This is a genomic window from Parasedimentitalea nitratireducens, assembly GCF_057444295.1.
In genome coordinates this window covers 1-115343 of sequence record NZ_JBYAXC010000002.1, presented here as the reverse complement: position 1 = coordinate 115343, position 115343 = coordinate 1, and the positions used below count along the sequence as shown (strand labels likewise).

The 115343-nt window shown below is 53.2% G+C and carries 104 protein-coding genes and 2 pseudogenes (1 of these 106 running past the window's edge); 50 read left to right on the top strand and 56 right to left on the bottom strand.

Features of this window, described 5'->3' with window-relative positions; all coding sequences use genetic code 11:
* The 9 genes from AC2T28_RS06305 to AC2T28_RS06265 all read right to left on the bottom strand — a co-directional run.
* Positions 1 to 121: the start of a DUF2087 domain-containing protein gene (locus AC2T28_RS06305; protein ID WP_486748129.1), read on the bottom strand. The gene continues 428 nt to the left of window position 1, outside the view; 121 of the gene's 549 nt are visible here — the first part of the coding sequence; it begins with the start codon at positions 119 to 121; its stop codon lies beyond the left edge, outside the window.
* A gap of 170 nt (positions 122 to 291) precedes the next feature.
* Positions 292 to 762 (bottom strand): cytochrome c-type biogenesis protein, encoded by a 471-nt coding sequence (locus AC2T28_RS06300; protein WP_486748128.1) that lies wholly within the window; start codon positions 760 to 762, stop codon positions 292 to 294.
* On the bottom strand, positions 762 to 2726 hold the full coding sequence (locus AC2T28_RS06295; RefSeq protein ID WP_486748127.1) for a heme lyase CcmF/NrfE family subunit: 1965 nt from the start codon (positions 2724 to 2726) through the stop codon (positions 762 to 764). Before AC2T28_RS06295 ends, AC2T28_RS06300 begins: the two co-directional genes overlap by 1 nt.
* Before the next feature lie 57 nt (positions 2727 to 2783).
* A complete protein-coding gene (locus tag AC2T28_RS06290) occupies positions 2784 to 3365 on the bottom strand; it encodes a holin family protein (RefSeq protein ID WP_486748126.1) in 582 nt (193 codons plus the stop codon).
* Positions 3356 to 3967 (bottom strand): holin-associated N-acetylmuramidase, encoded by a 612-nt coding sequence (locus AC2T28_RS06285; RefSeq protein ID WP_486748125.1) that lies wholly within the window; start codon positions 3965 to 3967, stop codon positions 3356 to 3358. Before AC2T28_RS06285 ends, AC2T28_RS06290 begins: the two co-directional genes overlap by 10 nt.
* Positions 3968 to 4108: 141 nt before the next feature.
* Positions 4109 to 4552 (bottom strand): cytochrome c maturation protein CcmE, encoded by a 444-nt coding sequence (ccmE, locus tag AC2T28_RS06280; protein ID WP_486748124.1) that lies wholly within the window; start codon positions 4550 to 4552, stop codon positions 4109 to 4111.
* A 7-nt stretch (positions 4553 to 4559) separates the two neighbouring features.
* A complete protein-coding gene (gene argC, locus AC2T28_RS06275; RefSeq protein WP_486748123.1) occupies positions 4560 to 5588 on the bottom strand; it encodes an N-acetyl-gamma-glutamyl-phosphate reductase in 1029 nt (342 codons plus the stop codon).
* An 89-nt stretch (positions 5589 to 5677) separates the two neighbouring features.
* A complete protein-coding gene (gene murI / locus AC2T28_RS06270) occupies positions 5678 to 6487 on the bottom strand; it encodes a glutamate racemase (RefSeq protein WP_486748122.1) in 810 nt (269 codons plus the stop codon).
* A 221-nt stretch (positions 6488 to 6708) separates the two neighbouring features.
* Positions 6709 to 10128, bottom strand: coding sequence for an indolepyruvate ferredoxin oxidoreductase family protein (locus AC2T28_RS06265; protein WP_486748121.1), 3420 nt, complete (start codon positions 10126 to 10128; stop codon positions 6709 to 6711).
* Positions 10129 to 10296: 168 nt separating this feature from the next.
* On the opposite strand from AC2T28_RS06265, the gene AC2T28_RS06260 reads away from it, so the two are divergent.
* From AC2T28_RS06260 to grxD, 6 genes are all read left to right on the top strand, one after another.
* A complete protein-coding gene (locus AC2T28_RS06260; RefSeq protein WP_486748120.1) occupies positions 10297 to 11202 on the top strand; it encodes a LysR family transcriptional regulator in 906 nt (301 codons plus the stop codon).
* Positions 11203 to 11592: 390 nt separating this feature from the next.
* Positions 11593 to 13791: a mechanosensitive ion channel family protein gene (locus AC2T28_RS06255; RefSeq protein WP_486748119.1), complete on the top strand. Its 2199-nt coding sequence runs from the start codon at positions 11593 to 11595 to the stop codon at positions 13789 to 13791.
* A gap of 28 nt (positions 13792 to 13819) precedes the next feature.
* Positions 13820 to 14992 carry a BamA/TamA family outer membrane protein gene (locus AC2T28_RS06250; RefSeq protein WP_486748118.1) on the top strand — a complete coding sequence of 391 codons (1173 nt, stop codon included), beginning with the start codon at positions 13820 to 13822 and terminating at the stop codon, positions 14990 to 14992.
* Between the two features lie 302 nt (positions 14993 to 15294).
* Positions 15295 to 17454 (top strand): phosphoribosylformylglycinamidine synthase subunit PurL, encoded by a 2160-nt coding sequence (purL, locus tag AC2T28_RS06245; protein WP_486748117.1) that lies wholly within the window; start codon positions 15295 to 15297, stop codon positions 17452 to 17454.
* 118 nt (positions 17455 to 17572) lie between these two features.
* Positions 17573 to 17809 carry a BolA/IbaG family iron-sulfur metabolism protein gene (locus AC2T28_RS06240; RefSeq protein WP_486748116.1) on the top strand — a complete coding sequence of 79 codons (237 nt, stop codon included), beginning with the start codon at positions 17573 to 17575 and terminating at the stop codon, positions 17807 to 17809.
* Positions 17810 to 17978: 169 nt separating this feature from the next.
* Positions 17979 to 18341, top strand: coding sequence for a Grx4 family monothiol glutaredoxin (grxD, locus tag AC2T28_RS06235; RefSeq protein ID WP_486748115.1), 363 nt, complete (start codon positions 17979 to 17981; stop codon positions 18339 to 18341).
* Between the two features lie 73 nt (positions 18342 to 18414).
* Here the strand turns inward: grxD and AC2T28_RS06230 are convergent, their stop codons facing one another.
* Together AC2T28_RS06230 and AC2T28_RS06225 are read right to left on the bottom strand one after the other, a co-directional pair.
* Positions 18415 to 18831: a cell division protein ZapA gene (locus tag AC2T28_RS06230; RefSeq protein ID WP_486748114.1), complete on the bottom strand. Its 417-nt coding sequence runs from the start codon at positions 18829 to 18831 to the stop codon at positions 18415 to 18417.
* On the bottom strand, positions 18831 to 19688 hold the full coding sequence (locus AC2T28_RS06225) for a coiled-coil domain-containing protein (RefSeq protein ID WP_486748113.1): 858 nt from the start codon (positions 19686 to 19688) through the stop codon (positions 18831 to 18833). The genes AC2T28_RS06230 and AC2T28_RS06225 overlap by 1 nt, the downstream gene beginning before the upstream one ends.
* Before the next feature lie 248 nt (positions 19689 to 19936).
* Here AC2T28_RS06225 and tkt point away from each other — a divergent pair, with 248 nt between their 5' ends.
* Positions 19937 to 21958 (top strand): transketolase, encoded by a 2022-nt coding sequence (gene tkt / locus AC2T28_RS06220; protein WP_486748112.1) that lies wholly within the window; start codon positions 19937 to 19939, stop codon positions 21956 to 21958.
* Positions 21959 to 22179: 221 nt separating this feature from the next.
* The gene (locus tag AC2T28_RS06215) at positions 22180 to 22752 is read left to right on the top strand and encodes a GNAT family N-acetyltransferase (RefSeq protein WP_486748111.1); all 573 of its coding nucleotides are present in this window, start codon (positions 22180 to 22182) and stop codon (positions 22750 to 22752) included.
* A 145-nt stretch (positions 22753 to 22897) separates the two neighbouring features.
* Here AC2T28_RS06215 and AC2T28_RS06210 read toward each other — a convergent pair whose 3' ends face one another.
* Complete coding sequence (locus tag AC2T28_RS06210; RefSeq protein ID WP_486748110.1) at positions 22898 to 23869, bottom strand: DUF808 domain-containing protein; 972 nt, start codon at positions 23867 to 23869, stop codon at positions 22898 to 22900.
* 242 nt (positions 23870 to 24111) lie between these two features.
* Here AC2T28_RS06210 and gap point away from each other — a divergent pair, with 242 nt between their 5' ends.
* Positions 24112 to 25119: a type I glyceraldehyde-3-phosphate dehydrogenase gene (gap, locus tag AC2T28_RS06205; protein WP_486748109.1), complete on the top strand. Its 1008-nt coding sequence runs from the start codon at positions 24112 to 24114 to the stop codon at positions 25117 to 25119.
* A gap of 80 nt (positions 25120 to 25199) precedes the next feature.
* Complete coding sequence (locus AC2T28_RS06200; protein WP_486748108.1) at positions 25200 to 25343, top strand: hypothetical protein; 144 nt, start codon at positions 25200 to 25202, stop codon at positions 25341 to 25343.
* Positions 25344 to 25380: 37 nt separating this feature from the next.
* Here AC2T28_RS06200 and coaD read toward each other — a convergent pair whose 3' ends face one another.
* From coaD to AC2T28_RS06185, 3 genes are all read right to left on the bottom strand, one after another.
* Complete coding sequence (gene coaD, locus AC2T28_RS06195) at positions 25381 to 25875, bottom strand: pantetheine-phosphate adenylyltransferase (RefSeq protein WP_486748107.1); 495 nt, start codon at positions 25873 to 25875, stop codon at positions 25381 to 25383.
* Between the two features lie 94 nt (positions 25876 to 25969).
* Positions 25970 to 26404, bottom strand: coding sequence for a CBS domain-containing protein (locus AC2T28_RS06190; protein WP_486748106.1), 435 nt, complete (start codon positions 26402 to 26404; stop codon positions 25970 to 25972).
* Positions 26405 to 26464: 60 nt separating this feature from the next.
* Positions 26465 to 27361, bottom strand: a complete 897-nt coding sequence (locus tag AC2T28_RS06185; RefSeq protein WP_486748942.1) for a LysR family transcriptional regulator — start codon at positions 27359 to 27361, stop codon at positions 26465 to 26467.
* Between the two features lie 133 nt (positions 27362 to 27494).
* Here AC2T28_RS06185 and AC2T28_RS06180 point away from each other — a divergent pair, with 133 nt between their 5' ends.
* The 5 genes from AC2T28_RS06180 (at position 27495) to AC2T28_RS06160 (ending at position 32389) form a co-directional block, all read left to right on the top strand.
* Positions 27495 to 28994, top strand: a complete 1500-nt coding sequence (locus tag AC2T28_RS06180; RefSeq protein ID WP_486748105.1) for a CoA-acylating methylmalonate-semialdehyde dehydrogenase — start codon at positions 27495 to 27497, stop codon at positions 28992 to 28994.
* Between the two features lie 212 nt (positions 28995 to 29206).
* Positions 29207 to 29806, top strand: a complete 600-nt coding sequence (locus tag AC2T28_RS06175; protein ID WP_486748104.1) for a L,D-transpeptidase — start codon at positions 29207 to 29209, stop codon at positions 29804 to 29806.
* A gap of 254 nt (positions 29807 to 30060) precedes the next feature.
* On the top strand, positions 30061 to 30930 hold the full coding sequence (gene ppk2 / locus AC2T28_RS06170; RefSeq protein ID WP_486748103.1) for a polyphosphate kinase 2: 870 nt from the start codon (positions 30061 to 30063) through the stop codon (positions 30928 to 30930).
* Positions 30923 to 31537 (top strand): TetR/AcrR family transcriptional regulator, encoded by a 615-nt coding sequence (locus AC2T28_RS06165; RefSeq protein ID WP_486748102.1) that lies wholly within the window; start codon positions 30923 to 30925, stop codon positions 31535 to 31537. The genes ppk2 and AC2T28_RS06165 overlap by 8 nt, the downstream gene beginning before the upstream one ends.
* Positions 31538 to 31648: 111 nt before the next feature.
* Positions 31649 to 32389, top strand: a complete 741-nt coding sequence (locus tag AC2T28_RS06160; RefSeq protein WP_486748101.1) for an FkbM family methyltransferase — start codon at positions 31649 to 31651, stop codon at positions 32387 to 32389.
* Between the two features lie 105 nt (positions 32390 to 32494).
* Here AC2T28_RS06160 and rpsI read toward each other — a convergent pair whose 3' ends face one another.
* Positions 32495 to 32980, bottom strand: a complete 486-nt coding sequence (gene rpsI, locus AC2T28_RS06155; RefSeq protein ID WP_486748100.1) for a 30S ribosomal protein S9 — start codon at positions 32978 to 32980, stop codon at positions 32495 to 32497.
* Positions 32981 to 32985: 5 nt separating this feature from the next.
* On the bottom strand, positions 32986 to 33444 hold the full coding sequence (rplM, locus tag AC2T28_RS06150; RefSeq protein ID WP_486748099.1) for a 50S ribosomal protein L13: 459 nt from the start codon (positions 33442 to 33444) through the stop codon (positions 32986 to 32988).
* A 381-nt stretch (positions 33445 to 33825) separates the two neighbouring features.
* On the opposite strand from rplM, the gene AC2T28_RS06145 reads away from it, so the two are divergent.
* On the top strand, positions 33826 to 34278 hold the full coding sequence (locus AC2T28_RS06145; protein WP_486748098.1) for a hypothetical protein: 453 nt from the start codon (positions 33826 to 33828) through the stop codon (positions 34276 to 34278).
* A 47-nt stretch (positions 34279 to 34325) separates the two neighbouring features.
* Here the strand turns inward: AC2T28_RS06145 and AC2T28_RS06140 are convergent, their stop codons facing one another.
* Complete coding sequence (locus tag AC2T28_RS06140) at positions 34326 to 35729, bottom strand: aminotransferase-like domain-containing protein (protein WP_486748097.1); 1404 nt, start codon at positions 35727 to 35729, stop codon at positions 34326 to 34328.
* A gap of 127 nt (positions 35730 to 35856) precedes the next feature.
* Here AC2T28_RS06140 and AC2T28_RS06135 point away from each other — a divergent pair, with 127 nt between their 5' ends.
* Entirely contained in the window at positions 35857 to 36057 is a 201-nt protein-coding gene (locus AC2T28_RS06135) for a DUF1127 domain-containing protein (protein ID WP_486748096.1), read from the top strand.
* 130 nt (positions 36058 to 36187) lie between these two features.
* On the opposite strand, the gene AC2T28_RS06130 is transcribed toward AC2T28_RS06135, so the two are convergent.
* Positions 36188 to 36610 (bottom strand): PaaI family thioesterase, encoded by a 423-nt coding sequence (locus AC2T28_RS06130; protein WP_486748095.1) that lies wholly within the window; start codon positions 36608 to 36610, stop codon positions 36188 to 36190.
* 57 nt (positions 36611 to 36667) lie between these two features.
* On the opposite strand from AC2T28_RS06130, the gene AC2T28_RS06125 reads away from it, so the two are divergent.
* From AC2T28_RS06125 to gluQRS, 3 genes are all read left to right on the top strand, one after another.
* Positions 36668 to 37456, top strand: coding sequence for an enoyl-CoA hydratase (locus AC2T28_RS06125; RefSeq protein WP_486748094.1), 789 nt, complete (start codon positions 36668 to 36670; stop codon positions 37454 to 37456).
* A gap of 323 nt (positions 37457 to 37779) precedes the next feature.
* Positions 37780 to 39123, top strand: a complete 1344-nt coding sequence (gene trmFO, locus AC2T28_RS06120; protein ID WP_486748093.1) for a methylenetetrahydrofolate--tRNA-(uracil(54)-C(5))-methyltransferase (FADH(2)-oxidizing) TrmFO — start codon at positions 37780 to 37782, stop codon at positions 39121 to 39123.
* Between the two features lie 24 nt (positions 39124 to 39147).
* On the top strand, positions 39148 to 40086 hold the full coding sequence (gene gluQRS / locus AC2T28_RS06115) for a tRNA glutamyl-Q(34) synthetase GluQRS (RefSeq protein ID WP_486748092.1): 939 nt from the start codon (positions 39148 to 39150) through the stop codon (positions 40084 to 40086).
* A 32-nt stretch (positions 40087 to 40118) separates the two neighbouring features.
* On the opposite strand, the gene hisI is transcribed toward gluQRS, so the two are convergent.
* Entirely contained in the window at positions 40119 to 40496 is a 378-nt protein-coding gene (hisI, locus tag AC2T28_RS06110; protein WP_486748091.1) for a phosphoribosyl-AMP cyclohydrolase, read from the bottom strand.
* 60 nt (positions 40497 to 40556) lie between these two features.
* Here hisI and AC2T28_RS06105 point away from each other — a divergent pair, with 60 nt between their 5' ends.
* Entirely contained in the window at positions 40557 to 41009 is a 453-nt protein-coding gene (locus tag AC2T28_RS06105) for an iron-sulfur cluster assembly scaffold protein (RefSeq protein ID WP_486748090.1), read from the top strand.
* 237 nt (positions 41010 to 41246) lie between these two features.
* Here the strand turns inward: AC2T28_RS06105 and AC2T28_RS06100 are convergent, their stop codons facing one another.
* The 5 genes from AC2T28_RS06100 to sciP form a co-directional block, all read right to left on the bottom strand.
* On the bottom strand, positions 41247 to 41369 hold the full coding sequence (locus AC2T28_RS06100; RefSeq protein ID WP_486748089.1) for a hypothetical protein: 123 nt from the start codon (positions 41367 to 41369) through the stop codon (positions 41247 to 41249).
* A gap of 146 nt (positions 41370 to 41515) precedes the next feature.
* Entirely contained in the window at positions 41516 to 43606 is a 2091-nt protein-coding gene (gene recG, locus AC2T28_RS06095) for an ATP-dependent DNA helicase RecG (RefSeq protein ID WP_486748088.1), read from the bottom strand.
* Between the two features lie 2 nt (positions 43607 to 43608).
* The gene (gene ligA / locus AC2T28_RS06090) at positions 43609 to 45855 is read right to left on the bottom strand and encodes an NAD-dependent DNA ligase LigA (RefSeq protein ID WP_486748087.1); all 2247 of its coding nucleotides are present in this window, start codon (positions 45853 to 45855) and stop codon (positions 43609 to 43611) included.
* Positions 45856 to 46013: 158 nt separating this feature from the next.
* Positions 46014 to 46733: a response regulator transcription factor CtrA gene (gene ctrA / locus AC2T28_RS06085; protein ID WP_486748086.1), complete on the bottom strand. Its 720-nt coding sequence runs from the start codon at positions 46731 to 46733 to the stop codon at positions 46014 to 46016.
* Positions 46734 to 46834: 101 nt separating this feature from the next.
* Positions 46835 to 47113: a CtrA inhibitor SciP gene (sciP, locus tag AC2T28_RS06080; RefSeq protein ID WP_486748085.1), complete on the bottom strand. Its 279-nt coding sequence runs from the start codon at positions 47111 to 47113 to the stop codon at positions 46835 to 46837.
* Positions 47114 to 47245: 132 nt separating this feature from the next.
* Between sciP and mnmA the strand changes: the two genes are divergently transcribed.
* A complete protein-coding gene (gene mnmA, locus AC2T28_RS06075; protein WP_486748084.1) occupies positions 47246 to 48391 on the top strand; it encodes a tRNA 2-thiouridine(34) synthase MnmA in 1146 nt (381 codons plus the stop codon).
* A 36-nt stretch (positions 48392 to 48427) separates the two neighbouring features.
* On the opposite strand, the gene lpxB is transcribed toward mnmA, so the two are convergent.
* The 12 genes from lpxB to frr all read right to left on the bottom strand — a co-directional run bounded on the left by lpxB (position 48428) and on the right by frr (position 59762).
* On the bottom strand, positions 48428 to 49588 hold the full coding sequence (gene lpxB, locus AC2T28_RS06070) for a lipid-A-disaccharide synthase (RefSeq protein ID WP_486748083.1): 1161 nt from the start codon (positions 49586 to 49588) through the stop codon (positions 48428 to 48430).
* Positions 49585 to 50373 (bottom strand): LpxI family protein, encoded by a 789-nt coding sequence (locus AC2T28_RS06065; protein WP_486748082.1) that lies wholly within the window; start codon positions 50371 to 50373, stop codon positions 49585 to 49587. The genes lpxB and AC2T28_RS06065 overlap by 4 nt, the downstream gene beginning before the upstream one ends.
* Positions 50374 to 50376: 3 nt before the next feature.
* Entirely contained in the window at positions 50377 to 51162 is a 786-nt protein-coding gene (gene lpxA / locus AC2T28_RS06060; RefSeq protein ID WP_486748081.1) for an acyl-ACP--UDP-N-acetylglucosamine O-acyltransferase, read from the bottom strand.
* Between the two features lie 5 nt (positions 51163 to 51167).
* Complete coding sequence (fabZ, locus tag AC2T28_RS06055) at positions 51168 to 51632, bottom strand: 3-hydroxyacyl-ACP dehydratase FabZ (RefSeq protein ID WP_486748080.1); 465 nt, start codon at positions 51630 to 51632, stop codon at positions 51168 to 51170.
* Between the two features lie 78 nt (positions 51633 to 51710).
* Positions 51711 to 52325: an OmpH/Skp family outer membrane protein gene (locus AC2T28_RS06050; protein WP_486748079.1), complete on the bottom strand. Its 615-nt coding sequence runs from the start codon at positions 52323 to 52325 to the stop codon at positions 51711 to 51713.
* Between the two features lie 4 nt (positions 52326 to 52329).
* Positions 52330 to 54726, bottom strand: a complete 2397-nt coding sequence (gene bamA, locus AC2T28_RS06045) for an outer membrane protein assembly factor BamA (protein ID WP_486748078.1) — start codon at positions 54724 to 54726, stop codon at positions 52330 to 52332.
* A gap of 125 nt (positions 54727 to 54851) precedes the next feature.
* Positions 54852 to 54977: a hypothetical protein gene (locus tag AC2T28_RS06040; protein ID WP_486748077.1), complete on the bottom strand. Its 126-nt coding sequence runs from the start codon at positions 54975 to 54977 to the stop codon at positions 54852 to 54854.
* 140 nt (positions 54978 to 55117) lie between these two features.
* Positions 55118 to 56467 (bottom strand): RIP metalloprotease RseP, encoded by a 1350-nt coding sequence (gene rseP, locus AC2T28_RS06035; RefSeq protein WP_486748076.1) that lies wholly within the window; start codon positions 56465 to 56467, stop codon positions 55118 to 55120.
* Positions 56468 to 56471: 4 nt separating this feature from the next.
* The gene (gene dxr, locus AC2T28_RS06030) at positions 56472 to 57644 is read right to left on the bottom strand and encodes a 1-deoxy-D-xylulose-5-phosphate reductoisomerase (protein WP_486748075.1); all 1173 of its coding nucleotides are present in this window, start codon (positions 57642 to 57644) and stop codon (positions 56472 to 56474) included.
* A complete protein-coding gene (locus AC2T28_RS06025; RefSeq protein ID WP_486748074.1) occupies positions 57644 to 58435 on the bottom strand; it encodes a phosphatidate cytidylyltransferase in 792 nt (263 codons plus the stop codon). The genes dxr and AC2T28_RS06025 overlap by 1 nt, the downstream gene beginning before the upstream one ends.
* On the bottom strand, positions 58432 to 59190 hold the full coding sequence (gene uppS, locus AC2T28_RS06020) for an undecaprenyl pyrophosphate synthase (RefSeq protein ID WP_486748073.1): 759 nt from the start codon (positions 59188 to 59190) through the stop codon (positions 58432 to 58434). The genes AC2T28_RS06025 and uppS overlap by 4 nt, the downstream gene beginning before the upstream one ends.
* 8 nt (positions 59191 to 59198) lie before the next feature.
* Positions 59199 to 59762: a ribosome recycling factor gene (gene frr, locus AC2T28_RS06015; RefSeq protein WP_486748072.1), complete on the bottom strand. Its 564-nt coding sequence runs from the start codon at positions 59760 to 59762 to the stop codon at positions 59199 to 59201.
* 352 nt (positions 59763 to 60114) lie between these two features.
* On the opposite strand from frr, the gene AC2T28_RS06010 reads away from it, so the two are divergent.
* Positions 60115 to 60336, top strand: a complete 222-nt coding sequence (locus AC2T28_RS06010; RefSeq protein WP_486748071.1) for a hypothetical protein — start codon at positions 60115 to 60117, stop codon at positions 60334 to 60336.
* Positions 60337 to 60409: 73 nt separating this feature from the next.
* On the opposite strand, the gene pyrH is transcribed toward AC2T28_RS06010, so the two are convergent.
* A complete protein-coding gene (gene pyrH, locus AC2T28_RS06005; RefSeq protein WP_486748070.1) occupies positions 60410 to 61159 on the bottom strand; it encodes a UMP kinase in 750 nt (249 codons plus the stop codon).
* Positions 61160 to 61288: 129 nt separating this feature from the next.
* Here pyrH and miaA point away from each other — a divergent pair, with 129 nt between their 5' ends.
* From miaA to AC2T28_RS05975, 6 genes are all read left to right on the top strand, one after another.
* The gene (gene miaA / locus AC2T28_RS06000) at positions 61289 to 62152 is read left to right on the top strand and encodes a tRNA (adenosine(37)-N6)-dimethylallyltransferase MiaA (protein WP_486748069.1); all 864 of its coding nucleotides are present in this window, start codon (positions 61289 to 61291) and stop codon (positions 62150 to 62152) included.
* Positions 62153 to 62235: 83 nt separating this feature from the next.
* Positions 62236 to 63042: an AraC family transcriptional regulator gene (locus tag AC2T28_RS05995; RefSeq protein ID WP_486748068.1), complete on the top strand. Its 807-nt coding sequence runs from the start codon at positions 62236 to 62238 to the stop codon at positions 63040 to 63042.
* A gap of 278 nt (positions 63043 to 63320) precedes the next feature.
* Entirely contained in the window at positions 63321 to 64982 is a 1662-nt protein-coding gene (locus tag AC2T28_RS05990; RefSeq protein WP_486748067.1) for an ABC transporter substrate-binding protein, read from the top strand.
* Positions 64983 to 65092: 110 nt separating this feature from the next.
* A complete protein-coding gene (locus AC2T28_RS05985) occupies positions 65093 to 66139 on the top strand; it encodes an ABC transporter permease (RefSeq protein WP_486748066.1) in 1047 nt (348 codons plus the stop codon).
* A 13-nt stretch (positions 66140 to 66152) separates the two neighbouring features.
* Positions 66153 to 67367 (top strand): ABC transporter permease, encoded by a 1215-nt coding sequence (locus AC2T28_RS05980; protein ID WP_486748065.1) that lies wholly within the window; start codon positions 66153 to 66155, stop codon positions 67365 to 67367.
* Positions 67368 to 67461: 94 nt separating this feature from the next.
* Positions 67462 to 69549, top strand: coding sequence for a dipeptide ABC transporter ATP-binding protein (locus AC2T28_RS05975; RefSeq protein WP_486748064.1), 2088 nt, complete (start codon positions 67462 to 67464; stop codon positions 69547 to 69549).
* Positions 69550 to 69551: 2 nt separating this feature from the next.
* Here the strand turns inward: AC2T28_RS05975 and AC2T28_RS05970 are convergent, their stop codons facing one another.
* From AC2T28_RS05970 to AC2T28_RS05960, 3 genes are all read right to left on the bottom strand, one after another.
* Positions 69552 to 70688 carry a cytochrome-c peroxidase gene (locus AC2T28_RS05970; protein ID WP_486748063.1) on the bottom strand — a complete coding sequence of 379 codons (1137 nt, stop codon included), beginning with the start codon at positions 70686 to 70688 and terminating at the stop codon, positions 69552 to 69554.
* Between the two features lie 120 nt (positions 70689 to 70808).
* Positions 70809 to 71183, bottom strand: a complete 375-nt coding sequence (locus AC2T28_RS05965; protein WP_486748062.1) for a hypothetical protein — start codon at positions 71181 to 71183, stop codon at positions 70809 to 70811.
* Positions 71184 to 71309: 126 nt separating this feature from the next.
* Complete coding sequence (locus tag AC2T28_RS05960; RefSeq protein WP_486748061.1) at positions 71310 to 71894, bottom strand: lytic transglycosylase domain-containing protein; 585 nt, start codon at positions 71892 to 71894, stop codon at positions 71310 to 71312.
* Positions 71895 to 72136: 242 nt separating this feature from the next.
* Between AC2T28_RS05960 and AC2T28_RS05955 the strand changes: the two genes are divergently transcribed.
* Both AC2T28_RS05955 and AC2T28_RS05950 read left to right on the top strand, forming a co-directional pair.
* Positions 72137 to 72658 (top strand): single-stranded DNA-binding protein, encoded by a 522-nt coding sequence (locus tag AC2T28_RS05955; protein ID WP_486748060.1) that lies wholly within the window; start codon positions 72137 to 72139, stop codon positions 72656 to 72658.
* A gap of 185 nt (positions 72659 to 72843) precedes the next feature.
* Positions 72844 to 74985, top strand: a complete 2142-nt coding sequence (locus AC2T28_RS05950; protein ID WP_486748059.1) for a methyl-accepting chemotaxis protein — start codon at positions 72844 to 72846, stop codon at positions 74983 to 74985.
* Here AC2T28_RS05950 and aroB read toward each other — a convergent pair.
* Together aroB and AC2T28_RS05940 are read right to left on the bottom strand one after the other, a co-directional pair.
* Positions 74982 to 76106, bottom strand: a complete 1125-nt coding sequence (aroB, locus tag AC2T28_RS05945; RefSeq protein ID WP_486748058.1) for a 3-dehydroquinate synthase — start codon at positions 76104 to 76106, stop codon at positions 74982 to 74984. The genes AC2T28_RS05950 and aroB overlap by 4 nt on opposite strands.
* Positions 76106 to 76696 carry a shikimate kinase gene (locus AC2T28_RS05940; protein ID WP_486748057.1) on the bottom strand — a complete coding sequence of 197 codons (591 nt, stop codon included), beginning with the start codon at positions 76694 to 76696 and terminating at the stop codon, positions 76106 to 76108. The genes aroB and AC2T28_RS05940 overlap by 1 nt, the downstream gene beginning before the upstream one ends.
* 6 nt (positions 76697 to 76702) lie before the next feature.
* On the opposite strand from AC2T28_RS05940, the gene AC2T28_RS05935 reads away from it, so the two are divergent.
* The 6 genes from AC2T28_RS05935 to AC2T28_RS05910 all read left to right on the top strand — a co-directional run bounded on the left by AC2T28_RS05935 (position 76703) and on the right by AC2T28_RS05910 (position 83985).
* Entirely contained in the window at positions 76703 to 76927 is a 225-nt protein-coding gene (locus tag AC2T28_RS05935) for a hypothetical protein (protein WP_486748972.1), read from the top strand.
* Positions 76917 to 78446, top strand: a complete 1530-nt coding sequence (locus AC2T28_RS05930; protein WP_486748056.1) for a hypothetical protein — start codon at positions 76917 to 76919, stop codon at positions 78444 to 78446. The genes AC2T28_RS05935 and AC2T28_RS05930 overlap by 11 nt, the downstream gene beginning before the upstream one ends.
* Position 78447: 1 nt before the next feature.
* Positions 78448 to 79398 carry a site-specific tyrosine recombinase XerD gene (locus tag AC2T28_RS05925; RefSeq protein WP_486748055.1) on the top strand — a complete coding sequence of 317 codons (951 nt, stop codon included), beginning with the start codon at positions 78448 to 78450 and terminating at the stop codon, positions 79396 to 79398.
* Positions 79399 to 79460: 62 nt separating this feature from the next.
* The gene (locus AC2T28_RS05920) at positions 79461 to 80771 is read left to right on the top strand and encodes an HlyC/CorC family transporter (protein ID WP_486748054.1); all 1311 of its coding nucleotides are present in this window, start codon (positions 79461 to 79463) and stop codon (positions 80769 to 80771) included.
* Positions 80772 to 80888: 117 nt separating this feature from the next.
* Positions 80889 to 83306, top strand: a complete 2418-nt coding sequence (locus AC2T28_RS05915) for a GcvT family protein (protein WP_486748053.1) — start codon at positions 80889 to 80891, stop codon at positions 83304 to 83306.
* A 94-nt stretch (positions 83307 to 83400) separates the two neighbouring features.
* A complete protein-coding gene (locus tag AC2T28_RS05910) occupies positions 83401 to 83985 on the top strand; it encodes a nucleotidyltransferase family protein (RefSeq protein WP_486748052.1) in 585 nt (194 codons plus the stop codon).
* Between the two features lie 73 nt (positions 83986 to 84058).
* On the opposite strand, the gene AC2T28_RS05905 is transcribed toward AC2T28_RS05910, so the two are convergent.
* From AC2T28_RS05905 to bhcA, 5 genes are all read right to left on the bottom strand, one after another.
* Positions 84059 to 87832 carry a Hint domain-containing protein gene (locus tag AC2T28_RS05905; RefSeq protein ID WP_486748051.1) on the bottom strand — a complete coding sequence of 1258 codons (3774 nt, stop codon included), beginning with the start codon at positions 87830 to 87832 and terminating at the stop codon, positions 84059 to 84061.
* A 911-nt stretch (positions 87833 to 88743) separates the two neighbouring features.
* Positions 88744 to 89709: an iminosuccinate reductase BhcD gene (bhcD, locus tag AC2T28_RS05900; protein WP_486748050.1), complete on the bottom strand. Its 966-nt coding sequence runs from the start codon at positions 89707 to 89709 to the stop codon at positions 88744 to 88746.
* Positions 89710 to 89785: 76 nt separating this feature from the next.
* The gene (gene bhcC, locus AC2T28_RS05895; protein ID WP_486748049.1) at positions 89786 to 90949 is read right to left on the bottom strand and encodes a 3-hydroxy-D-aspartate aldolase BhcC; all 1164 of its coding nucleotides are present in this window, start codon (positions 90947 to 90949) and stop codon (positions 89786 to 89788) included.
* Positions 90950 to 90965: 16 nt separating this feature from the next.
* Positions 90966 to 91919, bottom strand: a complete 954-nt coding sequence (gene bhcB / locus AC2T28_RS05890; RefSeq protein WP_486748048.1) for a beta-hydroxyaspartate dehydratase BhcB — start codon at positions 91917 to 91919, stop codon at positions 90966 to 90968.
* 18 nt (positions 91920 to 91937) lie between these two features.
* A complete protein-coding gene (bhcA, locus tag AC2T28_RS05885) occupies positions 91938 to 93128 on the bottom strand; it encodes an L-aspartate--glyoxylate aminotransferase BhcA (protein WP_486748047.1) in 1191 nt (396 codons plus the stop codon).
* Positions 93129 to 93324: 196 nt separating this feature from the next.
* Here bhcA and bhcR point away from each other — a divergent pair, with 196 nt between their 5' ends.
* Both bhcR and AC2T28_RS05875 read left to right on the top strand, forming a co-directional pair.
* Positions 93325 to 94149: an HTH-type transcriptional regulator BhcR gene (gene bhcR / locus AC2T28_RS05880; protein ID WP_486748046.1), complete on the top strand. Its 825-nt coding sequence runs from the start codon at positions 93325 to 93327 to the stop codon at positions 94147 to 94149.
* A gap of 110 nt (positions 94150 to 94259) precedes the next feature.
* The gene (locus AC2T28_RS05875) at positions 94260 to 94628 is read left to right on the top strand and encodes a hypothetical protein (RefSeq protein ID WP_486748045.1); all 369 of its coding nucleotides are present in this window, start codon (positions 94260 to 94262) and stop codon (positions 94626 to 94628) included.
* Positions 94629 to 94637: 9 nt separating this feature from the next.
* On the opposite strand, the gene AC2T28_RS05870 is transcribed toward AC2T28_RS05875, so the two are convergent.
* A complete protein-coding gene (locus AC2T28_RS05870; protein WP_486748044.1) occupies positions 94638 to 95537 on the bottom strand; it encodes a LysR substrate-binding domain-containing protein in 900 nt (299 codons plus the stop codon).
* A 249-nt stretch (positions 95538 to 95786) separates the two neighbouring features.
* Between AC2T28_RS05870 and amaB the strand changes: the two genes are divergently transcribed.
* Together amaB and AC2T28_RS05860 are read left to right on the top strand one after the other, a co-directional pair.
* Positions 95787 to 97313: an L-piperidine-6-carboxylate dehydrogenase gene (gene amaB / locus AC2T28_RS05865; protein WP_486748043.1), complete on the top strand. Its 1527-nt coding sequence runs from the start codon at positions 95787 to 95789 to the stop codon at positions 97311 to 97313.
* Positions 97303 to 98586 carry an NAD(P)/FAD-dependent oxidoreductase gene (locus AC2T28_RS05860; RefSeq protein WP_486748042.1) on the top strand — a complete coding sequence of 428 codons (1284 nt, stop codon included), beginning with the start codon at positions 97303 to 97305 and terminating at the stop codon, positions 98584 to 98586. Before amaB ends, AC2T28_RS05860 begins: the two co-directional genes overlap by 11 nt.
* A gap of 112 nt (positions 98587 to 98698) precedes the next feature.
* On the opposite strand, the gene AC2T28_RS05855 is transcribed toward AC2T28_RS05860, so the two are convergent.
* On the bottom strand, positions 98699 to 98920 hold the full coding sequence (locus tag AC2T28_RS05855) for a hypothetical protein (protein WP_486748041.1): 222 nt from the start codon (positions 98918 to 98920) through the stop codon (positions 98699 to 98701).
* 377 nt (positions 98921 to 99297) lie between these two features.
* Here AC2T28_RS05855 and AC2T28_RS05850 point away from each other — a divergent pair, with 377 nt between their 5' ends.
* The 5 genes from AC2T28_RS05850 (at position 99298) to AC2T28_RS05830 (ending at position 104377) form a co-directional block, all read left to right on the top strand.
* On the top strand, positions 99298 to 100218 hold the full coding sequence (locus tag AC2T28_RS05850) for a substrate-binding domain-containing protein (RefSeq protein WP_486748040.1): 921 nt from the start codon (positions 99298 to 99300) through the stop codon (positions 100216 to 100218).
* A 65-nt stretch (positions 100219 to 100283) separates the two neighbouring features.
* Positions 100284 to 101837: a sugar ABC transporter ATP-binding protein gene (locus tag AC2T28_RS05845; RefSeq protein WP_486748039.1), complete on the top strand. Its 1554-nt coding sequence runs from the start codon at positions 100284 to 100286 to the stop codon at positions 101835 to 101837.
* Positions 101834 to 102832 carry an ABC transporter permease gene (locus tag AC2T28_RS05840; RefSeq protein WP_486748038.1) on the top strand — a complete coding sequence of 333 codons (999 nt, stop codon included), beginning with the start codon at positions 101834 to 101836 and terminating at the stop codon, positions 102830 to 102832. Before AC2T28_RS05845 ends, AC2T28_RS05840 begins: the two co-directional genes overlap by 4 nt.
* Positions 102829 to 103239: a D-ribose pyranase gene (gene rbsD, locus AC2T28_RS05835; protein WP_486748037.1), complete on the top strand. Its 411-nt coding sequence runs from the start codon at positions 102829 to 102831 to the stop codon at positions 103237 to 103239. The genes AC2T28_RS05840 and rbsD overlap by 4 nt, the downstream gene beginning before the upstream one ends.
* Before the next feature lie 142 nt (positions 103240 to 103381).
* The gene (locus AC2T28_RS05830; protein ID WP_486748036.1) at positions 103382 to 104377 is read left to right on the top strand and encodes a LacI family DNA-binding transcriptional regulator; all 996 of its coding nucleotides are present in this window, start codon (positions 103382 to 103384) and stop codon (positions 104375 to 104377) included.
* Positions 104378 to 104487: 110 nt separating this feature from the next.
* On the opposite strand, the gene gndA is transcribed toward AC2T28_RS05830, so the two are convergent.
* From gndA to AC2T28_RS05805, 5 genes are all read right to left on the bottom strand, one after another.
* Complete coding sequence (gndA, locus tag AC2T28_RS05825) at positions 104488 to 105909, bottom strand: NADP-dependent phosphogluconate dehydrogenase (RefSeq protein ID WP_486748035.1); 1422 nt, start codon at positions 105907 to 105909, stop codon at positions 104488 to 104490.
* Between the two features lie 122 nt (positions 105910 to 106031).
* On the bottom strand, positions 106032 to 107360 hold the full coding sequence (locus tag AC2T28_RS05820) for a TRAP transporter large permease (RefSeq protein WP_486748034.1): 1329 nt from the start codon (positions 107358 to 107360) through the stop codon (positions 106032 to 106034).
* Complete coding sequence (locus tag AC2T28_RS05815) at positions 107357 to 107899, bottom strand: TRAP transporter small permease subunit (protein ID WP_486748033.1); 543 nt, start codon at positions 107897 to 107899, stop codon at positions 107357 to 107359. The genes AC2T28_RS05820 and AC2T28_RS05815 overlap by 4 nt, the downstream gene beginning before the upstream one ends.
* A gap of 70 nt (positions 107900 to 107969) precedes the next feature.
* Positions 107970 to 108989 (bottom strand): TRAP transporter substrate-binding protein, encoded by a 1020-nt coding sequence (locus tag AC2T28_RS05810; protein ID WP_486748032.1) that lies wholly within the window; start codon positions 108987 to 108989, stop codon positions 107970 to 107972.
* A 34-nt stretch (positions 108990 to 109023) separates the two neighbouring features.
* Positions 109024 to 109560 (bottom strand): gluconokinase, encoded by a 537-nt coding sequence (locus AC2T28_RS05805; RefSeq protein ID WP_486748031.1) that lies wholly within the window; start codon positions 109558 to 109560, stop codon positions 109024 to 109026.
* Between the two features lie 102 nt (positions 109561 to 109662).
* On the opposite strand from AC2T28_RS05805, the gene AC2T28_RS05800 reads away from it, so the two are divergent.
* Both AC2T28_RS05800 and AC2T28_RS05795 read left to right on the top strand, forming a co-directional pair.
* Positions 109663 to 110697 (top strand): LacI family DNA-binding transcriptional regulator, encoded by a 1035-nt coding sequence (locus tag AC2T28_RS05800; RefSeq protein WP_486748030.1) that lies wholly within the window; start codon positions 109663 to 109665, stop codon positions 110695 to 110697.
* Between the two features lie 291 nt (positions 110698 to 110988).
* Entirely contained in the window at positions 110989 to 111288 is a 300-nt protein-coding gene (locus AC2T28_RS05795; protein WP_486748029.1) for a hypothetical protein, read from the top strand.
* A gap of 529 nt (positions 111289 to 111817) precedes the next feature.
* Here AC2T28_RS05795 and AC2T28_RS05790 read toward each other — a convergent pair.
* Positions 111818 to 112252: a hypothetical protein gene (locus tag AC2T28_RS05790; RefSeq protein ID WP_486748028.1), complete on the bottom strand. Its 435-nt coding sequence runs from the start codon at positions 112250 to 112252 to the stop codon at positions 111818 to 111820.
* Between the two features lie 14 nt (positions 112253 to 112266).
* On the opposite strand from AC2T28_RS05790, the pseudogene AC2T28_RS05785 reads away from it, so the two are divergent.
* Positions 112267 to 112374 (top strand): annotated as a pseudogene (locus tag AC2T28_RS05785) (GntR family transcriptional regulator); the annotation flags it as partial.
* Between the two features lie 506 nt (positions 112375 to 112880).
* Positions 112881 to 114669: pseudogene (locus AC2T28_RS05780) on the top strand (SLC13 family permease).
* Positions 114670 to 115343: the final 674 nt, after the last annotated feature.

Genomic DNA, 115343 nt, shown 5'->3' with positions numbered 1-115343 from the left:
AGGCCTGCGCCACAAGGTTCAGCATTTCCAGATGGCTGGGGGGATTGGGCAGCGTGGCGCGAAGGGTTTTGGTAAAGTGTGAAACGTCAGCAATTGACAGCTGAATTACATCCCGGGTCATATCAGTCTCCCATGGATACCGCAGCCCCAGTGGGGATGTGGATGCCCGCCCTTGTCCAGTGGTATCCTGAGTGAAGGATCCGGAGTGTTGAAAAGCAGGTTTAGCGCATGGCGGAGCCTGGGTGAACTGCTGACCAAGCGCACCCTAGCAACCCAGGGTGCGCTTGGCAATTAGTCATCCAACAGCTCCTGAAGCCGCTTTTGTTCGGCTTCACTCAGGCCGGTGTCATTACGTCTGGGCGCATTCGACCGCCCGCGCAAATAGGCCCAAGCCATGATCAGGGCCAGTAACAACATGCCCGGGCCAGCAGCCCAAAGCATCCAATTGGCCCCGGTTACGGTTGGGCGCAGCAGCACATATTCACCAAAGCGATCAACGATGAAATCCATCGCTTCGGTATCGCTGTCACCTGCCACCAGCCGCTCGCGCAGCAAGATGCGCAGGTCACGCGCCAGCTCGGCGTTGCTTTCATCAATGCTCTCGTTGCGACAGACCAGACAGCGTAGATCCTTGGACAGCTCGCGGGCGCGGGTTTCCAGAGCCGGATCATCCAAAACCTCATCCGGTTCGACAGCCCAGGCCGTTGTTACCAAGGACACCGCGACCAACGTCGCGGCGACCCATTTTTTCAATACACCCATCATTCTGCGGCAACCCCCTTCATGCCGGTTTTACGGGCACCTGCGGCAACGCGGTAACGACGATCTGTCAGCGACAGCAAACCACCAAAGGCCATCAACAGACAGCCGCCCCAGATCCAATTGGCCAGAGGTTTGATATAGGTGCGGACAATCCAGCCCCCATCGTTTTGCTGATCGCCAATTACCACATACAGATCCCGGAGGAATCTGAAATCGATCGCCGCCTCGGTGGTTGGCATTTTCGCCACCGGATACTCGCGTTTCTCCGGAGACATCATGGCAACCAGTTTGCCAGCCTTGGTGACACGTATCTGGGCTGTTGTGGCGTAATAGTTCGGCCCGCGATTGCGAGAGACGCCCTCAAGCGTCAGAGTATAGGCTCCGACCTCGAAAGGTTTGTCCATATAGGCAACGCGAATGTCCTCTTCCTCCCAGGCTGTCAGACCTGCAATGGCAAAGAAGGTGATGCCAAGACCCGCATGGGCCAGCGCTTTGCCCCAGTCGGCACGCGGCAGGCGCATTAGCCGCGCAACGCGTCCCGAACGGCCAGTACGCGACCACAGGTCCACAATGGCTCCAAACACCATCCACGAGCCCAGGAACAGTCCAATTGGCCCCAACGCTGATCTACCGGTTTGCATGGCCCAGGCTGCAGCGCCCAGCACAACTGCCAGACCAAAAACATAGCGCAGCGACCAAGCCGTGCGGCCCAGCTTGCCGCGTTTCCACGGCAGCATTGATCCAATCGGCAGGAACAGACCCAGCAACACCATGAACGGGGTGTAGGCCGAGTTGAAGAAAGGAGGACCAACACTCAGTTTGCGATCAAAGAACATCTCGGCGATGATCGGCCACATGGTGCCAAAGAACACCACAAAGCAGCTGACGGCCAGCAATACGTTATTCACAACCAGCGCGCTTTCGCGGCTAACCATGCCAAACACGCCCTTTGCCTCCATCGCCTGTGCACGGGCGGCAAACAGGGTCAAAGCGCCGCCAGTGAACAGCGCAAGGATATACAGAATGAACATCCCGCGCACCGGATCATTGGCAAAGGCATGAACCGAGGTTAGCAGGCCGGACCGCACGATAAACGTCCCGATCAGTGAGAAACTAAACGCCAGGATCGCCAACAGAATGGTCCAGCTTTTCAAGGCTTCGCGTTTTTCTACCACAATAGCGCTATGCAGCAAGGCTGTGGCCAAGATCCAGGGCATAAAGGATGCGTTTTCAACCGGATCCCAGAACCAGAAACCACCCCAACCGAGTTCATAGTAAGCCCACCAGCTTCCCAGAGCGATGCCGATGGTCAGAAAGATCCACGCGGCAAGCGTCCATGGCCGCACCCACCGTCCCCAGGCTGCATCAATGCGCCCTTCGATCAGGGCTGCAATGGCAAAGGAGAAGGTCATGGAGAGCCCGACATAGCCGAGATACAGGAACGGCGGGTGAAAGGCCAAACCGGGGTCTTGCAGCAGCGGGTTCAGATCCTGCCCGTCAAACGGTGGTACCGCCAAACGGACAAACGGGTTTGAGGTGAACAAGATGAAGGCAAAGAACGCCACCCCAATCGAAGCCTGCACCGCCAAAACACGGGCCCTGAGCGAAGCGGGCAAACCGCCGCCAAACACCGAAGCCAGCGCGCCAAACAGGGTCACAATAAGCACCCAGAGCAGCATCGAGCCCTCGTGGTTACCCCATGTGCCGCTGATTTTATACAGCATTGGCTTGGCAGAGTGGCTGTTTTGCACAACCAGTTTCAGCGAAAAGTCCGAGGTGACAAAAGCCCAAGTCAGGGCTCCGAAAGAGAAAGCTGTGAACAGAAACTGCGCTTGCGCTGCAGGTTCTGCAACCGCCATCCATCCTGGCCATCGTTTATGGGCCCCAATCAGGGGCACCACCATCTGAACGATAGCAATCATAAAGGCGAGGATAAGGGCGAAGTGACCGAGTTCTGTAATCATATCGACTGTATAGGCCCATCGGTGCGGCGGGCCAATGGCATTTGCCGCGCCACTCGGTCACAGCTTGGTGCGTTGTGCCTGCCAATGTTGCAAGGCCTGGTTTGCCTCGGGCCTGACCACATCAATCTCGTCATTTGCGTCTCCTCTAGTGCCCGCGGCACCGACCGTTTCTGCCCGCAGATCATTCAGGGCAGCAATGTTGCTTGTAACCTGAGGCACAAGCGCCAGACTTTGAGCTAGATCACGTTGCAGACCTTGCGTTTTGGCCTGCTGGCGCGCGCCAAAATAGAACGAGACAATCACCCCCAGAAGCCACCACAACGGCTCGGGCACCAAGGCAATGCCTTGCATCCGGCTGGCAAACCAGACGGGATCCACCATAGCCGATGCCATTAGGCCCAATGTGGCCAGGGCCAGTGCAGGTCGAGGTAGGCGATTCACGCCATCCATGAGCCGATCAAACCAACCGCGCCCCGAAGGCCTGAACTCTGCCTGCAACTGCGCCAATGCCGCCATCTGACTGCTATGCGCCCGATTTGCTCCGGCTTCGGCGTTCTCTCGGAAGACTTCGGCTGTTTCGCGTAACACATTGCGATTGCCACCAAAAATCAGGCTCAACATGTCAGAAATCACCCCCATGATGCCACCCGCGCCTGGAAGGCTTGGTCTGTCAGGTGATATTTCGCTGAGATGAATTCCTCGGCCCGCTTGATCCAGCCGCCTTTGCCCCCTGCCCGCGTGCGCGCATATTTGCGGCTGGCTGCCCGCCTGTCAGCCAGTCGGAAGTAGTAGTTCCGGCGCGCCACGCCGTAGGCATCCCGCAACGCGGTGGCATCCACCTGCGCGGCTTGCTGAGCCGCTGCGGCTGTAATGGGCCCAATCGCCCCGTCTATCGCCAGATCATAGCCCATGTCACAAAGCAGCCGCTGCAGAATTTTGACCGCGTTGCCGCCTGCGTTGACGTACATATCAAACACGCTGGGCTGCAGTTCCACTGGTAGTGTGCCAATCTGCGGTGCAACAAAATAGTGATCGATGAAAATCTCAACCGCTTGCTCGTGGCTCAGCGCCCGAACATCGGCAACATTCACACGTCCATCGCGGGTGACATCCAAGCCAAGGCGCTGCATCGTGCCCAAGGTCACGCCATATTTGGTGGCTCCACCCGGGTCATCCGGGTCATTCACATAACCGCCTTCGCGGGCCACAATAGCTTCGGCAATCTGCTGGACACTCTGCATCACACACTCCTATCGCTCCCGCGCAATAGGTTGCCGTTTAATACTTAACCCCACAAAAGCAGAGCGCGCGCCCTGTTAACCAGACCGCGCGCTTCAACTTGTTTATAATACCGCTGACAAAGGTCACCCAGTCAGATGGCTTTAGCTTTCAGGCTCGACATAGACACCCTGCTCTTTCAGAGCGTCCACTACTTCTTTGGGCATGTAAGTTTCATCATGTTTGGCAAGAATTTCAGAAGCTTCGAAGACACCGTTGACATATTTCCCGGTGCCGACCATGCCCTGATTTTCCTCGAACAAATCTGGCAGCACACCAGAAAATGTCACCGGAATCGAGGCCCCGCCGTCCGTTACTGAGAAGTGGATCACCTCACCCTGACCGCGTTGCAAGCTGCCTTCCTCAACCAAGCCACCAATGCGGAAGGTCTCATCCGGTTTGGGCGGTTCTTCCATCACCTGGCTGGGGGAACGAAAGAAATTGATGCCGTCTTGCAGGCCATAGCCAATCAGGCCGGTGGCAACGATCAGTGCAACGATGGAGACCAGTATTATCTGGACACGACGCCGCTTTTTCAGTGTCTTCATTTCATCCTCATGGGAAAAGTGGAGCCATCATCAGCCCCGTGGTTTCCTCTTCACCTAACATCAGGTTGGCGTTCTGCAAGGCCTGACCGCTGCTACCTTTTGTCAGGTTATCCAGCGCCGCAATGACAATTGTGCGGCCTTCGATCCGGTCTGCTGTCACCCCGATATGGCAGAAGTTCGAGCCGCGCACGTGGTGGGTGCTGGGGGCCTCGCCCATCGGCAGAAGCTCGATGAACGGCTCATTGGCATAGGCAGTGGCAAAAGTATCGTAGATACGCTGTGTATCGCCTTTGACATAAGCCGTAGCCAGGATACCCCGGTTGGCTGGGATCAGATGCGGGGTGAACTGTATATTGACCGGACGCCCGGCAATGGCTGAAAACTCCTGATCAAACTCACCCAGGTGGCGATGGGTGCCGCCAATGGCATAGGCGTTAGCGCCTTCGCTCAGCTCGGCGTGCAGCAAGTTCTCTTTTAGGGACCGACCTGCACCGGATACGGCGCATTTCAGATCCAGAATGATATCGTCCAGATCAATTGCCCCGTCAGCAATCAGCGGGCGCAGGGCAAACTGGCCTGTCGCGGCATTACAGCCGGTTCCGGCCACCAGCCGTGCCGCTGCGATGTCATCGCGGTAAAATTCAGTCAGGCCGTAAACTGCCTCTTTCTGCTGTTCCAGCGCCGTGTGCGGATTGCCGTACCACTTTTCGTAGTCAGCCGGATCACGCAGCCGGAAGTCAGCTGACAGGTCGACGATTTTCAGGGTATCTGGCAGCGCCGAGATCACCTCTTGGCTGGTCTTATGCGGCAGGGCACAGAAACACAAGTCCACCTGCGAGAAATCAATTTCACCTATTTTACAAAGAGTTGGCAGATTTAGGTGACGCAAATGCGGGAACACCTGTGCCATGTTCAGGCCAGCCTTACGCTCGGCAGACAGGGCCACGATTTCAATATTGGGGTGCTGATAGATCAGCCGGACGAGTTCAGCACCAGTATAACCACTGGCGCCCAGAATAGCGATTTTATGGGTCATGTCAGACCTCTTTCTTGGATGTCATCGGACACTGCCGTGGCTGGCAATACCCCTAATAAAACGAAATGAGGGTTACGCCTTGATTTGGATCAGGCGGCGGTAAAGGTGATTTCTCGTCGCAAGAACTGCGTTGCGCGATCACTGACCAAAGCCGGATCTCCGCTGGTCAGGAACCCACCGGTGCCATTGCCCATCATATCGGGGTGACGTTCCAGATAATGGGCCAGACTTTCAGCAACCAGCTCACCTTGGCTGAAAACCTTCACATCTGAGCCCAATGCTTTTTGAAAGCACTTTTCCATCAGTGGATAGTGGGTGCAGCCCAAAATTGCCGCCTGCGGTTCGGGCATTTTGCGTTTCAAAGCATCTACATGACTGCGCACCAGGGCTTCGGCCAGGATCTCATCGCCGTCCTCGATGGCATCCACCACGCCGCCACAGCTTTGGGCTTCGACATCCACGCCAATCGCCCGAAACGCTAGCTCTCGCTGAAACGCCCGGCTGGCCACAGTTGCAGGCGTAGCAAACAGCGCCACGTGTTTCACCTCGACCTCGCGCGGGGGGGAATTATCGCCCCATTCGCGCTCGGTCAGGGCTTCGATCAAGGGTACAAATACACCAAGGACCCGTTTGCCGGGCGGCAGGCCACCTTCTTGCATCCGCCGCAGTGCCGCAGCGCTGGCGGTATTACAGGCCAAAATGACCAGATCGCAACCATGTGCCCACATGGTTTCAACTGCGCGGCGGGTGAGTTGAAACACGTCTTCGGCGTCACGCACTCCATAAGGCGCATGGGCGCTATCGCCGTAGTATAAAAAATCTACGTCGGGCAAACGCTGTTGTGCTGCGTTTAGAACGGTCAGGCCGCCAAGCCCGGAATCAAAGATGCCAACTGCCATAACACTCTCTCAGGTGTGTTTTTTTATAAACTCTGGATCAATATAGGCCCAGAGGGGTGTTGGTGACAGCCCATATGATGATTTGCAGAGAAAATCCATCGCTGCTTTGCCGGGAGCCAGATGAACAACATGACTGTGGCTTCCAAAAACGGCCCGCAACCCACGCTTGTTTTCGACAACTTGGGTATGGCTGGCACATAAAGCGCCAGCCAGAGGGATTGTTATTCAGCCGCTTTGCCCAGCGCGGACCCACCCTGCGACAGTGACACCAGAACCTCGTCGCGGCGCTTGGCGGCTTTCAGTTCTGCCTCGTTTTTGACCGGGCCAAAGCCGCGGATCTGAAGCGGCAGTTCGGCCAAAGCAACCAGGGCATCCATGATGTCTGGGCTGGCTTGTGGCAGCCACTTTTTCATGTCTGCCTCGTATTGCTTGATCAAGGCACGTTCCATTTTGCGGTCGGCGGTGTAGCCAAAGACATCCAATGGCGTACCGCGCAAGGACTTAAACTTAGCGAGCAGACGCAGCATACGAATGAACCCTGGTCCAAATTTGCGTTTCTTTGGGCGACCATTGGCATCTTTACCACCCAAGATTGGTGGTGCCAGATTGAAGGAGAGTTTAAAATCGCCCTCGAATTCAGCGTCGGCCTTGGCCTGACTGTCCAACAGCAGGCGTGCGACTTCGTATTCGTCCTTGTAGGCAAGCAGCTTGTGATAGCCTTTGGCCACAGCCTCTTTCAGACGTTCGTCGCTGATGCCGTCCAGCAGCTTGCCATAACGCTTGGCCAGTCGCGTGCCCTGATAGGCCACCAGCTGTTCCTTGCGATAGGCAATTTTGTCGTCGAGCGATTTTGGAAGGTCCACTACCTTGGGCTGGCAAAGCTTTGCAGCCTCGGCCGAGTGCAACACCGCCCAGCGCCCGATTTCGAAAGCCCGCAGGTTCCGCTCGACAGCGGCACCGTTCATGGTGATTGCCTGTGTTAGAGCGTCGAGACTGAGTGGGATCAAACCGCGCTGCCAGGCGCCGCCAAAGACCATCATGTTGGAGAAAATAGAATCCCCAAGCGTTGCCTTGGCTAGATCCGTGGCATCGAACAGGTCAAGCTGATCCCGAAGTCTTGCCTCGAGCGCCAATTGAAGGCGGTCGGTGGGAATGGAGAAATTGGTGTCACGGGTAAAGTCACCGGTGATGATTTCATGGCTATTGACCACAGCACCGGTGCGTCCTGTAGCGGTCAGACCCAGTGTCTTGGCACCAGCACTTACCACCAGATCTCCACCGATCAAGGCATGCGCCTCACCCGTGGCCACGCGAATGGCGCTGATGTCTTCGGGATTGTTGGCCAGACGGCAGTGGATATGAACCGCGCCGCCCTTTTGCGCCAGACCGGCCATCTCCATCATACCTGCACCTTTGCCATCAATCTGAGCGGCCTGCGCCAACACAGCGCCAAGGGTGACAACGCCGGTCCCACCTACCCCGGTGATGACCACATTATGGGTGCCTTTGATCTCAGGTAGAACCGGGTCTGGCAGGTTCGGTAGGTCCAGCTCAGCAGTAGCGTTCTTGCGTGGCTTACCGCCTTCTACATTCAGGAAAGACGGGCAGAACCCATTCAGGCAGGAAAAGTCTTTGTTGCACGAGGACTGGTCAATCGCGCGTTTGCGGCCCAGTTCGGTTTCGGCCGGGACAATGGACACACAGTTGGATTGCACCCCACAGTCGCCACAGCCTTCACAAACATCCGTATTGATGAACACCCGTTGATCCGGATCGGGGAACAGGCCTCGCTTGCGACGGCGACGTTTTTCGGCGGCACAGGTCTGGATGTAAAGGATGGCAGATACGCCCTCGACCTTTTCAAACTCGCGCTGAACATTCATCAACTCACCCCGTTTATGCATCCGCATGCCCGAGGGGAACTGCTTGGCGTCTACGTCTTCTTTCTCGTCATACACGACGGCCAGGTTCTTGACCCCCATGGCCACAAGCTCACGCGCAATGCGTGGCGCGTCCAGGCCACCCTCGTTCCCCTGCCCGCCGGTCATCGCAACCGCGTCGTTATAGAGGATCTTGTAGGTGATATTGGTGCCTTCGGCCAAAGCGGCACGGATCGCCTGCACACCGGAGTGGTTATAGGTGCCGTCTCCAAGGTTCTGGAACACATGAGCGCGGTTTGAAAACGGGGCCTCGCCGATCCAGTTGGCGCCCTCGCCCCCCATATGGGTGAAGCCGGTAGTTTCGCGATCCATCCACTGCACCATAAAGTGACAGCCGATACCCGCATAGGCACGGGACCCATCGGGCAGCTTGGTCGATGAATTGTGTGGGCAGCCTGAACAGAAGTACGGCAGGCGTGAGGTGATCTCTTCGGCGTTATCGGCGCGGCGCGCTTCGGCAAGGCTTTCAAGGCCTGCCTTGATAGCGTCTGTCTCGCGGCCTTCTTCGATCAGGATATCACCGAGTTTTTCGGCGATCATGATCGGATCAAGCGCAAACTTGGTTGGGAACAGCTCTTCGCGATGCAGGGTGCCTGCGCCCCCCTTGTACCAGCCATAGACACGGCGGCCGCGACGGTCGTCAAAGATAGCCTCTTTGATCTGGATCTCGATCAGTTTGCGCTTTTCCTCAACCACAACAATCAAGTCGAGCCCTTCGGCCCAGTTGTGGAAGCCCTTCATGTCCATCGGGAACACTTGGCCAACTTTGTAGGTTGTGATGCCAAGGCGCTCGGCCATGGCTTCGTCGATGTTGAGTAGTGACATGGCATGGGTCAGGTCCAGCCAGTTCTTACCGGCGGCAACAAAACCGATCTTGGCCCCTGGTTTACCCCAGACGCGTTTGTCCATCTTGTTGGCGTGGCTAAACGCCTCGGCAGCAAAGCGTTTGTAGTCGATAATCCGGTCTTCCTGGCGGAACCGGTCATCATCCAGTCGAATATTCAGCCCGTCGGCGGGCATATCAAAATCAGGTGTGACCAGTTGCATCCGGTTTGGATCAGCATCCACAACCGAGGTGACCTCGATTGTGTCTTTCATCGTCTTCAGGCCGACCCAAAGGCCTGAGAACCGACTGAGCGCATAGCCATACAGGCCATAGTCCAGAATTTCCTGCACGCCAGCTGGGCTGACGATTGGCAGATAGCAATCCAGCAGCGACCATTCGGACTGGTGCAGCACTGTGGAGCTTTCACCAGTGTGATCATCGCCCATGGCCAACAACACACCGCCGTGTTTGGAGCTGCCGGCCATGTTGGCGTGGCGAATGACATCGCCTGAGCGGTCAACGCCCGGACCTTTGCCGTACCACAGACCAAATACCCCATCGTACTTGCCTTCGCCGCGCACCTCGGCTTGCTGGCTGCCCCAGAGCGCGGTTGCGGCCAGATCTTCGTTCAACCCTAGTTGAAACTTCACATCGGCTTCGGTCAGCTGCTTTTCAGCCCGCTGCATCATCATATCAACGGCACCAAGTGGCGAGCCTCGGTAGCCAGTGACCAAACCTGCTGTATTGAGCCCAGCAGCCCTATCACGAGCCTTTTGCATCAGCATCAGGCGAACCAATGCCTGGGTGCCGTTTAGCATGACCGGAGATTTCTCTAGGTCGTATTTGTCATTGAGCGAAATCTTTTGCGTGCTCATCTGGGCCTCCCAACCGTGATTAGCTTGCACTGTTGTCAAACACGTTAGGTCATAAATGCTGACCTGTATAGCCATCTTTTTACGAAACAGGTCACAGAACTACAGTTGAAATTGAAACAAGTGATACAAATCATATAGGTTACAGCCAACAGATCAAAAGAGATGGCCATGGATTGGGACAAGCTTAGAATATTTCACGCGGTTGCTGATGCGGGTAGTCTTACCCATGCAGGCGACAAATTGAACCTGTCGCAGTCTGCCGTTAGTCGACAGATTCGCGCTCTTGAAGAAAGCCTGAGCGCGACGCTGTTTCACCGCCACGCCCGCGGTTTAATTCTGACTGAACAAGGTGAACTGCTGTTTGACGCCACTGCAGCAATGTCAAAACGGCTTGAAACGGCTTCGGCCCGGATCCGCGACAGCGACGAAGAAGTGTTTGGCGAGCTGCGCGTCACCACCACATTTGGTTTTGGCACCCTGTGGCTGGCGCCGCGCTTGACCAAGCTGTACGAACAGTATCCTGACCTGAAAATAGACCTGATGCTGGAAGAGCGGGTGCTTGATCTACCAATGCGTGAAGCTGATGTAGCGATTCGCATGAAAGAGCCAAGTCAGGCAGATTTGATCCGCAAACGGTTGATGACCGTCAAAATGCGGCTTTATGCATCTCGCGCGTATCTGGATCGGCACGGAACTCCGGAACAGCTATCAGACATTTCCCAGCACAGGCTGATCTGCCAAAACCCAAGATCAGCACAAGTTGGTTCTGCCGCGATATTGGTGCAGAAACTTATGACCCATAATCCTTTGTCGTTGCTTACAGTAAACAACTACTATGGAGTTTTGCAGGGCGTGTCGCACGATCTTGGAATCGGTGTATTACCGGACTACGTCACCGAAGATTCTCCGGAGCTAATCCAGATTCTGCACAGCGACCAAGCGGGTGAAGTCCCTGTATACTTGGCTTATCCAGAAGAATTACGTCATTCCCGGCGCATTTCAGCCTTTCGGGATTTTGTCCAAAACGAGATCATCGCACATCGCAAACATCTGAAAGAACTTGGCAAAATATGAGCCATGCAAAAATTGCATAGCGGCAATGATCAGGGTGTGACAATTCTATCCTTGATCGGGCGATTAAGGGATCCTAAATCACTCTCGAAGGCGTTGGCGATTGCCCGTCTTCATACCTCCCTGTTGGACTTCGGCCGAGCTTAGTGCTCGGCCTTTTTTTTTGCTTTTCCTATCACGCCATTTCCCGCAAACTAGGAGCAACACTTAGTTTTTTAGATTCTGGTTCTGCCCAACATGGTTCAATGGGAAATAAGTTGCTCCCTGTTCGGCACACTCCGAGGGAACAATATGAATACGCTTTTCAGGCCACTTGCTTATTTGTTTAGCATTATAGGAATTGCCACACTGGTCGCGCTGTCTTTTTCAGCACCCGCGACTGCGCAGTCTCCCATGCTTCCATCCACCGCTGAGAGCGAAGATACAATTGCCCTCCCCGATCCCCTGACACCTGAAGCCATTCACGAAATGGTTGCGCGGATGTCGGATGATCAGGTTCGGGGCCTGTTGCTTGATCGACTGGACGCAGTGGCTTTGGCTCAGACCAGCTCAGAGGCAAGCAAGGGTCTGCTCACAATCATCCAGGAAACCTGGGTGGCCTTTTACAGCCCGACCCTCGACGCAGTTCAAAAGCTACCAGTCCTGTTTTCAAAACACGGCGAAGCCCTTTCTAATTTCCAATCTTCATTTGGAAGTCAGGGGTTGCTGAAACTCTTTGCCTTCATGGCCGTTGCTATTGGCGCTGGTCTTGGCGCCGAGATGATCGTCAGTATGTTGACCCGGCGCTGGCAAGGGGCCGAGACAGAAGCCGAAGACGCCACCCTGTGGAGTGCCCTTAGCTTTCTTGCACGGCGGTTTGGTCGCGATATTCTGGGGCTGGTTGCCTTTTACTTTACGCTTCGCACCGTCGGACTGGCCCTGCTCAATCCGGCACAATTGGCCTTTGCCGGACCGTTTGTCACTTACTTGATATGGTTCCCGCGCCTTGGCGCCGCCATTTCCCGATTTGTGCTGGCACCGCATCGGTCAGATCTGAGATTGGTCAATGTGGACGACCAGTGGGCAGGCTATCTGCATCGCAACTTGATCGGCCTAGTACTACTGGGCGGGTTTACATTGTTCCTTGTTGGGTTTGACGCCCGCAATGGAGTCACTATTTTTGAAACCCGAGTATCCTTTTGGCTGAACACCTCGGTCCACATCTATGTGGCATATGTATTCTGGACCGCCCGTCAGGGACTGTCTGATATGATGCTTGGCACTGATCCCGACCGAAGCCGGTTTGATGAATGGGTGGCCTGGGCTTATCCCTTCTTCGCCGTTGGTGTAGCCCTCTTTACCTGGATCATCGTTCAAGTACTGGCCGGGCATCAGTATTTCAAATTGCTGCTAACGGCCCCTCACTACACGACCATGTTCTGGCTACTATTAGCCCCAGCAATTGACACAGCTATTCGCGGATTGGTGCGCCACTTGCTGCCACCAATGATTGGTGAAGGTCCTGTGGCCGAAGCCGCATATAAGGCAACCAAACGCAGCTACATCAAAATTGGCCGCGTAGTTGCTGGACTATTTGTCGTGCTGCGTGTCGCCGATGCCTGGCAGTTTGATCTTCGCAACCTAGCAGCAGCCGGCGTTGGAGAGCGGTTTGCAGCGAACTTTGTTGAGTTCACTATGACAGTTGCCACCGGTTATGTGATTTACGAGATGGTCTCACTTTACGTTAACCGCAAGCTTGCAAAAGAACAGACATCCGTTGTCGCAGTCGAAGGCGATCTGGGTGGTGGTGAAGGCGGCGGCGCTGGTGGGTCTCGTTTGACCACAGTCCTGCCACTGGCGTTGGTCAGTGCCCAGACTGGGATCATCGTCATCTTTGGGTTGCTGGCCGTTGGGAGCCTTGGCATCGACATCACGCCCTTGTTAGCTGGTGCTGGTATTCTTGGCCTGGCTATTGGTTTTGGGGCGCAGAAGCTGGTGACCGACGTGGTATCTGGCGTGTTCTTCCTGATCGACGATGCGTTCCGTGTTGGTGAATATGTTGAGGTCGGCGGCACCATGGGTACGGTCGAGAAAATCTCGATCCGGTCGATGCAACTGCGCCACCACCGCGGGCTGGTGCATACCATTCCCTATGGCGAAATCCCCAAGCTGACCAATTTCAGCCGCGACTGGGTGATCATGAAGCTGATGTTCACAGTGCCGTTTGATACCGACCCCAACAAGGTCAAGAAGATCTTCAAACGGATTGGTGCCGAGATGATGCAGGAACCACTGTTCAAGGATGACTTCCTAGAGCCGTTCAAAAGCCAAGGTGTGTTCCAGTTTGACGATGTAGGTATCGTGATGCGCGGTAAATTCATGGCCAAACCCGGCACACAGTTCACCATTCGCAAGGAAATCTACAACCGGGTCCGCAAAGAGTTTGAAGCCAATGGCATTGAATTTGCCCGTCGCGAAGTCCGGGTTGCTCTGCCAGGCTTGGATGAGACCGAGCACCTGAGCGAAGCAGAAAAGACCGCAATTTCAGCAGCCGCTGCGGAAGCAGTCCAACAACAGCAAGATGCCAAAGAAGAGGCCGCTGCTAAGAAATGAGAGGGACCAACTGAAGCGGGAGCCTGAGATGACAGGCAAATTCTTATCTTTGGGCTGCGGGATGAAAGTAGCCTTTCCGTTGCCCGGGTTAGAACGCGGCCACCTTGCTGTGGCCGCTCTGTCCTTGGCTTGTGGTTTACTTCCGCAAACTGGACAGGCTGTTGGAGCAGACGAGGTTCATCGTCAGATGGAGCATGTCGAACAAACACGTGACGACACCAACATCGGGTTTCGCAACGGATCAGTTGTGGTGGCCCCAATCCCGTTTTCCAACCCGATGATTGGCAGTGGCCTGGCACTTGGTGCAGGCTATCTGTTCAAAACGGATGAAAATTCCAAAACCTCGGTCATCGGCCTTGGTGCCATGCGGTCCGATAATGGCAGCAGTGCCGTCGGCTTGATGACAAACTTGGCCTTCAACAACAATCGCTGGCTAATGAACCTGTTCGCTGGCAAGGCGGATGCTCGATATGATCTTTATACGCCCCTGGGTCCGTTTCCCATCCAACAAGACGGCGAGATCGCACGTCTAAACCTGGCCTACGGCGTCACTGAAAATCTCTCCTTTGGCGGGGTGTTTAGGTACCTGAACACCACAATTACACCAGAGTTTACGAGCCCTCCGCCGGAATTCACGCCGGATCTTGGGCTAGAGATTATCACGGCAGGGCTGACTGCGGATTGGGATATGCGCAACAACAGCGACTACCCCACCGAAGGTTTCCGGCTCACCGCCGAGGCCACGCGCGGGTTCTTTATTGAGTCAGCCCGCAGCAGTTACGACAAGGCTTTTGTCACCTACGACCACTATCATGCGCTCGGCGCCGACAGCAGCCTGGCCCTGCGTGGCGTGATCTGTTCAGCCAGCGATGAAACACCGTTTTTTGACCAATGCTCGATTGGTGCAACCGACAATATGCGTGGCTTCAACTCCACTCAGTTTCTTGACCTGCGCTCAACATCGTTTCAGGCCGAGTATCGCCACAGATTTAACAAACGCTGGGGCGGCGTTGTTTTTGGCGGGATTGGATGGACAGGTGCAGAATTCAGTCAACTAGGTAACAACGGCAGCCATAGTGCTGTGGGATTTGGCGGTCGCTATCGGGTTTCAAAGAAGTTCCCAGTCGATTTTTCGGTAGACCTCAGCCACAACAACCTCGGCGACGACCAAATCTACATCTACGTCGGCCAGCGGTTTTAGCCCGAGACGAGAGCGAGTGGCCTAGTCTCGATGATCTCCCGCACCTACGCGGTCCATCGGCTTTGCCGATGCCCCTTGCTGGTTTGGGCGTAGCGCCGCGCTAAGCGCGGCGCTACGCCCAACGAGAGGCAGGTCTCTTTGAGACCAACGACGGGCGGGAGACTTTGGCTGTTAGCGCAAAATCTTCTTTGCCAGCCACTTTCCTCAAGGTGCAGAGCTGAACTTTGGCGCTTTACGCTTCCCCCGGCAGCTACATTGCCCTAAAAGGCCCGCAAATCCAGCCATCCGGGGACCTATGATCGATGCAAGAACCAGCCATCACATCCGAACTCATTGAAAGCCACGGACTGAGCCCCGATGAGTACGAGCGCATCCTGGAAATCATGGGCCGCGAGCCCACCTATACCGAGCTTGGCATTTTCTCGGCCATGTGGAACGAGCACTGTTCATACAAGTCGTCCAAGAAATGGCTGCGCAAACTGCCTACCGAAGGCCCTCAGGTCATCTGCGGACCAGGCGAAAACGCCGGTATCGTGGATATCGGTGACGGCCAATGTGTGGTATTCAAAATGGAAAGCCACAATCACCCCAGCTACATCGAACCCTATCAGGGGGCTGCAACTGGCGTTGGCGGCATTCTGCGTGATGTGTTCACCATGGGCGCGCGCCCCATCGCATCGATGAACTCACTTTCGTTCGGCGAACCTGCCCACCACAAGACCACCCAACTGGTCAACGGCGTGGTCGAAGGCGTTGGCGGGTATGGCAACTGTTTTGGCGTGCCCTGCGTTGGCGGCGAAGTCCGCTTTCACCCGGCTTACAACGGCAACTGTCTGGTTAATGCTTTTGCAGCTGGCCTGGCAGACAGCGACAAGATTTTCTACTCGGCAGCCTCTGGCATTGGCATGCCCGTTGTCTACCTTGGCGCCAAAACCGGTCGTGATGGTGTTGGCGGGGCGACAATGGCCTCGGCTGAATTTGACGACACTATTGAGGAAAAGCGCCCTACCGTTCAGGTTGGTGATCCGTTCACCGAAAAACGTCTGATGGAAGCCACGCTGGAACTGATGCAGACCGGCGCGGTGATCTCGATCCAGGATATGGGCGCGGCCGGTCTGACCTGTTCGGCCGTTGAAATGGGCGACAAAGGTAAGCTTGGCGTCAAGCTGAACCTTGAAGACGTTCCACAGCGCGAAGAGAACATGACAGCCTATGAAATGATGCTGTCAGAATCTCAGGAACGCATGCTGATGGTTCTTAACCCCGAGTTGGAAGCCGAAGCCCGCGCGGTGTTTGTGAAATGGGATCTGGATTTTGCCATCGTAGGGGAAACCATCGCCGAAGACCGCTTCTTGATCCTTCACAATGGCGAGGTCAAAGCGGACCTGCCACTGGCGACGCTGGCTGGTTCTGCGCCTGAGTATGACCGCCCTTGGGTGCCTACTCCAGCAGCAGAGGCGCTGACCGATGCGCCAGAGGTTGATCCGATTGACGGCCTCAAGGCGCTGATTTCCTCGCCAAACTATGCTGGCAAACAGTGGGTCTATGAACAGTACGACACCACCGTCATGGGTGACACCAACCGCCGCCCAGGTGCTGGCTCTGGCCTGATCCGCGTACACGGCACAGAAAAAATGCTGGCCTTCACATCAGACGTGACCCCGCGTTATGTCAAAGCCAACCCAACCGAAGGCGGCAAACAGGCGGTGGCCGAAGCCTATCGCAACCTGACAGCCGTGGGTGCCAAGCCATTGGCAACAACCGACAACCTGAACTTTGGCAACCCTGAAAAGCCCGAAATCATGGGCCAGTTTGTGGGTGCATTGGAAGGTATCGGTGAGGCTGTGGCTGCGCTGGACATGCCAATCGTGTCGGGCAATGTGTCACTGTACAATGAAACTGATGGTCAGGGCATTCTGCCCACACCAACTATCGGTGCCGTTGGGCTGGTTGCCGCCGGTGAAGAGCCGATCATTGGCGAAGCCCGTGACGGACACATTGCCCTGCTGATCGGTGAGACCATGGGCCATCTGGGTCAGTCGGCCTTGTTGGTGGAAAAGTTCAACCGTGAAGATGGTGATGCGCCAAAGGTGGATCTGGCAGCTGAAAAGCTCAATGGCGACTTTATTCGCGCCAATCGCGAGCTGATCAAAGCCTGTACCGACCTGAGCGATGGCGGTCTTGCCTTGGCTGCGTTTGAAATGGCCGAAGAAGGTGACGTAGGCGTTCAAATCGACACGGATGTAACAGCTGATCTGTTTGGTGAAGATCAAGCCCGTTATCTTGTTGCCTGTAACTTTGATCAGGCCGAGGCACTGCTGATGGCCGCTGGTGAAGCTGGCGTTGCAATCTCGACTGTTGGCCGCTTTACCGGTGAAACCGTCAAGTTTGGCTCAGATGAGGCTCCGCTTGCGGATCTGGCAGCGATCTACCGCTCCAGCTTTGCCTCCTCAATCGCCTGATAGCACTGACTATACTTAAACTTGGAACCGACCCTCACATTGTGACGGTCGGTTCTTCCTCTTGCAGCCCTGCGCTCGCGCATCTACATCATAGGTAACGAGACAGGAGACGACCCCAATGGCCATTCAAGCCTCAGACATCGAAGCGATGATCCGCGAAAGCTTCCCCGATGCCAAGATCACTGTGATGGGTGATGATGGCGTGCATTTCTCAGCCGAGGTGATCGACGAGAGTTTTCGGGGTAAAAACCGGGTGCAACAGCAGCGCGCCGTGATGGCCGCACTCAAGGGTAAGATGGATGGCTCTAACGGCGAAATCCACGCACTGGGGCTGACGACTAAAGCACCGGAATGATCGACGAGGGAGCAGGCTGGGTCATTGTGAAGCTGTTGAGCTTCATTATTGATCTTGCCTATTTCCTTGGGATCACCATATGTGAGCTGAAAAACCTTCTGAAATATGGTCCAAGATACTGGCGTGTGGAAAGACAATGGCGCCACAGGGCTTGGAAACGGAGTTAAATATGACTGACGCAAAGACCCGCATCGACGAAACCGTCAAAGCCAACGACGTTGTGCTGTTTATGAAGGGCACCAAAGAGATGCCCCAGTGCGGTTTCTCAAGCCGCGTGGCCGGTGTGCTGAACTACATCGGCATCGACTACACCGACGTCAATGTGCTGGCTGACGAAGACATCCGTCAGGGTATCAAAGACTATTCCGACTGGCCCACAATTCCTCAGCTATATATCAAAGGTGAGTTTGTTGGCGGCTGCGACATCATTGTTGAGATGACCCTATCGGGTGAGCTGGACGGTATGTTTGATGAAAACAGCATTGCCTATGACAAGGCGGCTTCCGATAAGATCCGCGAAGCCAACGGCTAAGCCGTCAAAGATTAGCAAATTAAAAAGCCTCCGGAATGTTCCGGGGGCTTTTTTCGTTGGCAAATTGGTTGGCTTATTCAGCCACTTTTTCCTCGACCTGTGCCGCCATGGCTTCGGCACGTGCCGCCAGTTCGGCCAAGGTGTCGGTCACTTGCGGTGGCACCACAGGCACTTCGATCCGCTCCGGCTCTGGTGCAGGCGCAGCACGCAACTCGGCCAATTCAGCCTCCCGTGTTGCTAACTCGGCTTCGCGCTCAGCCAATGTCTGCTCGACAACCTTGATCCGATCCTCAACTGCAGCCGTCTTGTCGGCCAGCAGAAGCCCTGCCATTAGCAACATGCGCGCCTCGGGCATTCTTCCGATCTGATCTGACAGTACCTGTGCTTCATCGTCCAACATTTTGGCAGCTGATTGCAAATAGCTTTGCTCACCGTCCTGGCAGGAGACTTCAAAACCACGTCCGCCGATATGAATAGTCAATTCGGGCATCAGACTTCCTCTCCTTCAGGCAAATTCTTCGCGTTGGCCAACAAGGGCTCAAGCTTGGCCAGTACAGCATTAATCTGGGCCTGATCACTGGCCTGAGCCGCGCGCAGACCTTCAATTTCGGCTTCCATGGCAGAATTGATCAATGCTGGATCGCCAACCCCAGCGGCATTTGCGTCTCGTAACGCTGTGTTGGCACTGCGCAGGCTTTCGTTAGCGTGGCGAAGTTGCTGCAACTCGGTATCCAGGCGCACAAGCATTTCGTTCTGGCGGGCCAGCTCTTCGGTGCTGCTATCATCAACCGTAGCTTCAGCCTGGGGAGACGCTGCCGCCCTAGCCTCTTCCAACTCGGCTTTGAGCCCGTTGATCTCTGCTGTCAATTCGGCGGTGTCTGACGCTTCGCTCGCAGAAGCGGTCGCTTCGTCCAGTCTAGCTTGCAGCGCTTCCAGCTCTGCCTTCAGTTCGGCAACTTCTGCGTCTGTTGCGGCGGCTTGTTCTTCGTTCTTCAATGCCACGGTGTTATTCGCAGCTTCAAGTTCGGTTGTCAGACGTGCCACTTCAGCCTTCAAAGCGTCCTTCTCGTCTTGATTTCCAACCTCGTTGCGCAGCAATTCAACTTCGGACTTTAGCGCATCAATCTCTTCGGAATTGTCGACTGGCGCAGGAACCGCATCAAGCTGCGTCTTAAGTGTCTTAACACGTTCTTCAAGCTGAGCATTTGCAGTTCTTTCATCATCCAATGCCTGCTGCAAATCGTCCTGCGCGGCGGCATCTTGAGCAGCCGAGAGAGCCCCCAGTCCGGTACCGATCCGATCCATCGCAGCCGTAATACGGCTTTGCAGTTCCTCGATTTGGCTCATGCCCGCTCCTCACCATCCACATTTTTTTTCACACCCGTGACCGCAACTATTACAAGCGAATCGCGTGTCTGTCTTGGCTTAATGCCAGTTTACCCAATGAAAGCGTAAATTACCCCCTGTTTGCTTTCAACCACTTGCAGGCCCAAGTTGACCTATTCAGGCGGTGTTACGCGCAGCAATACTTGATCTTTGTCATATCACTGCTATTGAACCCAAAACCCGCGTGAAAATTCAAAGGAATGACCCAAGTGGACCTGACTGCCCTGCGCACCGCCAATCCTGAACACTGGGACAAGGCCGCCGCCATTCGTGCCCTGACCCTAGACGCCGTTACCGCTGCCAATTCAGGCCACTCCGGCATGCCCATGGGCATGGCCGACGTGGCCACCGTGCTGTTCGAAAAGCACCTCAAATTTGATGCATCTGCCCCGCAGTGGCCAGATCGTGACCGGTTTATCCTGTCGGCCGGTCACGGCTCGATGCTGATCTACTCGCTGTTGCACCTATGTGGCGACGCCCAGGTTACCCTGGATCAGATCAAGAACTTCCGCCAAATGGGCGCTCTGACAGCTGGTCACCCAGAAAACTTCCTGTTGGACGCTGTTGAAACCACCACAGGCCCACTGGGTCAGGGTATTGCCAATGCTGTGGGTTTTGCCATGGCCGAGGAAATGCAGCGCGCCCAGTACGGTCGCAAGATCGTGGATCACCACACCTATGTGATTGCCGGCGACGGCTGCCTGATGGAAGGCATCAGCCAAGAGGCCATCGGCCTGGCTGGTCGCCATTCGCTGGGCAAGCTGGTTGTGTTCTGGGACAACAACAACATCACCATTGATGGTACAGTTGAGCTGTCTGACCGCACCGACCAGGTGAAACGCTTCCGCGCATCGGGCTGGCAGGTTATCGAAATCGACGGTCACGACCCACAGGCCATCGACGAGGCGATCACCGCTGCGAAGAAGTCCAAAAAGCCTTCGATGATTGCCTGCAAAACCCACATTGCACTGGGTCACGCCGCACAGGACACATCCAAGGGCCACGGTGCACTGACCAACCCTGAACAGCTGCAAGCCGCCAAAGAGGCTTATGGCTGGAAGGGAGGCCCGTTCGAAGTGCCTGCCGCGATCAAATCCCAGTGGGAAGCGATTGGCAGCCGTGGTGCTGCGGATCGTGAAGCCTGGGAAGGTCGTTTTGCCGAGGTTTCCAAGCAGAAACAGGACCGGTTCAACCGCGCCTATGCGCTGGACGCCCCGAAAAAGCTGTCGGCCGCTGTAAAAGCGCTGAAAAAGCAGGTCAGCGAAGACCAGCCCAAGGTTGCGACACGTAAAGCATCGGAAATGGCGCTAAATGTGATCAACCCGATCATGCCGGAAACCGTTGGTGGCTCGGCGGACCTGACTGGGTCGAACCTGACCCTGACCAGCGATCTGGGTGTGTTTGACACCGACAACCGCAAGGGTCGTTTTGTGTACTGGGGTATCCGCGAGCACGGTATGGCCGCAGCGCTGAACGGTATGGCCCTGCACGGTGGTATCCGCCCCTACTCGGGCACTTTCTTCTGCTTTACCGACTATGCGCGCCCATCCATGCGTCTGGCGGCCCTGTCGAAAATCCCAACTGTGTTCGTGATGACCCACGACTCGATTGGTGTGGGTGAAGATGGTCCAACTCACCAGCCGGTTGAACACCTGGCAATCTGTCGCGCGACCCCGAACACCTATGTGTTCCGTCCTGCGGATGCGGTTGAAACTGCCGAAGCCTGGGAAATCGCACTGACCGCCAAGGAAACACCTTCGGTACTGTCGCTGACCCGTCAGGGCCTGCCGACTGTCCGGACCGAGCACAAGCTGAGCAACCTGACCTCCAAAGGGGCCTATGTTCTGGCTGATGCCGAGGCCAAGCGTCAGGTTATCCTGATCGCCACCGGTTCCGAAGTTTCCATAGCTATGGACGCCAAGGCCAAGCTGGAAGCAGAAGGCATTGGTACTCGCGTTGTGTCCATGCCCTGTATGGAGCTGTTTGCAGAGCAAGACGAAGCCTATCGCCGCAAGGTTCTGCCTGCTGGTCCGGTTCGTGTTGGCATCGAAGCAGCCGTGCGTGACGGTGGCTGGGATAAGTGGCTGATGGGCGAGCGTGGCCAGGACAAGAAAGCTGCGTTTGTTGGCATGGACAGTTTTGGTGCCTCAGCCCCGGCTGGAGAGCTGTACGAGAAGTTTGGCATCACAGCGGATGCGACTGTGGCCAAGGTCAAAGATCTGCTGGGCTGAAACAGTTCAGACAATTGAAACAAGATTGGGCGCCTTTGGGCGCCCTTTTCAGATTTTGAATAGCTATTGTGCTGACAACTGGGAGGTAATCGACGAGATTGCAAAGGCCCGCTTTCTTGAAGCGTCGTTGCGGCCCATTTCGAGAAGGTCTAGCAGAGTTGCTTAGGACTTCACTGTCTGTCATCATTTGTTCAAAGTTCTAAACAGTGACTAAGTTACCCATGAGCAAAACTGAAATACGCCCTGCAGAAAGGTCTGACGCCGCCTTCCTTGCGCCTTTGGTCGACAGAGCGACCGAGGGCTTGGCTTTGCATCTGTGGGGTACGCTTGCGGAACCTGGTCAAAGCGCAGAGATGTTTGGGCTCGAACGTATCCAAAGCGAAGATGCTGGAATATCTTACACCAATGCCTGGATCGCTGAGATTGATGGCCGCTCATTAGGCTGCTTGATTGCCTTTCAAAAGCCGGAAAAACCACAAGATTTAGCAAGTGATATTTCTCCACTTATCGAGCCACTAATGGTTCTTGAGCGCGAAGCGTATGGTACTGGCTATGTGTTTGTTTTGTCGACCGTTGCAGAGGCCAGAGGTCAAGGAATTGGCTCCTCGCTACTGACCTTTGCAGAGAAATGTCAGGGATCGCGCGGAATGAGTTTGATCGTGGCAGACAACAACACTGGCGCGCGGAAATTGTACGAGCGCCATGGTTACAAGGTTTCTGCAAAGCGACCGATTGTCAAAAATGGGTGGGAAAGTGACGGCGAGAACTGGCTACTCATGATTAAGGCGCTCTAGAGTACCAAAATGTCCTCGTTCGATTGCGAACTCTCAACAGCCAGTCTTCGGTTTCGTTCGGGTTCAATCGAGACGAAGCCTGCCAATCAAGTGCTAAACAGCAGTTCGAAACTCTAAGCTCAAGACAAGCAACTATCTAAAATTTTCAATGCCCCACTTTGCCCGGTCCAAACATCCCAACAACCGGCGCAATCACCTTGGTTGCAACTGGAATCAAAACAAACCCCAGCGCCAGTCCAAACACACCGTCCATTGTTGCTTTGGCAAACCACTCAGTGATGCCCAGCCAAGCCTCGGGCACCATGTGTCCCACCGCAGCGGCGTAATCATGTATATGATGGCCCAGCCAGCCATAGCCCATCTGCTCAGCCCCGTGGATAACGATGGAACCGCCAACCCACAGCATTGCGGCGGTGCCAACAATCATCAGAAGCTTCATGAAACCTGGCATCATCCGCACCAGTCCACGACCCAAACCGCGCGTTACGCCAAATTTGCCGTTTTGGGTCATATACAGGCCCACGTCGTCGGCTTTTACAATCAGCGCAACCGAACCATAGACGGCCACGGTGATACCAACGGCCACCATGGCCAGCGTTGCGGCCTCCATCCAGATGTTACTGTCGGGGATTGCGGCCAGCGCGATGGTCATGATCTCAGCAGACAGAATGAAATCGGTTTTGATGGCCCCTGCGGCCTTCTTCTCTTCGAGATGCGCCGGATCACCCGGTTCGTCTTCCTTGAAGACATGGGTTTCATCATGTGGCACCAGCAGATGATAGATCTTCTCGGCCCCCTCAAAACACAGATAGGCCCCACCCAGCATCAGCAGAGGTGGAATCATCCAGGGCGCAAAGTTGGCCAGCAGCAGCCCGATGGGTAGCAGGAATAGCAGCTTATTCTTGAGCGAGCCTTTGGTGATTTTCCAGATAACGGGTAATTCACGACTGGCAGCAAACCCATGCAGATACTTTGGCGTCACGGCGGCATCGTCGATCAAGGCCCCTGCGGCTTTTGACCCGGCCTTGAGTGCTTGCGCCGCGACATCATCAATCGATGCCGCCGCCACCTTGGCAATACCCGCCACATCATCCAGCAATGCCAGCAATCCGCTCATGGAAATACCCTCGTCCGTCAAATTCGCTCTGATCGCCACCCTAGCGGACCTGCATCTGTGTGCAACCGCGCACGCCGTTATCGACACCGGGATTTTCCGTTATCGACACCGGCCCCTTTCCGTTATCGATACCATCAAGTTTTTGCGCTAACAGCCCAACTTTATGACCTTTTTAACCCTTTAGACCCCGCCCCCACCGGTCTATATGACAGCACAAGAATTGCTCGCTTGGAGACACGCTCATGACTATCAAAGTTGGGATCAACGGTTTCGGCCGTATCGGCCGCTGCACCCTTTCACACATTGCTGCCTCGGGCCGTGACGACATCGAAGTTGTCAAGGTGAACGCCACCGGACCACTGGAAACCGCTGCGCACTTGCTGAAATACGATTCGGTTCATGGCCGTTTCCCTGGTGAGGTCACATTGGGCGATGGCACCATGAACCTGGGCCGCGGCGACATGCAGATGTTCTCGACCTATGATATGAACGAGCTGGACTGGGACGGCTGTGACGTTGTTCTGGAATGTACCGGCAAGTTCAACGACGGCACCAAAGCCAAGGCGCATCTTGAGCGTGGCGCCAAAAAGGTACTGCTGTCGGCCCCCGGCAAGAACATCGATCGCACAATTGTGTTTGGTGTCAACGACGGCGAGTTGAAAGCCTCGGACACTATGATCTCGAACGGGTCCTGCACCACCAACTGCCTAGCCCCACTGGCCAAGGCACTGGACGATGGTATCGGCATCGAGCATGGCCAGATGACCACCATTCACGCCTATACCGGTGACCAGCCGACCCTGGACCGTCGCCACAGTGACCTGTACCGCGCCCGTGCTGCCGCAATGTCGATCATCCCGACATCGACCGGCGCTGCCAAGGCTCTGGGTGAGGTTCTGCCAAAACTCAAAGGTCGCCTGGACGGATCTGCCATGCGGGTTCCAACACCAAACGTGTCTGCCGTTGATTTGACTTTCATCGCATCGCGCGATGTGACCGTTGACCAAGTCAACGCTGTGATGCGTGAAGCGTCACAAAGCGACGACATGGGTCGTGTAATTGGGTATGAGCCTGCTCCACTGGTTTCGACCGATTTCAACCAGTCCCCAGAAAGCTCGATCTTTGCACCTGAGCAAACCCGCGTTGTTGGTAGCCGCCTGGTTCGCGTACTGGCCTGGTATGACAACGAATGGGGCTTCTCAGTTCGCATGGCTGATGTCGCCGTTGCCATGGGCCGTTTGAGCGCCTGATCTGCTAAGTACAACGCAGACTTGAGATTTCGCGCCCGGTCAGGCATATCTGGCCGGGCGTATTTTTGTGATGAGGCCACATGACCAATAAAATTTCACTGGTGCTTGGCTTTGTTATCATCGCCGCCATTGTTGCGGATTTGGTGTTATATGGCCCAGGCCACCTTGTGTTTCTGGGCAAGAAGCTGTTCGAACTGATGGACTGGATTGCGTTCTGGCGCTGAGTTCGTCAGCCCGCCAGAACAGCGCAGTTTCGCAGATCTATCGACCTAGCCTATCATACAGGGCCTCTCGGACCTGTGGGGTCACAAACTTGGAAATGTCACCACCCAGTCGGGCGATTTCCTTGACCAGCTTGCTGGCGATTGCCTGGTGTCGGGCCTCGGCCATCAAGAATACGGTCTCAATCGAGCTATCCAGTGCCCGGTTCATGCCAACCATCTGATATTCATATTCAAAATCAGCAACCGCACGCAGGCCACGGACGATAATCTGTGCACCAACATCGCGGGCACAATCGATCAACAGGTTTTCAAAGGGGTGCGCGACAATCTCGGTTCCGGTTTGTGCGCTTAGCTCTGCACATTCCGCTTCGATCATGGCCACCCGTTCTTCGAGGGTAAACAACGGCCCCTTGTCACGATTGATCGCAACTCCGATGACAAGCTTGTCAACCAAGGCGGTTGCACGGCGAATAATGTCAACGTGTCCGATTGTAATCGGATCAAAAGTGCCTGGGTACAGAGCAACGCGCATGGCGGCCTCCTGCTGGGTCTAAGTTGCTGCGCACGCAAACACATTTGCAGTGCGCAGCGCAAGAGGGGGAAAATACTGATGTGACGATGGGGACTTAATGCCCCATGATCATATCCTGCAACGCGTCTTTCTCCATCGCCACTTGTGATAGCTGCGCCTTGACCACGTCGCCTAGACTGACCAAGCCTATCAGCTTGTCGTCTTCAACCACTGGCATATGGCGAAAACGCCCATCAGTCATCTTCTGCAGGATCTGCCCCACATTGTCATGACTGGTGCAAGTCACCAGTTTACGGGTCATATATTCGCTAACCGGTTTGTCCAAACATCCGCCACCTGATTTGGCTAACTCGCGTACAATATCGCGTTCCGACAAAATACCATCAGCATGCTCACCGTCTGCTGACACAACCACGGTGCCGATCCGGCGGTCCGACAACAGCTTGGTGGCCTCTGAAATACTGGCCTCGGGTGATATGGTAACCACCCCAGTGCTGTCTTTGGACTTCAGAATCAATTGAACTAGCATCTGCGCTCCTTCTGAAATTTTATTTCGTATTTCCAAGGGTTGCCGCAATATCCCAACAAGTCAAGTCAGGCCTTCCAACCGTGCCACCTCATCGTTGATGCCCTTGCTGAGAGCATTTGCAAATCGGTTTAAACGTTCGCTCCGCAGGTCACCTTGATGTCGCACAAGATAGAAACTACGGGTCAGGCTGATTTGGTCTGACAGAACCTTTCTGAGTGAGCGGTGAAACGGCAGGGTGAAGTCATGGGCAACGCATAGCCCGGTCCCCTGCGAAACCAGTTTAAGCTGAACAGAAACAGAATTAGAGGCCAAGGCAATTCGCTCAATTCCCAGATCATTCAAATAATCCAATTCACGATCGAAAATCATGTCTGAAATGTAGCCTATCATGCGGTGATTCTTAAGATCATCTATGCTGTTAATCTCTGGGGACTCACGCAAAAAATGCCGAGACGCAGCCAGGTGCAAGCGGTAGTCGCAGATTTTCTCGACTTTTAGTTGCGGGCCGGTTGGTGCGCTAACCGTAATGGCCATATCGGCTTCGCGACGGGAGAGATTGATAACGCGCGGCAGGGCAACAATTTGAATATCAAGGTCAGGGTTATCGACGCTGATCCGGGCACAGACCTGAGGGAGCAGGTAGTTAGCACTGCCATCTGGCGCTCCCACTCGGATCTGGCCTGACAGCGTTTCACTGGGCCCCGTCAAGGCCTCTTTGGCGGCACGCATTGCCTGCTCAGCAGACTCGGCATGAACCAATAGACGATCTCCCGCCGCGCTTAGTGCATAGCCCTGAGGGGACTTTACAAAGAGTGGTGTATCAAGCGCGCCTTCGAACCGCGCAATCCTGCGGCCTACTGTCGCCGGATCCATCTTGAGTATCCGCCCTGCACCTGACAGGCTCGCTTCGCGTGCCACGGCCAGAAAAACCTTCATATCGTCCCACTGCGGTTCCATACTCTTCATGCTGCTGTCTCGGCTCCACTTCTGTAGACGTCTTGCGTTCTTGCAAAACCTGTTTGAAATCTTTCCTCTTTTCCGACGATTTTTGCAAGCCTATGATGCCAACAACTGAAAATAGGAGGATCCCATGCAAGAACTGACCCATTACATCAATGGCGAACACGTCAAAGGCACATCCGGTCGCTTTGCGGATGTATTTAATCCTGCAACGGGCGAAGTACAGGCCAAGGTGCCTTTGGCCACCAAAGGCGAGTTGGAAACAGCCGTAGCGGTTGCCAAAGCTGCACAGCCTGCATGGGAAGCCGTCAATCCTCAGCGTCGCGCCCGCGTGATGATGAAATATGTATCGTTGCTGAACCGCGACATGGACAAGCTGGCCGAGGCCCTGAGCCGCGAGCATGGTAAAACCATCCCGGATGCAAAAGGCGACGTACAGCGCGGCTTGGAAGTGGTTGAGTACTGCATTGGTGCACCACAGATGCTGAAAGGTGACTTCACCGACAGCGCAGGCCCCGGCATTGACATGTACTCCATGCGCCAGGCGTTGGGTGTCTCTGCGGGTATCACCCCGTTCAACTTCCCAGCGATGATCCCAATGTGGATGTTTGCCCCAGCCATCGTCTGTGGCAACGCGTTCATCCTGAAACCATCCGAGCGCGCACCTTCGGTTCCGCTGATGCTGGCTGAATTGCTGGAGGAAGCAGGCCTGCCAAAAGGCATCATTCAGGTGGTCAACGGCGACAAAGAAGCGGTTGATGCGATCCTGTACAACGACGTTGTTCAGTCGGTGGGCTTTGTTGGCTCGACCCCGATTGCCGAGTACATCTATGGCACAGGTTGTTCCCAGGGTAAGCGCGTTCAGTGCTTTGGTGGCGCTAAGAACCACATGATTATCATGCCCGACGCTGACCTGGATCAGGCAGCCGACGCACTGATCGGTGCTGGCTACGGTGCGGCTGGCGAACGCTGCATGGCGATCTCGGTTGCGGTTCCTGTTGGTCAGGAAACAGCTGACAAGCTGATCGAAAAGCTGGTTCCTCGCATCGAGAGCCTGAAAGTTGGCCCTTACACATCCGGCAACGACGTCGATTACGGCCCGGTTGTGACCAGCGCCGCCAAGGACAACATCCTGAGCCTGGTTCAGACCGGTGTTGATCAAGGCGCTGATCTGGTTGTGGATGGTCGCGACTTCTCGCTGCAGGGTTACGAGGACGGCTTCTTTGTTGGCCCGCACCTGTTCGACAACGTCACACCCGACATGGATATCTACAAAAAAGAGATCTTTGGTCCGGTTCTGACAACAGTCCGCACAGAAACCTATGAGGAAGCGATCCAGCTGGCGATCAGCCACGAGTACGGCAACGGAACCGCGATCTATACCCGCGATGGCGACACCGCCCGTGACTTTGCCAACCGGATCAACATCGGCATGGTCGGCATTAACGTACCAATTCCTGTTCCTTTGGCCTATCATACCTTTGGTGGCTGGAAGAAATCTGCCTTTGGTGACCTGAACCAGCACGGCCCGGATGCGTTCAAGTTCTACACACGCACCAAAACTGTGACTGCACGTTGGCCTTCGGGCATCAAAGAAGGCGGCGAGTTCTCGATCCCTGTGATGGAATAAGCCCCGCACTAAAGAAAGTTCTGAATGGCCGCCGATAAATCTGCGGCCATTCTTTTTTTTTGCACACATCAGCCCCCAAAACCTTCCCATACTGGAACCACACAACTGCGTTATTCACACGGATGTGTGCGACAGCTCACTGTCAAAGCAGCTTCAATTTCTTATGTTCACCGGAACGCCTGAACCGTCATACCAGCCCTACCGGAGACAGAATGTCCAAGCAAAATCTCACCCGCCGCAACGCCCTGCTTGGCGCAGCATCCCTTATGGCAGCGCCCACGTTTTTGCGCGCACAGTCAACGGATGCGTTTCCGCTAGAGGAACGCCCAGCAAGTGATGAACCACCCGTTCAACGCAATATTTCGGCCTTTCATAAACAACGTTGGCAGGATCATTTTGATACACTTGGTGTGGGCTGCCTGTTGGCTGACATCAACAGCCGTGCCCTGCACTACTGGGGTGAGAACGAAGAGACCTATCGCCTGTTCCCTTCATCAGTGCCGTTAACCGAAGAGCTAACCAAACGTGGTTATACATCTGTTGTGCGCAAGGCCAAAAATCCCAGCTGGACACCCACTGCCTCTATGCGCGAACGCGACCCCACACTGCCACAACGCTTGGAGGGCGGCCCTGGAAACCCACTGGGCACCCGTGCCATGTATCTGACCTGGCCTGCTTATCTAGTGCACGGCACCCATGACACCCGTAAGATCGGGCGGCAAAGCTCATCCGGATGCATTGGTCTTTACAATCAGCATGTCGAGGAGCTGTACGAATTGGTGAAGGTAGGTACGCAGGTTTTGTTGCTGTAAGGCCCGGGCTTTAGACTGGTGCACCAAAGCAACAAATTTCGCAGGCAAACTGTTCAACCGACGTTTTGAATTCCTGATCTCTGATGGCCCCCAACCTAAACAGGATGATCATTCTATCAATCGTCGCACTTAGGCGCGACGGCTTAGCAATAAGCGATCCAATCGTTTGCTTTGCTGCTGTTATTTTCGTTAAAACGATTCACATTCCCTATCCAAGTACCATATAACAGGTTGAGGATAGGAAGGGTTTCACAATGCAACTGCCATTTAATGGTGCGATTAGTGCCTATTTTGAGGACGCTGCTCCTGATGAAATTCGACAACTGGTCCTTGACGCTAAAAGAAATGAAATTCTTGACCAGTCCTACCCGCATAAGGACCAGCTGAAGCGCAAGGCCTATGAAAAAGAGATGGCCAAACTTCAAGTCGAGCTGATGAAAGCTCAGGCCTGGGTTAAGCAATCTGGCCAGCGTGTCGCAATCTTGTTCGAAGGGCGCGATGCAGCTGGAAAAGGCGGCACAATCAAACGGTTCCGTGAGAACCTTAACCCTCGCGGCGCCCGTGTGGTTGCCTTGGCCAAACCGTCTAAAGCAGAACAATCCCAATGGTATTTTCAACGTTATATCAGCCACCTCCCGTCAGGCGGAGAAATCACGTTCTTTGATCGCAGCTGGTACAACCGCGGCGTGGTAGAAAAAGTTTTTGGTTTTTGCAGCGATGATCAAAGGGAACGCTTCTTTCGCCAAGTGGGCGGTTTTGAACAGGCTTTGGTTGATGACGGCGTTAAGCTGTTCAAATTCTGGCTAAACGTCGGAAGGGCCGAACAACTTCAGCGTTTTCTGAAACGGGAACAGGACCCATTAAAACAGTGGAAACTTAGCTCTATCGACATCAAGGGTCTTGAGCATTGGGACACGTATACGGACGCAATCGAAGAAACACTCAGGCGCAGCCACAGTGATGTTGCCCCTTGGACGGTTGTGCGCTCTGAAGACAAAAGACGGGCACGCCTTGTGGCAATCCAACATGTTCTGCACGCGCTAGATTATGCCAACAAAGACATCGAAGCCATTGGAGCACCAGATCGTGCCATTTGTGGCGGACTGGGAATTTGGAATGCCTAAACGCGGATATCATCACGGAAACCTACGCCAGGCGCTTGTTGAGTCTGCGTTGCGGCTTATTGAGGTAAAGGGGCCTACCGGGTTTACCCTGTCTGAGGCCGCGAAACAGGCGGGCGTAACCCCCGCAGCCGTATACCGCCATTTTGAGGGGCGTGAAGACCTGATTGCAGAGGCCGCGCGGCAAGGCTTTTCCATGTTCGCTGACCTGATGCAGTTTGCCTATGACAAGGGTCAGCCCTCAGCGCTAGCGGCATTTGAGTCTACGGGACGAGCCTATCTGGCTTTTGCGCGCAAACACCCAGGCCACTACATATCTATGTTCGAAAGCGGTATTTCGGTTAATCGCACCCCCGAACTTGCCGACGCCGCAGCACGTGCACGCGGTGTATTAGAGCGCGCTGCAAGCGATCTATGCGAACACATCCCAATAGAAAAACGCCCCCCCGCCTCTATGTTTTCTGCCCATATCCTTGCTCTTAGTCACGGAGTGGTTGAACTCTACGCTCGCAACGGGCCAGGCACTGCTTCGCCGTTTCCACCCGAAGATTTGTTAGAGAGCGGAATCGGCATTTATCTACGCGGTCTTGGTCTGATCGACAGAGATTAGCGCGTCTCTATAGCTGCGTTGGCCCATTTAGGCAGATGACATAGACTTGCGGCATCTGGATCACGCGAGTAACAAGAAGAGTACAGGTTCTCAAAAAAGGTCAGTCAAACTGTGTCAAATATTCTGTCAAACACTACGATCACACGCAAAGATCGCCTGGTTGAATTGAAACAGCGCGAACGCGGCTATTATGATCTGCAATTCATCAAAGCAATGCCTGCCGACAAACGCAACGCTTGCATCGATCATCTAGACAATTCGCGCTCACAGCTTCGACAGGACCTGTTTGCACTGGCACAGACTGATTTCAAACAGAATGGTTTCTTTCTGGAATTTGGTGCCACCGATGGGGTGGAGCTGAATAATACTTGGCTGATGGAGAACAAGTTTAACTGGACCGGGATCTTGGCGGAACCTGCACGTGGCTGGCACGAAGATCTGCGCGCCAATCGAAACTGCACCATCGACACGCGCTGCGTATGGAAAGCGAGCGGAGAACGTTTGCAGTTCACCGAAGCCCCGCGCGGAGAAAACTCGGCGATCTCTACATTCGTCAAGCCAAGCCGAAAGCTACGCGGTCAGCAATATGACGTAGAAACCATTTCACTCAACGATCTGCTTGATGAACACAATGCACCTGCTGTGATTGACTATGCATCAATCGATACTGAGGGCAGTGAGTTTGACATTCTCAACGCTTTTGATTTTGAGAAAAGATCGTTTGGCGTGCTTTCGGTTGAGCACAATCATGCGCCGCAACGAGAAGATATTCACAGCCTGCTGACATCCAAGGGCTACTCACGGGTTCTTACCTCGGTATCGCGGTTTGATGACTGGTACATCAAAGACTGATTTCCAAGCAGACCCAAATGATCACCTTAGCCATTTGAAAAATGGCTAAGCAAACAAAAAGGCCGCGCAACTTGCGCGGCCTTTTCAATACTGTGTAATCGAAACTTAGCGCTTCGAGAACTGGAAGCTCTTACGGGCTTTGGCCTTACCGTATTTCTTACGCTCAACAACGCGCGAGTCACGGGTCAGGAAGCCAGCAGCTTTCAGAGCGCCACGCAGGCTGGGATCGTACAGCTGCAGAGCTTTGGAAACACCATGCTTGACCGCACCGGCTTGCCCGGACAGGCCGCCGCCTTTGACTGTCGCATAGACGTCAAACTGGTCTTCGGTGCCAGAAACCTGGAACGGCTGGCGCAGGATCATCTGCAGAACCGGACGAGCAAAGTACACGTTCAGTTCACGACCGTTTACTGTGACCTTACCGGAACCCGGCTTGATCCAAACGCGAGCAACAGCGTCTTTACGTTTGCCAGTTGCATATGCACGGCCCAGCTCATCACGCACAGGCTCACGTGCGATGATGTCTTCAGCCACAGCTTCTACACCAGCAACGGCGCTCAGCTCTTCGAGAGTGTTAATCTGATCAGACATCTACATTAGCTCCGGGTGTTTTTCTTGTTCATGGACTTTACGTCCAGAACTTCGGGGCTTTGCGCCTCATGTGGATGCTCGGCACCAGCGTAGACACGCAGGTTGGTCATGATCTGACGGCTAAGCTTGTTACCTGGCAGCATGCGCTTGACCGCTTGGATCATGACGCGCTCGGGGTGCTTGCCCTCGAGGATTTGCTGTTTGGTGCGCGACTTGATGCCACCCGGGTGACCGGTGTGCCAGTAGAAGTTTTCTTCGCGCTTTTTGCCAGTCATCTGTACCTTATCGGCGTTGATGATGATGACGTTATCGCCAGTGTCCATGTTCGGTGTGAACGATGGCTTGTGCTTGCCGCGCAGACGCATGGCAACAATCGAGGCAAGACGGCCCAGCACCACGCCTTCGGCGTCGATGATGATCCATTTCTTCTCGATATCTGCCGGGGTAGCAGAGAAGGTTTTCATAGCAGGTAAATCCTGTTTGACGTGAGGAGCACCGATATAACACCGGCACTCGAATTCTATGGACGGTATTTACGGCGAACCCTCACACCAGTCAACAACAACAACTGAGTTTTAATTGCTTGTTTTCAACGCGTTAAAAAATAGGTATGATATTACCCCACCAATTAGGGCAGCGACTTTGCGCAATTTCGCAACACTAGAGAATAAACACATCCCCCCCTAACAAGCACAAGTTGCTGCTCCCTTCCCTTTCCATATGGTCACGCCACTTATTTGAGCTAGGAGAACCCCTTGAAGATATCTAAGTATACCGCTTTTGCATTCATTTTTTCATTAGCAAGCTGCTCACAATTTGCACCTGTCACCGCACCTCCTGTGAACATGAGCTTTAAGCACGCAGCCCTGACACAGGACAGAGTTGTCGGCTTTTCTGAACCCATAGTGCGCACATATGTTGCTGATATTGACGAAGCGGATAAAATCAACACCGAACAAAATGGTCGCGTTTATGTTCCGGGACGCAAAGAAATCGTAGGCGCACGCTGTAAAGTTGACTCAGCTGAGTTGTCTGCTGAGTTTGTGACCCCCGCTGTTGTCCGCCTGCCCAAGTTCAACGGAAAACCGACACAATTGCGGATCAATTGCGCTGCGGGCGATTTGACCAGCAAGTTTGGTATAACACCAACACTAGATGGTGTCATCGTAGGTGGTGCCTCACCAGCTGGACTGATTGCCGCGGCTGTTACGGCTGGTGTTGCTGCCTCAAAAGACAATTGGTCTTATGGGTCTAACAACCTGTCGGTATGGATTCCGCTAGAAGAACCAGAAAACTAATACGTCTTGGGCGGGCTCTCCCTCTTTGAGGGTCGGCCCAATTGACATCAAACACTTATTTGTTCTGGCGGATTGTCCAGCAACGATCTTAGCCGCAGCATTGCATCCTCGAAAACAGAAAGGGGCACATGTCCGTTCACTGCAATGCGAACAGCGTTTGGGGCACGACCATCACGCAATGCAAATTCATCAGCTGAGCGGATCTGCACTCCCTTTGCCTCGGCTGCGCGGGTAAAGGCTGCTGATCGCCATCCTGAGGGAAGACGCAGCCACACAAACGGAACCTGATCATCCCAGGTCAGATCAAAGCCACCTAACGTGTTTACGGCCACACGCACATAACGCGCCATTTCCTTTTGCACCTCCCGAACAAGTTTTTTGGTATTTGGGTCGCCAAGAAGAATTCCGGTCACGCCAGCAAGGGGTTGGGCAAGGCCAAAATACCCATGCTCTGCCACCCGCCGCAAGTGAGGCCCCTGCCCCTGTGGGGCCAACGCAAAACCAACCCGCAACGACGGCGTCAAGGATTTAGAGACTGAACTTACGTGCCAGCCCAATTCTGGCGCTAGCGCTCGATAGCTTGGAGCACGAGCATCGCCCATGCGGTAACAATCGTCTTCAATGATCTGAATGCCGTGGCGACGCGCAACCTCAACGATCTCCTGTCGTCGTTCTAGTGGCGTGAACAGCCCCGTTGGGTTATGGACTTCCGGGCTGGTACATAGCATCACAGCACCGGTTTTTCGGGCCGCCTTGTCTAGTGCGTCAGGTACAATTCCATAGTCGTCCATCTCGATACCAACCACCCGAGCACGGAGCAATTCAGCCGCGCGACGAAACCCTGCATAAGAAAGGTCCTCAACCAATATCGTTGGCCGCTCGCCCTTTAGCAAAGCCTGCATTACGACCATCAGACCACTTTGCCCACCATGGGTGAGAACTACATCCTGCTCGCCCAGACTACCAATTGGCAAGTCAGACAACCAACCCACCACTGCTTCCCGCACAGGCTGGTAAGCACTCCGGGTCGGGTAGCTTAAAAATGACAAGTCCGGCCCGGCGGCGACCTGTCGTAGGGCTCTTCGAATAGCCTCGACCTGCCCCACATCAACAATTCGCGGGCTAAAGAGGCTTACGTGTTCTGGATTATTTATCTCGTGCACATGGAGCTGACGCGCCCAAACATCATCCAAGACCGGTTTTTGTTTACTGGCGACATATGTACCTCGCCCAACCTCGGCCTGCAGCACACCCTCATCAGTGAGAATCGTATAGGCGCGTGCAACTGTCCCGGGTGTAATACCCAGCTCATAAGACAATTCACGAACAGGTGGCAACTTTGTGCCAACTACAAGATCCTCGCGATCAATCGCAGATCGGATTGTTTCTGCTAGCTTTTTATACTTGGGGCCTTTTGTACCCCCAAAATCCTTCGGCCAAATTGTACCCATTACAATCCTTCCATAGACAGCCACTGAAACCAATTGTACCCGTAAAACGTAACACAATGGTACACATTGTATCAACACAATAATGGAGCTCAATATGGTACAGCACGCTCAACTAACTCAATCTAACATGTCTTTCTTGAATAGCCGTCAGGCTCTGCCAGTTATGGCACAATGGGCGGTTGTATTTGCGGTGCTTGTAACCAAATGGAACATGCGAAAACGCACGCGCAAGCACCTGCTTAACCTTTCACCCGCTCAGCTCAACGACATCGGGCTCAGCCGCGCCGAAGCTCATTATCAAGCGACTCTTCCGTTCTGGCGCCCCTGACCCCCAGAAGCCAGGACCACTGTCAGGCCGGGGGAAACCCCGGCCTTTTTTATGTCGCCAAGCCTAATACCACGATCAAAACACCATACAATTATTGGTACAATTCCACGTCAAACAAGCAGCTCAATTGCTATCTCTTGGGAGGGATTGAATAGGTCATACTTGCCCGTGCCACCGGGGCTTCACTCCCAACCGAGTAGATCAGAATATCACAAACAGCCAATGACCTGCCTAGTTTTAGCAGCGAACAATGTGCAGACAGGTCAGCATTTGCAGAGGGTTTGTTCATGAAGTCCATCGAACAACTGGTGGTAACGGCCAATGCTTGCCGTCCAATCCGTGCCAAAACCATGGCGTAAGCAGAGCAATCGGCAAGCGCAAACATGGAAGGCCCCGATACAGTTCCTCCGGGGCGTAAGTGCTTATCTTGAACACGCAAACGCATTGTCAGCTCACTCTCTGCAAGCGCATCAACTTCGAAATCTTCGCGGACCTGCGGAAACACCTGATCCAGAAACTCCATCAATTCCGCCGCGTCCATTTGCAAGGCCATGCTTTTCTCCCCCTTTTGCACCGCCTAAGGTTGGGCAAGCACGTACAGGAGAGCAAGATGACAATTCTACGACGTTACGACACGGGGGCCATTGCCCAACTGGAAATGAATGCCCCCCAAAAACTTAACGCACTGTCCGATGAAATGCTTGCTGCGCTGCAGGCACAGATCGATGAGCTCAGACATGACAGCTCGATCAAGGTTGTCATACTCTCGGGCAGCGGCAAGGCGTTTTGCGCTGGTCACGACATCAAGCAAATGAACAGTGCGCGCAGCTCAGACGACGGCGGCAAGGAATACTTCCAAGATCTGTTTTCACGCTGCACCAATGTGATGATGGGTATTCAGTCCCTGCCGCAAGTTGTTATTGCCCGGGTTCACGGCATCGCCACAGCTGCCGGCTGCCAATTGGTAGCCTCGTGTGATCTGGCGATGGCCGACGAGGATTCAAAGCTTGGAGTGAACGGTGTTGATATCGGATTGTTCTGCTCGACCCCAATGGTCGCCCTGAGCCGCAACATACCGCGAAAACATGCGCTGGAAATGCTGACGACGGGAAAATTCATAACGGCCGCTCGCGCCGTCGAAATGGGACTGATTAATCACGCAGTGCCCGTAGACAGCCTGGAAGCGGAAACGAACAAACTGGCTGATACCATCGCCAGTAAATTGGGCGCGGCCGTCAGAATCGGCAAGAAAGCGTTTTACGAACAACTGCAGATGCCAATGGATCAGGCCTATGAATACACCAGTGATGTCATTGTCGAGAACCTTTTGTACCGCGACACCATCGAGGGCATGACGGCGTTCACCGAGAAACGCGCACCTAACTGGCAGAAAAAATAAGATTTCTTGAAAATTTTAGTCTTTGTTTACGATTTGGTGCGCATTGTTTCCATATCGAGCCTTTCAAAGAAGGCAAGAACATGGCAAGGATTGGGCAGGGCAAATAGCCCGGTCACAATTTGGGTCGCCGCCTGTGGAAGGTCCCTCCAAACCGGATCTCTCCCCGGTTCGACATTCCCGCAGCGGCGACCCCAAATTCCCCACTCTGAAACACCTCTAAATGATCGGCTTAACGCTGACTGTGAAGTTCGATCATGTTTGTTTTGTTGCGTTTCACCAAGCCCAGTATTGCGCCAAGCCTTCCCCTGCCCTATGTCGCAGCCATGACACAGACATTGCATATCGTGGGCGGCGGCATGGCCGGGTCCGAAGCTGCCTGGCAGGCGGCAAACATGGGCGTCCAAGTGGTAATCCACGAGATGCGCCCCAAAGTGGAAACCTTTGCCCACCAGACCGGTAACCTGGGTGAGATGGTCTGCTCGAATTCATTTCGTTCGGACGATCATGAGCAAAACGCCGTTGGTCTGCTGCATTGGGAGATGCGCGCGGCCAACGGGTTGATCATGGCAACGGCAGATAAACACCGGCTACCCGCTGGTGGCGCACTGGCCGTAGATCGGGAGCCGTTTGCACAGGCGGTCAACGATACCCTGCTTTCCCATGCTAATATTTCGGTCTCGTATGATGAAATTACAGAGCTGCCGGACGAAGGTCATTGGATTTTTGCGACCGGTCCGCTGACTTCTTCGACTTTGGGACAGGCCATTCAAAATGAAACCGGAGCCGAGGCGCTAGCCTTTTTCGATGCAATCGCCCCCATCATCTATGCCGAAAGCATCGACATGTCGCAGGCCTGGATGCAATCGCGCTATGACAAGGGCGAGACCGAGGAAGAGCGCACCGCCTATCTCAACTGCCCAATGACCAAGGAACAATACGAAGCGTTTATTGATGCGCTACTGGCCGCTGAAAAGACCGAGTTCCACGAAGGTGAAACCGCGGGCTACTTTGATGGCTGTCTGCCAATCGAGGTCATGGCCGAGCGCGGTCGTGAAACCCTGCGATTTGGCCCAATGAAGCCCGTTGGACTGACCAACGCGCATAAGCCAGAAGATAAGGCTTATGCCGTGGTCCAACTACGTCGTGACAACAAACTGGGTACCCTGTTCAACATCGTCGGTTTCCAGACCAAGATGAAATATGGCGCGCAAACCCAGGTCTTGCGGATGATCCCCGGGCTTGAAGATGCGCAGTTCGCACGACTGGGCGGTATTCATCGCAACACGTTTTTGAACTCACCAACTCTGTTGGATTCCCAGATGCGGTTGAAATCAAAACCTCACCTGCGTTTTGCTGGCCAGATCACCGGTGTTGAGGGCTATGTGGAAAGTGCTGCCATGGGCTTGCTGGCCGGCCGAATGGCAGCGGCTGAGATCCAGGGTAATACCCTGCCAGACGTTCCGCAAGACAGCGCGATGGGTGCATTGATCCATCACATCACCGGCGGCGCCGAGGCCAAGACTTTCCAGCCGATGAACGTCAACTTTGGCCTTTTCCAACCAGTTGAGGGATTGAAAGGCGGACGGCGCGGGCGCAAAGATCGTTACAAGGCCTATACGGATCGGGCAAAAACTGTATGGTCAGAATGGCTTGAGAGCTTCTCTTAAGAAATTCAAAAGGATCCGTGCCTCGTGAAGTTTGTAACCCGGTTTGCCCCATCGCCAACTGGCCCGCTGCATCTTGGCCACGCCTACTCTGCCATGCTTGCCCACGATTTGGCAAAGGCAGAGGGCGGCGAGTTTTTACTGAGGATCGACGATCTTGACCAGTCACGAGCGCGAAATCATTGGGAAGATCAGATTTACGACGATTTAAGCTGGCTTGGACTTTATTGGCCCGAGCCTTGTCGCAAGCAATCCCATTGCCAGTCACAATATGATCTGGCCCTCGACATTTTGTGGAGCAAAGGATTGCTATTTGAATGCACGTGTTCTCGGCGCGACATTCGGGAGGCGCAATCGGCTCCACAAGAGGGCCAAGTACAATACGGTCCAGACGGTCTAATTTACCCAGGCACTTGTCGCCACTCAAATAGGCCGAGCCATCCCCTTGTGACCCCGCGCCCTGCGAATGCAACACTCAGGTTGGATATGGCCAGGGCAATAGAGTACAGCTTTCGGAATACATATTTGTTTTTGCCGCCACGCGCCGTCGAAAAAACACGATATGCATATTTTGGTGAATATGGACCGAGTGCAGACCCACATAAGCAATCTTATGAATTCACACCTGAAATGATGCTAGCAGGGATTGGCGATGTCGTCGTAAGTCGTAAGAATATGGGGGCGGCTTATCACTTGGCGGTAGTTGTTGATGACCAAGAGCAAGGTGTGACACACGTCGTCCGCGGGAAAGATCTGTTAGAGGCAACCATGATCCATCTCCTAGTCGGCCATCTGCTAGATGATGAAATACAGTATTATTGGCACCAGCCGAACTACCACCACCACCGCTTAATCCGCGACGAAAATGGCAAACGCCTGGCCAAGCGAGATGATGCTCGTGCCATTTCTAAGTATCGTGACGAAGGGGCCACCCCAGACGACATTCGAAGAATGGTTGGATTATAGGTGCACGCAGCACCTAAGCACTACAAAGTCACTCAATCCAGAGGTTGCATCAGTTCCACTTCGGCACCATCGCGTACCGCGGTGTAAAAACAGCTTCTTCGATTGGTATGACAGGCTGGTCCAGTTTGCTGTACCACCGCCAACAAACAGTCTCTGTCGCAATCAACGCGCAGATCTATCAGTTTCTGAACGTGCCCCGAGCTCTCCCCTTTGATCCAAAAGGACTGGCGAGACCGCGACCAGTAAGTCACCTTACCAGTTTCCAATGTCCGCGACACGGATTCAGCATTCATCCATGCCATCATTAGCACTTCACCGCTTGCTTCGTCTTGTGCAACGCAGGGAATTAGACCGGCCTCATTGTAGGTCAAGGTTGCGGGATCAAACGACATGACAAAAACCTTTTGCATCTGGAATTTCACACCCTATGTATTGAGAACCAAGTCTCAGGGAAAGCCCAAGGAACACACATGTCCGGTGAAAATGATCTGATCAAACTCTATTCCTCGCGCATTCTCTCATTGGCGGCGGACATTCCACATCTTGACCGGCTGGACGCGCCTGACGTCACAGTCAAGAAACGCGCCCCACTTTGTGGTTCGACAGTGACCGTTGATCTGCGTCTGAAAGATGGGAAAATTGCCGAATTTGGCCAGGATGTTAAAGCCTGCGCCTTGGGCCAGGCATCTGCATCGGTTGTTGGCTCTGCAGTGGTTGGTCGCACAGAACAGGAAATATGCACCGCCCGTGATCAGCTGAAAATGATGCTGACTGCCGAAGGCCCAGTTCCTGACTCCCCGTTTGATGGTCTGGAAGTTCTGATTCCGGCGCGCGAGTATAAGAACAGGCATGCTTCGATCTTGCTCGCTCTCGAAGCAACGCTGGAAGCAATGCAACAAATTCCACAGGAAAGCTGCGCCTAAGCACAGTTTTGATAACGTAGTGCGTTGTCAAAACTTAGTTGTCAGCAAATAAAAGGCCGCCGCACATCTGGGCAGATGGCGGCGGCAAGACGCATTTTTGTGCGGGATCCAGTTGCGACTTGAGGATCATGAGGCAGATCCAGCTCCGGAGGACGAACAGGCAGTGAACTCCGAAATCACTTGGGACAGGATGCAGGCACAACTGGCACAAAAAAGCGCAAACGGTATGTGTGTGGCCTAGATCAAGCCAGGCAGGTGAAGCGCGACAACCAGCATCACAATCAATGCGGCGGCACCAGCAGCATCCTGGATCAGGTTTGCTGGCGAATAGTGAAATGTGTTCTTGATTTGTTCAATCATAACTCGGTCCTCCGGTCTGTCGTTGTTCTGTTGGTCACGCTCTCTGGCGCTTCTGTTGACCCTTTGTTCTCATTTTACAGAACACATGTAAAGAACTTTTTGAGAACAAAAGAGAACATCGGCAGGGAACTTGACCCAAAACCAACTTAACCCACTGATATTAAACGAATTGCCTGATCTTGGCGCATGAGCCAAAGGAGAACACGCGCAGCTTGTCCGCGCGGGCTGGACAAATTTGGATCTGTTGCCAATAACGCCCGAGCGTCACTCTGAGCCACAGCCATCAATCCAGACTGGCGTTCGAGATCTGCAATCTGGAACCGGGGCAACCCTGATTGAGCGGTGCCGATGACATCCCCTGCCCCCCGCATCTGTAGATCAGTCTCAGATATCACAAAACCGTCTTCGGTGTCCCTTAGAACTTCTAATCTCTTGCGCCCGCCTTCACTCAGAGGTGCTTGGTACATCAACAAGCACGTTGATTCTTGGCTACCGCGACCCACCCTGCCTCGAAGCTGGTGCAGCTGCGCGAGACCAAATGTTTCGGCCCGTTCAATGACCATGATCGTTGCGTTGGGTACATTCACCCCGACTTCGATAACCGTTGTGGCGACGAGAACAGATGTCTTTCCAGACTGGAAAGCGGCCATGGCGGCATCTTTCTCGGCAGCAGGCATCTGGCCATGGACCAAACCAACAGACTCGTCCCCCAAGACCGCACGCAAGCGTTTGAACCGTTCCTCGGCAGCCGTTAGGTCAGACACCTCAGATTCTTCGACCAGTGGGCAAACCCAATAGCACTGTCGCCCCTCTTCAATTGCTTTGCGCAAATGATTGACAACCTCGTCCATTCTCTCAGTGCTTGTCACAGCCGTTTTCACCGGTTTACGACCAGCCGGTTTTTCATCCAGAACCGAAACATCCATATCGCCGTATTGCGACAAAGCTAGTGAGCGCGGGATTGGTGTCGCGGTCATCACAAGTACATCAGCACCCTTGCCTTTTTCTGCCAACTCCATCCGCTGTCGGACGCCAAACCGGTGCTGTTCATCAACGATAGCCAACCGCAAATCCGCGAACTTCACATCGGATTGGAAAACGGCATGTGTCCCTACCAGGATTTGAATGTCTCCACGCGCTAGCGCGGCCAACTTGGCTTTGCGTTCGCTGCCTTTGTCGCGCCCTGTCATGATTTCCAAAACAACACCGGCCTCTTCGGCCAAGGGTTTTAGCCCATCCAGGTGTTGACGCGCCAAGATCTCGGTTGGCGCCATCATTACACCTTGGCCGCCTGCCTCGACTGCAACCAGCAATGCCATAAACGCCACAAGAGTTTTGCCCGAGCCAACATCCCCCTGCAAAAGCCGGTTCATTCGTTTCTCGGTTTGCATATCCTCTGAGATCTCAGTGATCGCACGCTGCTGCGCATTTGTTGGTCGGTAAGGTAATGCTTTCAACACCTTCGACTGCAAGTCTCCATTACCAAAACTCACAATACCGCGTGCCTTGCGCTCTTTGTTCCGCGCGAGGGCCAGCGTAATTTGGTGCGCGAACAACTCGTCATAGGCCAGCCGCGCCCGAGCTGGACTATGTGCGTCCAGCTCTTCAAGGCTTGTTGGATTATGGGCCGATTGGATGGCGTCGTGCCAACTTGGCCAGGATTCTTTCACCATTTGGGCAGGGTCAATCCACTCAACCAATTCAGGTGCACGGCTCAATGCACCTTGCGCTGCTTTGAATACGGTTTTCTGCGTAACGCCTTGGGTCAGGCTGTAAACGGGTTCGAATTCGGGAATTTCAGCGGCCTGATCAAGTGGCACCATATGGTCGGGGTGAACCATCTGGGCAGTGCCATCGAACAGTTCGACTTTACCAGATACAACGCGACGCGCGCCCTCAGGCAACTGAGCCTCGAGATAGCGGCTGCGTCCATGAAAGAAGACCAGCTGAAACTCTAGCTCTGCGTCTTCAACATGAATTCGGTAAGCCCCGCCCCGGTTGCGGGCTGGTCGATGTTTTCCAATTGTCACCTCAACCGTTGCTGTGGTGGGAAAATCTAGTCCTTTGATCGTGTCACGACGGCGCCGATCAACAATAGAGTATGGCAGCAAAAACAATAGGTCACGCGGCGTTTCTACATTCAAACTTACGAAGTTTTGAACCGTCTTAGGACCAACCCCTTGCAGAGTATCGAGACTGGAAAACAGTGGAAACAGAATTTCTGGACGCCCGCTCATATCTAACTAATCAGCTCCAACCAGCTATCCTCATCAAGTGTCTTCACTCCCAAGTCGGCCGCCTTCTTTGCCTTGGAACCAGCGCCGGGGCCAGCAATCAGGATATCCGTTTTTTTGGAAACCGAGCCCGACACCTTGGCCCCCAAAGATTCGGCTCGTGCCTTGGCCTCGGCACGCGTCATTTTTTCCAGTGTTCCTGTGAACACAACCGTCATTCCCGCAACAGGGCTTTCTGCTGACGGGGCCTCGGCCGGAACAATTTCAAGTTCCCCCGCCAACCTTAGGATTGCGGCGCGTTCCTCGGTATTTGCTAAGGCATCGGTCAATGAAAGCGCAACTGAAGCCCCAATACCGTCAATGCTCACCAGATCCTCCCAAGCGGTGCCGGCCGCATCGGGCACATTGCTAGCTTTGACTGCCAAGTCTCTGGTTTCTTTTATTTTTGCACGCCTGCCTTCGGTACTGGCCAAGGCTCGCTCAGCCTCTTCGGCCTCATCAGCTTTGCGCCATGCCAGCGCAGCCGCGCGCGCGGTATCTGCTGCTTGCAACAGCCTGTCCCACGTCAAGAAATGCAAAGCGAGATCCTTGGCGCCAGTTTCACCAACATGGCGAATGCCCAGAGAAAACAGCATACGCCCAAATTCGATACGCCGCTTTTCCTCGATTGCAGCAAACAAGTTTGCAGCACTCTGATCTCCCCAGCCTGCACGGTTCTTCAGCTTGGTCAGATTTCCCTGATCAACCCGCGCTAAGCGGAAAATGTCGGCTGGTTCTCGAATTGCAAGGTTCTCATCATCGTAGAACATTTCGATTTGTCGTGCGCCCAGCCCTTCGATATCGAAAGCTTTGCGTGAGACAAAATGTTTAAGCTTTTCCTTCGCTTGTGCCGGACAAATCATCCCCCCCGTACAATAGCGAACCGCGTCACCCTCTTCTCGCTCTGCCGGGCTACTGCACTCGGGACAAAGGTGAGGAAAAGAAAATGGAGCCGCTCCGTCAGGCCGTTTGGTTAGATCCACATCTGACACTTTGGGTATCACATCGCCGGCGCGGTAAACCTGAACCCAGTCACCAATTCTTATGTCTTTGCCTTCCCGGATCACTTCGCCCTTGGAATCCCGGCCCTGAATGTAGTCTTCGTTGTGCAAAGTCGCATTCGACACCACCACGCCACCAACCGTGACCGGTGACAGTCGAGCAACCGGGCTCAGCGCCCCTGTGCGCCCAACTTGAATGTCAATTCCATCGATCCTGGTCCAAGCCAGCTCGGCCGGGAACTTGTGCGCGATTGCCCATCGGGGTGTGGTTGAGCGAAAGCCAAGCCGTTGCTGCAGCGCAATATCATTGACCTTGTAGACAACGCCGTCAATGTCGTAGCCCAGTGTGGCGCGCTGCACCTCGATCTTATGGTGGTGTTCAACAAGCTCCGATGGTGTCTTACATAGTTGCGTTAGTGGATTAATTTGAAAGCCAAATGAAGCCAGCTTTGCAATGGCCTCCATCTGCGTGCCTGCAAGTGGAGTAGATAGCTCACCCCAACTATAGGCAAAGAACCGCAGTGGTCGCGCGCGGGTAATTTCAGCATCAAGCTGACGCAGCGATCCGGCGGCCGCATTTCGAGGGTTGGCAAATGTCTTCCCGCCCCGCTCTTTGTGCCGTTCGTTTAACGCAGCAAAGTCTTCGTGGCTCATATAAACTTCGCCGCGAACTTCCAAAACGTCAGGCGCGCCTTCTATGTTCTGCGGAATATCCGATATGGTCAGAGCATTGGCGGTAACGTTCTCGCCAACAGATCCATCTCCCCGTGTAGCAGCTTGTTTAAAAATCCCTTTTTCATATCGCAGCGACAGTGACAGCCCATCAATTTTGGGTTCAGCCGAGTAAACAAGCGCCGCGCTGTTGTCGATGCCAAGATAGCGTCGGATGCTCTGGTCAAAATTCTGAACATCCGGTTCATCAAAGGCATTGCCCAAAGAAAGCATGCGTTGCGCATGGGTGATTTTTGAAAAGCCTGACGCTGCTGGCGCGCCGACCTTATCTACGTGAGTCGCAAGCTCTGCAAATGCCGGGTTTTGTTCAGCCAACTGCAGATATCGCCGTTTGGCGGCGTCGTACTCTGCATCCGAAATGGTGGGAGTGTCATCCTGGTGATAAGCAAGATCAGCCAACTGCAGCTTTTCCTGAAGCTTCAGAAACTCCGCCCGGGCATCTTTTTCTGTAGCAGATTTGTTGTCGCTTGATGATGTCACGATCGCCCCCAGTTCATTCGCAATCTTGTTGATAGATTGTGGGCGGGGCGAGGTCCAGATGCTCAGTCCAAGCTTGGGTTTAAGTAGGCCATAGAAAAAGGCAGAACCAAGTGGTTCTGCCTTACAAATCAATAATAGGTCAGTGATCTTGCTAGCAATTATGCACCAACGGCAAGGCGCGGCCCGTCAGTCATTACATCTTCCTGCGGGTCCCGCAGAACATAGCCCCGGCCCCAAACTGTTTCGATATAGTTTTCACCGTCTGTTGCATTGCTCAACTTCTTACGAAGTTTACAAATGAACACGTCGATGATTTTCAGCTCTGGTTCATCCATGCCGCCATACAGGTGGTTCAGGAACATTTCCTTGGTCAGTGTTGTGCCTTTACGCAGGCTCAGCAGTTCAAGCATCTGGTATTCTTTGCCGGTCAGGTGCACAGCTTTGCCATCAACATCAACGGTCTTGGCGTCCAGGTTGACTGCAATTTTGCCGGTTTTGATGATCGACTGCGAGTGACCTTTGGAACGGCGAATAATCGCGTGGATACGTGCAACCAGCTCTTCACGATGGAAAGGCTTGGTCATGTAATCATCTGCACCGAAGCCAAATCCCTTGATCTTGCTTTCAGTGTCATCTTCACCGGTCAGAATCAGGATTGGTGTTTCAATGCGGGACAAGCGCAGCTGGCGCAGCACTTCATGACCATTCATATCCGGCAAGTTCAGGTCTAGCAAAATCAAGTCGTAGTCATAGAGCTTTGCGAGGTCGATACCCTCTTCACCCAGATCCGTCACATAGACGTTCAGATTCGCATGGGTCAGCATCAGCTCAATGCTTTTTGCTGTAGTAGGATCGTCTTCCACCAAAAGGATACGCATTGTCGTAGTCTCCGCCTGTTAACTCTTTTCCTCAGATTGCGTTAACCTTGATGGAAAAAGGTTAACGCCCCGTTACCATAATGGTTAATATGGGGCAGAGCCTAGGGCTGTCGATACTTTTTCAACGCTGTGGCCTTTAATGCGTCAACTCCATGGTCCGCTACTGCTGCGACCCAACTTCTAAACTCTTCTTCACTCAACCCATATTTCTGCATTGCCTCTTTTTGAGGCAACAAGCCATATAATACACCACGCACAACCGCGGCCTTACGAGACGCAACCCAGCGGGTGGTTGTTTCTGGCGGCAGGTCAGCCCGGGTCATGGTTGTCCCGTCCGGCAGGGTCACAGCCCGCGGACCATCCACTTTCTTCAAAAACATTACTGTATCCCTCTTTGTACCTTTCCAGATTTGACCGGTACGACTTAATGATATGTGAACCATGGCCCTTGAGAGTCTGTAGGATTTTCCTATATTCTGCGACGTCTGCCCCATGATCCAAGGAGTCGCCCTATGGCGCTGGATGATTCCCACCCGCTCAATTCACTTGGCTTTGCCAAACCACCTTCGGAAACACGTGTCGTTGTGGCCATGTCTGGTGGTGTCGATAGCTCTGTTGTCGCTGCATACTTGGCTGATCAGGGCTATGATGTGGTTGGCGTGACCCTTCAGCTTTATGATCACGGCGCAGCTCTGGCTAAAAAAGGTGCCTGTTGTGCGGGCATCGATATTCACGACGCGCGCCGGGTTGCCGAGGAACGCGGCTTCCCCCATTACGTCCTAGATTATGAGAACATTTTTAAGGATGCGGTGATTGATGAGTTCGCCGACAGCTATTTGGCCGGTGCAACGCCTGTTCCCTGCATTCGATGCAATGAGCGAATCAAGTTCAAGGATCTTCTGCAAACCGCAAAAGACCTGGAAGCAGACTGTATGGCCACCGGTCACTACATCCAGCGAAAAGTTGGTGATCATGGCGCTGAACTGCATTCTGCGGTCGATGCCAACCGTGATCAAAGCTACTTCCTGTTCCCAACCACGCCTGAGCAGCTTGAGTTTCTGCGATTCCCTCTGGGTCATTTGGCCAGCAAAGATGCGACCCGTGAAATGGCGGAGCAGTATGGGCTCGCCGTAGCTGACAAGCCTGATAGCCAGGACATTTGCTTCGTACCGGATGGAAACTATGCAGGTCTGATCGAAAAGCTACGCCCTGGTGCCGCAGAGCCGGGTGAAATCGTTCATGACGATGGCCGCGTGCTTGGACAACACACCGGGGTTATTCACTACACCATTGGTCAACGCCGTGGTCTTGGGATCGGAGGGCTGAGCGAACCACTTTATGTGGTCCGTCTAGATGTAGAAAAAAAGCAGGTAATTGTCGGACCAAAAGAACTGCTGGCCACCCGTACGATCCCAGTTCGTGAAATCAATTGGCTTGGCGACGAGCCCTTCATGTCTCGCAAGGAATGGCATTTGTCGGTCAAAGTACGGTCGACCCGCCCCCCGCGCGATGCGATCATCCGACCTATATCGGACACCGAGGCCGAGGTTGAGCTATTGACCCCAGAGGAAGGTGTCTCCCCTGGTCAGGCCTGTGTCTTCTATGCCAATGAAGGCAGCCGCATTTTTGGTGGCGGCTGGATCTGGCGCGGATACTAAAATCTCTATTCGAGCAATAGGGTTCAAGGCTGGCAGTCAGGTCAGCCTTGATAGAATCGCTTGCGCAGCGCGTTGTCCCGGGGCTTCGCCACCCTGCCCCAGTTGCTTCATGGTCAGGGCCATTGCGCGCTGCTGATCGGTTGGGTCATCTGCGACTTTGGACAACGCTGCTGAAATCTTCTCGGCCGTACAATTTGGGCCTAGGCATTCAGGCACGTAGCGGCTGCAGGTAACCAAGTTGACGAGCGTGACCGTATCAATAAGCGCCATACGCTTCATGATCTGCCAAGTCAGCCATTGGAAACGGTAGGCAATCACCATCGGTGTATTTGACGCCGCCAATTCAAGCGAAACCGTGCCCGAAGCAGCCAGAGCCAAATCGGCAGCGGCAAAGGCTGCTCTTTTGTGAGCTGCAGCGGTCGCATCGTCGTAGTCCGCCGGATCCACAACGTGCACTTTCCCTGACCACGATTGTACTTGTTCACGCACCAGTTCCGCAACGGGTGCCGCGGCAGGGACAACAATGTGCATGTTAGGGTGTTTCTTCAGGAACAAGTTAAGCGCATCACCAAATACTGCAGCTAGGCGTTCTACTTCAGAGCGTCGTGAACCAGGCAGGGCGAGGACAAAAGACGCATCTCCTAATCCAAGATCAGCGCGAAACTGCGCGATCTCGTCCTTAGTCGCCTGAGGCTCTGCGACAACGGGATGCCCAACAAAGTCACAGTCCATCCCTGCGGCTTGCATGAACCGAGGCTCAAATGGCAGAAGCGCCAGAACCTGATCGATCATCTTGGCCATCTTCTTGGCCCGGCCTGGCCGCCAGGCCCAAACAGATGGGGCAACGTAGTGAACAGTACGGATCGAACTCGACTTCTTTACCAGCTTGGCCACTCGCAACGAGAAATCAGGAGCATCTATAGTAATCAGAACGTCCGGTTTTGTTTCAATTACTGCATCGGCGACTTCGCGGATACGTCGCTTTAGATGAAAGTACTTTGGCAGAACCTCGGCCAATCCCATGACCGACAGCTCATCCATTGGGAACAGGCTCTCCAGTCCCTGCGCCTCCATCATCGCCCCACCGACACCGTTGAAGGTCACTCCGGGGGACAGCTCATGGAGGCCTGCCATCAATGCTCCACCCAGCCGGTCACCCGAAGGCTCTCCAGCCAGAATGAACACTTTTAGACTCATGCGATTCGTAGCCAGATAAACAGGCCAAGGCGATCGGCTGCGGCAATCACTTCGTCTTGCGACAATACAATGACCCCATTTGCCTCAAGTACGATCCCCGACAGGCCAGCCTTGGCTGCCAGTTCTACTGTAGTGGAGCCAATCGTCGGCAGATCAGCTCGTCGATCTTGAGAGGGTTTAGGAGCTTTGAACAGCAAACCACCCTGCCCATCCGGACGATGCTGCAAAGACTGTAACATCCAATCTGTGCCAAAGGCGTTTTCAACGGCGATGGCTTGTTGAGATCTGACAGCGCAGGACTGGCCGATATCCGCCGCACTCATTGCAGCTACAATTTCGCCCCCGCGTTGGGCATCTGTCTTGTCTAACTCACCGGGTTGCACTTTGGTCAGTACGCCAGGCTCCATCAAGAGATCTGGTGCCACCTCATGCGCTGCGCGGATAGAGAAACCGGCCTGTTCGAAAATCTCAATGACAGCCCGCAGCGCCCCGTCGTCCCCTGCCCCAAGTGCAGCCTGTATCACCGGCACCAATGGTAGTGTTGCGGCATCAATTTCGGTTGGATCAATGGCAGGTCGGCCAACAGCGCCCGCCATGCAGATTTCAGAAACACCACGGGACTTCAACTCGGCAATAAAACTGCCCAACTGTTCCAGCCGGAATTCTACTTCCATTCCAACAGAAGTTGGGGCAAAGCCGGACATTGCGCATATCAGAGGCTTCTCTGCCAAACGCGCAACTATTTCGCCTGGCAAGGCACCAGTACCTGCAATCAAAGCCAGCATCATTTAGCCTCCGGGTGTCAGGAATGAACGATCGCTTACGCCAGTGATAAAGGCGACAATTTCCTGAACATAGTCACTATCACTTTCGTCAGCCAAACGTCTGGCTCGCTCTTGAAATGTCCCCTCGCCCTGGGCCAGCATTTGAAAAGCGGCGCGAAGAGCGGTAATGTCAGCGCGCGCCACGCCACGGCGCTTCAAGCCAACTAGATTCAATCCGTCAAGATCACCACGCGGGGCCTGAACCAAACCGTATGGGATCACATCATTGGTAACCATGGTGACAGCGCCAATAATCGCGCCCTTGCCGATCCGGACCCATTGGTGAATGCCCGATAGGCCACCAATGATGACATCATCTTCAAGAACGCAATGGCCCGCTACCGCAGCCGAATTCACCACAATCACCCGATCCCCAACCTGGGCATCATGAGCAATGTGACAACCAGCCATAAACAAACCGTCATCGCCAATACAGGTAACACCGCCGCCACCTTCGGTACCGGCGTTCACGGTTACATGCTCGCGAATACGGTTTCGTTTGCCAATGACAGTTCGGCTCTGCTCACCCTTGAATTTCAGATCCTGAGGGACCTCACCCAGCACAGCAAATGAAAACACCACCGTATCGTCGCCGATTTCGGTCTGGCCGGTCACAACCACATGGCTTTTCAAAACCACGCGGTCGCCCAACACGGTCTCGGCGCCTACAACGCAGAACGGGCCGATTTCGCAGCCTTCGCCAACAACGGCGCCGTCTTCAATTACCGCGCTGGGATGGATCTGACTCATCATGTTCAGTCCTTTTGCAAGTCAACCATGGCGGTAAATTCGGCTTCAGCTGCCGCTTCCCCATCAACTGTTGCTTTGCCGGAAAACTTCCAGATCTTACCACCGGGCTTACCCCGAACGGTTTCAATGTGCATTTCGAGAACATCGCCAGGCCCAACCTTGCGGCGGAACTTACACTTATCAATGTTCATGAAATAGATCAGCATGTCGCTGTCCATCATATCGAATGCGGTGCCAATCATCACGCCTGCAGTCTGCGCCATTGCTTCAACGATTGTAACACCAGGCATAATCGGGGTGCCCGGAAAGTGCCCCTGAAAATGCGGTTCGTTCATGGTTACATTCTTGATACCGCGAGCGGATTGAAAACCATCAATGTCGAGAACTTTGTCCACCAGCAAAAACGGATACCTATGTGGCAGGATCCGCTGAATCATTTGAATGTCAGCGCTCTTTAGTTCGGCGGTCATGGTGGGTTCCCTGTCGAAATATTGGTGTTAGCGCTGTGACTAGCAAGACAGCGTCATTTGAGCAAGCGGCGGCAAGTGCTATTGGTCTCTTTCCAAGGGGGTCCCGTCCCCTAGGACTGCATCTATACGGGAGATGGCAAGATCAGTGATGTCAGCTGAGTCAGCGCTAAGAAACACCGATGAATGTTCAAGAATTGCTTCAGCGCCGGCCTCACGCATCAGTTGCTGGAGTATCGGCAAGGAGACAGAAAGGAATTCGCGCTGAGCCGCTTCACCAATCCGATTGATTTCCCGCAATTTATTATCTTGCAGCCTACGAGTTTCCTGAACTTTCTCATCAAACGCATCCGCCAAAGTGCGAAATGCTATGGGATCCATTGTTGGGCGGCGTTCCGTAAGCTGCTGTTCTTCTTTTTCCAAGTCGGATTGTTTACGACGATTTTCCGCCGCCAGAACAGCTCCCTCGGCCTCCATTTCGCGCGCTACACGACGGCCAAATGCACTTTCTGAAAAAAACCTGTCTGTTTGAATCGTCAAAATTGCACTTTGAGGTGTGCCAAGTTGGGATTCCTGACCCAGTGGAAATCTAAAAGGAGTTTGGCTGTTTACCGCAAAAGGAAGTACGACAAAACAACAAATCGCCAGCATAACAGCCAGCGATTTGCATAAGTTTTTATTGCCGTCAGTCGGCATCAGCTTAGAACCTCGCCTGAAGCGTCAGGTCAAAGCTCTGCTCCTTGTCGTAGCTTTCTTTTTTAAGAGCCTTAGAGAAGTTGAAACGCAATGGTCCAAATCCTGTGGTCCAAAGCAAGGAGAAGCCGATGACCTGACGAAACGCTCCGTCGGCACCGACGATATTCCCACCCGTGGTGTTGACGTTAGACAAATCCCAAAGGTTGCCGATGTCGTAGAATACTCCACCGCGAAGGCCGATTTCTTCTGGTAGTCCAAGCGGAAACTCAGCATCAAAACGCGCCACTGCATAATAATTTCCGCCTAGGAAATCATCATAGTTACCCGCGCCAGCAGTTGCCCGTGCAGCGGTGTCACGTGGCCCAATACCACCGGGTTCAAACCCGCGCATAATGCTGGGGGTCAAAATATAGCGGTCAATCGAACGGCTTGTGTCGTTGCCCATCCAGCTGAGTGCACCAGCTTCAAACGTTGCCCTTAAGGTAACTTCTTCGTTGAACACGAGCCTTTGCGCGATGATTTTCGCCCTGGTTTTAACAAATTCATTGTCGCCTCCGAGACCGGCATAATCTGCTCCGACCTCGACCAGGAAGCCTGCGGTGCGATCCAAACCAGTAATTCGACTATCGTAGGTATATGTGAACCCTAGAGCACTTGAAGTCAGTTTACCCTGTGCAATTTCGCTACTAACCACAGGGCCGGCAAGAGGATCACCGGCGCTGTCGTTACCGCGTGTTAGCATTTCGTCGCTATCCCACTGGTAACGGAGCTGCAAAATGGTATTTTCGCTGGTTTTGAAAGAAAGAGACGGAACAATGAAGGCGCGTTTCGTATCGAATTCTGAGAAGCTGGAATCGGTTTCCGAAACACCAAGATCAAAACTGAACCTAAGGTCGCGCCCCAACAAGTGTGGTTCGCTAAAGCCTAAAGTGTACTCTTCCGACTCTTGTGCAGTGGAGATGTTGAACGACAAACGTTGACCACGTCCAAGAAAATTGTTCTCGGTGAGACCAATCGTTAAGCCAAAACCGTCTTCAATCGAATAGGCTCCACCCAGACTGAGCGAGCCTGTGGGCTGCTCTTCAACATCAACATCGACCACAACCTGACTAGGGGAACTTCCCTCACGCACATCGATGTCGGCATTTGCAAAGAAACCCAAAGCGCGAATACGTTCAGCGCTTTCGCGAATTTCACGCGGATTAAAGGGATCCCCCTCGACAGTTTTAAACTGCTGGCGAATAACACGATCAAGAGTGGTGGTGTTTCCTTCGATGTCGATACGTTCGACAAACACGCGTGGACCGCGGGTAAGTACAAACTCTACATCAAGGGTTAAGTCGCGATCATTACGTACGATCCGAGGTTCCACACGCAAGAAATCAATTCCTTTGCGAATGGCCAAGGTTTCAAGTCGAGAAATCGAGTTTTCAACCAATATAGGAGAGTAGGTCACTCCCGGTTTAATTTTCAGCTCGGAGAAGAACTCATCAGCATCGGCTTCACTGACTTCGCTGTTGACCGTAATTTCCCCGAAATTGAACTGCTGACCTTCAACTATGTCAAGAATCAGGAACACAGCATCACGTTCGCTGGTTAGCTCAGCATTCGCACTGTTCACACGAAAATCTACATATCCGCGAGAAAGGTAGAAATCACGCAGCACCTGTTTGTCAAACTCGATGCGATCTTCAACCAGTGTATCTGAACGAATGAATGTTCGAAGAAAGCCCGCCTGCTTGGTCTCTAGGACTCGACGTAGCCGTCGATCCGAATAAACACGGTTTCCGACAAATGAAACCCGTTCAACTTCGGTTGTGTCGCCTTCAGCAATCTCAAAAACTAAGTCAACACGGTTGTCGCTACGGCGGATAACCCGAGGTGTGACCCTTGAGGCAAGACGTCCCTGCGCGCTATAAGCTTCGGCAATGTTGGATGCGTCGCGTTCTGCCAGTGATGGGCTAAAGACTCGCCGTGGAGCAGATTCCACAATTGCAAGCAGTGCGTCATCTTTGATACGTCGGTTACCTTCGAAACTGATCCGATTGACGGTTGGAAATTCAGTAACTTTGATTACCAGCGTATTGCCGCGCGGGACAAGTTCGACTGTTTCAAAAACACCACTGTCAAGAATCCGCTGATAGGCATCGTTCAATTGACCTGCGCTTACAGATTCGCCTCGTTCGATTCCCGTATAGGCAATAATTGTCGAGGTCTGAATGCGCTGATTGCCTTCAACCTGAACCGTATTGAACCGATAGGATTGTGCTTCCGCAAATGTTGGATTGAATACAAACCCAATTGCAATAGCAAGCGATAGTGCCGACGTCTGTCGATACAATATATTGGTGCGAGAATGGCACCCACCACAGGATTTACCCACGCGTTTCCCCCAGAGCATATCAATTAACCCGATTATTTTGCAGCTTTGAAACTGCGTATCGGGTTTACGCCCGGTTGTCAAAACCAAGTAAAAAGCACGCTGGTATGAACCTGCGCGCTACAAACTGGTTGACCGTCAGGGAATCACAGACTGCTGATCCAAGCTCCGGCGATCAGAGCCACAAAGATCGCCCCCGATGAAAGCGCTCGATCCCAATTCAGCCGCATCAATAGACCCAACCCACGATATGAATGTTGAATTGTCTGCATGGATAGTCACCTCTTGCATTTGCTTTGTGCAACTCAAAATTGAGCCTCTAGGTGCGCTGCACCTTTCCAAAACATTAACAAGGGATTGTGGCGAGAATGGGACGGCTGCCCCAGCAGGCAGCCGTACTTAGATAAAAATCTCAGCAGATGAAGTCTCGGCTTAACGAGAACAACATCAAAGACAGAACCACCCCAAGACCCAGCGTCATTAGAAGACGCATTGCCAAGTCACTAGGTGGCTTTCTGAACACGGCTTCATAAGCGTAGAACACCAAGTGGCCACCATCGAGAATGGGTATCGGAAACAAGTTCAGCATCCCGACTGCGGTCGACAAAACAGCGATAAACCAGATGAAACTTATCAGTCCCTGGCTGGCCATCGTGCTTGAGACCTCGGCGATGCCAATTGGGCCTGACAAATTACAGGTGCTAATCTTCCCCACGATCATATGCTGCAAGCCCGACAGCGAATTTTCAATAACCGTCCAGACTTCGGTGGTTCCCAGCCGTGCAGCTTCCAGCGGATAAATGTTTTGCGTAGCAAGACGGAAAGCCAGCCCTCCGCCTACTCCGATGCGCCACTCTTCGGAAAATCCCCCGTCCGGCAAAGGAACATCCACACGGCGCGGAGCCAAAGCCAATTCGATGGTTTTCCCGTCGCGCCAAACCTCGAGCAACAAGACTTTACCATCTGCCTCTATGACCCGTTCTTTCAGCTCCTCAAAGGCTACGATGTCCTTACCGTCGATTGCAGTAATCACATCACCTGCAAGCAATCCAGCGTCCGAAGCTGCGCTACGCGGCATCACTCCCGAAACTAGGGGCGGCCCGAAGTTCGGCCCATCGACCACCAGATCAGTGCCATCACGTCGTATCGTGTATTTAAGTGGTTGCTGCGACGGTATTTGGTCGCGAAAGCGAATCCAACCTGAAGTGTCTGAGAAACTTGGCGCATTTAGGCCCGCAACGGCTTGGATTTCATCGCCTTCTTGCAGTTCATTGATAACACCGGGTAGCGGCACCAGTTCACCAACTGTCAGTGGATCACGGGCTTCGCCTTGGTACATAAACACTGCAGCAAATATAAGCGCTGACAAAACAAAGTTGAATATTGGGCCAGCGGCCACAGTAGCAGACCGAGCCCACAAAGGTGCGCCGTGCATGGTGCGTCTCAATAAAGCCGGGTCACTTTCGGCCTGGGCCATTGCGGTCTCATCTTTACCTGAGGCTGCGTCGGCATCACCCAAAAATTTGACGAAGCCGCCAAAAGGTAACAATGCGACTTGCCAGCGCGTGCCGTGCTTGTCGACCTTGCTCCACAAAACCGGGCCAAAACCAAGAGAGAAAACCTCGGCATGGATGCCGGACCACCGGCCAACGATATAGTGGCCATATTCATGCACAGCTACAATGATGGACAACGCCACCACAAAGCTAACCATAGTGTGGAGAAAGCCGCTAAACTGCGGGATAAGAGAAACTACGTCCAAGATGCTATCCTGTTTGTTCTGTCATAGCCTGATCGGCCCGTTGCCGTGCCAACTGGTCGATGTGCGACACGTTATCAAGAGTCATTGCGGCATCAATGAGGCTGGGTTGCCCATCAAAGTCACTAAGGACCTGCTCTACAATATGCGCCATATCTAAGAAGCCAATGCGACCTGCAATAAAGTGATCCAAAGATCGTTCTTTGGCAGCGTTAAACACCGCCCCCATCATGCCGCCACGCTCCATGGTCCGATATGCGAGGCCCAAAGCCGGGTATCGAATGGGATCAGGCTTGGTAAAGTTCAACTGACCAACTTCCGTTAGATCCAGACGGGCAACTGGAAGATCGCGCCGTTCAGGCCAGTGAAGCGCGTAACCAATGGCGTGACGCATGTCAGGAGCGCCCAGATGGGCCATCAGGGCCCCATCACAAAAGCCAACCAGAGCATGAACCATTGACTCGGGGTGTACCAAAACTTCGATTTGTTCCGGTAAAACTCCAAAATACTCCCGCGTTTCAATGACTTCCATGGCCTTATTGAACATTGAGGCACTGTCGATTGTGATCCGCTGCCCCATATCCCAATTGGGATGAGAAGACGCCTGTTCCAGAGTGGCCTCGCTCAGCTTTTCAAGCGGCCAGTCGCGAAATGCACCGCCTGATGCAGTGATCACAACCCGTTCAACTGCCGAGATATCTTCGCCTACCAACCCCTGGAACACTGCGGAATGCTCGCTGTCCACTGGCAGAATACGGGCATTATGTCGCTTCGCGGTCTCCAGCAATAATGCACCTGCGCACACCAAAGATTCTTTGTTAGCAAGAGCAAGGGTCGCGCCCTGTTTTAGGGCTTCAAGCCCGGGAGCCAGCCCGGCAGCACCGACAATAGCAGACATGACCCAGTCAACGGGCCGCGCTGCGGCTTCGATCAACGCCTGCTGTCCGGCGGCGGCATTAACAGAACTGCCAGCCAGCGCTGCACGAAGGTCCGGTAGCCGGTCTTCATAGGCCGTTACGGCGATGTCGGCGTTCAGTAATTTGGCGTCAGCAGCCAGTTGGGCAATATTTGCGCCGCCTGTCAGCGCAACAACGTCATAGGCGTCGGCATCGCGCCGGATCAGGTCAATGGTGTTTTGTCCAACTGACCCGGTCGCCCCAAGTATCGAAATTCTACGCATTACAGTGTCCCGCTAGGCAGGCCCCAAAAGGAAAGGATAATTAGGACCATGGCAGCTGCGCCAAGCATGCCGTCAAACCGGTCGAACAACCCGCCGTGCCCTGGAATAAGCGCACTTGAGTCTTTGACACCCATTTTACGTTTGAGAGCACTTTCGGCGACATCGCCGGCCTGACTGGCCATAGCAACCAGTACCGACAAGACAACCATACCCGTTCCGTAGTGTTCAGTCTGAGCAAACCATAGCCCAACTACAGCGGCACCAATCCAACCTGCTGATGTACCAGACCAGGTTTTCTTGGGGCTGACCCGTGGCCAGAACTTTGGACCACCGATGATTTTACCGGCAAAATAGCCTGCCACATCGGTGACAACCACAACGCCAATCAACCATAGCATCCAGTTCATACCCAGCACATTGCGCAACCAGACAAATCCAAATCCAGCAATCAGTGCCCATAAGGCAAAACCCAGAAAATACACGCGGCGCTGTTGTAACTGCGATACCCCAACCAAAGCCGGGGCAACCAACATCGGCAGCACCCAAATTGCCGGTAACGAAGCAGCCGCCAAGGTTGCGGCAGCGCCCAGCAAGCCCAACTGCAGCGCCACGCCGTTTTGATTGGGACTAAGCATTCGGACCAGTTCCCAGATCAGCCCTCCACAACACACAGCGATGAGAACATTGAAAACAACCCCGCCTTTCCAAACAGAAAAGGCGCCAATTGCGAGCATCACAACAGCAGAAGCAAGACGCGGCGCAAGGTCGGCCCAACGATCTTTTGTACTCATGTTTTCACTGCCCCGAATCGGCGATCACGTTGCCCAAAGCGCGCGCACAACCGCCCCAGTTCAGCCCCCGTAAAATCAGGCCATAGAGTATCAATAAACTCATACTCAGCATATGCTGATTGCCACAAAAGAAAGTTCGAGATCCGGGCTTCGCCGCTGGTGCGGATAACAAGATCAGGGTCGGGTAACACATGGGTGTCGAGATAACGAGGCAAGGTTTCCTCATCAACTTTATCAGGATCCAATTTTCCTGCGGCAACATCACAAGCCAGCCTCTTTGTTGCCCGCGCCACTTCGTCACGACCGCCATAATTCAAGGCAATTGTTAGATGAGTGCCGTCATTACATTCTGTTTCCAGCTCCAGGGTATCCATCAGCTTGACGAGCTTTGCATCCAATCGAAGTCGGTCGCCAATAAACCGCACCCTAACGTTTCGCGTCGCAAGTGCCTTCATCTCTTTGGAAATGTAACGACGGAACAGGCTCATCAGTCCCGCAACTTCGACTTGAGTTCGCTTCCAGTTCTCTGTCGAAAACGCAAATATTGTCAGGTACTTTACACCAAGCTCCGGGCAGGCTTCGACCACTTCCCTTACGCGCTTAGCCCCTGCATGGTGGCCAAAGAGACGCGGACGCCCTCGGGCCTGCGCCCAGCGACCATTGCCATCCATGATGATAGCAATATGGCGCGGCCCTTTGTCCCCCGGTTTGGTGGAACAATCGTCATTGGTCGCGGAATCGGGGTCCTTGGGCATCTTTGACGTCAGACCTGCATGATTTCTTCTTGCTTGTTCTCCAAGCTGCTATCAACCAGTTTGATCATCTTGTCCGTCAGCTCTTGCACCTCGGTCTCCCAGAATTTCTGGTCGTCCTCGGACATTCCGTCAGCTTTGGCCTTTTTGATCTGGTCCATACCATCACGGCGAATATTGCGGATCGACACACGACCATGTTCGGCATACTGACCTGCAACTTTGGTGAGCTCGCGACGGCGCTCTTCGTTCAACTCGGGGATTGGCAACATAATGATGGTGCCGTTCAGCTGCGGGTTAATACCCAGACCACTTTCCCGGATCGCTTTTTCAACTTTGCCAACCAGCCCCTTGTCCCACACATTGATCGTAACCATACGGGGCTCGGGTACGTTGACAGTACCAACCTGGTTGATTGGCGTTTGTGTGCCGTAGGCATCAACCATGACCGGCTCAAGCATTGAGCCAGAGGCACGTCCGGTGCGCAGGCTTGCAAATTCAGTTTTCAAATTGGCCATGGCGCCATCCATGCGGCGCTGTAGGTCGTCGGTATCGAGAATAAAATCGTCAGACATGCTGCCCTCTCCCCGTCTTTAGGTTTGTTTTTCAGGCTCATAAGCTATTGGTTGAGCATTGTATAGCAATCTTGGCTTGGAATCGCAGTAAGCAATACATGTTCACAGGCTATTTCATGACATTGCAAGCTGAGTTTAGTTCCCGCCGTCTGCTGATGATACCCAACCTGGTTCCCCGTGTTACAGAGAGTAAAGTGAAACTCTGCTCGCAATTCGATGTGGGACCAAACATAAAGCCGCTCTCACCAACAAAACACATGATCTCGGACAAAGACAATTGACTAAGCTGTTTACTACTAGAGCTCTGGGTATCTAGTTGCTTACAACCACATCACTTTTCACACCCCAACTGATGGCAAGTAAAAACTGGAACTGGAAGCCCTACAAGCCCAAGGGCAAAGGTTGGTTTGTATTGTCTGGCTATCGCGGGAACGAAACCTTCTATGAAAAGTACGTTTTCTCAAGCGATCTAATGCTGATTCAAGGGTTTATTCTTGAATACGACAGTTCACAAAAAGAGGTCAATAATGCCGTGACCGCTCAGATGTCTAAATCCTTTAGCTACACAGACTAGACATACGAAATTGAACTGATCAGCTGAGCCGCGCTTCGTTCGGCTCAGCTATTTTTTACTTAAGTTCTGAGACCTATCCCTGAACTCGGGTATAGGTGCCCTCTCCTGCCAGGACGCCACGGAAACCTCCGGGCTCGTCCAAGCCGAAAACGATCAGTGGCAGATTGTTGTCTCGTGCCAAAGCAATAGCTGCGGCATCCATGACCCTGAGACGTTTAGCCAGTACATCATCATAACTTACTGTGTCATATCGCACTGCGTCGTCATGGGCTTGGGGATCTTTGTCATACACTCCGTCAACTCCGTTCTTACCCATAAAGATCGCCTCGCAAGACATCTCATTGGCACGCAACGTTGCTGCGGTGTCAGTGGTAAAATAGGGGTTCCCTGTGCCTGCCGCAAAAATGCAAACGCGCTTTTTCTCAAGGTGTCGCACTGCACGTCGGCGAATATATGGCTCGCAGACCTGATCCATGGGAATTGCCGAGATTACACGGGTGAACACACCAAGCTCTTCGAGTGCACTTTGCATGCCAAGCGCATTCATCACGGTGGCCAGCATTCCCATGTAGTCAGCTGTTGTACGCTCCATCCCTTGGGCAGAACCAGACAAACCACGGAAGATATTGCCGCCGCCTATCACCATGCAAATCTCAACACCCATGTCGTGAACCGTTTTAATTTCTTTGGCGATTCTCTGTACGGTGGGTGGGTGCAAACCAAACCCCTGGTCACCCATCAGCGCCTCACCTGAAATTTTCAGCATTACGCGTTTGTAGGTTGCAGATGATTGACCGCTCGACTGATCGGTGGAATGGGGCATGTTGCGCTCCGGAATATGACGGGGTTAATTTGTGGGCAAAATGAAGCATTTCGACTCCATGTTCAATGCACTGCGGTGCAGTAAGATGGATGAAACGCGCCGATTGTCTAAAAGGTCAGGACTAAACACATGAAGCTGCCCAATATTTCCCCGGAACAACCTGTACTGATCGCAGGTCCAACTGCCTCGGGCAAGTCCGCCCTAGCGCTGGAAATCGCACAGCAGCAAGGTGGCGTGATCATAAATGCTGACGCCAGTCAGGTGTACGACTGCTGGAAGATAATAACCGCGCGGCCGTCTGACGAGGAAGAACAGCAAGCCCAGCATCTCCTTTATGGGCATTTGCCTTATAACGCCCCCTACTCGGCAGGTCATTGGCTCCGCGAAGTCGAGCCATTGCTCAGCGGCCAAGATCGGCCGATCATAGTTGGTGGCACAGGGCTTTATTATTCTACGTTAACCGTTGGAATGGCAGAGATCCCTCCTACGCCGGTTGAAATCCGTACAGAGGGCGATGCGCTCTCACTCAAGGAAATGCTGCCTACACTGGATACCGAAACTAAATCACGCATAGACACGCAGAACCGTGCCCGCGTTCAACGCGCCTGGGAGGTGCAGAAGGCCACCGGTAAACAGCTTGCCGCTTGGCATAAAGACACCCCTCCTCCGTTGCTGCCAATCCGTGACTGCGCCGCACTTGTATTCGACGTTGAAAAGGACTGGCTCGAGGCACGCATTCGCCAAAGGTTTGATTTGATGTTGGAGCAAGGTGCGTTGGAAGAAGTCAAAGCCATGAAGGAGCGCTACGATGCATCGCTGCCTTCCTGTCGGGCAATTGGGGTGCCTGAGCTAACGAGTTATCTGAACGATGAAATTACCATCGTTGAAGCGCGCGAGCAGGCCTCGATTGCGACCCGACAATTTGCTAAAAGACAGCGTACATGGTTTCGATCCAAAATGAAGTCCTGGACATCTTATCGCCCTGCTGGATGACAGCAAAAAACTAAAACCTTGATTGCGATCAAAATACATGTGCTACTGTAAAAACACACTAGGCTCATGAAAACACTCAGTATATGTCTCACTCCCTTAACTTCGAGCAAAGCATTCGGGTCGCCCCGTTAACTGGGCTGGTGCGAAAAGGGTCATGGCAGGCTGAATTGGCGCACGAACGCAATCAACATTTGCTAGTTTGGGTTACAAGAGGACAAGGCCGCGCTTTATTGAACGGCAGCCGCCGTGGGTTTGGAGCTCATAATGCTCTTTATATACCAGCTGGAAGTTTGACGGCTTTTGAATTCGGGCGAAACTGCCTAGGTCAAATCATGTTGGTAAAGTCCACCAATGCAATTTCTTTGCCGCATCGTCCATTCCACTTTCGAGTTCCAAATTCAACTGAACAGGCAAATCTGACTTCGTTGTTAGATTCCATGCAAAAAGAACAAGACCTGCAGTCCAATTTGTTTCAACGTGCTATGCAGGCCTATGGCGAATTGGTGGGTGTTTTGCTTCAGCGACAGATCCCAGATAAATCCGACCCCAAGCCTCGACGCAGTGCTGCTCAACGACTGACACAAGCATACTGCGCGCGCATTTCTAAGTTTCACCGTGAAAATTTTTCCATGCGGGATCACGCCTCGGCCCTAGGTGTTACGGCAACCCACTTGAATCGAGCTGTTAAATCTCAAACAGGTACGACAGCCGCGAGCCTTTTGACCGAACGCCAACTCCATGCTGCTCGCAGTTTGCTGATCGAAAGCAATCTACCTATACGTGAAATTTCGTCCGAACTAAATTTCAACAGCGCAGCCTATTTCACCCGTTTCATCACGCAACACACCGGCCAATCTCCGAGTGGTTTGCGAAAGCTCGCCCAGCTCTAAACCCGCTAATTTCATTGACGCCATGTATTTTCATGCTAACCCTAAGTAATGGACACATGTGACCATTGAGATGTCGTAATTGTGCACTTTCTTTACCCAAATGTCGCAGAAATGCCAAAAACTGTCGAAACTCTGCATTGACCTGCAGCTCTAACTGGGGCGGAATAGAGATATGAGGAAACCAAAACCACATACAGCACCAATTTGGGTTCGTTCGGTTTCGAAAAGATGTAAGTTGCTTTGCACTTCATCCCATTGGTGCCAAAGGGAGAGATTTTATGGCTGAAAACACGACCAAAAGCACACCAATTCACTGGGCTGCAAAAATGCACGCTAAAGAGGTATTGGAAGGCAAGCTGGATCGCCGTGAATTCCTGACCCGCGCAACTGCATTAGGGGTAACGTCGGCTGCGGCCTACGGATTGATTGGCCTGAATGCCCCAGTACAGGCGATGAGCCACGCCAAGATGGGTGGAACTTTGCGTATCCAGATGGAAGTTCACGGGATGGCAGAGCCCCGTCTTTATCAATGGTCCGAAATGGGCAACATGACCCGGGGTTGGTTAGAACACCTTATCCACTACAACAACGATGGATCGTTCACCCCTGTTTTGGCTGAAAGCTGGGAAACAAGCGACGATGCCAAAACCATCACCATCAACTTGCGTAAGGGAGTTACCTGGAACAACGGCGACCCATTTACCGCTGACGATGTTGTCCATAACTTCAATCTTTGGTGTGACGGTAATGTCGAAGGCAACTCGATGGCCACCCGTATGGGGCCCCTTGTTGATCCCGATACCAAAAAGGCAATTGAAGGTGGCATTGTAGCCGCTGACGAACACACTGTTGTTTTGAACCTGCCCGTTCCGGATATCACAATTCTTGCAGGTATCGCAGACTACCCTGCTGCCATCACACACCCATCACTGAACGGTGGAAACCCGATTGATAACCCGGTTGGAACCGGCCCCTACCTGCCAGAAGTCTACAATGTTGGCGAAAAGGCCGTGATGGTTCGCAATGAGAACCACACATGGTGGAACGAGGGCAATGGCGCCTATCTGGACCGTATTGAGTTCATTGATTACGGGACTGACCCAGCCACGATCATGTCTGCGGTAGAAGCCGAAGAAGTTGACATGACCTATGAATCTGTTGGTGACTTCATCGACATTCTGGACAGTCTCGGCATGAACCGCTCTGAGGCATCAACAGCGGCAACCATCGTTACCCGAACTAATCAAGCTACCGAAGTGGACGGTACTAAACCATATTCTGACGTACGTGTGCGCCGGGCGTTGGCGATGGCGGTGGACAACGCCGTGGTTCTTGAACTGGGATATGCCGGGCGTGGAAAACCTGCAGAAAACCACCACGTTAGCCCGATACATCCCGAATACGCAGAGTTGCCCCCCTTCAAGGTAGACCCTGCTGGCGCGATGGCTCTGATGACAGAAGCTGGCATGGCTGACTACGAGCACGAGATCGTCTCGCTTGACGATGGGTTCGAAAAGGACACCACGGATGCTGTTGCAGCGCAGTTGCGTGATGCAGGATTCAAAGTGAAACGAAAGGTTCTTCCTGGTTCTACCTTCTGGAACGATTGGGCAAAGTTTCCATTTTCATCAACCACTTGGAACCAACGCCCGTTTGGCGTTCAGGTCCTTACACTGGCCTATAAAACTGGCGTACCTTGGAATGAAACTGGTTTCTCGAACCAGGAGTTTGACGACACACTGGTCGAAGCAAGCTCCATCGCGGATGCCGACCAACGCCGTGTGCTGACAAAGCGTCTGGAAGAAATCATGCAAGAGCAAGGTGTGATCATCCAACCCTATTGGCGCTCGGTCTACAATCACTCACGCCCGGGTCTGGTGAATGCTGACGTCCACGCACAATTTGAAATCAAGTATCAGCACATCGGCTGGGAATCCTGATCTGATACAATTTCAACTGGGTCGCCTTAAGGGGCGGCCCAACTTCCCACCCTTACCGGCACCAAGAAAACTGCTAACTGCGCAGGCTGGCACCTAAAGGACGATCCGCGATGGGACGGTTTATTCTACAGCGATTTGGTGTAATGGTTTTGACCGCACTGGCGCTGACATTCATTGTCTTTATACTCACCAACCTTCAGCCAAATCTTGAAAAAGTTGCCAAGTTTCAAGGCAATCCACGGATGACCGAAGTCGAGGTAACAAGCTGGCTTGACAAAAACGGCTACTCTCAACCGATCTTGAAACGATATGGTGAGTGGCTTGGCGTTGCCAAGGGGTGGACCTATGTCGATGACAGCGGAAAGGTCACCGGCCGTTGTATCGCACATGGTCAAGACCCAGCCGCGGCACCATCACGTTGCGGCCTGCTGCAAGGTGACTGGGGGTATTCGATATTCTTTGAAGCAGACGTTGCAGGCAAGGTTCTTGAAAAACTGGGGCTTACTGGCAAACTCATGCTTTGGGTGATGCTTCTGATGATCCCCATGGCACTGCTTATCGGCGTTTTGGCAGGCATGCGCGAAGGCTCCAAACTGGACCGAACACTATCAACGATCTCGATTACAACGACGGCAACACCAGAATACGTATCCGGTGTGATTTTCATCGCGGTCTTTGCGTCCTCGGCAGTTGGATTGAAATGGTTCAAAGGAACCGCAACCTCGGCCATGGAGAACGCAACGTTTGAGAACTTCTTCTTACCCGTTTTGACCATCGCTCTTTACGGTATGGGGTACATTGCCCGTATGACACGCGCATCGATGACGGAAGTTATGTCGGCTCAGTACATTCGAACCGCCCGTCTAAAAGGTGTGAGCTTTCCCAATATCGTTTTGAAACACGCCCTTCGCAACGCACTGATTGCACCTTTTACAGTCATCATGCTTCAGTTCCCCTGGCTTCTGAACGGCGTGGTGATCGTCGAAACCCTGTTTAACTACAAAGGTTTTGGTTGGGTTCTGGTTCAGGCTGCTGGCAATAACGACATCGAGCTGCTTTTATCCGTCTCGGTGGTTTCAGTGGTCGTTGTGCTGCTGACACAGCTGATCTCAGACATCGGCTATGTCTACCTCAACCCTCGCATTCGCATCTCATAAGGGAGGAAAGACAATGGACCCTCTCAGCACGTTTCAAATCATCACCCGGATACTGGTGCAGCTGTCACCTGTCTGGATCTCACTTGTACTCGTCTATGCCATGTCGATCGCCTTTAAGCGGCGATTGGGGCTGTATGGAAAATTGTTCGACAGCCCGATTGGGATGATCGGGTTTGGCCTGGTGATGTTCTGGGTATTCACCGGCATCTATGGCGCCATGGACATGATCGTCACGCATAACGAACTGACCCAGCTTTCGGGAATGAAGAACAAAGTTCCGGGAACCCCACTCCCTAGTCCCGAAGAAGGCGTCTACCAATGGTATCTCCTTGGTGGTGATAACTTAGCACGGGATGTTTTCTCGAGATTGGTCAAAGGCGCATGGGAGGTCATCAAGATTGCCCCCATGGCAGCGATCTTTGCCTTTATGGTTGGTATCACTCTGGGGCTGCCCGCTGGATATTATGGTGGAAAACTGGATATCGGGTTATCATTCCTGGCAAACCTGATCCTGGCCTTCCCGGTGATCTTGCTGTTCTACCTTCTGGTTACGCCGGAAATCGTCGCCACAGGCGTTCCGAACTATATGGCCATGGTGCTGTTTGTCTTCCCGATCATCTTTCTGGCCGTCTTGTTGAACTCACGGTTTTATACACGACCAAAACTCCGCACCCCGCTACTGATCGGGGTGCTTGGCTTGGCCATTTGGCTCTACCTGCAGCTGGTTTCAGACTCCGGTTACCTGATCAACACGCCGGACTATAAGATCATTGGCCTCCCCCGTGTTCTCGACTTCTTTGATATCGATCCGGGCTTGTTGGTGGTGTTTGTTTCGGTTGTTTTTGTCAACTCACCCACGGTGTTTCGTATCGTTCGAGGGCTGACAATGGACATCAAGACACGTGACTATGTTGCCGCCGCCCAAACCCGTGGCGAAGGGACGTGGTACATCATGCTGTGGGAAATTCTTCCCAATGCACGCGGTCCTCTGATCGTCGATTTCTGCCTGAGAATTGGCTACACGATCATCCTGTTGGGTACACTTGGGTTCTTTGGCCTTGGCCTGGAACCTGAAAGCCCGGATTGGGGTAGCACCATCAATGATGGGCGCAGGCTGTTGTCGATCTACCTGCACCCTGCCCTTCCGCCCGCCTTGGCGTTGTTGAGCCTCGTGTTGGGGCTGAACCTATTGGCTGACGGACTGCGCGAAGAAAGCCTTAAAGATTAAGGCCGACATCTGGGGGCCCTGCCCCCAGAACCCCGGGATATTTTTAGCCAGATGTAGGGATCCCAGATCCTAGAAAATGGCAGGGAGAAAACAGATGAACAAAAGGTCAGCACATGACGGCCCGATCCTGGAGATCGATAAACTGTCGATTTCATTCTTCACCCGGTTGCGGGAAATCCCAGCCGTAATGGATTTTTCAGTTTCTGTTATGCCGGGCGAAGCAGTTGGGCTTGTTGGCGAAAGTGGTTGTGGGAAATCCACGGTCGCCCTGGGGGTGATGCAAGATCTTGGTAAAAACGGGCGAATTGTCGGTGGCACTATAAAATTCAAGGGCCGTGATCTTGCTGACATGAGCCGAGACGAGTTGCGTGACATACGTGGCAATGAGATTGCCATGATATATCAGGAACCAATGGCCTCGCTGAACCCTGCCATGAAAATTGGCAAACAGCTGATGGAAGTGCCGATGATCCACGAGGGAGTCGGCAAAGAGGAAGCCTATGCCCGTGCATTGGAAGTAGTGACAGACGTGCGCCTGCCAGATCCCGAACGGATGTTGAACTCCTTCCCACACCAACTATCGGGCGGGCAGCAACAGCGTATTGTCATCGCCATGGCCCTGATGTCCAAACCATCGCTGTTGATCCTGGATGAGCCCACAACAGCGCTGGACGTGACTGTAGAAGCTGCAGTTGTCGAATTGGTCCGCGATCTAGGTAAGAAATATGGCACATCGATGCTGTTCATCAGCCATAATCTGGGACTGATCCTCGAGACCTGTGACCGTCTTTGTGTGATGTATTCCGGTGAAGCGGTTGAACGTGGATCAATCGAAGAGGTGTTCGATGATATGCAACACCCTTATACTCAGGCCCTATTTCGCTCAATCCCACTCCCTGGTGCAGACAAAAATGCGCACCCTCTGATCGCCATTCCGGGCAACTTCCCGCTCCCACACGAGCGGCCTCCTGGCTGCAACTTTGGCCCGCGCTGTGACTATTTCGAAGAGGACCGCTGCGATGCCCAGGATATTGTTATGCAGCCTGTGCCCGGCAATGACCGCCATCACAGCCGCTGTCTGAAATTCCAAGAGATCGATTGGTCGGCGCCGATTGCCGCAGCTGAACAAAAAGAGAAAGCTGAGATTGGTGAGGTCGTTCTAAAGATCGACAATCTCAAGAAGTACTATGAGGTATCTGCCAACGCCCTATTTGGTGGCGGAGACCCAAAAGTGGTGAAGGCCAATGAAACCCTGAGTTTCGAAGCAAGAGAGTCCGAAACTCTTGCAATTGTTGGAGAATCGGGTTGCGGCAAGTCCACTTTTGCCAAGGTTCTGATGGGGTTGGAAACCGCGACAGAAGGGGAAATTCTCCTCCATGGTGAAAACGTCGAACAAACTCCAATTGAGGATCGCAACACAACAACCGTCTCGGATGTTCAGATGGTTTTTCAGAACCCATTTGACACATTAAACCCATCTATGACGGTTGGGCGGCAGATCATTCGAGCGCTTGAAATCTTTGGCATTGGCGATTCAGAAGCAGAGCGCAAAGCGCGAATGCTGGAACTTCTGGACCTAGTTAAGCTCCCCCGCGCATTTGCAGACCGAATGCCGCGACAGCTCTCTGGTGGTCAAAAACAGCGTGTGGGTATTGCCCGTGCCTTTTCTGGGGGTGCGCGGATCGTTGTGGCCGACGAACCGGTCTCGGCACTGGATGTTTCTGTTCAGGCTGCAGTGACGGATCTGCTGATGGAGATTCAGCGCAACGAAAAGACAACCTTGCTGTTCATCAGTCATGACCTGTCAATTGTACGGTATCTGTCAGACCGGGTAATGGTGATGTATTTGGGCCATGTTGTAGAAATTGGAGATACCGACCAGGTCTTTGCCCCTCCTTACCATCCCTATACCGAGGCCCTTTTGTCGGCAGTCCCGATTGCAGACACCTCAGTTGAGAAACAACACATTGTGTTGGATGGCGACATTCCATCAGCCATGGATCCACCATCTGGCTGTCCTTTCCAAACCAGATGTCGCTGGAAGAGCGAAGTGCCCGGAGGCTTATGCGATACTGAGGTTCCACCCGTTCGGAATCTTGGCATGGGGCATGAAGTCAAATGCCATCTCGCCGACGATATTCTGGCGCGCATGGAACCCGTGATCAAAGTCGCCGCCGAGTAAACTTACTCCGTCAAAAGATGCTCATACCGTTGGTCAGTCAGCGTTTTGAGAAAGGCTACCAGTGCATCAATTCGCTTATCGTCGAGCGCCGGACCATGTGTTAGCTCTTTCACGGCCAAATTATGCGGTACTGTCGGCGGTCCAAACGGCATCCCGGTTTCCGGGTTAATCTGGCGCGCGTCAGCGGTGGAGTTGTACCGATTGTAGAACAGCACAACTGTGCGCAGGTCTTGGAACACGCCGTTGTGCATATAGGGCCCGGTTACAGCAACATTGCGCAATGTCGGCGTTTTAAACTTTCCCTTATGAGCCGGTTCAGTCACCAGAGGGTTGTCCAAAAGCCCCGCATCAACAGTCCCAATAGCGACGCCATTCTCGGCTCGACCAGCCGAGTTTTCTGGCACGCCAATATTGTGGTATTCATAGCTGCTGAAGGTTTCTTTTGGGTCTATCTGGCTGGTCTTTAGCTGATGGCACTGATTGCAATTGGTGAACTGCTGCGAAAAGAACAAAAGCCGCCCCAGTTCCTCTTGATTGCTTAGCTCGGTTTCGCCCCGCAAAAAGCGATCATACTTGCTGTCAAACGGAGAAAAGACACTGCTCCGCTCAAAACTTGCGATGGCCTGCGTCATGCTCTCATAGGCCGTTTCAGGAGTGTCAAAAACCGTCACGCCAAACAGGGTCTCAAAGGCCTGAACATAGTCTTGGTTTTCGTTCAACCGTGCAACAACCGCCTGCTTGGATGGCATCGCCATTTCAACAGGGTTAAGAGGTGGCCCCCCGGCCTGTTCAGCCATACCGGCTGCCCGCCCATCCCAGAACATCCCACCAAACCAGTTGCCATCATCGTTTCTGCCAAAGTCAGGTGTAAATGCGGCATAGGCCGCAGTGGGCGCATTGCGATCACCCATTGATACTCCGTCGTCGCCTAAGGAAAACGCGCCGTCTGCGTGGCGTCTTGGGTCCGCAAAACCAGTGTCAGGATCATGGCAGGACGCACAGGACTGGTTACGGTTCAGTGATAGATTTTCATCGAAAAACAGCGCTTTGCCAAGGTCTTCAGCTGTTTCAAACGCTACCGCAGGCAATACAGCGCCGAGTGTAGTTAATACTGAAGCTAAGCCAAATTGGATTTTCATAATGGTCTCCGTTCACAGGACTGTGCCCGGTATCTCGCAAACCATTAAGTCAAACATTGTTCAAGATCAATTTCTGACTAATTCACTCAGGATGGCGATATTGATCTTTGTTGCCGCTGGTCAGCTAAGCAATACAGCGACAATCATCAAAAGGTTCATCCCTGAAAGAGAAAACAGCCAAGGCTTGCGCTGGTGTACATAGGCGCCAAAACCGGCCAATGGGATCGCCACTCCGAGCCCAAACAAGGACAAGGTGCCAATGACGGCGCCGGCCAAGCCACTGCTCGGCCCCCACAGTGCGTCAGGCGTCACCATCCCCTTAAGACCAAAACCGATCAAAATGCCGATAATTGCGCCAAGCAACGAAAAACCAGCACCCTGCAGGTCAACGCCAGAACGACTGTTAAGAATACCGTCTACTATTTCAGGTGTCGGAACGGCAGAAGGTTGCCATTGCATACGGTCTAAACGCTGATCAAAATTCTTGGCAACCATGGTCGTCCCTCTAAAACTTAACGCAAATTTAACAAATATTAAGGCAAATTGATGGCGCGCAGAGGGCGTTAACTGGACCTTAACCCAATTTAACAGGCGGTTAACCGGACTTCTTAAATGCGGCGTTTAGCTGCCCCAGATTTTCTTTACGTAATTCTGTGTTTCTTGATAGGGAGGAATGCCACCATGTTTTTTAACAGCTTCGGGTCCGGCATTGTAGGCGGCCAAAGCTAGCTTCCATGATCCAAATTTTTGGTATTGTGTTGCCAGGTAACGCGCGCCACCTTCCAAGTTCTGCTGAGGCCTGCTCGGATCAACCCCAAGCGCTCGCGCTGTATCTGGCATGAGTTGCGCCAACCCCAAAGCGCCTTTGTGGGACTTAGCATTTGGGTTCCAATTGCTTTCTTGCTGAACCAATCTCAGAAACAGATCCTCAGGGACGCCGTGCTGGCGCGCGGCTGAGCGAGCCATATCCAAGTACTCACCACGATAAGAACCATTATAAGGCAGACTCCCCCATTTGCTTGGCGTGTAAATGCTAGGAGGCTGAAGGCGCACCGAATTATTGTATTGGGTGGCGGCGCGACCATCCAAAACTTTGGCATGGGCAGCAAACAAGTTCTTTTTGGCTTTTGACCCAAATATATCCGCAGCTGCCTGATGTCCCACCGACAAAGAAGCAACTGCCATACCGACAATCAGCTTACGCATATAACTTTTCCCTGCCCCGCCTTCAGTTGTTGTGCGCAATATAACTAAAACCCGATAAAATGAAAGCAAGGTGGCAAATCCTTGCTGACACCAGTCCCTCGCAACCGCTTCTACACAAACAAACCAAATAGTTCATCCACAGAAGCCTGCTTTTCTCACCGGCACCAGGGCTATACTGTATCCCACGACAGGTGCGGCAAGATTCGCATCACACACCAAATCGAAACAAGGACACCTCGCTTATGGCCGGTTCAGTAAACAAAGTCATTTTAATCGGCAACCTGGGTCGCGACCCTGAGGTGCGTAGTTTTCAGAACGGCGGCAAAGTTTGTAACTTGCGCATTGCCACATCAGAAAACTGGAAAGACCGCAACTCTGGAGAGCGTCGAGAGAAAACCGAATGGCATTCGGTTGCAATCTTCAACGAAGGCCTGGTGCGCGTCGCTGAGCAATATCTGCGTAAAGGCTCAAAAGTCTATATCGAAGGTCAACTACAAACACGTAAGTGGCAAGACCAGTCTGGCCAAGATCGTTACTCCACTGAAGTAGTCCTTCAGGGCTTTGGCTCTACTCTGACCATGCTTGACGGACGTGGAGAAGGCGGCGGCCAAGGTGGCGGTAACTTCGGCGGCGGTAGCGGGGGCGGCGGCAACTATGGCGGCGGCTATGACAGTGGCCCCCAAGACGGCGGCGGCGGAAACTTTGGCGGCGGCCAGCAAAGTGGCCCATCCCACAACATCGACGACGACGAGATCCCGTTTTAAAGCCTGAATCAGGCTTTAGTTGCACAGCTGCGCCCTGTCTCTCGCTAGAGGCAGGGCATTTCTAATTTTACCAAGATTGCTTTGCAGGTTAACAACCAACTCCCCTCCTTCAGCGTAAAAGCAACACAATTTTAATAAGGGAATTCCATACAGATCTGGTGTTTGTACCAGGGAGATCGCACGTTATGGCCATGCAAGTCCTAAATCGGCTACCTATCACCACCAGAATCGCCATGCTGGTTGCGATACCCATGATACTGATTATGGTTTTTTCCAGCACCAGACTTTTAGATCTCTATAAACAAACCCAGATTGACACATCTGTAGCAGGTGAACTGGTCGAAACAGTAAGCAATCTTGTGCATTCGCTCCAAGCCGAGACCGGAATAAGTGTGGGCTTTCTTGCATCAAAAGGAGATCAGGCCCCTGAATCTTTGGCAAAGTTAACGCAAGAAAACGACGTACTGTATTCGGATTTCAAAGACATATTGCCACGCGTTGACCGCGAGACCCTAAGCGATGACACCCTAGTCACCATCGAGGAACTTGAGCCACTGCTTGCGAGTGTCGACGACATTCGCAAGCAGGTCGCGCAGCGAGATATTGAAATTCCAGAGGTGGTTGATTTTTACACAGAGCTAAACGCTCATCTAATTGATATTGCCTTGGCGGTTTCGTTGACTGTTGAAGATAAGAATATCGCCGAACAAGGCATGGCCCTGTCGTTCTTTCTTCTAACAAAGGACTCGGTAGGAATAGAACGTGCAACTGGATCCGTCGGATTTGCCGCGGTGTGGACTCCAAAGCGCGTTCGCAAGCTTGCGATCGCGGTACAGAGAACCGAAGAACGCATGCGGAGTTTTCACAGTACAGCCTCGGACCATGCTCTTGGCTTGCTAAAAGAGCTTCAGTCTAATGCCAATTACCAAGATATGATGACGATCCGGCAAAATGTCATTGATCGGAAGAAGGCTGAAATCAAATCGATTACTCAAGAGATGTGGTTTGCAACAGCAAGTGCTGCCCTGTCAGCGATGAAAGACATGGAAGATGCACTTGTCACAAACCTCCGCACAGATATGCATGCTTTTGAAACGGGCAATCGCAGTTCTTTTATGTGGAACCTGGCAGGACTAAGCACTTTGGTCGTAGTCATTCTTTTGTTGTCGGTTCTCGTCGCACGCGACCTAAGCCGAGGCTTGGCTGGACTGAACAACGCGCTTGAGGAACTTGGAAATTCCAATCTGGACATAGAAATTCCAGGTGCAGACCGTAAGGATGAGCTGGGTTCCATGGCACGCAGCGTTGTTACACTACGCGAAGGAGCCATCCAGAAACGAAGCTCTGATGCGCAGATTGAAAGAAATCGTCGGGAACAGGCCTGGATGGCTCAGCGTGTTGGCGATGCTTTGTCTAACCTAAACGAAAAGCAACTAACTTATCGCATCGAAGAAGAGTTCCCCGAGGAGTTCAAAGCCCTGCGCAATGATTTCAATGATTCAGCGCAGGCGCTCGAAGCAGCCCTTTCATCGGTCAGCCAGCTCGCTGACACTGTTGGCAACGGAACCACAGCTATCTCTGAAAACGCCACCCGCCTGGCACAGCGAACTGAATCTCAAGCCACTGCGTTGGAACAAACAACAGCGGCAATGAACGAACTAACCCAAAGCGTTCGCCAGTCAGCGGAGAATGCTGGCGAAGTAGAAACCATCGCCCAGAATGCTCGTGCCGACGTTTCCAGCTGTAGCGCAGTTGTGAATGATACGGTTTCTGCAATGGAAGAAATTCGCGACTCGTCTGGAGAGATTTCAGCCATCACAAAAGTAATCGAAGATATTGCTTTTCAAACGAATCTTTTGGCTTTGAACGCAGGGGTCGAAGCGGCCCGAGCAGGTGAAGCAGGCCGAGGTTTCGCAGTGGTTGCCAGCGAAGTGCGGGTACTTGCCCAACGCTGCTCAGATGCAGTTGGCCAAATTGATGAGCTAACCAACAGAAGCGCTGGGTTAGTCGACCGCGGAGCGGAACTGGTTGGGCAGGCTGGAAGCTCAATGGAACATGTGAATGGCCAAGTCACAAAAATATCCGGACTGATGGAAGAAATTGCGGTGGTCATCAAAGAACAAGCCCATCAGCTTTCTGATATCAATGGAGCCGTGGGCGAACTAGAGCAAGTTACTCAGCAGAATGCGGCAATGGTCCAGGAAACAACAGAGGCATCAGTTCAGCTCTCACATCATGCTGTGGAGCTAAACCGACATATTTCGGAATTCTCGATCCGTGATGAAGAGCCTTCAGCTCACGTTCAGCCTTGGCATCAAGTGGCCTAAGAAACCTGTTGCCCCCCAGGCAATGCATCTTGCAGAACGGCCAGCACGGCCTCGGGGGGAACGTCTGCGGTGGCAAACGCATCTCCGATACCACGTGCCAGGACAAATTTCAGCTGTCCGTCGACAACTTTCTTATCCTGCGCCATCAGATCAACCAATGCGTTGGCACCTGGTAGGTCCCCTGGGATATCAGCAAGGTCCGTCATCATCCCCATGTCCTTGAGGTGCGCCCGAACGCGACTTGGGTCCTCTTGGCTGCATAGTCCTAACCGTGCTGACAACTCAAAGGCTAGGGCACAGCCGATGGCTACGCCTTCACCATGTAGCAACCGATCTGAATATCCAGTCGCAGCTTCCAGGGCATGACAAAAAGTGTGGCCAAGGTTTAGCAAGGCCCGATCCCCTTGTTCGGTCTCGTCGCGCGCGACAATGTCTGCTTTCATCTGAACGGAGCGCGTAACGGCTTCGACCCGAGCCGCCATATCTCCATTAGCCAATGCCGGACCGTTTGCTTCGAGCCAGGCGAAAAAACCCGCATCTCCCAGCATTCCGTACTTCACGACTTCGCCATACCCTGCCAAGAAATCTCGTGCCGTCAGAGTACCCAAAACTTCAGTGTCGGCCAGCACCAAGGAGGGCTGATGAAAGGCGCCAATCAGGTTTTTTCCTTGTGGCGCATTAATACCGGTCTTGCCGCCAACCGAGCTATCGACCTGAGCCAACAGGGATGTGGGGATCTGCACGAACCGGACCCCGCGGCGCAAAACAGCGGCTGCAAAACCAACAAGATCACCTATCACGCCGCCGCCAAAAGCGACGACGACGTCTCCGCGTTCCACCTTTTGCTGCAATAACCATTCAACGGTGCGACTGAACTCGGGCCAAGCCTTGGTAGCCTCTCCTGGCGGCAACGACAGCGCCTCCATTTCAATGCCTTCAACAGCCAAGCCTGCACGCAGTGTTTCCAGGTGCAGCGCTGCTACATTCTCATCACTGACAACAACAACCCGCCGACGATTGAGAAGCGGTGCAATAAAGCCCCCTACCTGTTGTAACAACCCAGGGCCTATCACCACATCATAAGAGCGCTCGCCCAGATCGACGCGTACAGTACGTTCCATTATGTCCATTCCAATACATCTGGGCGAGACTTCAACGCCTCTACAACCCTGTCTACCATTTCATCGATCGATGCCCGCCCATCAGAAGCCACTGGCAGGTCGGCCTCGGAATAAAACGGAACCCGCTCATCATAGAGCGCACGTAAAGTGGCGCGTGGGTCCTTAGTGCGGAGCAATGGACGTGTATCCCGATGTTTCACTCGATTCCAAAGAACATCAAGATCGGCTTTGAGCCAAACTGACACGCCGCCTTCAGTTATCATACGGCGGTTCTCTTCGGACAGGAAAGCGCCACCACCGGTCGAAAGCACCCCTCGCTTTTCTGCCAGCAGGCGCGAAATAACTTGCCGTTCTTTCAACCGGAAAAAGGGTTCACCATCCCGGGCAAAAATCTCGGGTATGGATAGATTTGCTGCAGTTTCAATTTCATGGTCGCTATCCAGAAACGGCACCCCAAGACGGGCTGCCAGCGCTTTGCCGACCGCAGTCTTACCGGCACCCATCATCCCAACCATTACAATGGTCTTCTTCAGAATTGCTGGCTCGGAATCCATAACTTCGGCAACGGTTTTTTGCTCATTTTCGCTCATTCTTCAGTGAATGACGTGATCTTGTTGAAAAGGCCATATATAACTTGCGAAAATACAAATGTGCAGGGCAGAGAGAACTTCATGGGGCGCTTAGTTAAATATTTGATTTTCATCGTAATTTTGTGTGTAATTGGTCTGATTGCATATGCATATATTGGGCCATGGTTTGGTGCAGATTTTAGTGCTCCCACCTCTGAAGTCAGAAAACCGGTGGTGCTGGATGCAGATTAAGCAGGCGTTCCTGCCATTGGTCACGTGGATGTGTTTGACCACTGCTGCCTATCCGACTGACCCTCTTTCGGCGATAACTTGGCTTCAGCAAGCCCCGTCTGACCAAACATTGCCAGATACAGTGCTGCTTGAACCGCCGGTCACCGGCTCAGCGCTGCAGCCCCAAATTGACGTAACGCCGCTGGAGGCCCAGCTGGTGCCAATAGGGCTAGTTTCTCCGTCTGCAACCGGGCTTCCCGTTGATTTATGGCATGGTAGCGATGTCGCTACTCTGTCCCGCCTCATCAGCCAGGTTTCGGTTCGCGACAGTCCTGCCATGCAGTCCTTGTTGTTTACTTTATTACTTTCCGAGACCCGCCCTCCTGCTGGTACGGGAGATTCCTTGCTACTTGCCCGTCTTGACCGTCTCATGCAGCTTGGCGCAACGGATCCCGCCCAAGCACTTGCAGAGCACGCCGGCCCCACAAATACGCTGGACCGTTTTAGACGTTGGTTTGACACCACATTATTAACCGGAGACGAGGATCGCGCCTGTGCTGCTCTCACCGCCAAGCCCTACCTGTCACCCGAGTATCCCGCCCGCATATTTTGCGCGGCCCGACGCGGGGATTGGCAAACAGCGGCCCTGACTCTAGAAGCCATACATGCTCTAGAGGTGATACCCAAAGCAGAGCTGGATTTGCTTGACCGTTTCATAAGTCCGGATATCTATGAACTCGCGCCACCGCTTCCGCGCCCCAAAGACCCGGATCCTCTGACATTTCGGTTGTTCGAGACCATTGGAGAACGGCTCCCTACAGCCCCCTTGCCCAGAGCCTTTGCAGCAGCGGACCTCCGCGATGTCGCCGGATGGAAGGCCCAGTTGGAGGCCGCTGAACGCCTGACGCGGATTGGAGCGCTCAACCCCAATCAACTGTTGGGACTATACACCGCACGTCTTCCCGCTGCATCTGGTGGTATTTGGGACCGAGTAGCAGCACTCCAGCGCTTTGAAACCGCTTTAAGCACCCATAGTGCTGATGCTGTGGCAAAGACACTGCCGGCGGTCTGGAGCGCTATGACAGAGGCTCAGATCGAAGTCGCTTTTGCGGACCTTTTTGCCAACCAATTGCAGAAAATCTCTTTGTCCGGAGACATGGCCGCACTCGCTTGGCAGATACAATTGTTGTCCTCAACTTATGAAGGTTCTTCTGTCCCGCCCCCAGTTTCCAGTTCCCAAAGTCAGTTCCTTGCCTCCTTGGCGCAAGGGGCGCCAAACTTACTTACGGCTTCGACGGAACTTGAGCGAGCGATCGGAGACGGATTTGCAATGGATGCAGTTCTTCCCTCTGACATGAAACCCTTGCTGGATAAAGGGCAGCTGGGAGAAGTCATCTTGCGAACCATGCAAATGTTTGAACAAGGTGCAACGGGCAATTTTTCAGATCTGAGTGCAGCACTAGCGACATTGCGAGCGGTTGGGCTTGAAGACACCGCGCGGCGGGCTGCGTTACAATTGTTGTTGCTGGAACGGACATAAAGTGGCCTTGCAGGATGCACATCAGTGGATTTCTACATTCTTGGACGCTCAAGCGGCTGAGCTAGGTGCATCCCGCAATACGCTTCTGGCTTATGGTCGTGACCTCAAGGATTTTGTAACTTGGCTTGAACGCAATTCTCTCGATATTGCTACGACCAGTCGTGAAGACATTGAAAATTATCTGATCCACTGCGACGCACAGGGACTAGCCAAATCCACCCGCGCCAGGCGTCTTTCAGCTGTCAAACAAATCTACCGCTTTGCTTTTGAAGAGAGTTGGCGAACAGACAATCCGGCGATCCAAATTCGAGGACCCGGGCGAGACAAGAAACTCCCCACTACACTGGAAGTCATCGAGGTCGACCGCCTGTTGGATGCTGCCCGTCAAACCGGCCGCACCCAAGCTGATAAGCTACGCAACACCTGCTTGATGGAAATTCTCTATGCCACAGGCATGCGGGTAACCGAGTTGATGTCCTTACCTGCTTCTGCGGCTCGTGGGGATCCCCGTATGTTGTTGATACGCGGCAAGGGTGACAAAGAGCGCATGGTGCCTCTTTCCCCACCTGCCCGCGAGGCCCTGGCGGCTTGGCTCCAAGTCAGGGATGAGAATGAGGAAGAACGTAAGTCAAAGGGAATTACAGCTTCTACATTCCTGTTCCCATCACGAGGCAAGGCTGGTCACTTTACCCGGCACTGGTTCTATCAGCTGATTAAGGACCTCGCGGTTACCGGGGGCGTTGCCCGGGATAAGGTGACCCCGCACACGCTGCGCCATGCCTTTGCGACCCACCTGTTGGCCAATGGCGCTGACCTGCGTGCAATTCAGACTTTGCTTGGCCACTCAGATATCGCCACAACAGAGATATACACCCATGTGCTGGATGCCCGGCTAAGCGAGTTGGTGTTGCAACATCACCCTTTAGCACAAGACGAAGAGCCTGACACCTAAGTCTTGATTGCCGCACCACCGCACCCCATAACCATATTTGTATCGCAACTTTTGGACTCTTCATGGAAACCTCCTCGACCGTTTTGGACAGCGCTTTTTGGATCACCGCAGGCATCATTGTCCTGCTACTGGTGCTTTCGGCTTTTTTCTCGGGATCTGAAACCGCATTGACAGCCGCCTCCCGCGGGAAGCTGCGCGCACAGGCTGATAAGGGGTCTCGCGGGGCAGTACGTGCGCTGAGTGTTACTGAGGATAGTGAGCGGCTTATTGGCTCGGTTTTACTGGGTAACAATCTGGTCAACATATTGGCCACATCTTTAGCTACGGCCATGTTCACCCGTGCTTTTGGCGAAAGCGGCGTTGCCTTGGCCACGCTGGTGATGACTTTGCTTGTGCTGGTGTTCGCAGAAGTCCTGCCCAAGACCTATGCCATCTCCAATGCTGAAAAAGCCGCCGCAACTGTCGCGCCGATCATCGGCCTTTTGGTCTCCATTCTGGCTCCGTTCGTGGGGGCGGTGCGCCTGTTGGTACGGGGTGTCTTACGCGTTTTTGGTGTGAAAATTGATCCTGACGGCCATGTTCTAGCAGTTCGCGAAGAAATCGCTGGCGCATTGCAGCTCGGACACTCCGAAGGAGTTGTAGAAAAGGAAGACCGTGACCGTATTCTAGGTGCTCTGGATCTTTCTGAACGTGCGGTAGACGAAATCATGCTTCACCGTTCACAGATCGAAATGATCAATGCCGCTGACAAGCCACAAGACATTTTGAAACAGTGTTTGAGCTCACCCTATACGCGCCTGCCGCTGTTTAAGGATGAGCCTGAAAATATCATAGGCGTCGTACACGCCAAAGACCTGTTGCGGGAAATGTACGCTCAGATTGGAGGCCCGGAAGGTGATGCAACTACGCTGCGCGAGTTTCAAATCTCAGACGTTGCCAAGCCCCCTTATTTCATCCCCGAAACCACGCCACTGGACGACCAAATGCGGCAGTTTCTACGCCAACGCGCGCACTTTGCTTTGGTGGTTGATGAATATGGCTCTTTGCAGGGTCTGATCACGCTTGAGGATATTCTGGAAGAAATTGTCGGTGAGATAACGGACGAATTTGACCTGGAAGAAGAAACACCCGTTGAAAAGACGTCTGACGGAAACTTCCTGGTAGATGGAGCTACCACCATTCGCGATCTCAACCGAGCCACCGAATGGACGCTACCCGACGACGAGGCCAATACCGTTGCAGGCCTTGTTATCCACGAGGCTCAGATGATCCCTACCAAGGGTCAGGTGTTCTCCTTTCATGGGTTCCGTTTTGAAGTTACCGAGCGAGTCGGCAACAGGATTACTGCACTCAAAATCCGCCCCTTGTTGTAGGTCCCCAAGCTCCCGCCCCCTACTCTTGCGCCAGTGGCGACACTGCTGGTCGTTTTTTGACTGGACTACTGTTCACATATGTCCAGAATATCAGAAACGGTATGCGGGAGATCTGTGATGAAAACTACGACAAGGGTAGCTGTCATTGGCGGTGGAGTTGTTGGCTGTTCGGTGCTTTATCACCTGACCAAGCTCGGCTGGAGCGATGTCATGTTGCTGGAACGGTCCGAACTCACGTCTGGATCGACGTGGCACGCGGCCGGTGGCTTTCACACGCTAAACGGCGACACGAACATGGCGGCTCTGCAGGGCTATACCATCAAGCTCTATCGCGAGCTGGAGGAAATCACCGGTATGTCCTGCGGCTTGCACCATGTGGGCGGCATCACCTTGGCAGACAACCAGGAACGCTTTGACATGCTCAAGGCCGAGCGTGCCAAACATCGTTTCATGGGGCTTGAGACCGAAATTGTTACACCGGATGAGATCAAGAAGTTTGCCCCCGTTACCAATGTCGACGGCATTCTTGGTGGCCTCTACGATCCGCTGGACGGCCACTTAGATCCATCCGGCACCACCCACGCTTATGCCAAGGCCGCGCGTATGGGTGGCGCCAACATCGAAACACACTGCAAGGTTCTTGAAACCAATCAACGCGTTGACGGCAGCTGGGATGTCGTCACCAACAAGGGCACAATCCATGCTGAACACATCGTAAACGCGGGTGGTCTCTGGGCACGAGAAGTTGGTGCAATGGCTGGGGTTTACTTCCCACTGCACCCAATGGAGCACCAATACATCGTCACCGACGAGGTCCCGATGATCGCCGAAATCATCGACGGCGGAGGCGAACATCCGCATGTGATGGATCCTGCAGGTGAAAGCTACCTTCGTCAGGAAGGCCGCGGTTTGTGCATCGGGTTTTACGAGCAACCCTGCAAACCCTGGGCAGTCGACGGCACCCCCTGGGACTTTGGCCACGAATTGCTGCCAAATGATTTTGACAAGATCGAAGACTCGATCGCCTTTGCCTACAAACGCTTCCCCGCGTTGGAAACAGCAGGTGTAAAATCAGTCATCCATGGGCCGTTCACCTTTGCGCCTGATGGCAATCCTCTGGTCGGCCCGGTTCCCGGTATGCGAAATTACTGGTCCGCCTGTGCGGTTATGGCAGGGTTCAGCCAAGGTGGCGGTGTTGGCCTGATGTTGGCGCAATGGATGGTCGAAGGCGAAACCGAACGCGACACCTTTGCCATGGACTGCGCCCGTTTTGGCGACTGGATCACCCCCGGCTATACCCGCCCCAAAGTCATCGAAAACTACCAGACCCGGTTCTCGGTCACATATCCAAACGAAGAACTGCCAGCAGCCCGCCCGTTCCGTACCACGCCAATGTTTGACATCTTTGATGGCATGGGCGCGGTGTGGGGCCAGCAATACGGGCTTGAGGTCGCCAACTATTACGCCTCCGAAAACGAACCACGCTACGAGACACCGTCCTTCCGCCGCTCCAACGCGTTTGAGGCGACCGCGCGCGAGGTAAAAGCCGTGCGCGAAGCCGTGGGCATCAACGAGGTCCACAACTTTGGCAAATACCGCGTCACCGGCAAAGGGGCGCGCGCATGGCTAGACCGGATCATGGCAGGACGCGTCCCCAAACCTGGCCGCCTGTCTCTGACCCCGATGTTGTCGCACAAAGGGCGTCTTATCGGAGACTTTACCATTTCTTGCCTTAGTGAGACTGAATTCCAACTAACGGCCTCCTACGGTTCTCAAGCCTACCACATGCGCTGGTTCTTGCAGAACATCACCGACAGCGCAGAAATCGAAAACATATCAGACCGCCGCAGCGGGTTCCAAATTGCAGGCCCCAAAGCGCGTGCCGTTCTGCAAGCCTGCACGCGTCAGGACATTTCCGACATGAAATTCATGGACGTGCGTCGCCTGACCGTTGGCATGGCCAACTGCATCGTGCAGCGCGTCAGCTACACTGGCGATCTGGGCTTTGAGATCTACTGTGACCTGCCCAGTCAACGTGTGCTTTGGTCCGTGCTGTGGCAAGCAGGTCAGGAACACGGCATGAAACCCTTTGGTATGCGCGCCATGATGAGCCTGCGGTTGGACAAATTCTTTGGATCCTGGCTGCGAGAGTTCTCGCCAGATTACACAGCCGCAGAAACAGGTTTGGATCGGTTCATATCGTTCAACAAAGACACCCAGTTCATCGGACGAGACGCGGCCGAATCCGAGCGAAAGACTGGCCCCAAACGCAGGCTCTGTGCATTTGAGGTTGAGGCAGAGGATGCAGACGTCGTGGCCTACGAGCCGATCTGGCTTGACGGCAAAGTTGTTGGGTTCTGCACATCTGGTGGGTATTCCCATTATACGGAAAAATCCGTTGCGCTGGGCTTTGTTCCCACCGAGCACGCCACCGATGGGCTTAAGGTCGAGATCGAAATCCTGGGTAAGATGCATCAGGCAACATTGATCTCAACACCGCTCTTTGACAGCGACGGCGCGCGCATGCGCGGCTAATCCAAGTATTAGGGGTCAGAGACAAGAAACCTCTGGCCCTTACCCTTGTTCTTGTCAAAGATACGCTCTGACCAACCCAGGCCGGAGAGACATCATGCGCAATATCGCCATTCTGCTGCTGGCTGCGGGTGCCTCTTCGCGGATGCGTGGGCGTGATAAGCTGATGGAAGTGATAAATGGCCAACCTCTCATTGCCCAAGTTACCCGGCGTGCAGCGCTGACCGGTATTCCGTGCTATGTCACTGTGCCCTCTCGTGACCACGAACGCGCATGCTGGGTTGATGGCGCTACTATCATTCCGGTTTCTGATGCATCTGAGGGCATGGCAGCCTCCATCCGCGCCGGTGTCGCAGCCCTTCCCGATGAGGCTGAAGCGGTGATGATCCTACCAACTGACCTGCCTGAGTTGGAAACTCAGGACCTGCTCCACATTGCGGCACAGTTCCACGACCCCAACGGGCCAATCCTGCGCGCTAGCTCAGCTGATGGCTCGCCTGGACATCCAGTCCTGTTCCCTCGCCGTTTCTTTAGTTCATTGCTGGCGCTCAGCGGTGACACTGGTGCCCGCGAGATCCTGCGAGCGGCACAGGTTCAATTGATCACCCTGCCCGGTCAGCGCGCTGTGACCGATCTAGACACCCCAGAAGCCTGGGCCAACTGGCGGACCAAATCAATCTAAGTCTTCTTTGCACTGCAAAACAAAAAGGCAGGGCGATCTAGCCCTGCCTTTCTAATACCTTTGACTGTTGGCTTTAGTGAACCAGCAGGCGTGCTTCATGCTTCTTCAGCGACCGACGCGCGGCGGGATAAGCCGCTTGGCCTTTTTCGGTCTTCAGCTCTGGGAACAGTTCCAGCAGTTCGTTGCGCTGATCCTTATCCATCCCACGCAGGGTCAAATCACCGGGCTGGAAGCTTTCTGTCCACGCGCCATCCGACAGCACCACTTCGTGCTGGTCGAACATAAAGTGAATATAGCTCACCGAACTGGTTTCAACCGGGTCTACACCTTTCAGACCAGTCAGGTGCTTAGCCGCAACCAGCACTTCACGGTCTTCGAAGTAAAGCGCTGTTTTGTCGTTTGCGACCAGAACCCGGTGGTTGGGGCTGACCATCATGTCGCGCTCAGGCAGACCATTGCCCAATGCGCCTTGACAGATCAACACAGGCTGCAAGTGGCCCGAAGCTGCCAAATCGGTGCGTTCCAGATCACGACGACCCACCCAGCGGATTTCCTGAATGCCATTGTCTCGTGTGATAACCCGGTCACCAGCTTTCAGGTCCTCAACTTTGCGCTCACCTTTTGGGGTCGCGATCAAGGTACCCGGCGTGAAACAAGGAATAACGCGCTCGATCTCGTGGAATTCAGTTGTTCCGGTTTCCTCGCCATCGGCGTTGAAGAAGGTTACAACACCACTTTCAGGATCGGTTGGATCATATGTGATCGACAGGCTGCCGCCCGGGTTAACGGCCTCAGCAGCTCCGGTCAGGTCCAGAACGTCGATGTCACCGCCATCATCGTCTTCGCCGCCATAGATAACTTCGCCTTCGCCAACGTTGACAAAAGTGTCGTCGCCGTCTTGACCAAACATCAGGTCGCCGCCGTCATCCTCGTCGTCGTTGCTACCAGAGATAGTGTCGTTGCCGTCACCGCCAGCTAGAATGTCACGACCAGCGCCACCATCCAGGAAATCGTCGCCAGTGCCGCCATCAATAGCGTCACCGCCACCCATGCCGTATAGTTCGTCATCATCAGCGCCACCAAAAATGACGTCTGTGGCGTAATGCCCCTCGACGGTGTCATTACCTGCACCCGCTACAATCACATCCTGAGACCCGACAAGTGGTGGAACCGCATCGTCGTAATCAACCCGGTCCCCTTCTGGGTCACCCAGATAGTCAAGATCGATCAGATCATCGCCGCTGGTGCCTTCAACAACGCCGTCGACACTACGTGCGCCAGGAGCTGATGAAGGATCTTCCAGAACCGCACTCGTGCTTGCTGTGCCTACAACATAGACGTTCTCGATTTCAGAGAACTCAGCAGTTCCAGCCTCGGTCAGATCATCGTTGTAGTAGGTGATCGTTCCGGACTCGGAAGATGGATCGCCGCCATCATAGTTCACGGTTGCAAGGCCAGTGGCAATTGCGGAGTCGTTATCTGTACCGCCTTCACCACCGATAATGGTATCACCGATACCTACGCCGATTGTGTCAGCATCATCACCGCCCATGACCAAGTCAGCGCCCTGACCGCCAAGCAAGACGTCGTCGCCAGTGCCACCGGACAGTTCATCCTCGTCGATACCACCAAACAGGGTGTCATTACCTGCGCCACCGCTCAGCGTATCGTCATCGTCCTGACCAAAGATCAGGTCGTTGCCTTCGCCACCGTCGATTACATCAGTACCGTTGGTCTGATCTGGATCAACCGGATCACCGTCCGAGCCATCATCAAGAATGTTAAGAACATCTGGGAACGCTGGATCCAAGCCACCATAGATAGTGTCGTTACCCGCATCACCCTGGATGCTATCGGCACCTTCGCCACCAACGATGTAGTCGTTATCAGCACCACCCGAGATGGTGTCATCGTCGATGCCACCATCAATGTTGTCATCACCGCTACCACCCATGATCAGATCGGCATCATCGCCTGTCATGATCGTGTCGTTACCAGTGCCACCGTCTACGGTGTCCATATCATCAGTGGTATCACTGTCGGCTGGAATTGGAGGGATGGTTACAGATGGGCTGACATAGCCAGGGAACCCACGATCTGGCAGTGGGATTGCGCCGCCACCGGATGTATCGATGACATCATCACCATCACCACCGTCAACACTGTCGGACCCTTCTCCGCCAGTTACGTCATCATTGCCACCGCCGGCAATAATGATGTCGTCTCCATCACCGCCATCGATGGTGTCATCACCGGGAACAATCTCGGAGCCCTCACCTACAGCATCAAAGTAGACGTCTGAGACAAGAATACCTGAGTTTCCGTTCTCAACCTGATCGTGTTCAACAACCAACCGCGAAATCGGGCCAGGAATTGTGACCAACAACGAGATATCTGCATTGTCAGCGCTGGCATACCCCCCATCCGCTGCTGCGGTATCGTCACCGGCAACGCCATCTTCATCAGACATTGTCAAAGCCGGGCCACCGGCCAGGTTAACAACAACCGGGTTTCCGTCGGCATCATATGCCGTAACCTGAACAACACCATCACCGTCGATGTCATTGATCCGGAAAGACACATTTTCAACTGGACCCGAGAAGTCGAGCTGGTAGGCAGCGTTTTCGCCGTTGCCATTGGTTACCGATGACAGGCCGCTGCTGTCTTCGATTGGGTTGCCGTCATCGTCTACATTGCCAACGAACTGTGTCGTGTTGGAAAACTCAGTCGAAACACCCGATGTTTCGCTCAACACCGAGAAGTCTACCGTTACCGAACCCGTATCCTGGCTAAAGCCGCCGCTCAGGTCGTCTTCGTTGTCGACAGTACCGCCATCATCTGGATCAGGCGCACGGTCCCACTCAAATACCTGACGGCTTAATGGTGCCGAGCCCGGAGCGTCGGTGTCAGCCTCGATAACATCGTCGCCTTCGCCGCCGTTCAGAACATCCGAACCCGAACCACCATGCACGGTGTCATCACCAGCACCGGCTTCAACGGTGTCATCACCCGCACCGGCATTCACCAGGTCATCATTCGGCTCATCTGCCGGATTAATGGCATCTTCGTTGTCGATCATGTCGCCTTCGGGGTCACCGGTGTAGACAGTGTCGATCAGATCATCACCCTCAGTACCTTCGACAATCCCGTCTAGGCCGCTGTTAGGTGTAACAACATCGTCATCTAGAACCGCGACATAGTCGATTGCGCCGTTGAAGTTCTGATCAAAGGAACCCTCTTCGGATTCACGTGCGCCAATGGCAAAGCTTTGCTCATCTTCTTCGGTCAGATCCAAAGTCATACCAGACTGGTCGCTTCCAAAGGTCTGCGATGTCCCCTGAGAGGTATTCTCAACAGTCATAGTCACGCCACCCTCGTTCCAGCCATAAGTGACTGTCACGATATTACCGCCGACAAAGAAGCCGGGGTCGGTGGAAAGCAGAACAGAGTTATCACCATCAACATGATAGACTTCGACCGAACCATCGTTGGTCACACGAACTTCCATAAAGCCAGTATCGGGGTCCTGATCGCCGTCTTCCTGACCTGAAACACCCCGGCTCACTACGGTCTGAGGGTCACCACTTGGCAGATCATAAGGGCGGAACGATGTGATGATTGTACCTTCGCTCAGATCAAATGCAGCGTCGTCGCCATCATCCACATCCATGCGAGAGCCATCACCATTGCCTAGCATCCAGCCACCAGCAAAGGTTGGGCCATTTTCAGGAGTGCCATCTTGAGCAATTCCGTCACCCAACCCAGAGTCATCGGTTGTGTACCCATCACGGAAATCCCACAAGCCAATCACATTCGCCGAATACGGGTTGTCAAAATTGTTCGCCATCACATTCTCCTTTTCGGCACACCCACGCACCACTCCGCGTTTTGCAGCGGAAAAAACTTTCCATACATCCGGGCCGAATTCGCAATACGATCAACAACAGCAATTTTACGCCGAGCGCGTCAAAAACACCGAAGAAAAATCCTCGGCGGCACGCACGCCGAAAGGCATGTATGCATCTGATCTTGGTCTAAGTGCAGCGGCAGCTACTCTGTTACCAAACAGGTTTCTGACATCGTCAGATGTAAAAAGTGCAGTCGCCCCCACGACCAGCAGACTTCTCCCCAAAAGATGGGCTGACCTATCAATACCCTAAGGACGCGCCCCAACAATGAAAAACTTTAATCAATTATACCTCTATGCCTGCTGTTGGATGCGTCAGAGGCTCAATTTATACAGTTCAATCAGAGCAAATTGTTTCGTGATTTAGGTTAAGCAACATAGTTAACGGCCCATTAATAAAGAATAAGTCTTTATTATCGATATAAAACACCGTGATGTTTGGAATACTGTTTCGCTTACGTCGACAATTCAATTGGGGCTGAAGGCCTAAATCTTGCCATTCATCGGAACTGTACACAGTCCGAACTATTCTCGCATTTTGGAACCAATCCCAGAAATCGCGCCGCATTGTTGAAACAGAGTAAACGCTAAGACGGGTAGTAGGCTCGAATCAATGCAAGGGCTTGTCTACCAAATTGAGAATTTCAAGCTTTGGACAACTTGACCAAGGGGCAACTACGACCTTAAAAAAGGCGGGCCATGGACAAACCTCTCATAAGTTCGAAATGCCCCTAAGCACAAGCCATTTTCTATGTACCAATCAGATAACTGTTCACGGTGGTTGGCCCTTAGCCTAAATCAACAAAAGGCCCCGCATTTTGCAGGGCCTTCTTTCATAGCGGGACGGCAGCTTAGAAATCGACGTCGACAGCCACGCCTTTTTCAACGGCAAGATCAACTGCTGCCGCCGCAACGGCCAAATCCTGCAGCCCGACACCAGTCCCATCAAAGAGCGTTAACTCGTCATCGGATGTACGACCAAGATGATCACTGTTGATGACGGCCCCAATTTGATTGATGTCATCTTGTAACTTACTGCCATTTGAAACGGCATGCTGACACTCTCCCAATGTAACCGACTGGGCGACCTCGTCCGTAAAGACAGTTGCGCGTGCAACCAACGCAGCATCGACCTCTTGTTTCCCCACGGTATCTGTTCCCATGCAGGCGATATGCGTACCGCCAGTAACATGTACATCCAGCAATATCGGATCGAACGAGGAGGTTATGGTGATAATCACATCCGCGTCGGCCCCCAGTTGATCCAGCTCCACCACTTCGAATGGCAGGCCAACCTCTTTGGCTACTTTTTCAAGATTGACCAGATATTCAGGATGCAGGTTCCAACCGATGATCTTTTCGAACTCACGCTGTTCGACTGCTGCTCTCACTTGGAACGTAGACTGATGCCCAGCCCCCACCATGCCTAGAACCTTGGCATTTTTCGGAGCCAGATGCTTGATTGAAACAGCACTGGCAGCCGCGGTTCTAAGCGCTGTCAGCAGATTTCCCCCAACTACAGCGCGACATTTCCCTGTGTCTGCATCAAACAGGAATACCGTGGACTGGTGATTGGTCAGGCCTTTGTCAGCATTACCGGGCCAGTAGCCTCCAGACTTTAACCCAAGGTTCAGCCCTGCGCGGTCAAAACCTGATTTGAATCCGTATAACGCATCGGCATGACCAATTGCCTCACGGATAACCGGGAAATTGTAAGCCTGCTCGCTCGCCATGGCAGCAAAGACACTTTCGACAGCCTCGAAACTGTCTTTGCGTGTGATCAAATCTGCGATCGCGTGTTCTGGTACGATAATCATATGGATTTCCTTCAATAAAAGTCGGGGTCAGCCGCCCACTAAGGCACACCGACCCCGCCAGTCTTCCGGGGAGGAATTAGTAAGCTTTGCCGCGAGCAGACACAGGCCATAGTTTTTCAACTTTGCCGTTGCGGACCCCTACGTACCAATCATGCACGTTGCAGGTTGGGTCACAGTGACCAGGCACCAGACGCAGTTTGTCGTTCACGTTCAGAACGCCATCAGGGTCGCCAATCACCCCGTGCTCGTCCGAGCATTTCAGGTATTCAACGTCATCCCGGCCAAAGATAAATGGCAGACCACTATCCACCGACTGCGCCTTGAGCCCAGCATCACAGATCGCTTTGTCCGCCTTGGTGTGAGACATCACCGAGGTTAGGATAAACAACGCGTTTTCCCATTCGCCCTGGTCAATCCGATTGCCCTCTGCATCAAGGATCCGGCCATAATCAGCATCCATAAATGCGTAAGACCCACACTGCAGTTCGTTATAAACACCCGAGTTGCTCTCAAAGTAGTAAGACCCTGTTCCACCACCTGAAACCAGCTCACATTCGATGCCCTCGGCCTTAAGCCCTTCAACTGCATCTTTGACCAAGCCAATGGCCACATCCAGCTTGACCTTGCGGTCCTCGTAGCTATCCATGTGCTGCATCGCACCTTGATAGGCCTGTATACCTGAAAACTTCAGGTTCTCGGCAGCCTCAATCGCCTTGGCGATTTCAATCACTGCTTCGGTCGAGTTCACACCGCAACGGCCTGCGCCACAGTCGATTTCGATAAAGGTTTCCAGCTGGGTACCATGTTTCTGAGCCGCAGCAGACAGATCTGCAACATTGGCCAGATCATCAACACAGACAATAATCCGTGAACCAAGCTTGGGTAGTTGCGCCAGTCGGTCGATTTTCAGAGGGTCTCGCACCTGGTTCGACACCAGCACATCCTTGATACCGCCGCGAACAAACACTTCGGCCTCGGACACCTTCTGACAGCAGACGCCAACAGCACCGCCAAGTTCTTCCTGCAGCTTGGCGACATCCACTGACTTGTGCATTTTGCCATGTACACGGTGGCGCATGCCATGGGCCGCGGCATAGTCGCCCATCTTGCGAATGTTGCGCTCCAGTGCGTCTAGATCAAGCACCAGGCTTGGCGTCTGAATATCAGCCTCATCCATACCAGGTACTGCGGGTACATCGTAGCCAACGATCAATTCATCAAAGTTTGTTTGTGCGTTCATAGTCTTATCTCCCAGATCAGCTGTTCATCCACGGCAGTTTGTCGAGATCGACATTGCCGCCAGTGATGACGACGCCCACGCGCTTGCCCGCGAAGCGTTCTTTGTTTTTCAGAATGGTCGCCAGCGGCACCGCGCTAGAGGGTTCCATGACAATCTTCATCCGCGCCCAGGTCAGGCGCATGGCGTCGATGATTTCCCGTTCACTCACCGTCAGAATGTCGGTCACGTGGTTGGACACGAAGTGCCAAGTCAGATCCTTCAGTGGCACCTTTAGCCCATCCGCCACAGTCACCGGCGCATCATCGGCAATGATGTGACCCGCCTTGAAGCTACGATAGGCATCATCAGCCTGTTCCGGCTCCGCTGCAAAGATCTCGATGTTCGGCGCCTGATGCGACAGGGTCAGACAGGTGCCCGATACCATGCCACCGCCGCCAATGGGGGCAACAACAGCGTCCAGACCTTCGACCTGCTCCGCCAACTCGCGCGAGCAGGTCCCCTGCCCGGCGATGACACGTGGGTCATTATAAGGGTGAACAAAATCGGCGCCCGTCCTTTCCTGCACCTCGGCAAAGACCGCTTCACGACTGGTTGTCGATGGTTCACATTCCGTGATCTGACCACCATAACCGATTACCGCATCCTTTTTAGCCTGCGGGGCCGTATGCGGCATCACCACATAACACGGAATACCACGCCGACCGGCTGCATAGCTTAGGCTCAGGGCATGATTGCCGCTGGAATGCGTCGCCACGCCGCGCTTGGCCTGCTCATCACTGAGATCAAACACAGCATTTGACGCACCGCGCACTTTAAACGCTGCTGCCTTCTGGAAATTCTCACACTTAAAGAACAATTCAGAGCCGGTCAGCTGGTTCAGGAAACTAGAGGTCAGCACCGGGGTGCGATGCACATAGGGCTGAATACGCTGATGTGCCGCCAGCATGTCCTCATAAGTTGGGATCAACATAGCTAATGCCCCCTTACTTTAAGCCGCTGCCAAGGCAGGTTGACGGGTGGTGGAGCGATAAACGTCCTGCGCCGCCGCGACTCCGGAACCCAGTTGAATATTCAGCCCAAGGTCAGCCATGCACATCTCAGCCGTCGCGATGCCAGATAGGGCCATCACATCAGTCAGCGAGCCCAGGTGGCCAATCCGGAACACCTTGCCTGCGACCTCGCCCAGACCAACACCAAAGGCAACGCCATAGACATCAGCCGCGTGGGTCACGATCTCGGTTGCGTTGAACCCTTCTGGGGTGCGGATGGCGCTAACCGAGTCAGAGTAGACTTCGGGTGACGCGGCACACAGCTCCAGCCCCCAGGCCGACACCGCAGCTCGCACACCATTGGCAATCCGGTTGTGGCGGGCAAAGACGTTTTCCAGCCCTTCGTCTAGCAACATCTCGGTCGACTGCTTTAGACCATTCAACAACCCAACCGCTGGTGTGTACGGATAGGCATTGTTGGCATAACCCGCAGCCATGTCACGAATATCAAAGAATGTGCGCGGCAACTGTGCGGTTTCGACCTTGGCCATCGCTTTGGGCGAGAAGCCGACGATTGCCAGTCCGGCAGGCAGCATAAACCCCTTTTGCGAGCCGGTAACGGCGATATCCACGCCCCATTCGTCCATGCGGAAATCCATCGATCCGATAGACGAAACACCGTCTACATAAAGCAGAGCCGGGTGGTTTGCCGCATCCAGCGCACGACGAACGGCAGCAATATCGCTCAGAACACCGGTCGCTGTTTCATTGTGCGTAGCCAGAACAACCTTGATTTCGTGGTTGGTGTCGGCTGTCAGTATTTCCTCATAGCGGTCAGCCGGAAGGCCAGCCCCCCAAGGAGTTTCGACCACGGTCATGTCCAGGCCATGGCGATTGCACATGTCGATCCAGCGATGGCTGAACATGCCATTCCGCGCAGCAAGAACCTTATCCCCTGCAGAAAGTGTATTGGTTAGTGCAGTTTCCCAGCCGCCGGTTCCGGTCGAAGGAAATACAAAAACCTCGGCGGTTTCGCTCTTGAGAACCTGTTTCACCCCCTGCAGAGCCGGGTGCAGAATCTCGCCAAACAAAGACGAACGGTGGTCCAACGTCGGCATATCACAGGCCTTGCGCAGGGCTTCGGGCATGTTTGTCGGACCGGGAATAAAGACGGGGTTTTGAAAGCTCATTGCGATGCCTTTCCTGTGGCGGTTGTCCTAACTGTAGCTCTGCACCCCACGACATCCAATTTTTTTGAAAAAATATTTCACTTTCCAAGTAACTCTTAGTTATGCAACATTTACAGTTTGTTACGTTTTTTCATTGTACAAAATAGATTTTCATTTACAAATTATCTGAGCGCATTTGAACGACGAGGCCGCTGATATGTCCACTTCCCCCCGCCGCAAGGGACGCCCCAAAGGGTTTTACACGAAAACCGAAACCGCTCCGGTTCAATCCCTAGATCGTGCGATGGTAGTCCTAGAGACATTGGCAAATAGCAACGGCCTTACTCTGACCGAAATTGCTGAACAGCTGGATCAGTCCCCTGCAACGATCTATCGCGTGCTCAACACACTGGATGCGCGTGGAATTGTTGAAACTGATCTACAAACCCAAGCTTGGCATATTGGTCCCATGGCCTTCCGCCTTGGATCAGCTTTCCTGCGCCGCAGCAGCGTGGTTGACCGTAGCAGACCCATCATGCGGGAACTGATGGAGATCACAGGTGAAACCGCTAACCTTGGCATCGAAAAAGACGGACAAGTCATGTTTGTCAGCCAAGTGGAAACCCATGAGTCCATCCGCGCCTTCTTTCCGCCTGGCACCCTGTCACCCATGCATTCGTCTGGTATCGGCAAAGCGCTGCTCTGTCGTTACAGCCCTGAAAAATTTGATCGGTTTCTAAAACAGCAACACTTCCAGGCTTTCACCGAAAAAACGGTTTGCACCCCTGATGCTCTTCGAAAGGACATCGAGCAGATCCGCGCACGAGGCTACTCAGTTGACGACGAAGAGCGAAATCTGGGCATGCGCTGCGTGGCGGCACCTATTGTGAATTACTACAATGAACCAGTAGCAGGCATATCTGTTTCTGGGCCATCAAACAGACTGTCACAAGAGCGTATCTCTGAAATCGGAAGCATTGTTAAGGACGCCGCCGAACGTCTGTCGCGAGGATTAGGTGCCCCCGAAAAGGAAGACCAGTAGCCGAAGGGGTGTTCCTGCTATAGACTGAGACACGGGGTTTTCTATTTTCCCAACATGGGTGGCCCATTTTTGCTGTTTTCTGGTGCAGGTTTATTGAAGGGAAGTCGAAGATGTTATCGAACGGATTTTTTAGTACCGCCATTGCTCTGATCGCAATCGTCACGCCGTTACACGCAGCTTCGTTAGATGGAATGTACACCGACGGAACCGACCCAGACGCAAGCCTCTCCTGCAATCCTGACTACCTGAGCGAACACGGCGGCACGCTGGCGATTAAAGATGGCGTTCTTTATGGGCTGGAGAGTGCCTGTGAGCTGATCAAACCCACTAATGTACGAGGAATGAATGCTGTTTTGTATGATGCCATGTGTTCAGGCGAAGGTGAGCAGTACTCCTACCGTGTTATGATTATGCCCCATGATTCCGGGGTCTACCTCATCAACGACGGCTATGTGTCTGAATGGCAAAACTGTCCGTGAAGCAGCATCTTATTCTCCATTAATGCAACGGTGCATCCAGTCGCAGAAGGTTGATACATCGGCGTTTTCCTGATTTCCGGGCGTGACCAAAAAATACTGGTTCTTCGTCACCAGTGTTTGATCACTTAGCCGCACCAGCTTGCCGCTTTGCAGTTCTTCCTCGATCAAATACGTCGGCAGCAATCCAACGCCCAATGACGCCACCGCCCCTGCAATGATCATCGAAAATTGATCAAAGTACTTACCGGACATGATAGGTGACTGGGAAAGCGCGGCAAGTTCAAAGAAGTCCTCCCAAGCCGTTGGGCGCGTGGACATGTGCAGCAATGGGGCCGAAGACAGCTTCTCAGTACAATCCACCTGATAACGTTCCTGAAACTCGGGAGATGAAACCGCAACCATCGTTTCCGAGCAAAGCGGATCCATATCGGTATTCGGCCAATCATCGCGGCCAAAATGGATTGCCAGATCAAAATGCTCGACATCCATATCAAACGGTTTTGGCCGCGTGGATAGATTGATCTCAATTTCCGGGTGCTTATCAGAAAATTGCGGCAGTCGCGGGATCAGCCAACGGCTTGCAAAGGCCGGCAAACAGGCCACACGCAAGGCAGCCCCTTTGGCCCCTCCTGCGATCGCCCGTAGCATTGTACGGCGAATGTTTTCCAGATCAATTGTCAGCTCTCGCGCCAGACTTTCCCCCGCCTGCGTCAACACCACTCGGCGCCCAACCCTGCGGAACAGTGGTGTACCAACTGTCAGCTCCAGCTCTTTGACCTGACGGCTGATCGCGCTCTGCGTCAAATGCAGCTCTTCGGCGGCCAGGGTAAAGCTACAATGCCGCGCCGCAGCCTCAAAGCTACGTAAAACGGAATGTGATGGAAGAATGCGTCGAGGCGTATTTTGCACAGGGACCTCAGTCGTCTGAGAAGTAGCGTTACTTGAGTAGAAAACCCAATACATCGCTTCAACATGATTTTTGCGAATGTGTTGATGAGTAACCATGGTTTGTCGCGAGCGTCAATATGAACGATCTTTTTACCAGCAACAGCGCTCTCAACATATGATAAAATACCCATGTGGTGCCCAGCCAGAGGTTCCTCTGACGAAATACCCAACGGCCTTTTTATCAATGTTCCCAAACAAAAAGGTGCAGTAATGACCGTACAAGACACAATCACCCCCAGCCATCAGGACATCATCTTGGCCTGCCAGCTAAGCACTGACGAAACAACGGGCGGCACTTTGACTGTGACCACTCCGGTCGACGGCAGCGAAATCGCCAAGGTCCACGTGCATTCCGTCGCTGGCGCCGATGCAATGATCGCCAAAGGCGTCGAAGCCTTCAAAGCCTGGCGTAAAGTCCCTGCCCCACGTCGTGGTGAGCTGGTTCGACTGCTTGGCGAAGAACTGCGTGCCGAAAAAGAAAACTTGGGCCGTTTGGTTACTCTGGAATGTGGCAAGATCTACCAAGAAGGTCTGGGCGAAGTTCAGGAAATGATCGATATCTGTGACTTCGCCGTTGGCCTGTCGCGTCAATTGTATGGTCTGACCATTGCGTCCGAACGCCCTGGCCACACAATGCGCGAAACATGGCACCCCAGCGGTATCTGCGGCATCATTACTGCCTTCAACTTCCCAGTCGCCCCATGGTGCTGGAATGCAGCGCTGGCACTGGTTTGTGGTGACCCTGTTATTGCCAAGCCATCCGAAAAAACACCACTGACCCAGTTGGCCGTTCAGAAAATCTGTGAACGCGCTATGGCCAAGTTTGGTGATGATGCTCCAGAAGGGCTGATCCAGTCATTGATCGGCGAGCGCGAAGTTGGTCAGGCTCTGACCGCCTCCAAAGATGTTGCTATCATTTCGGCAACCGGTTCTGTGCCGATGGGTAAGGCCGTAGCGGCCGACATGTCGAAACGTCTGGGCAAAACCATTCTGGAACTGGGCGGTAACAACGCCATGATCGTTGCACCTTCGGCAGATCTGGATATGGCCCTGCGTGCAATCGTATTCTCGGCCGTCGGCACCGCTGGTCAGCGCTGCACCTCGTTGCGCCGTTTGGTTGTACACGAATCCATCTATGACGAGCTGATGCCACGCCTTATCAAAGTCTATGGCGGTCTGAAAATCGGTAGCCCGCTGGAAGCCACAACTCTGGTTGGCCCACTGATCGACAGTGGTTCGATGACGCAGATGGACGCTGCTCTGGAACAGGCCAAGAAAGAAGGCGGAACCGTTCATGGTGGTGGCCAAGCCATGCAGGGTAACTTCCCTAACGCTGCCTATGTGTCCCCAGCCATTGTGGAAATGCCCGAACAGTCGGCTATCATGCATACCGAAACATTTGCACCAATTCTGTATGCAGTGAAGTATTCAACGCTGGATGAAGCTGTTGAAATGCAAAATGCCGTACCACAAGGCTTGTCCTCGTGCATTTTCTCAACCGATGTGCGCGAAACCGAAGAGTTCCTCTCGTCAGCGGGCTCAGACTGTGGCATTGCCAATGTGAACATCGGCCCATCGGGGGCTGAAATTGGTGGCGCATTCGGTGGTGAAAAAGAAACCGGTGGTGGTCGTGAAAGTGGATCGGACGCTTGGAAATCCTATATGCGTCGCCAGACCAGTACCGTGAACTACTCACGCGAATTGCCTTTGGCACAGGGGATCGTATTTGACATCTGATCGTCAAACAAACCTATGGTGGGCCAGCAGCCGCGAGCATTTCGATGCTCAACCGCTGGCCCAAGATACCACCGTCGATCTGGCTGTGATCGGCGGTGGCTTTACAGGCTGCTCAGCAGCTCTGGAAGCTGCGAGACTGGGCGCCTCAGTCTGTTTACTTGAACGCTGCGAAATCGGCCACGGAGGCTCGGGCCGGAATGTCGGCCTGGTCAACGCCGGACTGTGGCTGCCACCAGATACAGTCACCGAACAGATGGGCGCAGCAGAAGGCTTGAAGCTTCTCAAGATCCTCGGCGAAGCACCTGACACAGTTTTTTCCCTGATTGAACGGGAAAGCATTGACTGTGAAGCGACACGCAACGGGACACTTCACCTAGCTCACGCACCCTCGAGTTTGACAGATCTCCAAGATCGATATGAACAAGGCCTTCGTCTGGGTGCACCTCTTGAGCTGTTGGACCAAGAAGAAACCACCAGAAGAACCGGTTCTCAGTCGTTCTACGGCTCTCTTTTGGATCCACGTGCTGGAACCATACATCCACTGTCCTATTGCCGCGGCCTAGCCCGAGCAGCGCAAGCATCTGGGGCGCAAGTTTACCCAAATTCCGAAGCGACTGACATCGAATTTGAAAACGGTGTCTGGACCCTACAGGTCAATGGTCAGGTTGTTCGCGCTAAAGCTCTGATATTGGCCACAAATGCCTATCACCATGGTATTCAGAGCCCTTTCACCCCTACCTATTCAATGGTTAGCTACTCCCAGTTCGCGACCAAGCCCTTGTCTGCAAATGAACAGGCCGTGATTTTACAGGGCAGAGAAGGATGTTGGGATACTGCGCTGGTTATGTCGTCAATCCGAACGGATCAGTCAGGGCGTCTTATTGTTGGCGGCCTCGGCAATATCGACGGTTTGGGATCTGCAATCCATCACACTTGGGCGCAAAAGAAATTGAACAGTCTGTTCCCAAGCTTGGAAAACACAGAAATCGAATTTGCCTGGAGAGGTCAAATTGCGATGACCGGCGATCACATTCCCAAGATCGTTGAATTTGGGCCATCCGCTCTGGCAAGTTTTGGGTACTCCGGTCGCGGGATCGGCCCCGGAACCGTTTTTGGAACACAGGCTGCGCAGGCACTGCTGAGCGGTGATGTAAGTTTGCTGCCGGTCTCGCCGACCAATACCTACACTGAAAGTTTCACAGGGCTTAAGTCAGCTTACTACGAGTTTGGTGCCACCCTTACACATGCAATTGGCCCGCTGCAAAAGCTGTAAGGGTAAATCCATTAGTCTCGGGACAATCACCTAAGTGCTCAAGGCAATTGATCGGACGCCCTGAGCACTTACTAAGATATTCGACCCAACACTATCAGGTCTGACTGCGAAGTTAGACTTTTGGCGGAATAGGCTCTGCCAGCGTATCGTGACGCCAAGCCGCTAAGTCATTGTTGATCCAGTTTTTAACGTGCTCCAACCCGGGCGTATTGTTGCCTTCCAGATAACGCAGCAATTCACGCGTTCCGTGTTGAAAACCAGCACGGTAGCTTTCTTCAGGGTCAGTTTGCACTCCCTCGAATCCAACGGGTCTTTTAAATCTGCTCTGCGCCATATCTAACTCCTTAGTACTGCAGTGTTAAACAAGCGTACCTGCAAACAAACAATTCAACACCGCAACTCATGTTTCGCATTTAGCATAGGTGTCGAGCCATAAAGATTGCTTAACAGCAGCGAGTTGCCCCTCAAGATCGCCGCCTTCTCACTGATATTGCAATATATTTTACGAACCAAGACTATTTGCTAAACTTGATTCTCAAGTGTGTTATTCGGTCTCCAATCCACCCAATTTAAACCTTCAAAAGACCGGCCAGACATCATTTATGAAACGTTTCATATTGACAGAAAGCCGAATCTCCTCATGCTAGGATATAGGTTGATCACCGCGCCAGATTTCGTGGAGTCGACCCAACATTAACTAGGGAGGCTCTTATGAAGCTATTTAATATCGCTGCTGCGGCAGCGACCGGTATTCTTTTGTCAACTGGGATGGCTATCGCTGAAGACAAGCCCGTTGTGGGTCTTGTAATGAAATCGCTGGCCAACGAATTTTTTCAAAACATGATGGTTGGTGCAGAAGATCATGCAAAAATGCGTGGCGATTATGAACTGATTGCCGTCGGGATGCAGAACGAAACTGATTTTGAATCGCAAATCAATGCGGTTGAAAATTTTATCACTCAGGGCGTTGATGCCATCGTAATCGCCCCTGCTGACAGCCGAGCCATGGTTCGTCCTATCAAACGCGCAATGGAAGCGGGCATTGTTGTTGTAAACTTTGACGTGTCACTTGATGCTGCTGCCAAAGAACAGCAGGGTATCGAGCTGGCATTTGTAGGACCGGACAACCGTGGCGGGGCCAAGCTGGCAGGTGACGCATTGGGTGAAGCGCTTGGTAGCGGTGGCAAAGTGGTCATCATCGAAGGCAATCCAGGTGCAGACAACGCAAACGAGCGCCGTTTGGGATTTGAGGCCTCAGTTGAAGAGCACAAACTGGACCTGCTGGATAGCCGCACAGCCCATTGGGAAACCGAAGAAGCCAACCAGGTTTTCTCGGCAATGCTGACAGCAAATCCTGACATCCAGGGCGTAATGGCAGCCAATGACTCAATGGCTGTTGGTGTCGTCAAAGCGCTCGAAGCAGCCGGTCGTTCGGACATCATCGTTGTTGGTTTCGACAATATTCCAGCCGTTGGTCCAATGATTGCTGACGGTCGCATGCTGGCAACAGTGGATCAGTTTGGCACGCGCATGGCCGCAGACTCCATCGACCTTGCACTTGAGGTTGTTGCAGGTGGCCCGTCCCTAAAAGGCTGGGTTAAAACTGAAATTGAGCTGGTTAAAGGCAAATAACCATACCTGCGTCTGGCATTTAGGTGCCGGGCGCACTTAGAAATTTAAAAAACGGACCACTTGAAATGGCCCAAGCTATCCACGCATCATCCGCAACCGATCTACTGCTCGACGTACAAGATCTGCGTAAATCCTTTGGAGGCGTCCATGCATTAAGCGGCGTAAGCTTCTCTCTCAAAGCGGGTGAAGTTCATGCACTTGTTGGTGAAAACGGCGCTGGAAAATCCACATTGATCAAGGTGTTGACCGGGGTTCATCCCTACGACGCGGGGACAATTACTCTGGGTGGTGAACCGTTTGAACCCTCTGATCCCCACTTTGCCAAAGCGGCGGGCATTCAGGTTGTGCATCAGGAGTTCAACTTGCTAACCGATTTGAGTGTTGCGGAAAACATTTCGATCGAGTCCTTCCCAAAAACTCGGTTTGGCCTGCTTGATCGTACCGAAATGAAGCGTCGCGCACGTAAAGCTCTGGATGCGATTGGTCTGAATGATGTGGATGTGAACGCCCCTGTCAGCAGGCTGGGGATTGCGCACCGGCAATTGGTTGAAATTGCACGCGCGTTGCAAAGTGAAAGCAGGATTTTGATCCTGGATGAACCCACTGCCACCTTAACCGAGCGCGAAACCTCGCGCCTGTTTGATATTATCGCCAGCATCAAAGCCAAGGGTGTAACGGTAGTGTTTGTTTCGCACCATTTAGACGAAGTCTTTGCGACATGTGACCGAGTGACGGTTTTCCGTAATGGTCAAACAATCGCAACCGAGGAGGTTGCAGATACTTCTCCTGACGGAGTTGTTCGGCATATGGTTGGACGTACATTGGCAGCGCAAACCAAGGAGGCCAGCACCGCAATCGGCAATGATATTGCATTATCCGTAAAATGTTTGCACACCACTGCCAGCCCTCATCCGGATGGCGTTTCGTTCGAGTTGCGGCGGGGGGAAATACTGGGCATCGCGGGATTGGTAGGCGCAGGACGGACCGAAGTATTGCGTGCCATTTTTGGTGCTGATCCAATCCAATCCGGGCAAATCTTCCGGGACGGAAAACCGGTATCAGTTAATAACCCACGTGATGCGATTGCCGCCGGAATTGGTTTCGTAACCGAAGACCGCAAGGACGAAGGCTTGATCCTCGACATGAAGATCTCCGCCAATACCTCGTTGGTGAGTATCAGGGATGTTTCAACCAAGGGCCTGTTAAATTTTGCCAAAGAGCGCCTGATGGCCGTTCAAGGCGGGGCCCGGCTTAAGCTCAAGTACGGGAAGGTTTCACATCCTGCGTCCAGCTTGTCGGGGGGGAACCAGCAAAAGGTTGTTCTGGCCAAATGGCTTGCGTCACAACCGGATATTTTACTGTTGGATGAACCAACTCGCGGTGTCGACGTTGGGGCCAAAGCCGAGATCTATGCGATCCTAAAAGATCTGGCAGCACAGGGTATGTCGATGATTGTCGTGTCATCGGAGCTACCAGAGCTTATCACCCTTACAGACCGTCTTTTGGTCATGGCCGAGCATGAGATCCAGGGAACTCTGATGCCGGAAAATTACCACCAAGAGATCATATTGAAACTGGCATACGGCCAATCAGAGACGCCAAAAGGACAAAGACAGTGAGTTCCAGTGAAAACCAAAACCTGATGGCAGCGCCCAGCACATTTTCTATCAAGGCCATTGTGAACAACGCGGGGATCGGTCTAGCACTGCTCTTATTGATCCTGTTCTTTTCAGTGGCGTCCGAGCATTTTCTAGCGTCGAACAATATCACCAACATCCTGACCCAGATCACAATCAATCTGGTTCTTGCTGTCGGTATGACCTTTGTCATTCTGATCGGTGGGATCGACTTGTCTGTGGGATCTGTCATGGCGTTCGCCGCCGTAATAGCCGGCAAGGCCATTACCCTACCCGGACTAGGCACCACCGAACTCATCTTGCTCGCTATTCTTGCCGGGCTTACGGCAGGGCTGATTTGTGGTCTGATCAATGGCGTGATCAGTGCCTACTGGGCCCTGCCCTCCTTCATTATCACCCTCGGCATGCTAAACATCGCACGCGGTGCGGCGCTGCAGGTGTCGGGTGCACAAACCATCTACTCCTTCCCATTTGAATTCGAAGAATTTGGGTCAAAGATGATTTTTGGCGTGCCGTTTGTGTTTCTGTTGGCGCTTGCTCTGGTGGCAATCGCCTGGTTCGTACTGAACCGCACGGTCTTTGGGCGCCTGATCTACGCAATTGGCAATAACGAAGAAGCCGTGCGTCTCGCGGGACATCCGGTGTTTTGGTACAAGGTCGCAGCTTTCACAATCTGTGGGCTAACCGCAGGCATTGCGGCCATCATCTACATGGCGCGCCTTAGCATCGCGAGCCCGATTGGCGGAATTGGCTTTGAACTGAACGCTATCGCTGCTGTCATCATCGGAGGGACAAGCCTCGCGGGTGGTCGGGGTTCGGTGATTGGTACTTTGCTGGGCGCGTTCATAATCGGGGTCTTGGCAAACGGTCTTATTCTGATCGGCTTAAGTGATTTCATGCGCCAAATGATCACCGGTGTTGTGATTATCATCGCAGTTATTTTGGACCACTACCGTGCTAAATTATCTGCATCATGAAGCGAGGTGCACTTCTTAACCGTGATCTAAGTAAGCTCGTTGCTTCCCTCGGACATTTGGACGAAATCCTTGTCGCCGACGCAGGGTTGCCTGTCCCCAATGGGGTCCAGGTTATCGACCTGGCTGTTAGCCCTGGTACTCCTAACTTCTGGAGTGTCCTTCAAGCAATCCAATCCGAGTTGACTATTGAAGCAGCAATCCACGCTGATGAAGTTACAGACGAACTGCATAGAAGGATGGTTGAAATCACTAGCACATGGGAACGAGACACCAACAAAACCGTCCTCCTACACTCGATGCCACATGAAAAACTCAAAACGCGATCCGAAAATGCCAAGGCTATTATCAGGACCGGTGAATGCACTCCATTTTGCAACCTGGTCTTGATAAGCGGTGTTTCGTTTTAGGGAGAGAAAAATGTCCACATGCAATGAGGCACAATAGCTTTTAGAAGAACACCTTTTTCATTGCGCCCTTACAAAAGCAAGTTCGGTTGACATGTTCGCAATACTACGTTCTTTCCGTTTCAACTAATAAGGCTGGACCCCAATGACTACGGTAAAGGATGTAGCAAGTGAAGCCGGTGTTTCCGTTGGCACCGTTTCAAAGGTTCTTTCAAAAAACCCTACCGTAAAGCCAACTCTCCGGAAAAGAGTTCTGCAAGCTGTTGAAAAGTTAGGATATCAACCGAACTTAGCCGCCCGTGCGCTGCGGACCAACCAACTTAACATTCTGGGTTTGGTTGTACCGGACATCTCGAACCCGTTCTTTGCGCAACTGGCAAAACACATTGAAGCCGAGGCAGCTAAGCAGGCCCACGCTGTCATGTTGGCCAATAGCGATGATGACCCTGATGTTGAGGCGCGGCAAATACAAGCTCTGCTAGCACAAATGCCCAAAGGCCTTATCGTTGTCGGCTCAATCGACCAGTCCGTTGCCCCAATTCAAACAGACATCCCGATTGTGTCAGTCGATCGGAGGTACGCGAATTACAAACTCATTTCGGCAGACCACAGGTCCGGCTCCGCGCTGGTTGCTAAACATCTTTTTCAGCTAGGGCATCGCAGGATCGCCTATATTTCTGGCCCGCAGTCAACCGAAGTTGGGCGCCTTAGGAAGCAAGGGTTTTGTGAGCAGTTACAACACTTGGCCGGTGACGACGGTGACTTAGACCTTCGGATCCTAGAAGGCCACTTCGACTACACGTCGGACGAAGAGGTTGCCCGCGATCTGTTATCTGAAAAGGTTGGCCTACGCCCAACGGCAATTGCAGCTGCAAGTGACCAGCAGGCGATAGGTGTGCTTCGCGTCGCTCGCGATCTAGGGATCGAGGTGCCCTCAGAGCTTTCGATTTCTGGATTTGACGATATCACATTGGCCAACCTTGTGGTTCCCAGGCTGACAAGTGTGTCTCAGAGAACAGATGAAATCGCGCGACTTGCAGTGCAGCATTTGCTTTCCGACGGTCCACGATCTTCAGAAGATCAATTGGTCGAAATCAACTTATGCTCCAGAGGCTCGACCGATATTGTGTGCAAAAAATGAGTAGTCCTAGTTACTAGGGCGTCTCCCTATTTTCTTGGCACCGAAGGCACTCCCTGGGCATCTTCTGTCGTTGCCACCTGCCGCAGCACCTCCCCCTTTTTTTTGCATCATTAATCAGCCCAAGGGCCGTGGTGCCCAGCTCCACCATCAAGCCTTTCAAAACCATGCCGACCAAAAAAATCGCGCTGCCCCTGAATCAGATCAGCGCTACCACGCCCCTGTGTCATACCATCAAACCAAGACAAGGCAGCGGATAGTGCTGGCACCGGATGTCCAGCACTTGTAGCTGCGCCAACGACCGCACGTAGCGGCGGCACAGCCTCTTGCAACCGGGCCACCATGTTAGGCGTAAAACAAAGCACATCCTCGGGTGGACCAGTGCGAAAGGCCGCGGCAATATCGTTTAACAGAGCAGAGCGGATAATGCAGCCCGCACGCCAAATCTCGGCGCAGCGGGCCAGGTCCAGTGACCAGTCATAAGTCCGAGATGCCGCAGCCAGCAGATCAAATCCCTGACTGTGGCTAATAATCCGAGCCGCCAGCAACGCTTTTTCCAGTTGGTCAGCCTCCAGTTTAACGCTTTCTCGCAAAGGGGAAAAAATTGCCTCTCCGGTTTGGCGGACCGGTTTTGCGGCGGACCAAACGCGGGCGCTGACTGCAGCCTCGATGGTGGATACAGAAACGCCAAGCTGTAGCGCCTCTATCGCCGTCCAACGACCCGTCCCCTTCTGGCCCGCGCGATCAAGTATCATCTCAACCAGTGGCTTTCCGGTAGTGGCATCACTCGTATTCAAAACTTTACTGGTGATCTCAACCAGATAGCTTTGAAGTGGCCCCTTGTTCCACGTCCCGAACACATCACCAATGGCAGCCGGAACCATCCCTAAACCATCACGCATCACCCCATAGGTTTCTGCAATCAGCTGCATATCGGCGTACTCGATACCGTTGTGTACTGTCTTCACAAGATGCCCTGCCCCATCCGGGCCAACACGATCAACACATGGCACCCCTTCGTAATTCGCAGCGATCGCTTCAACCAATGGGCGCACGCCGTCCCATACCGATTGCGTACCGCCAACCATCATGGCCGGACCGGTGCGCGCGCCCTCCTCACCGCCAGACACCCCCATACCCAGATAGGCCAAACCCATTGCTTCCAGCTCTTGCGCACGGCGACGGGTGTCATGGAAGTTTGCGTTTCCTGCATCAATGATAACATCGCCCGGGTGCATATGTGGTCGCGCCTCGGCTATTGAATCTTCAACGGCACCGCCAGCGGGCACCAACAGGATAATCACCCGTGGTCCCGGCATGGTTTTGGTCATTCCAGCAAGGCTACGATGAGACGTAAAGGCCTCCCTCAGTCGACCAGCCTTGTGCAGGAACGTATCGGTGTCTTCGGCATGCAGCGAAGAGACATGCAAGTGAAATCCCTTGTCTGCGATATTCAGCGCCAGCGCGGATCCCATGATGCCTAAGCCATAAAGGCCAAAATGTACGGTGGTCATGAACAAAGACTCATCTTTCATCTGTGGATCGAATTCACAAAAGGTTTGAAACTCATACAAACACACCCCTGCCCTACGTGGGCAGAGCGCGGTCTTTCAAGGTATTCCCCGTTCGCCATATAAGTTTGTATAGCGGCGTATCATCAATAGATCGCTATCCCCGGAAACAAGATTAGCAAGAGCACTGCAAACATCTGGATCGCTATAAACGGCAGCAGTGAAAGGAAAATTTCACCTAACGATATATCCGCTGGTGCCACACTTTTTAGATAGAACGCGGCTGGTCCAAACGGAGGTGACAGGAAACTGACCTGCATGTTCATGGCAAAAAGAACCCCGAACCAAATCGGGTCAAACCCCAAGTTTACAACGATCGGCACAAAAATCGGCATGGTCAGCAACGCAATACCCACCCAGTCAAGGAACATGCCCAAGACAAACAGGATCAGCATCATGAACAGGATCACTACCATAGGGTTGTCAGAGATCCCGGTGATCAGGGCCTGTACAAACCGAATGCCGCCCATAAGGTTGAATACACCAACCAACGCCGAGGCACCAATGCCGATCCAAACGATCATCCCCACAGTTGCCAGGGTTTGACGCGCTGCGCCCATCACCAATGACAAGCTGAATTCACGCCGGATCATCGTTGAGAGAGTTACCCCCAACACGCCAATAGCCGATGCTTCGGTAACGCTAGCAATGCCGCCGTAGATCGAGCCCAGAACAAAGATCACGACCATTATTGGCAGGACCAGCCCCTTGAGCAGCCGCAGCTTTTCCGATCGTGGAATTTCACCGGGGTCAGGGATCGGCGCGATATCAGGATTGGCGTAAGCCCGGATCAAAATATAGGTTGCGTACATTGTCGCCAACATCAGCCCAGGGATAAAGGCGGCAGAGAAAAGGTCGCCAATCGACACGCTGGCGGTCAGCCCATATATGATCAACACGATCGACGGTGGGATCATTGTCCCCAACGCACCACCGGCACAGCAGACACCGATCGCTAGCTTGCGGTCATAGCCAAGGCGCAACATCTGCGGTAGTGCGATGACGCCCAACAGAACCACCTCACCACCGATAATCCCCGACATCGCAGCCAGAACCACGGCCACCAGTAAAGTCTGGATCGCCACACCACCACGCAAGCGACCACCAACCAGACGCATCGCGTCAAACAGGTCTCGGGCAATGCCTGACCTATCCAATATCGCAGCCATCAGTACAAACATCGGCACCGACACAAAGACAAATGAATTCACAAAGCTAAAGATACGGCTGACAATCAGCGGAATTGCTCCGGGGCCGAACCAGCCTAGCGCGAAAATCAAAGCCACCAGCAAAGTAACAAACGCCAGCGGCATACCGGTCAGCAACAGTAGCAGCAGTGAGCCAAACATCAGCAGTGTGGCAGTTTCGATCCCCAGTGCCTTGAGGTCTGGAATAAGGGTAAGGAGGTCAGTCATTTCCGTTTCGCATAATTAAAGGCCAGAATGGCAAATTGCAGGCAAAGCAGGATCAAAACACAAAGCAGGAACAGTTTGAGCAGGCCAGGTGTAGGTGGATCCCAAGCGGACCCCGACGTCTCCAGGCGAAAATCCCCAGCGGGTGTCCAGATCGCTCGCTTCACCACCAGCCATCCGGCCCATGAAAACAATGCCGAGGCCAACGCACAGGCAATCGAAATCATCACATTGAATACACGTCGCAGACGCGGCGAGAGCGCATCATAAATTAGTACAACGCGAATATGCTTGTCGGTCGCGGCGCCAAGTAGGCCGCCATAGACAAAAGTAACAGCCGTCAAGAAAATCACGGTTTCATGCGCCCATTTTGTTGGCGCGTTAAACCCATAACGCATGGCCACTTCATAGATAAGCGCCATCGCTGACAGCACGATGGCAATCGCAAACACGTCGCCGACTTTGGCGATCACGCGACCAAGCAAGCCCGCCTCTGGGATCGGCTGGTAGGTTTTTTCCTTTGGTATCTCGGTGTTTTGCATAATTTTCTTCCGACAAAGGTTCCGGTCCGCAGCTAATAGCAACGGACCGGTGTGACAGGGTTAATGCAGCTTATTCAGCCAGCAACCCCTGTTCGGTCAGGTAAGCTGTCAGCACTTCGTAGACGCGCTTTGCATTGTCCGACTTCTCGGCAACGGCCACCCACTGGGACTTGGCGATTGCGCGGAATTTTGCGCGCTCTTCGGCTGACCAGTTGTGCACAGTGATGTCCGGGTTCGCAATCGCAGCAGCCACAGACACCGCGTCGCGCATGGCCAGCTGGCTGGTCATGTCGCGGGCAAAATCACGAACTGAGATTTCCAGGATCGACTGAACGTCTGCAGGCATGCTGTCCCAAGTGCCCTTGTTGATCGACACTTCTACCAAAGGCATCGAGTGGAACCCTGGGTAGACAGGGTGGTTCGCCACGTCGTGCATACCCTGCTGATGGTTGGTTGAAAAAACAGTGTAATCGGCAGCATCGATCACGCCTTTGTCCAGTGACGTAAACACTTCAGAACCCGGCAAGTTTACCGGAGCGGCTCCTGCGGCCAAGAATACGTTCTGCACTAGACCTTCGGGGGCGCGCATCTTCAGGCCTTTCAGGTCCGCAACACCTGTCAGCGGCACCTTAGAAATAAACGCTTCCAGACCCGGAGTTGTCGCGCCGATAAATTGGAGCCCATAAGGGTTCAGCAGCTCATTCATCAACTCCTTGCCGCCACCGTACTCGATGAAGTTTAGCATCTCAGCTGGCGAGCCATATGCTCCCACCGGGTTGGCGATCAAACCAAACGCCGGGTCCTTGCCGGTGAAATACGAAGTGTCAGTTACGTGGCCGTCAATAATTCCAGTCGCCACAGCGTCCTGTGTTTCCGTGTGTTGAACAATCGAACCCACAGGAAGCATCTCAACAGTAACGCGGCCACCAGTCAGTGTTGCCACACGTTTCGCCCAGGCTTGCTGCAATTCAAAGTTGGGGTTGCCAGCCGGATCTGATGACTGAAAGCGCAGGGCATAGTCCTGGGCTAGCCCGACAGTGGCACTACACGCCAGCGCTGCGGCTGCGGTTAGGGTTTTAACTAGTTTCATACTCTTGGTTCCTCCCGAATTGAGTATTGGTTCGTTAAATGCTGGCGCGCGTTGCGGCTGAAATCTGCGCAACAATGGCCTTGGTGATGTCCTCACGACTATGGTTGATGTCGATGCTAATATGGTTCTCGTCTGGGCTTGGCCGCTCCAGATCTGCCAACTGACTTTCCAGCAATGACAACGGCATAAAGTGATCTTTTCGTTGCAGCATGCGTTGCTGGATCAGCTGTTTTGGTCCTGTCAGAAAGACAAACTGAGCGTCAGGCAAATGACTGCGGATCAAATCACGATAGGCCCGCTTCAATGCCGAACAGGCCACCACCGTCCGCAAACCCGGTTCTTCCAGCTGTCTAGTATGGATTTCCCGACAGATGCCCTCCAACCAAGGCCAGCGCATTTCGTCGGTCAACGGCTCTCCCCGCCGCATTGAAACGATATTGCTCTCCGGGTGGAAGTCATCGGCCTCCAGATATTGAATGGACAACGCCTCAGCCAGGTCACGAGCAACCGAGCTTTTACCCACGCCACACACCCCCATGATGAAAACTGGACCGCTGTTGTCGTCGCTCATTCTGGCTCCCCCTCTGCATGTCAGTGTAAATGATTGCGCAATCATTTTGCAATCCCCGTCAGAAGAAGTATATATTACCTTGTAATATTAGGGATGTAGGTCATGTCTAAACCAACTTTGGTTGATGTAGGACGGGAAGCTGGTGTTAGCGCGATCACCGTATCACGTGCCCTACGCTCGCCCGAAAAAGTGTCTGATTCTCTCCGCGCCAAGGTCGACAACGCCGTGCGCAAACTCGGCTATGTCCCCAATCAATCCGCCTCCTCTCTGGCGGCGAGCAAGACCAATTCTATTGTAGTCATGATCCCCTCGACCTCCAATAACGTGTTCAGTGATGTGTTGAGCGGTATCGATGAAGCATTAAAAGGCAGCGGATTCACTTTGCAGATCGGCTACACCGGCTATGACCCACTAGAAGAAGAGCGCTTGCTGCGTTCATTTCTAAATCCAGCTCCAGCCGGTGTCATCCTCGCCGGGATTGAACAAACCGATGCTACCAAAAAGATGCTCAAAGCAGTGGGCGGCGCCGTCGTTCAAATCATGGATGTCTGCAACGATCCAATCGATCGAATTATCGGATTTTCCCACGAACTGGCCGCACATACCGCAACCGAGCACCTCATTGAGGTTGGATATCAAAATATTGGCTTCATCGGTGCCCAGATGGACCCCCGCTCCCAACAACGCCTCACTGGTTTCAAGGCTGCATTGAAGGCCAAAAATATGCTTCGTCAGGACGCGATTTCCGTGACCAACCGCCCTTCTGATGTCGCTTTAGGATCTGTCATATTCTCGCAACTTGTTAGTAAATTTCCCGACTGTGATGCTGTTCTGTGCAACAACGACGACCTGGCCTTGGGTGTCCTGTTTGAGTGCCAGCGTCGAGGACTGTCAGTTCCTGACCAAATTGGAATATGTGGGTTCAACGACTTAGGTATAACCTCGCAATCAGTGCCAACAATTTCCACTGTCACGACCCCGCTTAAGGAAATTGGCAGACTGGCTGGGGAGATACTCACCAAAGACCGTCCTGCGTCATTTCAACCAGTCATAGACCTCGGTTTCTCTTTGGCGATACGGGACAGCACACAAAGACATCAATTCGACAATCCGCAAAATGACACTCGGCTTTCCTGATCTCGCAGATGATTTAGCGGCAAGATCATAGGAAACGAACCTTTCGGACTGCAGGAATACACATCTCTTCGCTTTTCCCGGAAAGCCTGTCTGGATTGATCCGCCAGCGATGCAGCGTCCGACACGCAGGGTGACTCGCCGCCACTCGCTGCATTTCGTACAAAGTTCAGCTATGCACAGATATGACCCTTCGAGGTCGGCCCCGACGGACGCTCTGTAAGAAGCTGAGCGACCCAGAGCTGTCATTCATGCTGCGCGCATTGAGTAATAGAGTTTAAGAATTGCGCACAATTGTGCCGTCAAAAATACAAAGTAGATTGGTTCTTTGGGTACTTGCATCGCCAAGTTGCTTGGGAGTTCGATGACAAGGCCAATATTGCATGGCGTGTGTTACAAGGCTTTGCCGACAAGGCTGAGCAGATTTTCAACGGCACGAATGCCAAATATGCCTATGTATTAGATCAACCATGGCAGTTGTGGATCTGCGAGAAATCTAAGTTCCGCTACAATATGTTAAGCTCGTGCGCGCTCGATGGTTCCGCAAGGAAATTGGGCGACAGAGAGACAAACAATGAAAGCGTTCACAGATAAGCAAAATATCCAAAAAGCCGAGCTGAAGAGGAGTCTTTACTTTGGTCGTTTCATGGCGCTATGCAATTTTGCCTTAGTCGTCACTGGGGCCATCCACTGGTATCGAGCGCACTCATAGCACCAAAGAAACAGGCGGCGCCGACGATCAACAATACCACCTGAACCGACCTACTCAACTCCGTCGCCCCTTAGTTGGACTTGGCTGTACGCAACGTCGCAGCAGTTTCGGTTTTAGGCATATTCAGTGCTTCAGGCCCTTTAGAACCGTGTAATGTTCCAAATACTGCCATCCAATACAAGAATAACACAAAGATACCCAAGATCGAAGTAATGCCCCAACGCATATATCTATAGACGGGTTCACCTGTTTTGACCCGGGACCATTCGTTTTTAGAAGCAATTGAGATAGCTCTAATAGCTTATCAACGTTCGTCTGATTTTCATCCAAGCTCCCTACGACAATTTCTTCGGGATCGCGAAATTGTCCGGAAACGAGATCACCCTCTATTTCAGCGGTTAACTCAATAATCTAAGGTACGTGCGGATCTTTTCGGTTCAACCTGGGTCTTACTAATGAAAGTTGCTCATGCAATTTTCGGAAAACTGCGTAGTCAAGTGCTGGCTCCATTGAATTGCGTTCAATGCCCCTTAGTCGACTTGATCCTTCGGAAATGTAAGATACAGCCTTCGCTAATTCTGATCGTAGTGCATCTATCCAATTTTGTCTGAACTGGGGTATTGTTTGTTCTTTACTAATTATCAGGCTGCGCAATGAAACCAGCCCGGCCAAAGTCGCCGCTAAAATTGCTACGAATGCAGTCCCAGAAATTTCCACTTTGATCTGGATTGTGCCGCCAACAACGTCGATGGTCGAGCCTGAAGTCCGGTGTACATCCCCCTTGGGCTCGTCGATCACCTGATCAACTACACCCAATTCGGCCAGATCCTTGGCGGTTAACCGCAAGGCCTGCGCCGACACATAATAACAAACTGATCATCGCCGCGCTGAAGGCCGGGGATGAACCGGGCCTGCGGTTGGCGGTGCGATCCGACATGACCCAAGGGTTGCGGATGCTGGCGGGGTAGAGGGCATTTGGGGGATGGTCGGTTTGCAGGCGAATTGATCTCGGGTTCATTTCAGGAAAACTGACCCGAACGGCCCATTGCGGTCGTTAGTACCAAGCACGTCTAACGGCAGCAATCAGCCTGTAGCGGTCCTCGGGTGGAATACCTACCAAGTCAAAAGCAGACTTTGGTATCAAACTGCGTGAACAGCATCGATGCAGGTAAAACTGTCTTCTGGTCAGATCGATCGAACGACCGCCGTCAGAAGAACAGTAGTTCTTGGCTCTAGGTAGCTAAGCTACAAATCGGCAACCTATGAGAAGTCCTCCTCTCCAACCATAAACCGGTATGTCCGGTTCCATCATGCTTTCTTTTCTAGCGCTGACATCGGTAAAATTGCGGTACGAGATTAGGCTAGATACTCACTTTGCCCCCCTTCCGGCAGCGAGGTATTTGTGGGATTTTTCGTGGAATGTTAGACTGTACTTCCAACGACTGGACAGTGCTCGCTGGAACCAGGAGGAAGAATGTTCGCTCTGACGCAAATCGGAACGTTAGATGCAGCGATTGCGCTCGCCATTCTCGCTATCATGTTTGCGTTGTTCGTATCCGAGCGATGGCCGACTGAAGTCGTCGCGCTTGGAGCCGCTGCCGCTATGCTGGCTACGGGTGTGCTGCCATATGAGGCCGCCTTGAACACGTTTTCTAACCCAGCTCCCTGGACAATCGGCGCTATGTTCATTGTTGCCAGTGCCTTGGTCCGCACTGGCGCACTTGATCGTTTCACCCGGACGGCCGAGGCCTGGGCAGAAACTTCTCCTACCCGCGCCGTTGTCGCGTTAATGGGATTCGCCGTTATCGCATCAGCGTTCGTTAACAACACGCCGGTCGTGTTGATCCTTATCCCGTCTTCGTTCAGCTTTCCCGCAAACTCGAGATTCCTGCCAGCAAAATGCTGATTCAGCTTTCTTATGTTTCCATTCTAGGCGGTACGCTGACCCTACTGGGCACATCAACCAATCTGCTGGTGGCTGGCGTAGCACAAACTCACGGGCTCCGCCCGTTTTCGATTTTCGAGGTTACGCCGCTGGCGGTTTTCTGGTGGTTTGGGGCATTCTATATTTGCGCTTTGTAGCCCCGAGACTACTGCCCGAGCGCACCAGCATGGCATCGCTTCTCTATGATCTGACGAAGAAAAAGTTCTTCACCGAAGTTGCAATACCTAACAACAGCAACCTCATCGGATTGCAAGTGACCGTGGTCGAACTGTTCCGGCGTGACGGTATTCGGGTGATCGATGTTTTGCGTGGTGATGCCTCCCTTCGGCGAAATCTGGAAACGGTTACTCTACAATCAGGAGACAGGGTCATCCTTCGCACCTTGATGGAGGACCTGCTGGAGATGCAGGAGGATCCCAATATACGCACCTTTGACAAGCTTACTGCACGCGGAACCTCCACTGTCGAAGTGCTGATCACCCCGAGCTCCTCAATGGTCGGCCGAGCTCTTGGTCAATTACGCCTGCGCCGCCACTATGGGGTCTATCTGTTAGCCGTGCATCGCCGAAATCAGGCTGTCTCTGGCCAACTCGACAAACTCGTTTAGCAAATCGGTGACACGTTGCTGCTAGAAGGTGCGCCTGATGAAATTGCGCGGATGTCTTCGGATGTCGGGGCGGTCAGCATTAACCAACCGACAGTGCGCGCCTATCGCCGGTCCCATGCTCCTCTCGCTTTGATTGCGCTTGCGAGCATCGTCTTGCTGGCCGCTCTTGGCAAGGCTCAGATCCTGCTGCTTGCAATTCTGGCTGCTGCTTTCGTGCTCTTCACGCGTTGCGCCGAGGCGGAAGAAGCATTCTCCTTTGTGGACGGGCGCCTTTTAGTTCTCATTTTCTCAATGCTAGCAGTAGGAACAGGGCTGGAAACCGCCGGCGCTGTAACTCTGGTCGTCGAGGCAGTGGCACCCTACTTGCAGTCGATGCCGCCGTTCCTGATCATCTGGTCGCTGTATCTTCTGACTTCAATCCTGACCGAGATGATATCAAACAACGCGGTGGCTGTAGTCATCACTCCGATCGCGATCAGCCTTGGTGCAACACTTGGCATCGATCCACGGCCACTAGTCATCGTTGTGATGATCGCAGCGTCGGCCAGTTTCGCCACACCGATCGGATACCAGACCAATATGATGGTCTATGGACCAGGCGGATACCGGTTCACTGAATTCCTATGTGTAGGCATTCCGTTAAACCTTACTGTGGGGCTTCTGGCCTCAATCATAATTCCGATCATCTGGCCGCTGCAGACAGCCTACTGAAACCGACGTACTACCCGCGTATACAAAAATGTTCTAATTCGGCATTTGGCTTGAAGCCGTTGAAAAATCTCGTGACGTTAAACGCAGCAACGAACACAGCAATCCTGCAGGCGCAAAGCCGACAGCCAGCCAAGGGCGGCGTGTAGTACATTGAACTATTGGCATGTTTATTGGTTGCGGGTGGGCGCAACCAGCGTTGTCGAACACAGCTGAGATGCTGGGTAATAACGTGAAACTCATAATTCATGTATGTCGCGCAGCTGATCGTAGAAATTGCGTCTCACGGCAATTCACGGCTCAACGAGGACTTGGCCTTACAACACTAAGGGCGGATTGCTGACATCGGTTACGATCTGAACAAACAGCAGCAATGCGCAGGAAGCCACTTTAGCAAAGTCGACGCCTCATATATCATGAGGGGTCAGGAACGATCCCACACCGGCCGTCATCCGACCTTGGAGTTACCGCTCAGCAGCATGAAGAACTGCCGTTCAGCCCGGATCCGGCGAAGCGCCTCTGGTGTGCAGTGCGGACAAAGTAAGCAATGGTGATCAATTGACCAGATGTTCACCGCAACTCAAAGAGACAAGGCAAAAATGACCGTGTTCGCTGAAACAAACACGGTCCAACTGTGTTTATCCTCGGCCGCGATATGTCGGGACGCCTTGATCGGG

What these genes read in the sequence shown, in the direction of transcription:
- AC2T28_RS05965 (WP_486748062.1), bottom strand. Translation starts at nt 71,183, where the DNA reads ATGGTTGCCAAGAATTTTGATCAGCGTTTAGACCGTATGCAATGGCAA.
- AC2T28_RS05995 (WP_486748068.1), top strand. Translation starts at nt 62,236, where the DNA reads ATGTCTCACTCCCTTAACTTCGAGCAAAGCATTCGGGTCGCCCCGTTA.
- bhcR (WP_486748046.1), top strand. Translation starts at nt 93,325, where the DNA reads ATGTCCACTTCCCCCCGCCGCAAGGGACGCCCCAAAGGGTTTTACACG.
- AC2T28_RS06225 (WP_486748113.1), bottom strand. Translation starts at nt 19,688, where the DNA reads ATGAGCCAAATCGAGGAACTGCAAAGCCGTATTACGGCTGCGATGGAT.
- lpxA (WP_486748081.1), bottom strand. Translation starts at nt 51,162, where the DNA reads ATGAGTCAGATCCATCCCAGCGCGGTAATTGAAGACGGCGCCGTTGTT.
- AC2T28_RS05805 (WP_486748031.1), bottom strand. Translation starts at nt 109,560, where the DNA reads ATGAGCGACGACAACAGCGGTCCAGTTTTCATCATGGGGGTGTGTGGC.
- purL (WP_486748117.1), top strand. Translation starts at nt 15,295, where the DNA reads ATGCAAGAACCAGCCATCACATCCGAACTCATTGAAAGCCACGGACTG.
- AC2T28_RS05815 (WP_486748033.1), bottom strand. Translation starts at nt 107,899, where the DNA reads ATGCAAAACACCGAGATACCAAAGGAAAAAACCTACCAGCCGATCCCA.
- AC2T28_RS05845 (WP_486748039.1), top strand. Translation starts at nt 100,284, where the DNA reads ATGGCCCAAGCTATCCACGCATCATCCGCAACCGATCTACTGCTCGAC.
- AC2T28_RS06200 (WP_486748108.1), top strand. Translation starts at nt 25,200, where the DNA reads ATGACCAATAAAATTTCACTGGTGCTTGGCTTTGTTATCATCGCCGCC.
- AC2T28_RS05920 (WP_486748054.1), top strand. Translation starts at nt 79,461, where the DNA reads ATGGAAACCTCCTCGACCGTTTTGGACAGCGCTTTTTGGATCACCGCA.
- ccmE (WP_486748124.1), bottom strand. Translation starts at nt 4,552, where the DNA reads ATGAAGACACTGAAAAAGCGGCGTCGTGTCCAGATAATACTGGTCTCC.
- AC2T28_RS05950 (WP_486748059.1), top strand. Translation starts at nt 72,844, where the DNA reads ATGGCCATGCAAGTCCTAAATCGGCTACCTATCACCACCAGAATCGCC.
- bhcB (WP_486748048.1), bottom strand. Translation starts at nt 91,919, where the DNA reads ATGTTGATCCCAACTTATGAGGACATGCTGGCGGCACATCAGCGTATT.
- AC2T28_RS05955 (WP_486748060.1), top strand. Translation starts at nt 72,137, where the DNA reads ATGGCCGGTTCAGTAAACAAAGTCATTTTAATCGGCAACCTGGGTCGC.
- AC2T28_RS06265 (WP_486748121.1), bottom strand. Translation starts at nt 10,128, where the DNA reads ATGAGCACGCAAAAGATTTCGCTCAATGACAAATACGACCTAGAGAAA.
- AC2T28_RS06285 (WP_486748125.1), bottom strand. Translation starts at nt 3,967, where the DNA reads ATGCAGAGTGTCCAGCAGATTGCCGAAGCTATTGTGGCCCGCGAAGGC.
- recG (WP_486748088.1), bottom strand. Translation starts at nt 43,606, where the DNA reads ATGAGCGGGCGTCCAGAAATTCTGTTTCCACTGTTTTCCAGTCTCGAT.
- rpsI (WP_486748100.1), bottom strand. Translation starts at nt 32,980, where the DNA reads ATGTCTGATCAGATTAACACTCTCGAAGAGCTGAGCGCCGTTGCTGGT.
- AC2T28_RS06230 (WP_486748114.1), bottom strand. Translation starts at nt 18,831, where the DNA reads ATGCCCGAATTGACTATTCATATCGGCGGACGTGGTTTTGAAGTCTCC.
- bhcD (WP_486748050.1), bottom strand. Translation starts at nt 89,709, where the DNA reads ATGATTATCGTACCAGAACACGCGATCGCAGATTTGATCACACGCAAA.
- AC2T28_RS06145 (WP_486748098.1), top strand. Translation starts at nt 33,826, where the DNA reads ATGAGCTTTAAGCACGCAGCCCTGACACAGGACAGAGTTGTCGGCTTT.
- ppk2 (WP_486748103.1), top strand. Translation starts at nt 30,061, where the DNA reads ATGCAACTGCCATTTAATGGTGCGATTAGTGCCTATTTTGAGGACGCT.
- amaB (WP_486748043.1), top strand. Translation starts at nt 95,787, where the DNA reads ATGACCGTACAAGACACAATCACCCCCAGCCATCAGGACATCATCTTG.
- AC2T28_RS05820 (WP_486748034.1), bottom strand. Translation starts at nt 107,360, where the DNA reads ATGACTGACCTCCTTACCCTTATTCCAGACCTCAAGGCACTGGGGATC.
- AC2T28_RS05970 (WP_486748063.1), bottom strand. Translation starts at nt 70,688, where the DNA reads ATGAAAATCCAATTTGGCTTAGCTTCAGTATTAACTACACTCGGCGCT.
- AC2T28_RS05930 (WP_486748056.1), top strand. Translation starts at nt 76,917, where the DNA reads ATGCAGATTAAGCAGGCGTTCCTGCCATTGGTCACGTGGATGTGTTTG.
- AC2T28_RS06180 (WP_486748105.1), top strand. Translation starts at nt 27,495, where the DNA reads ATGCAAGAACTGACCCATTACATCAATGGCGAACACGTCAAAGGCACA.
- AC2T28_RS06100 (WP_486748089.1), bottom strand. Translation starts at nt 41,369, where the DNA reads ATGATTGAACAAATCAAGAACACATTTCACTATTCGCCAGCAAACCTG.
- AC2T28_RS06210 (WP_486748110.1), bottom strand. Translation starts at nt 23,869, where the DNA reads ATGAGCGGATTGCTGGCATTGCTGGATGATGTGGCGGGTATTGCCAAG.
- AC2T28_RS06300 (WP_486748128.1), bottom strand. Translation starts at nt 762, where the DNA reads ATGGGTGTATTGAAAAAATGGGTCGCCGCGACGTTGGTCGCGGTGTCC.
- AC2T28_RS06185 (WP_486748942.1), bottom strand. Translation starts at nt 27,361, where the DNA reads ATGGAACCGCAGTGGGACGATATGAAGGTTTTTCTGGCCGTGGCACGC.
- AC2T28_RS06215 (WP_486748111.1), top strand. Translation starts at nt 22,180, where the DNA reads ATGAGCAAAACTGAAATACGCCCTGCAGAAAGGTCTGACGCCGCCTTC.
- uppS (WP_486748073.1), bottom strand. Translation starts at nt 59,190, where the DNA reads ATGCCCAAGGACCCCGATTCCGCGACCAATGACGATTGTTCCACCAAA.
- AC2T28_RS06175 (WP_486748104.1), top strand. Translation starts at nt 29,207, where the DNA reads ATGTCCAAGCAAAATCTCACCCGCCGCAACGCCCTGCTTGGCGCAGCA.
- ctrA (WP_486748086.1), bottom strand. Translation starts at nt 46,733, where the DNA reads ATGCGTATCCTTTTGGTGGAAGACGATCCTACTACAGCAAAAAGCATT.
- AC2T28_RS06010 (WP_486748071.1), top strand. Translation starts at nt 60,115, where the DNA reads ATGGCAAGTAAAAACTGGAACTGGAAGCCCTACAAGCCCAAGGGCAAA.
- AC2T28_RS05910 (WP_486748052.1), top strand. Translation starts at nt 83,401, where the DNA reads ATGCGCAATATCGCCATTCTGCTGCTGGCTGCGGGTGCCTCTTCGCGG.
- AC2T28_RS05855 (WP_486748041.1), bottom strand. Translation starts at nt 98,920, where the DNA reads ATGGCGCAGAGCAGATTTAAAAGACCCGTTGGATTCGAGGGAGTGCAA.
- hisI (WP_486748091.1), bottom strand. Translation starts at nt 40,496, where the DNA reads ATGCAAAAGGTTTTTGTCATGTCGTTTGATCCCGCAACCTTGACCTAC.
- trmFO (WP_486748093.1), top strand. Translation starts at nt 37,780, where the DNA reads ATGACACAGACATTGCATATCGTGGGCGGCGGCATGGCCGGGTCCGAA.
- fabZ (WP_486748080.1), bottom strand. Translation starts at nt 51,632, where the DNA reads ATGACCGCCGAACTAAAGAGCGCTGACATTCAAATGATTCAGCGGATC.
- AC2T28_RS05980 (WP_486748065.1), top strand. Translation starts at nt 66,153, where the DNA reads ATGGACCCTCTCAGCACGTTTCAAATCATCACCCGGATACTGGTGCAG.
- bhcA (WP_486748047.1), bottom strand. Translation starts at nt 93,128, where the DNA reads ATGAGCTTTCAAAACCCCGTCTTTATTCCCGGTCCGACAAACATGCCC.
- rplM (WP_486748099.1), bottom strand. Translation starts at nt 33,444, where the DNA reads ATGAAAACCTTCTCTGCTACCCCGGCAGATATCGAGAAGAAATGGATC.
- AC2T28_RS06260 (WP_486748120.1), top strand. Translation starts at nt 10,297, where the DNA reads ATGGATTGGGACAAGCTTAGAATATTTCACGCGGTTGCTGATGCGGGT.
- AC2T28_RS05875 (WP_486748045.1), top strand. Translation starts at nt 94,260, where the DNA reads ATGTTATCGAACGGATTTTTTAGTACCGCCATTGCTCTGATCGCAATC.
- aroB (WP_486748058.1), bottom strand. Translation starts at nt 76,106, where the DNA reads ATGGAACGTACTGTACGCGTCGATCTGGGCGAGCGCTCTTATGATGTG.
- AC2T28_RS05985 (WP_486748066.1), top strand. Translation starts at nt 65,093, where the DNA reads ATGGGACGGTTTATTCTACAGCGATTTGGTGTAATGGTTTTGACCGCA.
- AC2T28_RS06040 (WP_486748077.1), bottom strand. Translation starts at nt 54,977, where the DNA reads ATGCAGACAATTCAACATTCATATCGTGGGTTGGGTCTATTGATGCGG.
- mnmA (WP_486748084.1), top strand. Translation starts at nt 47,246, where the DNA reads ATGGCGCTGGATGATTCCCACCCGCTCAATTCACTTGGCTTTGCCAAA.
- grxD (WP_486748115.1), top strand. Translation starts at nt 17,979, where the DNA reads ATGACTGACGCAAAGACCCGCATCGACGAAACCGTCAAAGCCAACGAC.
- AC2T28_RS06105 (WP_486748090.1), top strand. Translation starts at nt 40,557, where the DNA reads ATGTCCGGTGAAAATGATCTGATCAAACTCTATTCCTCGCGCATTCTC.
- AC2T28_RS06050 (WP_486748079.1), bottom strand. Translation starts at nt 52,325, where the DNA reads ATGCCGACTGACGGCAATAAAAACTTATGCAAATCGCTGGCTGTTATG.
- bhcC (WP_486748049.1), bottom strand. Translation starts at nt 90,949, where the DNA reads ATGAACGCACAAACAAACTTTGATGAATTGATCGTTGGCTACGATGTA.
- AC2T28_RS05960 (WP_486748061.1), bottom strand. Translation starts at nt 71,894, where the DNA reads ATGCGTAAGCTGATTGTCGGTATGGCAGTTGCTTCTTTGTCGGTGGGA.
- gap (WP_486748109.1), top strand. Translation starts at nt 24,112, where the DNA reads ATGACTATCAAAGTTGGGATCAACGGTTTCGGCCGTATCGGCCGCTGC.
- rbsD (WP_486748037.1), top strand. Translation starts at nt 102,829, where the DNA reads ATGAAGCGAGGTGCACTTCTTAACCGTGATCTAAGTAAGCTCGTTGCT.
- AC2T28_RS05905 (WP_486748051.1), bottom strand. Translation starts at nt 87,832, where the DNA reads ATGGCGAACAATTTTGACAACCCGTATTCGGCGAATGTGATTGGCTTG.
- pyrH (WP_486748070.1), bottom strand. Translation starts at nt 61,159, where the DNA reads ATGCCCCATTCCACCGATCAGTCGAGCGGTCAATCATCTGCAACCTAC.
- frr (WP_486748072.1), bottom strand. Translation starts at nt 59,762, where the DNA reads ATGTCTGACGATTTTATTCTCGATACCGACGACCTACAGCGCCGCATG.
- AC2T28_RS05915 (WP_486748053.1), top strand. Translation starts at nt 80,889, where the DNA reads ATGAAAACTACGACAAGGGTAGCTGTCATTGGCGGTGGAGTTGTTGGC.
- lpxB (WP_486748083.1), bottom strand. Translation starts at nt 49,588, where the DNA reads ATGAGTCTAAAAGTGTTCATTCTGGCTGGAGAGCCTTCGGGTGACCGG.
- AC2T28_RS05975 (WP_486748064.1), top strand. Translation starts at nt 67,462, where the DNA reads ATGAACAAAAGGTCAGCACATGACGGCCCGATCCTGGAGATCGATAAA.
- AC2T28_RS06065 (WP_486748082.1), bottom strand. Translation starts at nt 50,373, where the DNA reads ATGCTGGCTTTGATTGCAGGTACTGGTGCCTTGCCAGGCGAAATAGTT.
- AC2T28_RS06135 (WP_486748096.1), top strand. Translation starts at nt 35,857, where the DNA reads ATGTCTTTCTTGAATAGCCGTCAGGCTCTGCCAGTTATGGCACAATGG.
- AC2T28_RS06130 (WP_486748095.1), bottom strand. Translation starts at nt 36,610, where the DNA reads ATGGCCTTGCAAATGGACGCGGCGGAATTGATGGAGTTTCTGGATCAG.
- AC2T28_RS06140 (WP_486748097.1), bottom strand. Translation starts at nt 35,729, where the DNA reads ATGGGTACAATTTGGCCGAAGGATTTTGGGGGTACAAAAGGCCCCAAG.
- coaD (WP_486748107.1), bottom strand. Translation starts at nt 25,875, where the DNA reads ATGCGCGTTGCTCTGTACCCAGGCACTTTTGATCCGATTACAATCGGA.
- AC2T28_RS05800 (WP_486748030.1), top strand. Translation starts at nt 109,663, where the DNA reads ATGTCTAAACCAACTTTGGTTGATGTAGGACGGGAAGCTGGTGTTAGC.
- AC2T28_RS05850 (WP_486748040.1), top strand. Translation starts at nt 99,298, where the DNA reads ATGAAGCTATTTAATATCGCTGCTGCGGCAGCGACCGGTATTCTTTTG.
- murI (WP_486748122.1), bottom strand. Translation starts at nt 6,487, where the DNA reads ATGGCAGTTGGCATCTTTGATTCCGGGCTTGGCGGCCTGACCGTTCTA.
- AC2T28_RS05810 (WP_486748032.1), bottom strand. Translation starts at nt 108,989, where the DNA reads ATGAAACTAGTTAAAACCCTAACCGCAGCCGCAGCGCTGGCGTGTAGT.
- AC2T28_RS06025 (WP_486748074.1), bottom strand. Translation starts at nt 58,435, where the DNA reads ATGAGTACAAAAGATCGTTGGGCCGACCTTGCGCCGCGTCTTGCTTCT.
- dxr (WP_486748075.1), bottom strand. Translation starts at nt 57,644, where the DNA reads ATGCGTAGAATTTCGATACTTGGGGCGACCGGGTCAGTTGGACAAAAC.
- AC2T28_RS06165 (WP_486748102.1), top strand. Translation starts at nt 30,923, where the DNA reads ATGCCTAAACGCGGATATCATCACGGAAACCTACGCCAGGCGCTTGTT.
- AC2T28_RS06125 (WP_486748094.1), top strand. Translation starts at nt 36,668, where the DNA reads ATGACAATTCTACGACGTTACGACACGGGGGCCATTGCCCAACTGGAA.
- sciP (WP_486748085.1), bottom strand. Translation starts at nt 47,113, where the DNA reads ATGTTTTTGAAGAAAGTGGATGGTCCGCGGGCTGTGACCCTGCCGGAC.
- miaA (WP_486748069.1), top strand. Translation starts at nt 61,289, where the DNA reads ATGAAGCTGCCCAATATTTCCCCGGAACAACCTGTACTGATCGCAGGT.
- AC2T28_RS06290 (WP_486748126.1), bottom strand. Translation starts at nt 3,365, where the DNA reads ATGGGGGTGATTTCTGACATGTTGAGCCTGATTTTTGGTGGCAATCGC.
- AC2T28_RS06255 (WP_486748119.1), top strand. Translation starts at nt 11,593, where the DNA reads ATGCTTCCATCCACCGCTGAGAGCGAAGATACAATTGCCCTCCCCGAT.
- argC (WP_486748123.1), bottom strand. Translation starts at nt 5,588, where the DNA reads ATGACCCATAAAATCGCTATTCTGGGCGCCAGTGGTTATACTGGTGCT.
- AC2T28_RS05940 (WP_486748057.1), bottom strand. Translation starts at nt 76,696, where the DNA reads ATGAGCGAAAATGAGCAAAAAACCGTTGCCGAAGTTATGGATTCCGAG.
- gndA (WP_486748035.1), bottom strand. Translation starts at nt 105,909, where the DNA reads ATGAAAGATGAGTCTTTGTTCATGACCACCGTACATTTTGGCCTTTAT.
- AC2T28_RS06240 (WP_486748116.1), top strand. Translation starts at nt 17,573, where the DNA reads ATGGCCATTCAAGCCTCAGACATCGAAGCGATGATCCGCGAAAGCTTC.
- AC2T28_RS06250 (WP_486748118.1), top strand. Translation starts at nt 13,820, where the DNA reads ATGACAGGCAAATTCTTATCTTTGGGCTGCGGGATGAAAGTAGCCTTT.
- bamA (WP_486748078.1), bottom strand. Translation starts at nt 54,726, where the DNA reads ATGCTCTGGGGGAAACGCGTGGGTAAATCCTGTGGTGGGTGCCATTCT.
- AC2T28_RS06190 (WP_486748106.1), bottom strand. Translation starts at nt 26,404, where the DNA reads ATGCTAGTTCAATTGATTCTGAAGTCCAAAGACAGCACTGGGGTGGTT.
- AC2T28_RS06295 (WP_486748127.1), bottom strand. Translation starts at nt 2,726, where the DNA reads ATGATTACAGAACTCGGTCACTTCGCCCTTATCCTCGCCTTTATGATT.
- AC2T28_RS05990 (WP_486748067.1), top strand. Translation starts at nt 63,321, where the DNA reads ATGGCTGAAAACACGACCAAAAGCACACCAATTCACTGGGCTGCAAAA.
- AC2T28_RS05830 (WP_486748036.1), top strand. Translation starts at nt 103,382, where the DNA reads ATGACTACGGTAAAGGATGTAGCAAGTGAAGCCGGTGTTTCCGTTGGC.